This window comes from Lysobacter sp. BMK333-48F3 (genome assembly GCF_019733395.1).
Classification (GTDB): Bacteria; Pseudomonadota; Gammaproteobacteria; order Xanthomonadales; family Xanthomonadaceae; genus Lysobacter.
The window spans coordinates 2,542,501-2,657,843 of sequence record NZ_JAIHOO010000001.1; the positions used below are offsets into that span (position 1 = coordinate 2,542,501).

At 70.1% G+C, this 115,343-nt stretch carries 87 protein-coding genes, 2 rRNA genes, 1 other RNA gene and 2 riboswitches (2 of these 92 only partly in view); of the genes, 52 read left to right on the top strand and 38 right to left on the bottom strand.

All coding sequences use genetic code 11. The features are described 5' to 3' along the window. The 4 genes from K4L06_RS10800 to K4L06_RS10815 all read left to right on the top strand — a co-directional run. Positions 1–994, top strand: a 23S ribosomal RNA gene (locus K4L06_RS10800); it begins 1,872 nt to the left of the window's first position. A 168-nt stretch (positions 995–1,162) separates the two neighbouring features. After that, positions 1,163–1,277 (top strand): 5S ribosomal RNA (gene rrf / locus K4L06_RS10805). 353 nt (positions 1,278–1,630) lie between these two features. Further along, positions 1,631–3,157 carry a glycoside hydrolase family 55 protein gene (locus tag K4L06_RS10810; RefSeq protein WP_221671389.1) on the top strand — a complete coding sequence of 509 codons (1,527 nt, stop codon included), beginning with the start codon at positions 1,631–1,633 and terminating at the stop codon, positions 3,155–3,157. 469 nt (positions 3,158–3,626) lie between these two features. Beyond that, complete coding sequence (locus tag K4L06_RS10815) at positions 3,627–5,459, top strand: ABC transporter ATP-binding protein (protein ID WP_221673599.1); 1,833 nt, start codon at positions 3,627–3,629, stop codon at positions 5,457–5,459. A gap of 240 nt (positions 5,460–5,699) precedes the next feature. Here K4L06_RS10815 and K4L06_RS10820 read toward each other — a convergent pair whose 3' ends face one another. The 9 genes from K4L06_RS10820 to K4L06_RS10860 form a co-directional block, all read right to left on the bottom strand. Further along, on the bottom strand, positions 5,700–7,193 hold the full coding sequence (locus K4L06_RS10820) for a hypothetical protein (protein WP_221671390.1): 1,494 nt from the start codon (positions 7,191–7,193) through the stop codon (positions 5,700–5,702). Positions 7,194–7,351: 158 nt separating this feature from the next. Beyond that, positions 7,352–8,422: an ATP-binding protein gene (locus K4L06_RS10825; RefSeq protein ID WP_221671391.1), complete on the bottom strand. Its 1,071-nt coding sequence runs from the start codon at positions 8,420–8,422 to the stop codon at positions 7,352–7,354. A 98-nt stretch (positions 8,423–8,520) separates the two neighbouring features. Continuing rightward, on the bottom strand, positions 8,521–9,183 hold the full coding sequence (gene rpiA, locus K4L06_RS10830; protein WP_221671392.1) for a ribose-5-phosphate isomerase RpiA: 663 nt from the start codon (positions 9,181–9,183) through the stop codon (positions 8,521–8,523). Between the two features lie 117 nt (positions 9,184–9,300). Beyond that, a complete protein-coding gene (locus K4L06_RS10835; protein ID WP_221671393.1) occupies positions 9,301–9,771 on the bottom strand; it encodes an EVE domain-containing protein in 471 nt (156 codons plus the stop codon). Between the two features lie 11 nt (positions 9,772–9,782). Next, positions 9,783–10,376, bottom strand: a complete 594-nt coding sequence (locus K4L06_RS10840; RefSeq protein WP_221671394.1) for a 5-formyltetrahydrofolate cyclo-ligase — start codon at positions 10,374–10,376, stop codon at positions 9,783–9,785. A gap of 93 nt (positions 10,377–10,469) precedes the next feature. Next, a non-coding RNA gene (gene ssrS, locus K4L06_RS10845) (6S RNA) lies at positions 10,470–10,656 on the bottom strand. 130 nt (positions 10,657–10,786) lie between these two features. Next, positions 10,787–11,092 (bottom strand): cell division protein ZapA, encoded by a 306-nt coding sequence (locus tag K4L06_RS10850; protein WP_221671395.1) that lies wholly within the window; start codon positions 11,090–11,092, stop codon positions 10,787–10,789. A gap of 8 nt (positions 11,093–11,100) precedes the next feature. Further along, the gene (locus K4L06_RS10855) at positions 11,101–11,322 is read right to left on the bottom strand and encodes a TIGR02449 family protein (RefSeq protein ID WP_221673600.1); all 222 of its coding nucleotides are present in this window, start codon (positions 11,320–11,322) and stop codon (positions 11,101–11,103) included. A 271-nt stretch (positions 11,323–11,593) separates the two neighbouring features. After that, positions 11,594–16,156, bottom strand: a complete 4,563-nt coding sequence (locus tag K4L06_RS10860) for an EAL domain-containing protein (RefSeq protein ID WP_221671396.1) — start codon at positions 16,154–16,156, stop codon at positions 11,594–11,596. Positions 16,157–16,408: 252 nt separating this feature from the next. On the opposite strand from K4L06_RS10860, the gene K4L06_RS10865 reads away from it, so the two are divergent. Further along, the gene (locus tag K4L06_RS10865) at positions 16,409–16,957 is read left to right on the top strand and encodes a UPF0149 family protein (RefSeq protein WP_221671397.1); all 549 of its coding nucleotides are present in this window, start codon (positions 16,409–16,411) and stop codon (positions 16,955–16,957) included. Position 16,958: 1 nt separating this feature from the next. Then, complete coding sequence (locus K4L06_RS10870; RefSeq protein ID WP_221671398.1) at positions 16,959–18,293, top strand: aminopeptidase P N-terminal domain-containing protein; 1,335 nt, start codon at positions 16,959–16,961, stop codon at positions 18,291–18,293. A gap of 445 nt (positions 18,294–18,738) precedes the next feature. Here the strand turns inward: K4L06_RS10870 and K4L06_RS10875 are convergent, their stop codons facing one another. Further along, positions 18,739–19,644 (bottom strand): LysR family transcriptional regulator, encoded by a 906-nt coding sequence (locus K4L06_RS10875; protein WP_221671399.1) that lies wholly within the window; start codon positions 19,642–19,644, stop codon positions 18,739–18,741. A gap of 101 nt (positions 19,645–19,745) precedes the next feature. Here K4L06_RS10875 and K4L06_RS10880 point away from each other — a divergent pair, with 101 nt between their 5' ends. After that, positions 19,746–20,345 carry a short chain dehydrogenase gene (locus K4L06_RS10880; protein WP_221671400.1) on the top strand — a complete coding sequence of 200 codons (600 nt, stop codon included), beginning with the start codon at positions 19,746–19,748 and terminating at the stop codon, positions 20,343–20,345. Positions 20,346–20,955: 610 nt separating this feature from the next. Here the strand turns inward: K4L06_RS10880 and pepQ are convergent. The 8 genes from pepQ to rph all read right to left on the bottom strand — a co-directional run bounded on the left by pepQ (position 20,956) and on the right by rph (position 29,064). After that, complete coding sequence (gene pepQ, locus K4L06_RS10885) at positions 20,956–22,290, bottom strand: Xaa-Pro dipeptidase (RefSeq protein ID WP_221671401.1); 1,335 nt, start codon at positions 22,288–22,290, stop codon at positions 20,956–20,958. Positions 22,291–22,478: 188 nt separating this feature from the next. After that, positions 22,479–22,826 carry a PilZ domain-containing protein gene (locus K4L06_RS10890; protein WP_221671402.1) on the bottom strand — a complete coding sequence of 116 codons (348 nt, stop codon included), beginning with the start codon at positions 22,824–22,826 and terminating at the stop codon, positions 22,479–22,481. Then, on the bottom strand, positions 22,823–25,087 hold the full coding sequence (locus tag K4L06_RS10895) for a DUF1631 family protein (RefSeq protein ID WP_221671403.1): 2,265 nt from the start codon (positions 25,085–25,087) through the stop codon (positions 22,823–22,825). Before K4L06_RS10895 ends, K4L06_RS10890 begins: the two co-directional genes overlap by 4 nt. A gap of 249 nt (positions 25,088–25,336) precedes the next feature. Further along, a complete protein-coding gene (gene hemW, locus K4L06_RS10900; protein ID WP_255595596.1) occupies positions 25,337–26,488 on the bottom strand; it encodes a radical SAM family heme chaperone HemW in 1,152 nt (383 codons plus the stop codon). 111 nt (positions 26,489–26,599) lie between these two features. Then, positions 26,600–27,178 carry a hypothetical protein gene (locus K4L06_RS10905; RefSeq protein ID WP_221671405.1) on the bottom strand — a complete coding sequence of 193 codons (579 nt, stop codon included), beginning with the start codon at positions 27,176–27,178 and terminating at the stop codon, positions 26,600–26,602. Continuing rightward, a complete protein-coding gene (gene rdgB / locus K4L06_RS10910; protein ID WP_221671406.1) occupies positions 27,175–27,771 on the bottom strand; it encodes an RdgB/HAM1 family non-canonical purine NTP pyrophosphatase in 597 nt (198 codons plus the stop codon). Before rdgB ends, K4L06_RS10905 begins: the two co-directional genes overlap by 4 nt. Next, a complete protein-coding gene (locus K4L06_RS10915; RefSeq protein ID WP_221671407.1) occupies positions 27,768–28,160 on the bottom strand; it encodes a VOC family protein in 393 nt (130 codons plus the stop codon). Before K4L06_RS10915 ends, rdgB begins: the two co-directional genes overlap by 4 nt. A 139-nt stretch (positions 28,161–28,299) precedes the next feature. Beyond that, entirely contained in the window at positions 28,300–29,064 is a 765-nt protein-coding gene (gene rph, locus K4L06_RS10920) for a ribonuclease PH (protein ID WP_221671408.1), read from the bottom strand. Between the two features lie 69 nt (positions 29,065–29,133). Between rph and K4L06_RS10925 the strand changes: the two genes are divergently transcribed. From K4L06_RS10925 to K4L06_RS10945, 5 genes are all read left to right on the top strand, one after another. Next, positions 29,134–29,994: a YicC/YloC family endoribonuclease gene (locus K4L06_RS10925; protein WP_221671409.1), complete on the top strand. Its 861-nt coding sequence runs from the start codon at positions 29,134–29,136 to the stop codon at positions 29,992–29,994. Between the two features lie 142 nt (positions 29,995–30,136). Then, entirely contained in the window at positions 30,137–30,754 is a 618-nt protein-coding gene (gene gmk / locus K4L06_RS10930; RefSeq protein WP_221671410.1) for a guanylate kinase, read from the top strand. A 368-nt stretch (positions 30,755–31,122) separates the two neighbouring features. Further along, complete coding sequence (rpoZ, locus tag K4L06_RS10935) at positions 31,123–31,422, top strand: DNA-directed RNA polymerase subunit omega (protein ID WP_057946389.1); 300 nt, start codon at positions 31,123–31,125, stop codon at positions 31,420–31,422. A gap of 258 nt (positions 31,423–31,680) precedes the next feature. Then, positions 31,681–33,861 carry a bifunctional (p)ppGpp synthetase/guanosine-3',5'-bis(diphosphate) 3'-pyrophosphohydrolase gene (locus K4L06_RS10940; RefSeq protein ID WP_221671411.1) on the top strand — a complete coding sequence of 727 codons (2,181 nt, stop codon included), beginning with the start codon at positions 31,681–31,683 and terminating at the stop codon, positions 33,859–33,861. 180 nt (positions 33,862–34,041) lie between these two features. Beyond that, positions 34,042–34,425, top strand: coding sequence for a RidA family protein (locus tag K4L06_RS10945; RefSeq protein ID WP_221671412.1), 384 nt, complete (start codon positions 34,042–34,044; stop codon positions 34,423–34,425). A gap of 103 nt (positions 34,426–34,528) precedes the next feature. Here the strand turns inward: K4L06_RS10945 and K4L06_RS10950 are convergent, their stop codons facing one another. Then, complete coding sequence (locus K4L06_RS10950; RefSeq protein WP_221671413.1) at positions 34,529–35,578, bottom strand: AraC family transcriptional regulator; 1,050 nt, start codon at positions 35,576–35,578, stop codon at positions 34,529–34,531. Positions 35,579–35,749: 171 nt separating this feature from the next. Between K4L06_RS10950 and K4L06_RS10955 the strand changes: the two genes are divergently transcribed. The 9 genes from K4L06_RS10955 (at position 35,750) to K4L06_RS10995 (ending at position 47,859) form a co-directional block, all read left to right on the top strand. Next, on the top strand, positions 35,750–36,979 hold the full coding sequence (locus K4L06_RS10955) for a parallel beta-helix domain-containing protein (protein ID WP_221671414.1): 1,230 nt from the start codon (positions 35,750–35,752) through the stop codon (positions 36,977–36,979). 18 nt (positions 36,980–36,997) lie between these two features. Then, positions 36,998–38,122, top strand: a complete 1,125-nt coding sequence (locus K4L06_RS10960) for an SO2930 family diheme c-type cytochrome (protein WP_221671415.1) — start codon at positions 36,998–37,000, stop codon at positions 38,120–38,122. Positions 38,123–38,192: 70 nt separating this feature from the next. Next, on the top strand, positions 38,193–40,607 hold the full coding sequence (locus tag K4L06_RS10965; protein ID WP_221671416.1) for a TonB-dependent receptor: 2,415 nt from the start codon (positions 38,193–38,195) through the stop codon (positions 40,605–40,607). A gap of 117 nt (positions 40,608–40,724) precedes the next feature. Beyond that, positions 40,725–42,842: an ATP-dependent DNA helicase RecG gene (gene recG, locus K4L06_RS10970; protein WP_221671417.1), complete on the top strand. Its 2,118-nt coding sequence runs from the start codon at positions 40,725–40,727 to the stop codon at positions 42,840–42,842. A gap of 132 nt (positions 42,843–42,974) precedes the next feature. Continuing rightward, the gene (locus K4L06_RS22730; protein ID WP_221671418.1) at positions 42,975–43,733 is read left to right on the top strand and encodes a hypothetical protein; all 759 of its coding nucleotides are present in this window, start codon (positions 42,975–42,977) and stop codon (positions 43,731–43,733) included. A gap of 146 nt (positions 43,734–43,879) precedes the next feature. Then, positions 43,880–44,515 (top strand): DUF4166 domain-containing protein, encoded by a 636-nt coding sequence (locus tag K4L06_RS10980; protein ID WP_221671419.1) that lies wholly within the window; start codon positions 43,880–43,882, stop codon positions 44,513–44,515. Continuing rightward, complete coding sequence (locus tag K4L06_RS10985) at positions 44,512–45,453, top strand: nucleoside hydrolase (RefSeq protein ID WP_221671420.1); 942 nt, start codon at positions 44,512–44,514, stop codon at positions 45,451–45,453. Before K4L06_RS10980 ends, K4L06_RS10985 begins: the two co-directional genes overlap by 4 nt. Before the next feature lie 422 nt (positions 45,454–45,875). Beyond that, positions 45,876–46,118, top strand: coding sequence for a type B 50S ribosomal protein L31 (locus K4L06_RS10990; RefSeq protein WP_221671421.1), 243 nt, complete (start codon positions 45,876–45,878; stop codon positions 46,116–46,118). Positions 46,119–46,551: 433 nt separating this feature from the next. Then, positions 46,552–47,859 (top strand): citrate synthase, encoded by a 1,308-nt coding sequence (locus tag K4L06_RS10995; protein ID WP_221671422.1) that lies wholly within the window; start codon positions 46,552–46,554, stop codon positions 47,857–47,859. Between the two features lie 80 nt (positions 47,860–47,939). Here the strand turns inward: K4L06_RS10995 and K4L06_RS11000 are convergent, their stop codons facing one another. From K4L06_RS11000 to K4L06_RS11010, 3 genes are all read right to left on the bottom strand, one after another. Next, positions 47,940–48,332, bottom strand: a complete 393-nt coding sequence (locus K4L06_RS11000; protein WP_221671423.1) for a hypothetical protein — start codon at positions 48,330–48,332, stop codon at positions 47,940–47,942. A 166-nt stretch (positions 48,333–48,498) separates the two neighbouring features. Beyond that, a complete protein-coding gene (locus K4L06_RS11005; protein ID WP_221671424.1) occupies positions 48,499–49,152 on the bottom strand; it encodes a hypothetical protein in 654 nt (217 codons plus the stop codon). Between the two features lie 267 nt (positions 49,153–49,419). Then, positions 49,420–51,975 (bottom strand): penicillin-binding protein 1A, encoded by a 2,556-nt coding sequence (locus tag K4L06_RS11010; protein ID WP_221671425.1) that lies wholly within the window; start codon positions 51,973–51,975, stop codon positions 49,420–49,422. 439 nt (positions 51,976–52,414) lie between these two features. On the opposite strand from K4L06_RS11010, the gene K4L06_RS11015 reads away from it, so the two are divergent. The 14 genes from K4L06_RS11015 (at position 52,415) to K4L06_RS11080 (ending at position 69,953) form a co-directional block, all read left to right on the top strand. Next, entirely contained in the window at positions 52,415–53,473 is a 1,059-nt protein-coding gene (locus tag K4L06_RS11015) for a pilus assembly protein PilM (RefSeq protein WP_221671426.1), read from the top strand. Beyond that, positions 53,473–54,285 carry a PilN domain-containing protein gene (locus K4L06_RS11020; RefSeq protein ID WP_221671427.1) on the top strand — a complete coding sequence of 271 codons (813 nt, stop codon included), beginning with the start codon at positions 53,473–53,475 and terminating at the stop codon, positions 54,283–54,285. Before K4L06_RS11015 ends, K4L06_RS11020 begins: the two co-directional genes overlap by 1 nt. After that, complete coding sequence (gene pilO, locus K4L06_RS11025; protein WP_221671428.1) at positions 54,282–54,992, top strand: type 4a pilus biogenesis protein PilO; 711 nt, start codon at positions 54,282–54,284, stop codon at positions 54,990–54,992. The genes K4L06_RS11020 and pilO overlap by 4 nt, the downstream gene beginning before the upstream one ends. Before the next feature lies 1 nt (position 54,993). Continuing rightward, on the top strand, positions 54,994–55,542 hold the full coding sequence (locus K4L06_RS11030; RefSeq protein WP_221671429.1) for a pilus assembly protein PilP: 549 nt from the start codon (positions 54,994–54,996) through the stop codon (positions 55,540–55,542). Between the two features lie 60 nt (positions 55,543–55,602). After that, entirely contained in the window at positions 55,603–57,633 is a 2,031-nt protein-coding gene (gene pilQ, locus K4L06_RS11035; protein WP_221671430.1) for a type IV pilus secretin PilQ, read from the top strand. Between the two features lie 200 nt (positions 57,634–57,833). After that, positions 57,834–58,850 carry a MoxR family ATPase gene (locus K4L06_RS11040; protein WP_221671431.1) on the top strand — a complete coding sequence of 339 codons (1,017 nt, stop codon included), beginning with the start codon at positions 57,834–57,836 and terminating at the stop codon, positions 58,848–58,850. A 49-nt stretch (positions 58,851–58,899) separates the two neighbouring features. Then, a complete protein-coding gene (locus K4L06_RS11045) occupies positions 58,900–59,796 on the top strand; it encodes a DUF58 domain-containing protein (RefSeq protein ID WP_343225752.1) in 897 nt (298 codons plus the stop codon). After that, complete coding sequence (locus K4L06_RS11050) at positions 59,796–60,251, top strand: DUF4381 family protein (protein ID WP_221671433.1); 456 nt, start codon at positions 59,796–59,798, stop codon at positions 60,249–60,251. The genes K4L06_RS11045 and K4L06_RS11050 overlap by 1 nt, the downstream gene beginning before the upstream one ends. A 25-nt stretch (positions 60,252–60,276) precedes the next feature. Then, a complete protein-coding gene (locus K4L06_RS11055) occupies positions 60,277–61,278 on the top strand; it encodes a VWA domain-containing protein (RefSeq protein WP_221671434.1) in 1,002 nt (333 codons plus the stop codon). Further along, positions 61,275–63,107 (top strand): tetratricopeptide repeat protein, encoded by a 1,833-nt coding sequence (locus tag K4L06_RS11060; protein WP_221671435.1) that lies wholly within the window; start codon positions 61,275–61,277, stop codon positions 63,105–63,107. Before K4L06_RS11055 ends, K4L06_RS11060 begins: the two co-directional genes overlap by 4 nt. A gap of 4 nt (positions 63,108–63,111) precedes the next feature. After that, a complete protein-coding gene (locus K4L06_RS11065) occupies positions 63,112–64,824 on the top strand; it encodes a BatD family protein (RefSeq protein ID WP_221671436.1) in 1,713 nt (570 codons plus the stop codon). A gap of 75 nt (positions 64,825–64,899) precedes the next feature. After that, the gene (locus K4L06_RS11070) at positions 64,900–66,279 is read left to right on the top strand and encodes a dicarboxylate/amino acid:cation symporter (RefSeq protein WP_221671437.1); all 1,380 of its coding nucleotides are present in this window, start codon (positions 64,900–64,902) and stop codon (positions 66,277–66,279) included. A 317-nt stretch (positions 66,280–66,596) separates the two neighbouring features. After that, positions 66,597–68,597, top strand: coding sequence for a transketolase (gene tkt / locus K4L06_RS11075; protein ID WP_221671438.1), 2,001 nt, complete (start codon positions 66,597–66,599; stop codon positions 68,595–68,597). A gap of 216 nt (positions 68,598–68,813) precedes the next feature. Continuing rightward, on the top strand, positions 68,814–69,953 hold the full coding sequence (locus K4L06_RS11080; RefSeq protein WP_221671439.1) for an acyltransferase: 1,140 nt from the start codon (positions 68,814–68,816) through the stop codon (positions 69,951–69,953). A 6-nt stretch (positions 69,954–69,959) separates the two neighbouring features. Here the strand turns inward: K4L06_RS11080 and K4L06_RS11085 are convergent, their stop codons facing one another. Next, the gene (locus K4L06_RS11085) at positions 69,960–71,972 is read right to left on the bottom strand and encodes an acetyl-CoA hydrolase/transferase C-terminal domain-containing protein (protein ID WP_221671440.1); all 2,013 of its coding nucleotides are present in this window, start codon (positions 71,970–71,972) and stop codon (positions 69,960–69,962) included. Between the two features lie 85 nt (positions 71,973–72,057). On the opposite strand from K4L06_RS11085, the gene K4L06_RS11090 reads away from it, so the two are divergent. The 4 genes from K4L06_RS11090 to K4L06_RS11105 all read left to right on the top strand — a co-directional run bounded on the left by K4L06_RS11090 (position 72,058) and on the right by K4L06_RS11105 (position 76,199). Next, positions 72,058–72,429 (top strand): BlaI/MecI/CopY family transcriptional regulator, encoded by a 372-nt coding sequence (locus K4L06_RS11090; protein WP_221671441.1) that lies wholly within the window; start codon positions 72,058–72,060, stop codon positions 72,427–72,429. Then, a complete protein-coding gene (locus K4L06_RS11095) occupies positions 72,416–73,612 on the top strand; it encodes a M56 family metallopeptidase (RefSeq protein ID WP_221671442.1) in 1,197 nt (398 codons plus the stop codon). The genes K4L06_RS11090 and K4L06_RS11095 overlap by 14 nt, the downstream gene beginning before the upstream one ends. A 100-nt stretch (positions 73,613–73,712) precedes the next feature. Then, positions 73,713–74,918: a M56 family metallopeptidase gene (locus K4L06_RS11100; RefSeq protein WP_221671443.1), complete on the top strand. Its 1,206-nt coding sequence runs from the start codon at positions 73,713–73,715 to the stop codon at positions 74,916–74,918. Between the two features lie 12 nt (positions 74,919–74,930). Beyond that, positions 74,931–76,199, top strand: coding sequence for a M56 family metallopeptidase (locus K4L06_RS11105; protein ID WP_221671444.1), 1,269 nt, complete (start codon positions 74,931–74,933; stop codon positions 76,197–76,199). A gap of 25 nt (positions 76,200–76,224) precedes the next feature. Here K4L06_RS11105 and K4L06_RS11110 read toward each other — a convergent pair whose 3' ends face one another. From K4L06_RS11110 to K4L06_RS11145, 8 genes are all read right to left on the bottom strand, one after another. Then, a complete protein-coding gene (locus K4L06_RS11110) occupies positions 76,225–77,025 on the bottom strand; it encodes a prolyl oligopeptidase family serine peptidase (protein WP_221671445.1) in 801 nt (266 codons plus the stop codon). Positions 77,026–77,089: 64 nt separating this feature from the next. Further along, a complete protein-coding gene (locus K4L06_RS11115) occupies positions 77,090–77,725 on the bottom strand; it encodes an ATP-binding cassette domain-containing protein (RefSeq protein ID WP_221671446.1) in 636 nt (211 codons plus the stop codon). After that, positions 77,722–78,411, bottom strand: a complete 690-nt coding sequence (modB, locus tag K4L06_RS11120) for a molybdate ABC transporter permease subunit (RefSeq protein WP_221671447.1) — start codon at positions 78,409–78,411, stop codon at positions 77,722–77,724. Before modB ends, K4L06_RS11115 begins: the two co-directional genes overlap by 4 nt. Before the next feature lie 7 nt (positions 78,412–78,418). Beyond that, entirely contained in the window at positions 78,419–79,210 is a 792-nt protein-coding gene (gene modA / locus K4L06_RS11125; RefSeq protein WP_221671448.1) for a molybdate ABC transporter substrate-binding protein, read from the bottom strand. 65 nt (positions 79,211–79,275) lie between these two features. Further along, positions 79,276–79,809, bottom strand: a complete 534-nt coding sequence (locus tag K4L06_RS11130; protein WP_221671449.1) for a hypothetical protein — start codon at positions 79,807–79,809, stop codon at positions 79,276–79,278. A gap of 51 nt (positions 79,810–79,860) precedes the next feature. Next, positions 79,861–80,730, bottom strand: a complete 870-nt coding sequence (locus K4L06_RS11135; protein WP_221671450.1) for an MBL fold metallo-hydrolase — start codon at positions 80,728–80,730, stop codon at positions 79,861–79,863. A gap of 83 nt (positions 80,731–80,813) precedes the next feature. Continuing rightward, complete coding sequence (locus K4L06_RS11140; protein ID WP_221671451.1) at positions 80,814–81,692, bottom strand: S1/P1 nuclease; 879 nt, start codon at positions 81,690–81,692, stop codon at positions 80,814–80,816. 152 nt (positions 81,693–81,844) lie between these two features. Next, positions 81,845–82,468, bottom strand: coding sequence for an OmpW family outer membrane protein (locus tag K4L06_RS11145; RefSeq protein WP_221671452.1), 624 nt, complete (start codon positions 82,466–82,468; stop codon positions 81,845–81,847). Between the two features lie 266 nt (positions 82,469–82,734). Between K4L06_RS11145 and gap the strand changes: the two genes are divergently transcribed. After that, complete coding sequence (gene gap, locus K4L06_RS11150; protein WP_221671453.1) at positions 82,735–83,739, top strand: type I glyceraldehyde-3-phosphate dehydrogenase; 1,005 nt, start codon at positions 82,735–82,737, stop codon at positions 83,737–83,739. Positions 83,740–84,439: 700 nt separating this feature from the next. On the opposite strand, the gene metE is transcribed toward gap, so the two are convergent. Beyond that, entirely contained in the window at positions 84,440–86,719 is a 2,280-nt protein-coding gene (gene metE, locus K4L06_RS11155; protein ID WP_221671454.1) for a 5-methyltetrahydropteroyltriglutamate--homocysteine S-methyltransferase, read from the bottom strand. 189 nt (positions 86,720–86,908) lie between these two features. Next, positions 86,909–87,176: riboswitch (cobalamin riboswitch) on the bottom strand. A gap of 314 nt (positions 87,177–87,490) precedes the next feature. Between metE and K4L06_RS11160 the strand changes: the two genes are divergently transcribed. Together K4L06_RS11160 and K4L06_RS11165 are read left to right on the top strand one after the other, a co-directional pair. Continuing rightward, positions 87,491–88,645 carry a hypothetical protein gene (locus tag K4L06_RS11160; RefSeq protein WP_221671455.1) on the top strand — a complete coding sequence of 385 codons (1,155 nt, stop codon included), beginning with the start codon at positions 87,491–87,493 and terminating at the stop codon, positions 88,643–88,645. A gap of 110 nt (positions 88,646–88,755) precedes the next feature. Then, positions 88,756–90,891, top strand: a complete 2,136-nt coding sequence (locus K4L06_RS11165) for a TonB-dependent siderophore receptor (protein ID WP_221671456.1) — start codon at positions 88,756–88,758, stop codon at positions 90,889–90,891. 87 nt (positions 90,892–90,978) lie between these two features. On the opposite strand, the gene K4L06_RS11170 is transcribed toward K4L06_RS11165, so the two are convergent. The 4 genes from K4L06_RS11170 to K4L06_RS11185 all read right to left on the bottom strand — a co-directional run bounded on the left by K4L06_RS11170 (position 90,979) and on the right by K4L06_RS11185 (position 96,227). Beyond that, positions 90,979–92,025, bottom strand: a complete 1,047-nt coding sequence (locus tag K4L06_RS11170; RefSeq protein WP_221671457.1) for an aldo/keto reductase — start codon at positions 92,023–92,025, stop codon at positions 90,979–90,981. Positions 92,026–92,149: 124 nt separating this feature from the next. Next, positions 92,150–92,521, bottom strand: coding sequence for an acyl-CoA thioesterase (locus K4L06_RS11175; protein ID WP_221671458.1), 372 nt, complete (start codon positions 92,519–92,521; stop codon positions 92,150–92,152). A 205-nt stretch (positions 92,522–92,726) separates the two neighbouring features. Beyond that, positions 92,727–93,743: a ribonucleotide-diphosphate reductase subunit beta gene (locus tag K4L06_RS11180; RefSeq protein ID WP_221671459.1), complete on the bottom strand. Its 1,017-nt coding sequence runs from the start codon at positions 93,741–93,743 to the stop codon at positions 92,727–92,729. Between the two features lie 132 nt (positions 93,744–93,875). Continuing rightward, positions 93,876–96,227, bottom strand: coding sequence for a ribonucleoside-diphosphate reductase subunit alpha (locus tag K4L06_RS11185; RefSeq protein WP_255595602.1), 2,352 nt, complete (start codon positions 96,225–96,227; stop codon positions 93,876–93,878). A gap of 415 nt (positions 96,228–96,642) precedes the next feature. Then, positions 96,643–96,936, bottom strand: a riboswitch (cobalamin riboswitch). 122 nt (positions 96,937–97,058) lie between these two features. Here K4L06_RS11185 and K4L06_RS11190 point away from each other — a divergent pair. From K4L06_RS11190 to K4L06_RS11230, 9 genes are all read left to right on the top strand, one after another. After that, positions 97,059–99,809 carry a DUF2339 domain-containing protein gene (locus K4L06_RS11190; protein ID WP_221671461.1) on the top strand — a complete coding sequence of 917 codons (2,751 nt, stop codon included), beginning with the start codon at positions 97,059–97,061 and terminating at the stop codon, positions 99,807–99,809. A 17-nt stretch (positions 99,810–99,826) separates the two neighbouring features. Beyond that, positions 99,827–101,203 carry a DUF3999 domain-containing protein gene (locus K4L06_RS11195; protein WP_221671462.1) on the top strand — a complete coding sequence of 459 codons (1,377 nt, stop codon included), beginning with the start codon at positions 99,827–99,829 and terminating at the stop codon, positions 101,201–101,203. Positions 101,204–101,944: 741 nt separating this feature from the next. Continuing rightward, positions 101,945–103,120, top strand: coding sequence for a phosphoglycerate kinase (locus K4L06_RS11200; RefSeq protein ID WP_221671463.1), 1,176 nt, complete (start codon positions 101,945–101,947; stop codon positions 103,118–103,120). Further along, positions 103,117–103,764: an HAD hydrolase-like protein gene (locus K4L06_RS11205; protein WP_221671464.1), complete on the top strand. Its 648-nt coding sequence runs from the start codon at positions 103,117–103,119 to the stop codon at positions 103,762–103,764. Before K4L06_RS11200 ends, K4L06_RS11205 begins: the two co-directional genes overlap by 4 nt. Positions 103,765–104,324: 560 nt before the next feature. Continuing rightward, positions 104,325–104,546, top strand: coding sequence for a DUF6289 family protein (locus tag K4L06_RS11210; RefSeq protein WP_221671465.1), 222 nt, complete (start codon positions 104,325–104,327; stop codon positions 104,544–104,546). 149 nt (positions 104,547–104,695) lie between these two features. Then, entirely contained in the window at positions 104,696–104,917 is a 222-nt protein-coding gene (locus tag K4L06_RS11215; protein WP_221671466.1) for a DUF6289 family protein, read from the top strand. 256 nt (positions 104,918–105,173) lie between these two features. Continuing rightward, positions 105,174–106,043 carry a PhzF family phenazine biosynthesis protein gene (locus tag K4L06_RS11220; protein ID WP_221671467.1) on the top strand — a complete coding sequence of 290 codons (870 nt, stop codon included), beginning with the start codon at positions 105,174–105,176 and terminating at the stop codon, positions 106,041–106,043. A gap of 515 nt (positions 106,044–106,558) precedes the next feature. Further along, entirely contained in the window at positions 106,559–107,983 is a 1,425-nt protein-coding gene (locus tag K4L06_RS11225; protein ID WP_305068578.1) for a collagen-like triple helix repeat-containing protein, read from the top strand. 315 nt (positions 107,984–108,298) lie between these two features. Further along, positions 108,299–109,894 (top strand): POTRA domain-containing protein, encoded by a 1,596-nt coding sequence (locus K4L06_RS11230; protein WP_221671469.1) that lies wholly within the window; start codon positions 108,299–108,301, stop codon positions 109,892–109,894. A 57-nt stretch (positions 109,895–109,951) separates the two neighbouring features. Here the strand turns inward: K4L06_RS11230 and recQ are convergent, their stop codons facing one another. Beyond that, positions 109,952–111,769, bottom strand: a complete 1,818-nt coding sequence (gene recQ / locus K4L06_RS11235) for a DNA helicase RecQ (protein ID WP_221671470.1) — start codon at positions 111,767–111,769, stop codon at positions 109,952–109,954. Between the two features lie 324 nt (positions 111,770–112,093). Beyond that, on the bottom strand, positions 112,094–112,660 hold the full coding sequence (locus K4L06_RS11240; protein ID WP_221671471.1) for a Dps family protein: 567 nt from the start codon (positions 112,658–112,660) through the stop codon (positions 112,094–112,096). A gap of 134 nt (positions 112,661–112,794) precedes the next feature. On the opposite strand from K4L06_RS11240, the gene hrpA reads away from it, so the two are divergent. Continuing rightward, positions 112,795–115,343, top strand: the 5' portion of a protein-coding gene (hrpA, locus tag K4L06_RS11245) for an ATP-dependent RNA helicase HrpA (protein WP_221671472.1). The gene runs 1,582 nt beyond the window's last position; only the first 2,549 of its 4,131 coding nucleotides appear in the window; it begins with the start codon at positions 112,795–112,797; its stop codon lies off the right edge, out of view.

Below are 115,343 nucleotides of genomic sequence, written 5' to 3' on the forward strand. Positions count from 1 at the left end.
GTAACTATAACGGTCCTAAGGTAGCGAAATTCCTTGTCGGGTAAGTTCCGACCTGCACGAATGGCGTAACGACAGCGGCGCTGTCTCCACCCGAGACTCAGTGAAATTGAAATCGCTGTGAAGATGCAGCGTTCCCGCGGCAAGACGGAAAGACCCCGTGAACCTTTACTATAGCTTTACACTGAACGTTGAGTTCGTCTGTGTAGGATAGGTGGGAGGCTATGAAACTGTGGCGCTAGCTGCAGTGGAGCCATCCTTGAAATACCACCCTGTCGTGCTTGACGTTCTAACCTAGGCCCGTAATCCGGGTCGGGGACCGTGTATGGTGGGTAGTTTGACTGGGGCGGTCTCCTCCCAAAGTGTAACGGAGGAGCACGAAGGTACGCTCAGCGCGGTCGGACATCGCGCACTGTGTGCAAAGGCATAAGCGTGCTTGACTGCAAGATCGACGGATCAAGCAGGTACGAAAGTAGGTCTTAGTGATCCGGTGGTTCTGTATGGAAGGGCCATCGCTCAACGGATAAAAGGTACTCCGGGGATAACAGGCTGATACCGCCCAAGAGTTCATATCGACGGCGGTGTTTGGCACCTCGATGTCGGCTCATCACATCCTGGGGCTGTAGTCGGTCCCAAGGGTATGGCTGTTCGCCATTTAAAGTGGTACGCGAGCTGGGTTCAGAACGTCGTGAGACAGTTCGGTCCCTATCTGTCGTGGGCGTTGGAGATTTGAGAGGGGCTGCTCCTAGTACGAGAGGACCGGAGTGGACGAACCTCTGGTGTTCCGGTTGTCACGCCAGTGGCACTGCCGGGTAGCTATGTTCGGAAGCGATAACCGCTGAAAGCATCTAAGCGGGAAGCGCGCCTCAAGATGAGATCTCCCGGGAGCTCGACTCCCCTAAAGGAACCATCAAGACTAGGTGGTTGATAGGCAGGGTGTGTAAGTGCGGTAACGCATTGAGCTAACCTGTACTAATGATCCGTGTGGCTTGACCATATAACCTCAAGTGGCCTTGGACTCGACGACGCGTCGATATTCCAACCCAACACTGACTCGCTACATTCCAATCTATTCGCCGACAACGCAGATCACCGCGTTGAAAGCACCCAACGAGAGCGTGCGCGCTACTTCAATCCACCGAAGCCTGCGACCCTCCACCCTCTCCCTGGTGATAATAGCTGTGTGGAACCACCCGATCCCATCCCGAACTCGGAAGTGAAACGCACACGCGCCGATGGTAGTGTGGCTTAAGCCATGCAAGAGTAGGTCATCGCCAGGGGCTTTACCCCAGAAGGCCGGATCCGAAAGGATCCGGCCTTCTTCTTTTGCGTTCCGGAAACATCCAACCGCGTTCCCACCCCGGGAAACTCTGCTTCGACGGCTGCGATTCGTACGCTCATCAATCGCCTGACGGGATGAGGCTGGACCGAGCGACCTCGAATGGGTCCCGCGACACATGCGATTACGCAATTGGTGCGCCTGGACGACTGCGTGTTACCAATCGCGGCTGCCGGATGCCACCCGCGCAGTTCCTGAGATCTCGCGCATGCATCCTGTAGATCCGGTCCGGCAACGGACTCAAGCAACCGAAAAGGAAGGCGCATGCAAAGACGTCAGTTCATTGGAGTACCGATGGCCGCCACCGCGGTTGCGGCGGCCAGCCTGATTCCGGTCACGGCGACCGGCGCGCCGTTGGCGACGGACGATTACGTCACCTTCGAGGACTATGGCGCCGTGGGCGACGGCGTAGCGGACGACACCGCTGCGATCCAGGCGGCGATTACCGACAACCCCGGCCGCGAAATCTGGGCGACGCGTCGGCACTACCGCCTGACCGCTGCCTTGCGCATCCTGCGCGGCGTGGTCTTGCGGGCCGCCCAGGGCGGCGTGCAGCTATCGATGGATGTCGCCGATCGCGACCACATCGTGATCGGCGATGGCACCGAAACCGGCATGCTGAACAGCCTGAATACCGTGATCGACGGATTCACGTTCGCTCCCGGCGCGAACGCCGGCGCATCGACGACCGGCTCGTGCATTTTCTTCAACTTCTGCGCCTTCTTCGATGTGCGCAACTGCGATTTCTACGCTCGGTCCTACTCGCAGGCGAAGCTGTTTCGCGGCATGACGCTGTTCCGGGCGTCCGATGGATTCATCCGGCATTGCCGCCTGCGTTATTTCCGCGAAGACGGCATTCATGCGACCGGTTCGGCGCATACTGCGAGTCCGAATCCCTATCGCACCGTCGACGTACGCATCGAATCGACGCGGATCTACGCATGCGCCGGCTACCAGGTCTACTTCGGACCGCACACCGGCGGCATGTTCGTGAACGACCTGATCCTGATGCAGGCCGACCAGAATCCGGCGTTCTATATCGATTCCGACCCGGTGACCCAGGACGGGACGAATTTCTTCATCGTCAACGTCAATATCGAAGGCGGCAACAGCGGCAGCCGCGGGATCGTCGTCAACAAGGGACAGGCGGTACAGATCGTCGGCGGCTGGGTCGGCGGAATCATCGGCAACGGCGCCGGGGTGGAGCTGGGAGCGGGGGCGAGCTCTTGCGAAATCAACGGCTTGAAGGCGGACTATTGCGGCCTGATCGTCAATGGACCGGCCAATTCGATCAAGAACTGCGACATCACCGGCGACCTGAGCTCGACCGTCAACGGCATCGTGCTCGGGCCGCAAGCGAGCGACACCTTGATCTCGGGCTGCCGTATCCGCCAGTTCACCGGTGCGGCGATTCTGATCCAGAAGCAGGCCGGCGGCCCGGCGCGATGCGCGATCAGCGGCCTGGTGCTGAAGGATTCGCCATCCGGACCCTACATCGCGGGCGCGGACTATCGTGAGGGGCCGTCGATCACCGGCATTCGCAGCGACGCGGCCGGCTACCTGACCGCGGCGGCGCAGGTGCAGCTGAACTATGGCGCGGAGTTCTACCAGATCACCGGCGGCACGCCGATTCAGGATCTGGTGCCGCGCAACCCCGGGCGGCGGGTGACGATCCAGGCCGGCATGAACGGCCTGAGCTTCACCGGCAACGGCGTGCTGCAACTCAAGGGCGGCGCGGCCAGCGTTTCGGTGCCTGCCTATCGGACCATCGAGTTCGTAACCGATGGCGTGAACTGGTTCGAGTCCGGCGGCAGCCGCTGATACCCGTCCAGGCGCTTCGCACGCCGCTGGATCCGCCTGTACCGACTTTGGGCGGATGCCGTCGGCGATGCAAGCGCGCTAGACTTGTTCTGGGTCACCTATAGCGATCCGCGCGTCGGTACACCTGTGCCCGGCGACGCTACGGGATCGTGGCCTCCTCCTCTCCCTGTTCGGGCGAGGGGAGGCTCCAGAGCAAGGAGAAGCACGATGAAGTTCACAATCACCGGCAAGGTCCGCCGCTAAGTCGGCGCTGGCGGCCGCGGGCGATGCCCGCGCCGCATCCGGCAGATCGATCGCCGCTCGGGGCCGTTCTGGCCCTGGATCGCGCGCGCTCGTCCGCCGCCCACTCCCGTCTCGATTCGGCGCCCGCAGGCGCCGCTCGTCCCCGCGTCCGCGCTCGCGCCTTTCCGGCGCGCGCGCGTCGCGCACGGGAGTCATTCCGAGTTCCTGAAGGCGTATCGCCATGATGATTTTCCGTTGGTTCGAATCCTTGATCGATCCGTTCCGCCCCGCGCCGGAGGCGATGCCGCCGCGCACGGTCGCGGCTTTCTACTGGCATTTCATCCGCCAGGCCTGGCCGGTGTTCGCGGTACTGACCGTGGTCGGCTTCTTCGTCGCCATCGTCGAGGTGGTGATGTTCGACTACCTCGGCAAGGTGGTCGACCTGGTCAACACCACCCCGGCCGCGGAGCTGTTCGCGCGTCACGGCGGGGAATTGCTGTGGATGGCGGCGGTGATGCTGCTGGTGCGGCCGGTCTGCCTGGGCCTGCACGATCTGCTGCTGAACCAGACCGTGCATCCGAGCATGACCAATCTGGTGCGTTGGCAGACCCATCGCTACATGCTCAAGCAGAGCATGAGCTTCTTCCAGAACGATTTCGCCGGCCGGGTCGCCAACCGGATCATGCAGACCGGCCCGTCCTTGCGCGAATCGACCACCCAGTCCTTCGACGCGCTGTGGTACGTGGTCGTGTACTCGGGTTCGGCGATCTACCTGTTCGCGCAGGCCGATGCCTGGCTGGCGGCGCCGCTGGTGGCCTGGATCGTGGCCTACATCGGCCTGCTGCGTTACTTCGTGCCGAGGGTGAAGCTGCGCTCCTGGCGCGCTTCGGACGCGCGCTCGAAGCTGATGGGGCGGATCGTCGACGGCTATAGCAACGTCGCCACGCTGAAGCTGTTCGCGCACTCGCGCCGCGAGGAGCAATACGTGGCCGAGGCCATGCTCGAGCAGACCCAACGTTCGCGCGACATGACCCGCATGACCACGCTGATGGGCGTGAGCATCACTACGCTCAACGGCTTGCTGATCGTCGGCACCTGCGGCCTGGCGTTGTGGCTGTGGCATCGCGGCGCGATCAGCGTCGGCGCGATCGCGCTGGCGACCGGCCTGGTGATCCGGATCCACAACATGTCGGGCTGGATCATGTGGACGGTGAACGGCATCTTCGAGGACATCGGCACCGTGCAGGACGGCATCGAGACCATCTCGCGGCCGCTGACCGTGGTCGATCGCGAGGACGCTCGGGCCTTGGCGGTGCGCGAGGGCGCGGTGCGCTTCGAGAACGTGCACTTCCACTATGGCAAGAACAGCGGCTTGATCGCCGACCTGGACCTGGCGGTCAGGCCGGGCGAGAAGATCGGCCTGGTCGGGCCGTCGGGCGCGGGCAAGTCGACCCTGATGAACATCCTGCTGCGCCTGTACGACCTGGAGGGCGGGCGGATCCTGATCGACGGCCAGGACATCGCCGGCGTGACCCAGGAAAGCCTGCGCTCGCAGATCGGCGTGGTCACCCAGGACACGTCGCTGCTGCACCGTTCGATCCGCGACAACCTGCTGTACGGCCGTCCGGACGCCAGCGAGGAGGAGATGTTCGAGGCGGTGCGGCGGGCGCGGGCGGACGAGTTCATTCCGCGCCTGGTCGACGGCGAAGGCCGCGAGGGCTACGAGGCCCTGGTCGGCGAGCGCGGCGTCAAGCTGTCCGGCGGCCAGCGCCAGCGCATCGCAATTGCGCGGGTGCTGTTGAAGAACGCGCCGATCCTGATCCTCGACGAGGCGACCTCGGCCCTGGATTCGGAGGCCGAGGCGGCGATCCAGGACAGTCTGGAGACGTTGATGGAAGGCAAGACGGTGATCGCGATCGCTCACCGCCTGTCGACCATCGCGCGCATGGACCGGCTGGTGGTGATGGATCAGGGGCGCATCATCGAGACCGGCACCCACGAGCAGTTGATCGCGCGCGACGGACTGTATGCGCGGTTGTGGAAGCGTCAGACCGGCGGGTTCGTGGCGGTCGAGGCGTAGGCGCGGCGGCCCTCGCCCCAGCCCCTCTTCCGCGAGCGGGAGAGGGGCTCGGCCGCGCCGCCCAAGGGCAGGAGCGACGCGAGCCGCGACCGCGTCGGCGGGACGGACGGCGCGTGCCCGAGGTCCCGATCGCGCTTGCGCCATTCGTCCCGCGGTCGGGTAAGGTTCCGATCCACGACCACAGCCGCAACAACGGCCGCCGCAACGGCGGCCGTCATGCCGGTCGCCGCGCGCACTCGTTCAGAACAGCGAACCCGTCGTGCCTGGCCCTTCGTCCTGGTCCTTGCGCCGCTTGCGCACCCAACCGCCGACGCCGGACGGCTGATGTCCTGGCGGCGCCGGCTTGGCTGCGGCGGGCGGCCGTTCGCGCGCCTGGCGATGCGCGTTCTCGGCCATCGCCTTGAACTGCCGTTCGCGCTGCAGCCACAGCTCGTCCATGCTCGGGTCGGCGACCAGGGCGGCGGCGCCGAGGTCGGCTTCGCTGGCTTCGTCGGGAATATGCTGGAACGGAATCCGCATCGGCGCGGCGCCCTGGGCCAACGCGTCCTGCATCGCGCCGAAGTACAGGCGGTTGTTGCCGTAGCGCTGGTTGATCTGGTCCAGCACGCGGGTCAGCTCGCGCGGGCGCTGGCGTTCGGGAAACAGCGATGCGCTGTCGGCGGCGTTGGGCTGCAGATCGATCAGCGACACCGCGACCGACAGCGGCGGATGGCGCTTGACCGGCCAGCGGCCGCTGGCGGCGGCGCGCAGCAGGGGCTGCAAGGCGCCGGCCATCAACTGCAGCAAGGTCGGCGTGTCGTCGAGCGGGGCGAAGGACAGGTCGCGGCTGTAGCGCTGTTCGCGGCCGACGAAACGCACATGCAGGCTCATGCCGCGCGCACGGCAGCGTTCCTGGCGCAGGCGCATGGCGGCCTTGGCGAGCAGCTTGAACAACACCGAACGCATGCCCTCGGCGCTGCGCATCTGCGGATCGAGCACGTGCGAATGGCCGACCGAACCGACCGCGCTGCGTTGCCGCGACGGCGGTTCGATGCCGCGCAACTGGGCCCAGAAACGCTCGCCCTCGATCCCGCCCCAGATCGCCTTGAGCCGCTCGCGCGGCGCGGCCGTGAGCTGTTCGACGCTTTCGATGCCGGCCGCGTTGAGGCGCTGCAGCATCGACGGACCGACCCCGCACAGGTCGTGCAGGGCCAGGCCGTGCAGCGCCTGCGGCAGGTCGTCGAGTTCGATCACGGTCAGGCCGTCGACCTTGTCGAGGTCGGAGGCGGTCTTGGCCAGGAAGGTGTTGGGGGCGATGCCGATCGAGCAGCGGATCGCCGGGGCCAATCCGCGATCGAGCAGGGTCTGCTTGATCTTGTGCGCGATCGCCACGGCATTGTCGCGCTGGCGCTCGCGGCCGATCAGGCGGCAGGCGACCTCGTCGATGGACAAGGGCTTGCCGTCGATCGGGATGCAGTCCTGGATCGCCGCGATCAGGCGGTGGTGCAGCTCGACGTAGCGCGCCGGGCGCGCCTGGACGATCTGGATGTCGGGGCACAGCCGCAGCGCTTCGTGTACCGGCGTGCCGGTCTTGACCCCATGGACCTTGGCTTCGCGACTGGCGGCGATGCAACAGGTGGTGGCGGCCATCACCGGCACCACGCCGACCGGGCGGCCGCGCAAAGGCTCGTGGTCGAACTGTTCGACCGAGGCGAAATAGGAATTGAAGTCGACGAACAGGCAGCGCAGGGTCATGGCGGCGGGCCACGCATGGGGAATCAGTATGGTCCCGGACGGCAACCCGCGCATCGGCGACCTGGCCCATGCGCGACGCCCGGCCGATAGTGCCGGCCGGGCGTCTCAAGCGATGAGATCGCTTTTGGAATCAAACAATTAGGGCGTGGCGGCGCCGATCAACCGGCGTGGCCGACGGCTTGATAGATCGCCGCCAGCGAGTAGCTCTTGCGCCCGCTGCCGGCCAGCGCCTGGCGCACCGGTTCGGGATCGATGCCGCGTTCGCCGGCCAGGCGCTGGATCAGCGCCGCGGCCTCGACCGGCCGCAGCTCGCGTACCTGGGCGTGGGCGAAACAGCGTCCGGGCCGGACCAGGGCGTCGTCCAGGTCGCCGACGTTGGGCAGATTGGTCGAGAAGATGATCTTGCGTCCCTGCGCGCGCACCACGCCATCGGCGATGGCGAGGAATCGGTGCAGGTGTTCGTTGCCCTCGGCGCGCGGACGCAGCAGATGGTCGGCGTCCTCGACCACGAAGGCATGATCGTCGCCGGTGATGAACTTGACGTAGATCTCGTCGCATTCCAGCGCTTTTTTGTCGCCGGTGTACAAGGCCTGGGCGTTGCCGTCGTTGCGGCGCGAGATCTCGCCGAGAATGGCGCGGATCAACCGGGTTTTGCCGGTGCCGGGCGGGCCTTGCAGCACCAGCACGGTTTCCTTGGCGCGCAGATACCGGTCGACGAAGCCGGCGACGTCGCCGATTTCGGGATAGGCCTCGTCGATCAGCACGTCGTCGGCCAACTCCTCGATGCTGGCGCTCTGCAATTCGCCGCGGCCGGTGAGGAAATGCCAGTCGATCGAGAACATCGGTTCGCGGATGCGCACCGCCTCGATGCGTTGCTGCAGCCCCTGGATCGCCTGTGCTGCGCGCTCGACCGAATCGGCCCAGATGGCGAAATAGAACGAGCAGTAGTCGGCCTTGCGGCTGACGCCGACATCGACGAATAGGCCTTCGCCGTCGAGTATCAGGCTGGGCCCGTCGATGCGATGCGCGCGATAGCCCAGGTTGAGGGCGAGGTCGTCGAATACGGCGTCGACGCCGGCGCGGGCGGCCAGGCGTAGCGAACGGCGGATCGGGTAGCGGCTGACGCCGCGTTCCAATGCGTCGGCGAACCGGGATTTCAGCAACAGGGACGAGAAGTCCCAGATCTGTTGGCTGAGGTTTGCGGTGTAGCGCTGGTTTTCGGAGTTCATGCGGGATGGGCGCTTCGCCCGGGCAGGGGCCGCGGCATCCATTGCCGCGGTATGGGCGCGGGCCGGCGTGGCCCGCGCGGTAAAACGGTGGCGCCGGCTTACAGCACCAGCGGCGGCTCGCCGCCTACGATGACGATGTCGGCCGGACGGCGCGCGAACAGGCCGACGCTGACTACGCCGGGGATCTGGTTGATCGCCGATTCCAGCGCCACCGGATCGGTGATCGCCAGGCCGTGGATGTCGAGGATGACGTTGCCGTTGTCGGTGACCACGCCGTTGCCGGCGGCGTCCTGGCGCCACACCGGCTGGCCGCGGGTCATCGCGAGGATCTCGCGGGCGACCAGGCTGCGCGCCATCGGCACGACTTCCACCGGCAGCGGGAAGCGGCCGAGCACGTCGACGCGCTTGGCCGGGTCGACGATGCAGACGAACTTGGCGCTGGCTTCGGCGATGATCTTCTCGCGGGTCAGCGCGGCGCCGCCGCCCTTGATCAGGCGCTTGTGCGGATCGCACTCGTCGGCGCCGTCGACGTACAGCGACAGCGGGCCGGTGGCGTTGAGGTCCAGCACTTCGATGCCCAGCGCCTGCAACCGCGCGGTGCTCTGCTCCGAACTCGACACCGCGCCCTGGATGCGCTCCTTGACCCGGCCCAGGGCCTCGATGAAGTAGGCCACCGTGGATCCGGTGCCGACACCGACGATCATGCCGTCTTCGATGTAGTCGATGGCTTTTTCGCCGGCCAGGCGTTTGGCTTCAGTCATGGGGAGCGGGAATAGGGAATGGGGAATGGGGAATCGGTAGAGCAGGCGGCGCTGGGAATAGGGGAGGAGCGAGGGGGGCTTTTACGATTCCCCGTTCTCCATTCCCGATTCCCGGCTTCACTCCATCGCCAACAACAGCTTCCACTGCGCCGCCGTGACCGGCAGCACCGAGAGGCGGTTGCCGCGGCGGGTGAGGGCGAAGTCCTCGCCGAGGTCGTCGGCGCGGGCCTTGATCTCGTCCAGGGCGATGGTGCGTCCGAGCTTGCGCTCGAAGGCGACGTCGACCAGCAGCCAGCGCGGGTCTTCGCGCGAGCTCTTGGCGTCGTAGTAGTCGGACTTGGGGTCGAACTGGGTCGGGTCCGGGTAGGCTTCGGCGGCGATCGTGGCCAGGCCGACGATGCCGGGCACCGCGGTGTTGGAGTGGTAGAACAGCACGCCGTCGCCCAGCTTCATGCCGTCGCGCATGAAATTGCGCGCCTGGTAATTGCGCACGCCGTTCCAGGGTTCGACGCCGACGCGTTGCAGGTCGTCGATCGAGAAGGTGTCCGGTTCGGACTTCATCAGCCAGTAGCGGCGGCGTGCGGTCATGCGGAACTCGGTCAGGCGAACAGGGGGGAGCGGTGGTCGTGGGTGGCGCTCTCGGTGCAGACCGCATCGAGGGCGACGTCCCAGTCGGCGGCGTCGAGCGCGTCGACGCGCTGCAGTTCGAAGGCGGCGCCGACCAGCCACGGCGGCGCCGGGCCGCGTTGGCGGAAGGCGAAGCTGCGATCGTACCAGCCGGCGCCCATGCCGAGCCGGTGGCCGCGGCGGTCGAAGCCGACCAGCGGCACCACCACCAGGTTCATCTGCTCGGGCTCGAGCAGCGAGGTCGCGGCCAGCTCCGGCTCGGGAATGCCGTAGCGATTCGGGCTGAGCGGGTCGCCCGGGCGCCAGGGCGCGAAGCGCAGGCGCAGGTCGTCGTGCAGCACCGGCAGGCAGTACACGCAGTCCGGCGGCAGGCCCAGCTGCCAGGCGTGCAGGGCGATTTCGCCGTCCATCGCCCAGTAGCCGGCGACATAGCCCGAGCGCGGCGCGAACGGCAGCGCCAGCAGGCGCTCGGCCATGGCTTGCGCGCCGGCGATGCGGGCGGGGGCGGCGAGATTGCGCCGTTGCGCGCGCAGATCGCGCCGCAGCGTCGTACGGTCGGCCGTCATTCGGCGCTCGGTCCTGGTTGGGCGCGGCGCACGGGCCACAGAGAAACGGGCGCGAAATCACGCTGGGTGACGTCGCGCCCGTTCCGGGAAAAGTAGTCCTCCGCCAATGACGATGCGTGCGAAACGACCTTGAACCCGGGGTTCAAGTGGGGACGCTTGGCGGCCTTCGGGCTTCCCGCTGCTAGGCGGACTTGCACTCCGGGCCTCCGTTGCGCCCCCGTGGTCGTCATTAAGGGACAAGGCGAATGTTTGCGCACGCCGTCGCGCACAGCAGAGGACGTGCGCGCAGTATAGCGCGCATGCCGCGCCGATGCCGCCCCCGCTCGTCGGCGACGCTGCGTTGCGATTCATGTGCTTGATACGCGCGCATGCGCGGATGAACGGGACGCGGCGCAACGCCGCGGCGGGAATCAGCGGATCGCGGCGTCGAACAGGCTGTCGAGCTTGCGGTGCAGCTCGTCGAGCGTGCGCGAGAGTTCGCGATCGCGCTGATCGCCTTCGCCGCGCAACTGTTGCAGTTCGTGGGCGAAATTCAGCGCCGCCAGCACCGCGACCCGGTCCAGCGCGGCCATCCGGTTGCTGCCGCGGATCTCGCGCATCTTGCTGTCGAGCATGCGCGCGGCGGCGAGCAGTTGGTCGCGTTCGGCGGGTTCGCAGCCGACGGTGTACTCGCGATCGAGCAGGCGGATGCTGACGGCTTCGCTGGTCGTGCTCATCGGTGCGTTCAGGTGTGCTGTTCGAGCGATTTGAGGCGCGCGATCATCGCCTCGACGCGGGTCCGGGCCTGCTCGTTCTTGGCCAGCAGGGCCGAACGTTCGCCGACCAGTTGCTCCTGCTGCTGGCGCAGGCTGCGGTTCTCCTCGCTGAGCCGGCGCACGCGGTCGCCGAGCTCGTCGACGCGGGCGACCAGCGACTGCAGTTCGGCGATCAGTTCGGCGCGGTCCATCCCGGCACGATGGCAGGCCGGGGCGGGGGCGGTCAAGGCGTTGGTGGGAATGGGGCGGGAATCGGGAATGGGGAATGGGGAATGGGGAATCGGTCAGGTGCCGGAGGGGGCGGTGCGAAGGCGTGGGGAAAGCGGGGTGCCGGCATTCGCGCCAGTTGGTGCGACGAAGACAGCGGCCAGCGCTGTTCTCGCCTCTCCAATGGCCAGCCAACCCGCTCTGCCCCCCGATTCCCTATTCCCGATTCCCGATTCCCCATTCGCCATTCCCGCCCTACCTGACCGCCCGCACGCTCTGCGGCGGCTGCCACTGCTGGATGAAGGCCAGGCAGTCGTCGGCTTCCAGCGGGCGCGCCAGCCAGTAGCCCTGGATCTCGTCGCAGCCGTGGTTGCGCAGGAACTCCATCTGCTCTTCCAGCTCCACGCCCTCGGCGACCACGTTCAGGCCCAGCGAGTGGGCCATGGTGATGACCGTGCTGGTGATCGCCTCGTCGTCGGGGTCGCGGGTCAGGTCGCCGATGAACTCCTTGTCGATCTTCAGCGTGTTGATCGGCAGGCGCTTGAGGTAGGCCAGCGAGGAATAACCGGTGCCGAAGTCGTCCACCGCCAGGGCCACGCCGAGTTCGCGCAGCGCCTGCATGATGTTGGAGGTGTGCGCGGCGTTGGCCATGACCACGGTTTCGGTCAGTTCCAGCTCCAGCCGCCACGGCGGGATGCCGCTTTCGCTGAGCGCGCGCGCCACCATCTTCGGCAGGTCGCCGCGCAGCAGCTGGATCGCCGAGACGTTGACCGACACCGACAGCTGGTCCAGCCCGTGCAGGCGCCATTGGCGCAGGCGGCTGCAGGCCTCGCGCATCGCCCATTCGCCGATCTCCAGAATCAGCCCGCTTTCTTCGGCCAGCGGAATGAACTGGGTCGGCGGGATGTTGCCGTACTCGGCGCTGTTCCAGCGCAGCAGCGCTTCCACGCCGGTGATGCGCGCCTCCGGCAGCGACAGCCGCGGCTGGAACACCAGGCGCAGCTCGTTGCGGTCCAGCACCTTGCGCAGCGCCGCCGAAATGGTCGCGCGCTGGCGGATCTCGATGTCCATCGCCTCGGTGTAGCGCATGAAGGTGCGCCGGCCGGCGGCCTTGGCCTGGTACATCGCGGTGTCGGCGTGCTTGAGCAGGTCGGTCGGCACCTGGGCGTGGTCGGGGTAGAGACTGATGCCGATCGACGGCGAGATCGCCACGTCGTGGCGCTCGTCGAAGTCCAGCGGCGCCTCGAAGGCCTTGATCAGGCGGCGCGCGACCTCTTCGGCCTGTTCCGGCGTCTCCAGGTTTTCCAGCACCACGGTGAACTCGTCGCCGCCGAGCCGGGCCACGGTGTGTTCGGCGCCGACGGTTTCCTGCAGCCGCACCGCCGCGGCGCGCAGGATGCGGTCGCCGGCGGCGTGGCCGAGCGAGTCGTTGATGTCCTTGAACCGGTCCAGGTCGAGGAACAGCAGGGCGATGCGGTGGCCGTGCCGGCGCGCGCGCACGATCGCCCGCGACAGCCGTTCCGACAGCAGGGTGCGGTTGGGCAGGCTGGTCAGGGTGTCGTAGTTGGCCAGGTAGCGCAGCTCCTGCTCGGCGCGCTTCTGGTCGGTGATGTCGGTCAGCACCGCGACGTAGTGGCCGCGCTGGCCGCTGCTGTCGAGCACGATCGAGGCCTGCAGCCAGCACAGGAATTCGTTGCCGTCCTTGCGCTGCTGCCAGATCTCGCCCGACCAGCGGCCGCTGCGCTGCAGTTCGTCGCGCATGTCGCTGTAGAACTCCGGGTCGTGCTGGCGGCTGTCGAGCAGGCCGGTGGTCTGGCCGATGACTTCGTGCTCGGGATAGCCGGTCATGCGCGAGAACGCCGGATTGATCGAGACGAACACGAAGTCGCGGTCGAACACCGCCACCGCTTCGGCCATCGAACGCAGCACTTCGCTGGAGATGCGCCGTTCGCGTTCGGCGCTGCGTACCGCGGTGACGTCGCGGCCGGTGCCGGCCACGCGCACCGGCTGGCCTTCGGCGTCGCGCTCGACCACCCGGCCGCGGGCGCGGATCCAGCCCCAGTCGCCCTTGGGCGTGCGCATGCGGTGCTCGGACAGGAACAGCGCGGCGTCGCCGTCCAGGTGCTTGCGCAGCAGCTCGGTCACCCGCGGCAGGTCGTCGGGATGGATCTCGTGATCGTTGGCGACGTCGGCCTGCACGCCGATTTCGGGCGAGGCGGCGTTCTGGTCGTCGACCCGCATCCGGTGCAGTTCGCGCCGTTTGAGATCGTAGTCCCAGAACTGTTCGCCGGATGCCCACAACGCCAGCTTCAGGCGCTCCTCGCGCTCGCGGATCTGGGCGAAGTAGCCGCGTTCGCGCTGGCGCGCGCGGTGCCAGCGCCAGCCGAAACTAAGCAGCATCGCCAAGGCCGCCAGCGCGGCCGCGGTGATCGCCAGCGGGTGCCGCCACAGCGGCGGGTCGACGCTGACCGGAATGTGCAGTTCCTGGGTGTTCCAGACCCCGTCGCGGTTGGTCGACTGGGCGCGGAACAGGTAGCGGCCGGGCGGCAGGCGGGTGTAGGTGATGTCCTGGCGCGGGCCGTTGTCGACCCAGTCGCGGTCGAAGCCTTCCATGCGGTAGCGATAGCGCATGCCGCTGTTGGGGCCGTAGTCGAGCGCGCCGATGCGCAGGCGCAGGATGCCGGCGCCGTCGGGAATTTCCAGTTGGGTCGACTGCCACAGCACGCTGGCGCCGGCGCTGGTGTCCGAACCGATCCAGGCGCCGAGCAGGCGCACCGGCGGGGTGTAGCGCGAATCGGCGATCCGGGTCGGGTCGAACAGGTTCAGGCCGCGCACGCCGCCGAAGGCGAGCCGGCCGTCGTTGAGGCCGGCGACCGCGCCGGCGTTGAATTCCAGGTCCTGCAGGCCGTCGGCCAGGCCGTAGCGGCGCACCAGCGAGGCGCCGCTGTCGAAGCGCAGGATGCCGGCGTCGGTGCCCAGCCACAGCCGTCCGGCGGGGCGCTCGGCGATCGAGAACACCACCGGCACCGGATGCTCGCCGAGCACCTGGGCCAGCGGGTGCTCGAAGCGGATCCGGCCGTCGGCGCTTTCGACCGCCCGGCTCAGGCCGGCCTGGGTGCCGACCCAGATCGCGCCGTCGGCGGACTGGTGCAGGGCGCGGACGAAGTTGCCGGGCAGGCTGTCGGCTTCGTCGATGGCGTGGCGGTAGTGGCGCAGATAGCCGGTGGCCGGGTCGAGCAGGTCCAGGCCGTCGCCGGTGCCGAGCCAGATCCGGCCGCGGCGGTCTTCCAGCACCGCATTGACGCGCGGGTGGCTGAGCGCCTTGGGGTCGCCCTCGCGATAGGCGTAGCGGACCACCGCGCCGGTCTGCGGCAGATAGCGCAGCGCGCCCTGGTCGTCGCTGCCGAGCCAGACGCTGCCGTCGCGGCCGAAACCGATCGCGCGCAGGGCGATCTCGCCCTGGCCGCCCAGGTCGATGCGCTCGATCCGGCGGCTGACCGGATCCAACCGCAGCAGGCCGCGGCCGGTCGCCAGCCACAGTTTTTCGACCGCGGTCACCGGCGCGTTGGCCGGGCGCGGCTCGCGCGCGATCGCGGCGATCCGGCGCGCCGCCGGATCGGCCGGCAACAGCGCGGTCATGTCCTCGAAGCGGTCGTGGCTCAGGTCGTAGCGGCGCAGCTGGTGGCTGTCGGTGGCGATCCACAGCGCCCCGGTCTCGTCCTGGGCCAGGCCGCGGATGCTGGCGTCGGAGGCGGCGCCGCCGTCGTGGTCGTTCAGGTCGAGCACGTAGCTGAAGCGGGTGCCGCGCGGGTCGGCGACGGCGACGCCGCGGTACTGGCCGCCGGCCCAGAGCAGGCCGCCGTGATCGATCATCAGCGCATCGACCGTGTCCTCGGGCAGGGTCGCGTCGATGCCGCGCTCGGCGTGCACGCGCTGGGTCTGGCCGCTGTCGGGGTCGTGCCGGTACAGGCCGTTGCCGTAGCCGGAGATCCAGACCCGCTGGTCCGGTGCCTCGACCAGGGCGCGCGCGTCGCGCAGCGTGGCCAGGGCTTCGTCCTCGACTTTGACCAAGATGCCGGTGCGGCCGTCGAGCCGGTACAGGCCGTCGACGGCGCCGGCCCAGAGCCGGCCGCGGCGGTCGATCAGCAGGCTGCGCAGCGGCTTGCCGGCGCCGATCCGCTCGACCTTGCCGTTGGCCAGGATCCGGTGCAGGCCGGCGGCGCTGGCGAACCAGGCGCTGCCGTCGCGGGCCAGGGCCAGCGACTGCCACGGCGATTGCCGGGCCAGGTCGCCGGGCAGGGCCAGGATCAGCTCGCGCGCGCCGCTGCGCGGGTCCATCCGCTCCAGGCCGGCAAGGGTGCCGATCAGCAGCGAATCGCGCCACGGCAGCAGCGAGACCACCTGGCGCCCGGCCTGCGAGTCCGGCGGTTCATAGCGATGAATGCTGCCGCTGGCCAGGTCGAGCCGGGCCAGGTACTCGGAATGGGTGCCGATCCACATCGCCCGCTGCCCGTCCAGGGCCAAGGCGGTGACGTAGCTGTCGGGCAGGCTGGCCGGGTCGCGCGGGTCGTGGCGATAGGCGACGTAGCGCTGGCCGTCGTAACGGTGCAGGCCGCCCTGGGTGCCGACCCAGACGAAGCCGTGCACGTCCTGGGCGAAGGCGGTGACCGAGTTCTGGCTCAGGCCCAGGTCGCTGCCCAGGCGCGAGAAATAGAAATCGCGGGTGACCGCCGCCGCAGGCTGCGGCGACGCCGCCGTGCACAGCAGCAGGGCGGACAAGGCGGCGGTCAGCAGGGCGGCGGGGAAAGAGGAACGCACGGACACCGTCGCGTGAGACGCAAGAGCCGCAGTGTAGGCAGGCGCCGATGGCGGCAACAAGCGTTGCGACCCGGTTTCGCGCCCGATCGCACGCTCGGGGCCGCAGCGGTGCGAGGGCGGGGTTTTGCCCATCCTGGCGCGGATCGGCCGGAGGCGGGGCGTCCGCCGTCCGCGGAGCGCGCGCGGCCGCGACGGCGCGCCGCTTCCGCCCCGCGTTGTTAAACTGCCGGCGACTCCCCCGACCTGAAGCCCGTGGCCGCGACCGAACTGCCCCCGTTGTCCGAAGTCGATGCCGAGAGCCGCCGTCTCTCGCTCGCCGCCTCCGCCTCCGAATTGCACGGCGCCCTGTGCGGCTGGCTGGCCGGCGGCGGCGCGTCGGTGCGCGAATGGCCGGCGAAAGTGCTGGCCGACGATGCCGTGGCCACGCCGGAAGAGCGCGGCCCGCTTGACCGCTTACGCCTGGCCAGCGCCGCCCAGCTCGGCGACCGCAGCTTCGGTTTCGATCTGTTGCTGCCCGACGCCGAGGCCTCGCTGTCCGAGCGCAGCGGCGCCCTGTTCGACTGGTGCCGCGGCTTCCTCGGCGGCTTCGGCCTGTCGGCCGGCGCAGCGCCGACCCTGTCGGAGGAAAGCCGCGAGGCCCTGGGCGACCTGGCCCGGTTGGCCGCCGCCGCGCCGCAGGACGACGGCGACGAAGAGGACGAGGAGGCGCTGACCGAGATCGAGGAATTCGTCCGCATCGTCGCCCTGCTGCTGCACGGCGACGTGGCGATGGCGGCCCAGCACCGGCAGCGGCTGAACTGACATGCACACCGCGTTGACCATGCCGGGCAAGGCCTACGCGCGGCGGCGCAAGCAGCTGATGGAACTGACCGGCGACGACGCGATCGTGATCGTGCCCTCGGCGGTCGAGCGCATCCGCAGCCGCGACACCCACTACCCGTTCCGGCAGGACTCCGACCTCAGCTACCTGACCGGCTTTCCCGAGCCGGACGCGGTGCTGGTGCTGGTGCCCGGCCGGCGCCATGGCGAGACCCTGCTGTTCTGCCGCGAACGCGACGCCGAGCGCGAGGCCTGGGACGGACCGCGCTACGGGCCGGAAGGCGCGGTCGAGGCGTTCGGCCTGGACGATGCCTATCCGATCGCCGACCTCGACGACATCCTGCCGGGCCTGCTCGAAGGCCGCTCGCGGGTCTACTACCACTTCGGCCGCGACGTCGAATTCGATCTCAAGCTGATCGGCTGGCTCAACCGGGTCCGGGCGATGGTGCGCCAGGGCGCGCAGCCGCCGCACGAATTCCTCGAGCTCGGCCATGTGCTCGACGAACTGCGTCTGTTCAAGGACCGCGACGAGCTGCGCTTCATGCAGCGCGCCGCCGACATCAGCGTGCTCGCCCACGAGGCGGCGATGGCCGCGGCGCGGCCGGGCCTGCACGAGTACGAGTTGCAGGCCGAGATCGAGGCGGTGTTCCGCCGTCACGACGCCGAATCGGCCTACGGCAGCATCGTCGGCGCCGGCCACAACGCCTGCGTGCTGCACTATCGCGCCAACAGCGCGCCGATCCGCGACGGCGACCTGGTCCTGATCGACGCCGGCGCCGAGTACCGCGGCTATGCCGCCGACATCACCCGCACCTTTCCGGTCAACGGCCGTTTCAGCCCGGAGCAGCGCGCGCTGCACGACCTGGTCGGCGCGGCGCAGGCCGCAGCGCTGGCCCAGGCGCGGCCCGGCGTGGCCTACGAGGCCGGCCATCTGGCCGCGGTCGAAACCCTGACCGAGGGCCTGCTGCGGCTGGGCCTGCTCAAGGGCAAGCTGGAAAAGAACCTGGCCGAGGGCCATTACAAGCGCTTCTACCGGCACAAGACAGGGCACTGGCTGGGCCTGGACGTGCACGACGTCGGCGAGTACCGCATCGACGGCGAATCGCGGCTGCTCGAACCGGGCATGGTGTTCACCATCGAACCGGGCCTGTATGTCGGCGCCGACGACACCACGGTGGAGCCGAAGTGGCGCGGCATCGGCATCCGCACCGAGGACGACGTGCTGGTGACCAAGGCCGGCCACGAGGTGCTGACCGACCGCCTGGCGCGCAGCGCCGACGAGATCGAGGCGCTGATGGGGCGCCGGCGCGCGGCTTGAGGCGGGTAGGGTTGCGGAAGCGAGAGCAAGCGCGAGCGCGCGAGCAAAAGCAAATCCCCCCTGGCCCCCCTTTGTCAAAGGGGGGAACAGCAGCAAGGGCCGCGCGGGGCGCATAGGCCGCAGGAGTGGCGCATGCGCTTGTGGGTCGGAGCGGCGTCCCACGGGATTTCCTCAGGTCACAAGCCGCGACCGCGATGCCGACGTCGCCGGTAAGAATCCGCAGCTCCTGTAGGAGCGGCGTCCCGCAGGGATTTCTTCCGGTCATGAGCCGCGACAATCGCAGCGATATACGCGAGCGCAGTGACCGAAGCCCGGACCTCAGGATTTTGCGCCGGTAACTCCCGTGTGAGCCTGGCTTCGGCAGGATGCCTGGTACTCACCGCTTCGCTCGGTCGCGGCTTGTGGTCGGAGGAAATCCCCGCGGAACGCCGGTGCTGCAAGACGGCTACTGCGACTCCGACTCCGGCCCCATGCGCTGCATCACCAGCTCGACGAAGCGGCTGAGTTTGGGCAGCGGCTGGCGGTCGCGCGGGTACAGCAGATGCACCGGACGCGGCCGCGGCAAGTGGTCTTCCAGTAGCGGTAGCAGGCGACCGCTGGCGAGATCGTCGGCGAGCAGGACTTCCGGTTGCAGGACGATGCCGCAGCCGGCCACCGCGGCACGGCGCAGGGCTTCGCCGTGGTTGGCGGCGAGATTGCCGCGCAGCTGCAGCGGCTCCGGGCCCAGCGCGTCGAAGCGCCAGCCGGCGCTGCGGTGCCACAGCAGGTGGTGCAGACAGTTGTGTTCGGCCAGTTGCGCCGGCTCGGTCGGCGTGCCGTGGCGACGCAGGTAGTCCGGCGAGGCGCAGACGATCATCCGGTACGGGCGCAGCGGGCGTGCGGTCAGATGGTCGGAATCGGCCAGCGGGCCGATCCGGATCGCCACGTCGAAAGCCTCGGCGATCAGGTCGGACAGCCGGTCGGCCAGCACCAGTTCGACCGAGACCTCGGGATAGCGCTGCAGGTATTCGGCGACCACCGCGGCGACCGCGCTGCCGCCGAGCGTCAGCGGCGCGGTCACCCGCAGCCGGCCGCTGGGGCGGCGTTCGTCGCGCAAGCGCTCGGCCACCGATTCGGCCTGCCTCACCTGGTCGAGGATGCGCCGGCAATCGTCGAGAAAGGCCGCGCCGACTTCGGTCAGGCGCTGCTTGCGCGTATCGCGCTGGAGCAGGCGCGCGCCGAGGTGCTGTTCGAGCTGGCGGATGTGCTTGCCGACCATCACCGCCGACAGGTTTTCGGCCTCGGCCGCGGCGGCGAAGCTGCCGGTGTCGGCGACGGCGACGAACACGGCCATGCTGCGCAGCTTGTCCATGGGCTAACCGCTGGTTAGGGGTGCGCGAAATCCTAGCGCATTCACCGCCGCCGGCCCGGCGCGCAGACTGGCCGCCTGTTCCCCAACCTGGAATCGCACTCATGAAGATCCTCATCGTCGGCGCCACCGGCACCCTGGGCCGAGCCATCGCCGAACGGCTCGCGCCGAAGCACCAGATCCTCGCCGCCGGCCGCAGCAGCGCCGACTATCCGGTCGACATCACCGACGATGCCAGCGTCGAGGCCTTGTTCGCGCGCACCGGCAAGATCGACGCGATCGTATCGGCGGCCGGTTCGCTGCATTTCGGGCCGTTGCCGGACATGCGCCCGGAGCAGTTCGCGATCGGTCTCAACGACAAACTGCTCGGCCAGGTACGCCTGGCCTTGCTCGGTCAGCACTACCTCAACGACGGCGGTTCGATCACCCTGACCAGCGGCAGCGTCTCGGAGGAGCCGATCCGCGCCGGCGCCAACGCCAGCGCGGTCAACCGGGCGCTGGAAGGCTTCGCCCAGGGCGCGGCCTGCGAATTGCAGCGCGGTCTGCGCATCAACGTGGTCAGCCCGACTCTGTTGACCGAGTCGCTGGAAGCGTACGGGGATTTCTTCCCGGGCTTCGGCACGGTGACCGCCGCGCAGGCGGCGCTGGCCTATCAGCGCAGCGTCGAAGGCGTGCAGAGCGGGCGGGTGTACAAGGTCTGGTGACCGCGCATCGCGCCAGCGCCATCGCATCCCTGTAGGAGCGGCGCCCCGCAGGGATTTCCTTCGGTCGATCGAAGCCCGAAACCATCGCATGCAGGAGCGGCGCCCCACAGGGATTTCCTTCGGTCACAAGCCGCGACCAGCATCTCGCCCGTTCGCCGCGTCTTTGTCCTGTGCCCCTGTAGGAGCGGCGTAAGCCGCGACCGCGTTGCTGCGGTCTCGCGGCGTCTGTGTTCGAAGGCTTCGATGCTTCGAAAGCTCCAAAGCTTCAAGAACTTCAAAAGCAAAGCTTCCGTCCGCAAGCGGCCGGGTCACTTTCTTTGTCCAAGGCGACAAAGAAAGTAACCAAAGAAAACGCCATTCCTGTTTCGAATCAAAAGCCACTATGGGACGAGGCTTGCGCAGGGCTGCTCCGCACAGGCCATCCCTGGCCTGGCTACGCACGGCCCGCATCCCTGCGGGCCGCCCTCCGGGGCTTCAGGGCGTTCTCGCGAGGTCGACTCTGCGCCAGGCTCTTCACGGCAACGGCAACGGCAACGGCAACGGCAACGGCGATAGCAAGGGTCTGGAGGCGGCGGCTCGTGCCTTCGTGCTACGGCTTGCGGCGCTCAGTTCACGCGGCGAATTCTTCGCGGGTCAGGTTGAGCGGCGCGGCTTCGGTGCAGACCACGTCGTCTTCGATGCGGATGCCGCCGTACGGGCGCAGTTGCTCGATCCGCTTCCAGTCGACGTCGCCGGCGTGTTCGCCCTGCTCGAGGCCCTGCAGCAGCAGGTCGACGAAGTACAGGCCCGGTTCGATCGTCACCGCCATGCCCGGCTCGAGCACGCGGGTCAGGCGCAGGTAGGGATGCCCGGCCGGCTTGTCGATCCGGCCGCCGCGGTCGGAGGCGGCGAAGCCGGCCACTTCGTGCACCTGCAGGCCGATGCCGTGGCCGATGCCGTGCGGGAAGAACACCGCGCTGACGCCGTTGGCCACCGCCGCCTCGGGCGTGGTCTTGAGCACGCCGAAGTCCTTGAGGATGCCGGCCAGGGCCAGGTGCGCGTCCAGGTGCAGTTGCTTGTAGTCGAAGCCGGCGCGGACCTGGTCGCACATGCGCCGTTGCGCGCCGTCGACCGCGTCGATCAGGGCCTGGAACTCGCCGTCGCGATCGGCGGCGTAGGTGCGGGTGATGTCGCAGGCGTAGCCGACATGGCTGGCGCCGGCATCGATCAGGAAGCTGCGCGATTGCGCCGGCGCCTCGCGGTCGAGTTCCATGTAGTGCAGCACCGCGCCGTTCTGGTTCAAGGCGACGATGTTGCCGTAGGGCAGTTCGTTGGCGTCCTGGCGCGCGGCGGCGCAGTAGGCCAGGTGGATGTCGAACTCGCTGGCGCCGGCGCGGAACGCCGCTTCGGCGGCGCGGTGCGCGCGCACGCCCTTGCGGGTGGCTTCGCGCATCATCGCCACTTCGTAGGGCGTCTTGAACGCGCGGTGATATTCCAGGTAGTCGATCACCGGCTGCGGGTTGTTCGGCACGAACGCGCCCAGCGCGCTGAGCGGCTCGCCGAGGATCGCGCAACGCGCGGCGTCGGCGGGCAGGTACGCCAGCGCCTGCTGCGGCTCGCGGATCACGATCACCTCGAAGTGCTCGACCCACCAGCCGCTCGGCGCCTGCGGCACCACGTGCCAGTAGTCGAACGGCTGCAGGTAGACCAGCTTGGGCCTGGCGCCCGGGGTGAACACCAGCCAGCTGCCGGGATTGCGCACCAGCGGCACCCAGGCCTTGAACTGCGGATTGACCGCGTACGGATAGTCGCGATCGTCGAACACCTGGTAGTGCAGGGTGCCGCTGGGCACGACCAGATGATCGAAGCCGCCGCGCGCCAGCGCGGTTTCGGCGCGGCGTTGCAGTTCGGCGACGTGCGAGGCGTACAGGACGGACGGGTCGGCGGAGCGATCGGAGGCGGTCATGCGGGCGCGGGCTGGCGGGGACGGGGGTATTTTGCGCCCTTGCGGCCGGGAGTGTTGGAGCGGGAGCGAGCGGATGGACGTCAGAAAACAGCAAAGCGGCGGCGCCGGTTTGCTGAATCTGTCCGTCGGCCATCGCGCGATCCGGGTTCGCGAGCGGGCCCGCTATCGCCTATGCGCCAACGCCCGCGTCACTCGTAAGTGCCCCCGGGCGTATCCAGCCAGCGCCGCAGATGGGCCATGCCGTTCTCCGGCATGCAGATGAAGCGGAAGCCGGCCCAGGTCTGGCCGGGCATGCTGGCGCGGTCCTGCCACAACAGGTGCGCGCCGACTTCGATCGGCGGCTGCTGCGGGGCGTCGCGCAGGTCGAAACGCAGCTGGTACAGCGCGTCCTCGGTCAGCGGCGCGCTGGCGATCAGCATCATGCCGCTCTCGGACAGATTGCCCAGGTGGCCGATCACGGTTTCGGTCATGGTGTCGACCACCTGCACGGTGTCGGCGATGCGGCGCCGGCGGGCGCGGCGGAAAGGATCGTTCATGCGCCGCCTCCGGCATCGTGGGTCTTGGCGCCGAATCCGCGCAGCAGGTCCAGGGCCGCATGCCAGGCGCGATCGACCAGGCTGCTGCGTTCGGCGGCGACGACCCGGGCCTGGTCGCGCGCCATCATCCGCGCCAGGCTGTCCAGCGATTGCTCGCCGACGCGCTGGCCGCGCTGGTTCACGAACAGGGCGTTGTCGGTGACGGTGCTGAACCAGGACAGGCGCCGCCGAACCACGTCGCCCTGCTGGTTCTGCACGAACTCGAACCAGCTGCCGAACGGCAGGGTCCGGATCTGCTCCCAGCAGCGTTGCTCGTCTTCGTTGCGCGACGGCAGGGTGCCGCGCGTCGGTCCGGCGTCTTCGCCCAGCCGGCCGCGCGCGCGCAGTTTCATCGCCAGTTCGGTGCGCGAGGCGGCGTCGTCGCCGGGCGCGGCGCCGAGGCTGAGCTGGTGGGCGATCGCGCGCCCGTCTTCGGCGTGGTAGCCGACCAGGCCCAGCGCGTGCTCGATGTCGGCTTCCAGCCCCGCCGGCGCCGGCGGGCCGGCTTCGCCGTTGTTGGCGCCGACGATCTGCCCGGTGATCTCGATCTGGCGGCGCCAAGCCTCGGAATCTTCGCCGTGGCGCAGCCAGGTCAGGGTCAGCACGTCGGCCCAGGCCTGGCTGAGCAGGCTCTGGACGAAACGCGGCAGGCGCTGGCCGGCGCTGTGCTGTTCGATGGTCTCGTTGGCGCGGCGCTTGGCCAGCTCGAGCTTTTCCTTGCCGCGCGCGGCCTCGACATGGCGCCGCTCGGTGACCTCGGCCTTGCGGTTGAGCGCCTGCAACTGTTCCTGCAGGCGTTGGTTGGCGTAGTCGAACGCGGCCTCGCCGTCGCTCAGATGGGTGGCGACGTGGTCGACCGCGCGGTGCAGCGGCTCGAGCAACTGCGGGTCGACCTCGTCGTTCGGGGTCCAGCGCGCGCCGGCCTCGGCGACGGTGTTGAGCAGTTGCAGCGCCGGATTGCCCTGTTGGCCGAGCAGCGAATGATCGCGCAGCGCGGCGTGCAGCAGCGGCGCCTGCAGGCGGTTGAGCAGGGCGGAGATGTTGGAATCGCCGCGCAGGCGTTGTTCGATCTCGCCGTAGAGCAGGTCCATCAGCTCGAACACGTCGCCGTCGTCGCGCGACAGCGAGGTGCCGGCCTGGGCGCGGCCGAGCAGGGCCTGGCGCAGCTCGGAGATCTTGCGCAAGGACTGCTCGCCGCGCGGCAGTTCCCGATCGGCCTGGGTCAGCGCGTCGAGCACTTCGCCGGTGTCCATCGCGATCGCGGTCGGCGGCTGGCCCGGAATGCGCGGGCGCAGCCGGTCGACCAGGCCGCGGCGCTCGTCGAGCCAGCGCTGCAGGGTGGCGAATTCGTCGCTGGCGCGTTCGGCTGCGGCCGCCGCCTCGCTGCGCTGGCCGAGCCAGGCGGTATGCGGACGCGGCTGGGCGGCGGCCGGTGCGGCCTCGGCCGGCTGGGCGCGCGGCTTATCGGCGGCCTGATCGGCCGCGGCGGGAGCGGCGGCGGGGCGTTCGCGGGTGGTTCGCAAGGGCACGAACGACAGGCCGGGCAATACGTTCTCGCGCGCCAGCAGGGCGTTCATCTGTTCGACCAGATGGGCGTAGCCCGGCATCAGCTGCTGGTCGAACACCCGGTACAGGTCCAGGCGCGAATCCAGCCCGATCTGCAGCGGCTGGCAGGCCTCGGCGAAGATCCGGCCCAGCCGGTGCGGGCCGACCGGCAGGCGTTCGGCATCGAACGCCGGGCCGCCGGCCAACACCCCGAAGCGCTGGCCGAGCAGCATCAGCCCCAGGCTGGACCGAGACTCCTGGCGCACCGCGATGTTGCGCAGCACGGTGTCTTCGTCGATTTCGCTGTCGTCGAGCAGGCGCAGGTCGCCGAAGCTCGGCGTGCCCGCCTTGACCGCGCGCGGCGCCGGTTCGCGCACCCGGGTCAGGGCGGCTTCCAGCAGGACCAGGAAACGCGGGATCAGGTCGGCGCGGCGCAGACGCACCAGGCGCAGGGTTTCCAGATAGCCCGCCTGCACGCTGGCCAGGCGGGCCTGGTCGGCCTGGCGGAACAGCTGTTGCTCGAACTCGGCCAGGACCCGCTCCAGCGGCGGCGCGGTCTCGTCGCTGATCAGGGCGTACAACTGTTCCAGCGCCCGGCGCACGCGACGCGGCAGGGCGGCCGTGGCCAGGGTGGGCCGCGGCGGCGAGGCGTCCAAAGGGTCGAACGTGGCTGGCATGGGAATTCGGTGCAGACGACCGCGAGATATAACCACGCCTCCCGGGCGCTCGCCAGCCCGGAACTCCGCGAACGGGCTCGGACGATGCGACAGCCGATAGGAGGCGGCCATTCGCAGCAACGGCTTGCGGGGGGCGCAGCGGCCATGGCGGCGAGGCCTACCGGCGCTTGCGCGCGGCATAACGTGCGCTGCGTCAGCCTCGGGCGCGGCGCGTTCGCCGCGCCGGCCGCCGGGGGCCGTTCGGCCGGGCTACTCGGCCAGGAACAACGCCACCACGTCGTTGGTGAAGCGACGGCCGAGTTCGGTCGGACGGACCCGCTCGCCGTCGCATTCCAGCCAGCCGGCGTCCGCCGCTTGCGCCAACTGGGTCGCGATCGCGGCCCGGGGCAGCCCGGTGCGGGCCTCGAAGTCGCTCAGGGCGAAGCCTTCGACCAGGCGCAGCAGGTTCAGCATGTACTCGAATGGGCGTCGTTCCGGGCCGATCCGGTCGTCGCCGCCGATCGCCGCGGCGCTGCCGGCGGCGGCCAGGTACTGGGTCGGATGCTTGTGCTTCCAGCGCCGCAGGATGGCCTGCTCGGCGCCGAGGGTGATCTTGCCGTGGGCGCCGGCGCCGATGCCCAGGTAGTCGCCGTAACGCCAGTAGTTGAGGTTGTGCGCGCAGCGCCGGCCCTCGCGGGCGTAAGCGCTGACTTCGTACTGGGCGTAGCCCTGCGCGGCCAGCAGGGCCTGGCAGTGTTCCTGGATGTCCCAGGCGCCGTCCTCGTCCGGAATGCCCTGCGGCGGCCGCGCCGCGAACACGGTGTTGGGCTCCAGGGTCAGCTGGTAGTGCGAGATGTGCGCCGGCTGCAGGGCGAAGGCGCGTTCCAGGTCGCGTTCGGCCATCGCCAGGCTTTGCCCGGGCAGGGCGTACATCAGGTCCAGGTTGAGATTGTCGAAGCCGGCGTCCTGGGCCAGCTTGACCGCGGCCTCGGCCTCGGCGCTGTCGTGGATCCGGCCCAGCCGGCGCAGGCAGTCGTCGTCGAAGCTCTGGATGCCGAAGCTGAGCCGGTTGACCCCGGCCGCCCGGTACAGCTCGAAGCGGCCGTGCTCGGCGGTGCCGGGGTTGGTCTCCAGGGTGATCTCGCAGCCAGGCGCCAAGCGCAGGCGGGCGGCGGCGGCCTGCAGGAAGCGGTCGACGAATTCCGGCGGGAACAGGCTCGGGGTGCCGCCGCCGAAGAACACGCTGTGCACCGGCCGGCCCCAGACCAGCGGCAGGTCGTGCTCCAGGTCGGCGATCAGGGCGTCGACATAGGCCTGGAACGGCAGCGGGCCGCGGCCCTCGTGCGAGTTGAAGTCGCAGTAGGGGCATTTGCGTACGCACCAGGGCAGATGCACGTACAGCGACAGCGGCGGGGTGCTCAGGGTCGAGCCGGCCGGGGGCTGGCTGGCGGGGGAGAAACTGGCTGGAGTCTGGTTCAACGGCGGGCGGCCGGCCGCAGGGGCCGGCCCGGATGACGGACGGAAGCCGACAGCTTACCGGTCGGCGGCCGTACCGTAGCGATACGGCGCCAGCAGGGCGCGCAGATTGGCGTCCAGGGCGACCTCGGGGCGGGCCCGCACGACCTGGCGGACGATGGTCGCCAGCGGCTCGGCGCGGCCGTCGCCGGACATGTCGCCGTCGAAGATCGCCACCGTGTTCCAGTTGCGGTGCGGCGAGGGCGCCAGGCGCAGCTCCAGGGTCGAGGTCAGGCGCAGGCGCCCGTCCTTGGCCCGGTGCAGGGACATCGAGACCACCTCGGCCGGCTCGAAGGCGCGGCTGCGGTGGCCGCTGGTGATGTTGGCGTAGCGGATCGTGCCGACGCCGCCGTCGGCGTCCAGGCTGACCCGCTGGATCGCCGCCAGGGCGACCAGGCCGACCAGGCCGGCCAGCACCCACAGCGCCAGTTCCAGGTCCGAGCCGAAGCTGTGGCTGCCGCTGCTCAGGCCGTCGTGGTGGATCCAGATCGCGATCGGCATCGCCAGCAGGTACAGCACCGCCACCGCCAGCACGGTATGGCCGCCGGCGCGGAACAGGCGCCGGTGCGGGGCGGCGGCGCGGGCCATGCGGTTCACCCGCGCAGCTCCGGCAGGCGCGCGCGCAGCGCGGCCAGGGCGCGGGCGCGGTGGCTGACCCGGTTCTTGAGTTCGTCCTCGATCTCGCCGGCGGACACGGCGTATTCGGTGTCGAAGAACACCGGCTGGTAGCCGAAGCCGCGCTCGCCCTGGCGGGCGTGCAGGATGCGGCCGTTCCAGACCCCTTCGGCGATGATCGGGCGCGGGTCGCCGGCATGGCGCAGCAGGACGATGACCGCGTAGAAATGCGCGCTGCGCTGCTCGTCCGGCACCCCGTGCAGGGCGCCGAGCAGCTTGTCGATGTTGGCCTGGGCGTCGCCGTGGCGGCCGGCGTAGCGGGCCGAGTACAGGCCGGGGGCGCCGCCGAGCGCGTCGACGCAGATGCCCGAGTCGTCGGCCAGCGCCGGCAGGCCGGTGACCGCCGAGGCATGACGGGCCTTGAGCAGCGCGTTCTCGACGAAAGTGCTGCCGGTTTCCTCGATGTCTTCGACCCCCAGATCCGTTTGCGCCACCAATTCGATCCCGGTGTCGCCGAGCAGGTCGCGCAGCTCCGCCAATTTGCCGGCGTTGCTGCTGGCCAGCACTAATCTCATGCCTTCAGTTCCAGCAAATCCCAGCGGTTACCGTACAGATCTTCGAAAACGGCGACCGTGCCGTAGGTCTCGACGCGGGGAGATTCCAGGAAGCGCACGCCCTGGGCGAGCATCGCGGCGTGGTCGCGGGCGAAGTCGTCGGTGTGCAGGAAGAACCCGACCCGGCCGCCGGTCTGGTCGCCGACCCGGGCGCGCTGCGCGTCGCCGTCGGCGCGCGCCAGCAGCAGCGCGGTTTCGGCCTGCGCGCTGGGCGCGACCCGCACCCAGCGCTTGCCGCCGCCGCGGTCGGTGTCCTCGAGCAGGACGAAGCCCAGGCGCTGGGTGTAGTAGGCGATGGCCTGGTCGTAGTCGCCGACCACCAGGGTCAGGCAGCCTAGGGTGCGATGCATGGGCGCGGCGCTCGTCGGGGAGGGCCGGCCAGTGTGCGCGCACGGCCGCCGCGGCGGCAGTCCGGCGCGGCGCTGCGCGCGGTCCGGACTTGGCCGGAACCGGTGCGCGGTTTTAGTGTGCTTTGTTGCCGGGTCGGGCTCAGCCGGCCAGCGCCTCGCGCTGCTTGGCGATCAGTTCGGCGATGCCGGCTTCGGCCAGGCCGAGCAGGCCGTCGAGCTCCTCGCGCCGGAACGCATGGCCCTCGGCGGTGCCCTGCAGCTCGATGAAGCCGCCGCCGTCGTTCATGACTACGTTCATGTCGGTGTCGCAGTCGCTGTCCTCGGCGTAGTCCAGGTCCAGCACCGGCGACCCGCGGTAGATCCCGACCGAGACCGCGGCGACCGCGCCGAAGATCGGGTCGCGGGCGATCTCGCGCCGCGCCTGCAGCCAGCGCACCGCGTCGACCAGGGCCACATAGGCGCCGGTGATCGCGGCGGTGCGGGTGCCGCCGTCGGCCTGCAGCACGTCGCAGTCCAGGGTGATGGTGCGCTCGCCGAGTGCCTTGCGGTCGATGCAGGCGCGCAGGGCGCGGCCGATCAGGCGCTGGATTTCCAGGGTCCGGCCGCCCTGCTTGCCGCGCGCGGCCTCGCGGTCGCTGCGGGTGTGGGTGGCGCGCGGCAGCATGCCGTACTCGGCGGTGACCCAGCCCTCGCCCTTGCCGCGCAGGAAGGCCGGCACCTTGTTGTCGACGCTGGCGGTGCACAGCACCCGGGTCTGGCCGAAGCTGACCAGCACCGAGCCCTCGGCGTGGCGGGTGTAGCCGCGCTCGATCCGGACCTCGCGCATCTGCCCGGCGCTGCGCCCGCTGGGGCGGACGACCGGGGCGGCCGGGGCCGGAACGGGGGCGGCGAGGGGACCGGTCATGGGACGAAGTTACCGTTTTGAGGGCCGGCGAGTTTACCATTCACCCCCCGTAAGGCTCGGAATCAGCGAATGATTCGCAGCATGACCGCCTTCGCCAGCGGCGAACGCGCGACACCCTGGGGCACGCTCGGCTGCGAGCTGCGCTCGGTCAACCACCGCTTCCTCGAGCTGGGCGTGCGCCTGGCCGACGAGCTGCGCGTGCTCGAACCGGCGCTGCGCGAACGCGTCGGCGCGCGCCTGAGCCGCGGCAAGCTCGACCTGACCCTGCGCCTGCGCGCGCCGGAAGGCGGCGACGCGTTGCAGCTCAACCCGACCCGGCTGCGCGAGCTCAGCGAGCTGGCGATCGACCTGTCGGCGCGGTTCCCGGCGCTGCGCACCGAATTCACCGAGTTGCTGCAGTTCCCCGGCGTGCTGCAGGCCCCGGCCGCGGATCCGGCGGCGTTGCAGGCCGAGGCCCTGGCCCTGCTCGACGGCGTGCTCGACGAATTCGTCGCCTCGCGCGAACGCGAGGGCGCCAAGCTCGCCGCGGTGATCGGCGAGCGCGTCGACGGCATCGCCCGCATCGCCTCCGAGGTGCGCACGATGATGCCGGCGATCCGCGCCGGCCAGCGCACCAAGCTGGAAACCCGCCTGGCCGACCTGGCCCAGCCGGCCGACAACGGCCGCCTGGAGCAGGAACTGGTGTTGTGGCTGCAGAAGCTCGACGTCGACGAAGAACTCGACCGGCTCGACTCGCATGTCGCCGAAGCCCGCCGCGTGCTCAAGCTGCGCGAAGCGGTCGGCCGGCGCCTGGACTTCCTGCTGCAGGAATTCAACCGCGAAGCCAACACCCTGGGCTCCAAGTCGGTCGACGCCCGCAGCTCCGCCGCCGCGGTCGAGCTCAAGGTGCTGATCGATCAGGTGCGCGAGCAGATCCAGAACATCGAATAGCCGGGAATGGGGAATCGGGAATCGGGAATCGTAGACGTCAAAAGCGTTTCGCGACTTCTCCCCAGATCCATCCCATTCCCGATTCCCCATTCCCCATTCCCCATTCCCGATTCCCGATTCCCGATTCCCGATTCCCAGCCCAATGCGCGGAACCCTCTACATCGTCGCCGCCCCCTCCGGGGCCGGCAAATCCAGCATCGTCAACGCGGTGCTCGCGCGCGACCCGAACATCCGGTTGTCGATCTCGTTCACCTCGCGCCAGCCGCGTCCGGGCGAGCGCCATGCCGAGCACTACCACTTCGTCAGCGCGCAGGAATTCGAGGCGATGGTCGAGGCCGGCGATTTCTTCGAGCACGCGCGCGTGCACGGCGACTGGAAGGGGTCGGCGCGGCAGTCGGTGGAGCCGTTCCTGGCCGCCGGCAAGGACGTGCTGCTGGAAATCGACTGGCAGGGCGCGCGCCAGGTGCGGGCCAAGGTGCCGGACGCGGTCAGCGTCTTCATCCTGCCGCCCTCGCGCCAGGCGCTGGAGTCGCGCATGCGCTCGCGCGGCCAGGACAGCGAGGAAACCATCCGTCAGCGCCTGGACGCGGCGCGCGAAGAGATGTCGCACTACCACGAGTTCGACTACGTCATCGTCAACGAGGTCTTCGACACCGCGGTCGACGAGATGTGCGCGATCTTCCTCGCCAGCCGCCTGCGCCGCGAGCCGCAGGTCGCCCGGCATTCGCGGCTGATTACCGCTTTGTTGGTGGACGAATAATCGGGACTCGGGACTCGGGATTCGGGATTCGGGATTCGGGATTCGGGGCGAAACGGTAGGGCTGCTCCCTGATTGCTTCCGGAATGGACGGCCCGGTCCACGATCGATGAGCCGACCGACGTGCCCCGCTTGCCCGGCATTCGCGAGGCCTGGTCTTTCCCCCCTTTGAAAAAGGGGGGAGGGGGGATTTGCTCTTGCCTTGCGCTCGCGTCCTGGCTTCGTCTGGACCCGTCAATGCCGCCGGTTGGCATCTATCTGATTGATCCATAAGGGATTGCAGCCCGAAACCTTGCTTCGCCCGGCGCCTCCGGCTAGACTCCCCGGTCCCCAACCGCTTGCAAGACGGCCGCACCGGCCGCAGGAGCCCCATGGCCCGCATCACCGTCGAAGATTGCCTGGAAGTGGTCCCGAACCGCTTCGAACTCGTCATGCTGGCCGCCAAGCGCGCCCGTCAGCTGGCCAACGGCGTCGAACCGCAGCTGGACAACAGCGAAGCCAACGACAAGCCGACCGTGCTGGCGCTGCGCGAGATCGCCGCGCGCCAGGTCAACCCGGACTACATCGACGCGGTCGAGAAGGCCGAGCGCGAGCGCAAGGAACGCGAAGCCCTGGAATGGGCCGCGGCCGAAGTGGTCGCCGACGACGACCTGTCCAAGGGCGACGACTGATCTTCCGAGCCCGCGCGCCGCGCGGGCGATCCGGCATCGCGAAACGGCTCCGCTGCGGCGGGGCCGTTTTCGTTTTCAGCCCGGCCACGCGGGCGCCTGGCGGCGCGCGGCGTTCGCCTACCTGAACCGCGCGGCGCGCCGCTCGCGCCGGATTCGCCGCCGAATCCCGCCGCCGGCTTGCGCCGCTGCGGACCGGCGCCACCTTTGAAACAGCCCCGTGCGTTGCTTCCTGCGCCTGAGCGCGCGTAAATTTCCGTTATGACTCCTGCCGAGCCCGCGCTTACCGTCTATCCCGTCGCTCCCGAAGACACGGAGCTGCCGGACTACGTGCGCGAACTGGAACTGGCCGCGCACTATTTGCCCGAGGCGCAGCGCCAGCTGCTGCGCCGCGCTTGGGCGGTCGGCGCCGCCGCGCACGCCGGGCAGACGCGCAAGTCCGGCGAGCCCTACATCACCCATCCGGTCGCGGTGGCCAAGGTCCTGGCCGAGCAGGGCCTGGACGTGGAGACCCTGGTCGCGGCGATCCTGCACGACACCATCGAAGACACGCCGCTGACCCGCGAGTGCCTGGCGACCGAGTTCGGCCCGACCGTGGCCGAATTGGTCGACGGCGTCACCAAGCTGGACAAGCTGCAGTTCCGCGACCGCCAGGAAGCGGCCGCGGAAAGCTTCCGCAAGATGCTGCTGGCGATGGCGCGCGACCTGCGGGTGATCCTGATCAAGCTCGCCGACCGCCTGCACAACATGCGCACCCTGGGCGCGCAGAGCGCCGAGGCGCGCGAGCGCATCGCCCGCGAGACCCTGGAGATCTACGCGCCGATCGCCCAGCGCCTGGGCATGAACCTGATCAAGGCCGAGCTGCAGGACCTGGGCTTTCGCGCCCTGCATCCCTGGCGCCACGCGGTGATCGAAAAACGCATCCGCACCCAGCCGGTGGTGCGGCGCGAGTCGCTGGTGCAGATCGAAGCGCATCTGGCCCAGCGGCTGGCGAAGGAGAAGCTTCAACACCGCCTGATCAGCCGGGTGAAGTCGCCGTGGAGCATCTACACCAAGATGCATCACGAGCATAAGAGCTTCAATCAGGTGATGGACGTGTTCGGCTTCCGGGTGGTGGTGCGCAGCGTGCCGGACTGCTACCACGCCCTGGGCGTGGTGCATTCGGCGTACAAGCCGCTGGATTCGCGCTTCCGCGATTTCATCGCCATTCCCAAGGCCAACGGCTACCAGTCGCTGCACACGGTGCTGTTCGGCCCCTACGGCTCGCCGGTCGAGGTGCAGATCCGCACCGAGGACATGGACCTGATCGCCGAGCGCGGCATCGCCGCGCACTGGTCGTACAAGCACGGCGGCGAAGGCCCGAACAGCGCCCAGTCGCGCGCGCACAGCTGGATCGCCAGCCTGGTCGAGTCGCAGCGCGCGACCGGTTCGTCGCTGGAGTTCCTGGAGAACGTCAAGGTCGACCTGTTCCCGGACGAGGTCTACCTGTTCACCCCCAAGGGCGACATCATGTCGCTGCCGCGCAATTCGACCGCGCTGGATTTCGCCTACGCCGTGCACACCGACGTCGGCAACCGCGCGGTCGCCGCGCGGGTGGACAGCAAGCTGGTGCCGCTGCGCACCAAGCTGGCCAGCGGCCAGCGGGTCGAGATCATCACCGCCAAGTCGTCCACGCCCAAGCCGCAGTGGCTGGAGTTCGTGGTCTCCGGCAAGGCCCGCACCTCGATCCGCCAGCAGCTCAAGCAGCTCGAGCACGAGGACGCGGTGCAGCTCGGCCACCGCATGCTCGACCGCGCGCTGGAAGCGCTGGAGACCTCGCTCGACCGGATTCCGGCGCTGCGCCTGGAGGGCTACCTGGGCGAGTACCGCTACCCGCGCCTGGAGGCGCTGTTGGCCGACATCGCGCTCGGCAACCGGATGCCCAACCAGGTCGCGTTGGCGCTGGCGCGCGAGGCGCCGGGCAAGTCGCGCGGCCGCCCTATCGACCGGCCGCGCCTGCCCGAAGACAAGATCCTGATCACCGGCGCCGAGCGCGGCGTGATCAGCTTCGCCAACTGTTGCCTGCCGTTGCCGGGCGACGAGATCATGGGCTACCACACCGCCGGCAAGGGCATCGTGGTGCACCGCCTGGATTGCCCCAACGTCGCCGACTACCGCAAGTCGCCCGACCGTTGGGTGGCGATCGGCTGGGACCGCCAGGTCTCCGGCGACTTCTCCGCCGCGCTGCGGATCGAGGTCGACAACCGCCCCGGCTCGCTGGCCCAGGTCGCCGCCGCGATCGCCGAAGCCGAGTCCAATATCGACCGGGTCGAGTACCTGGAGCGCGACGCCAACATCGCGATCATGCGTTTCGCGATCGAAGTCAGCGACCGCCGCCACCTCGCCGACGTCATGCGCCGGGTCCGGCGCCTGACCGTGGTGCTGGGCGTGCAGCGGATGTAGCGGCGGCTTCGCCGCCGCCGGGAATCGGGAGCCGGGAATCGGCAGAGCGCTGCGTCGCCTCTGGTCTGGGCGTCCCGGTGCCATGGACTTTTTTGTGAAGCCTCGCAGGCGCGCCTGTTCCAGCCGCGCCGCCTTGCCATTACGATTCCCGACTCCCCATTCCCGATTCCCGGCCCGCCCATGTCCCGAGAAATCATCCATACCGACCAAGCCCCGGCCGCGATCGGCCCGTATTCCCAGGCCGTACGCGTCGGCGACACGGTGTACCTGTCCGGCCAGATTCCGCTCGACCCGGCCAGCGGCCTGGTCATCGAGGGCGACATCGAGGCGCAGGCGCACCGCGCGTTCCAGAACCTCAAGGCGGTGTGCGAAGCCGCCGGCGGCTCGCTCGCCGAGGTGGTCCGGCTCGGCCTCTACCTCACCGACCTGGGCGCGTTCGGCAAGGTCAACTCGGTGATGGGCGAGTACTTCAACCCGCCGTACCCGGCGCGCTCGACGGTCGAAGTCTCGGCCCTGCCGCGCGGCGTCGCGTTCGAAGTCGACGCGATCCTGGTCCTGCGCTGAGCCGTAGCGAAGTTCCCCGACGACGGCCGCGCAAGCGGCCGTCGCGCTTTACGATTCCCCATTCCCCATTCCCCATTCCCCATTCCCCGCTCTTCGAACCCCCTTATCCCCGCTCAGACAAAAACCGCTCGCGCAACGCGCGCGGCGTCTCTCCGGTCAGGCGCTTGAAGGCGCGGCGGAAATCGCGCGGGTCCTTGTAGCCGACCGCGGCGCCGACCGCGGCGATGGTCGGCTGGCGTTCGCGCAGCAGGGCGTAGGCGCGGTCGATGCGCAGGCGGTCGTGGATTTCGTGGAAGCTGGTGCCCTCGCCGGTGAGTTGGCGGCGCAGGGTGCGCTCGCTGACGTGCAATTGCGCGGCGATGCCGGCCAGCTTGGGGTCCTGGGCCAGTTGCGCGCGCAGCAGGCGCTCGACCGCGGCGGTGACTTCGCCCGGCAGCGGGCCCTGCGGCATCTGCGCCTCGCACAGCGCCAGCACCTGGCGCGAGGCGATCGGGTTATGGGTCGGCAGCGGCGCCGCCAGCCAGTGCGCGTCCAGCACCAGCCGGTCCTGCGGCTGGGCGAACGCCAGCGGGCAGTCGAACACTTCGCGGTAGCGCGACTCGTAGGCCGGGGCGGGGTAGCTGAACTCCACCCGCAGCGGCCGCAGGCGTTCGCCGACCAGGCCGCGCGCCAAGGCCAGGCAGCTGCTGAAGAACTCCTCGCAGACGAAGCGGTGGATCGCCGGATAGCTTAGGGTCATGCGCCCGGCCAGGGCCAGGGTGCCCGGCTCGGACACGCTTTCGACGAAGCGCATCAGGCTGCCGACCACCGGGGTGAAGCGCAGGCCGATCTGCAGCGCGTCGCCGAAGGTCGGCGCGGTGGTCATGGCCAGGCCGAGCAGGCCGAAGTTGCCGATGTGCTGGGCGTGGCCGATGTCCAGGCCGATGCTCGCCGGCAGCACCCGCAGCGCGCGCTCGATCACCACCGCGGTCGGCCGGTCGGGCAGGCGCACGCCGGGGTCGCTGACCTGGGCGCGGCTGAGCCCGGTGCCGGCGAACCAGTCGTCGCTGGGCGCGCGCAGCCGGTCCGCCGCTTCCAGCAGACCCCACAGCAGGTTGGGCGACATCATCGCGACGTCGTCCTGGGTTTGGTCCCGATCGGATGGCTGGCGCATCTCCCCACGCTCCTGGCCGCACGGTTGACCGCGATTGCCCCCCTAGTGTGCCGCATTCGCCCTCACGCGCGCTCACGGCGCCGACCCAGACTCCTGGCTTAGCCGTGCGGGGGCGCGCCGCGACGCGAACCGCGCCGCATCCGCGCACCGCAAGCCAAACCGGAGAGACCCATGAGCCCGCCGATCCGCGCTGTCGCCGTCGCCGTCCTCGCCGCCGCCGTGGCCGCCTGCGGCCCCGAACAGGCCCAGCACACGCCCAGCCCGCAGGTCGCCGCCGGCGACGCCGCGTTCGCCGAGACCTTCCGCACCCGCCTGCTCGACGCCAAGCCGGGCGAGGTGATCGAGGTCCCGCCGGGCCGGCACAGCTTCGACCGCAGCCTGACCCTGCGCGTGGACGGGGTCACCATCCGCGGCGCCGGCCCGGACAAGTCGGTGCTGAGCTTCAAGGGCCAGAAAGCCGGCGCCGAGGGGCTGCTGGTCAACGCCAGCCGCTTCGTGCTGGAGAACATCGCCATCGAGGACAGCAAGGGCGACGGGCTCAAGGTCAACGAAGGCGAGCACATCACCATCCGCAACGTGCGGGTGGAATGGACCGGCGGCCCCAGCACCAAGAACGGCGCCTATGGCCTGTATCCGGTCAAGACCCGCAACGTGCTGATCGAGGATTCGGTGGCGATCGGCGCCTCCGACGCGGGCATCTACGTCGGCCAGTCGCGCGACGTGATCGTGCGCAACAGCCGCGCCGAGTTCAACGTCGCCGGGATCGAGATCGAAAACACGGTCAACGCCGACGTCTACGGCAACGTCGCCACCAACAACACCGGCGGCATCCTGGTGTTCAACATGCCGGCGCTGTCGCAGCAAGGCGGCGCGATCCGGGTGTTCCAGAACAAGGTCTACCAGAACAACACCGCCAACTTCGGCGCCAAGGGCACGCCGGTGGCCAGCGTGCCGGCCGGCAGCGGCATCGTGGTCAACTCCAACGACGACGTCGAGATCTTCGACAACGAGATCCGCGACAACGCCACCACCAACATCATCGTCTCCAGCGTCTATTCGACCGGCTACAAGGACGACAAGGCCTCGAAGGATTTCGATCCCTATCCCGAGCGCATCGCGATCTACGGCAACCGCCTGTCCGGCGGCGGCGACTCGCCCGACGGGTTCGACCTGAAGGCGCTGAAGACCGCGATCTACGGCTTGCGCGGCCGCCTGCCCGACGTGCTCTGGGACGGCTACGCCAACGCCAAGCTCGCCGGCGGGCCGCAGATCTGCATCCGCGACGTGTCCGGGGTGATCGACGCCGACGGCCCGGGCGGCTACAAGAGCCCGAGCCAGGACACCAAGCGCTACGACTGCAGCCTGCCCAAGTTGCCGGCCATCGACCTCAAGCGCGGCTGATCGATGCGGACGAACGCGATGGGCCGCGGTTGGATCGGATTGTTGCTGTCGCTGTGCCTGGCGGCGTGCGCGCGCGAGACCGCGCCGCCGCCGGTGCGTTTCTTCGCCGAAGGCCAGCCGGCGGACCTGGCCGAATGGAACCTGCTGCGGGTCGCCGACGGGCGCCTGCGCCTCAATCAGGGCGTGCTGGCCTACGACCTCAACACGCCGCTGTTCTCCGACTACGCGCACAAGCTGCGCACGGTGTGGATGCCGCATGGACAGGCCGCGGCCTACGACCCCGAGCGCGCGTTCGATTTCCCGGTCGGCACCGTGCTCAGCAAGACCTTCTACTACCCGCGCGGCGAGGACGGTGCGGTGCGGCGCAGCGCCGACGACGGGCCGGACCTGCGCGGCGGCGGACTCGAGCTGAGCAAGGTGCGGCTGATCGAGACCCGCCTGCTGGTGCGTCGCCGCGAGGGTTGGGTCGCGCTGCCCTATGTCTGGAACGAGCAGCAGACCCAGGCCAGGCTGATGCGCGGCGGCGAACTGGTGCCGCTGCGCCTGCTCGGCGCCGACGGCCGCAGCCAGGACCTGGAGTACCAGGTGCCGGACCAGAACCAGTGCGCCGGTTGCCACGGCACCGACATGAAGAGCAAGGCGTTGCAGCCGATCGGGCCGAAGGCGCGCCATCTCAATCGCGATTTCGCCTACGACGACGGCCTGGCCAACCAGATCGCGCGCTGGACTCAAGCCGGCTATCTGCGCGGCGCGCCGGCGCCGCAGGCCGCGCCGCGCGCCGCCCACTGGCGCGATCCGCGCGCCGATCTGGACGCCCGGGCGCGCGCCTATCTGGACGTCAATTGCGGCCATTGCCACAGCCCCAGCGGGCCGGGCAACACTTCCGGCCTGTGGCTGGACGCGGCCACCCGCGAGCCCTTGCGGCTGGGCCGCTGCAAGCTGCCGATCGCCGCCGGCAAGGGCACCGGCGACCGCCGCTACGGCCTGGTGCCGGGCAAGCCGGAGGAATCGATCTTGGTCTACCGCATGCTCAGCGACGACCCGGCGGTGATGATGCCGGAACTCGGTCGCAGCGTGACGCACGTCGAGGGCGTACAACTGATCCGCGATTGGATCGCCGCGCAGCAGGGGAGCTGCGGCTAGGCGCCCGGCGGTTGGGGAACGCGCCGGATGCGCGCGTTCGATTCTGGAACGAACGAGAGGGGAGCTTTCGATGTCGTTGCGCAAACACCGCCTGGTCGTCGCGACCGGCACCGCCATCGCCGCGTTGTGCGGCGGCGCCTTCCTGCCCGCTGCGGCGCAAACGCCGGATCAGCCCAAGGAGTTGGACAAGATCACCGTCACCGCGCAGAGCCGCGAGCAGGAACTGCAGGACGTGCCGATCGCGTTGCAGGTGGTCACCGACCAACTGATCGACGACATCGCCGCCCAGGACCTGGGCGACCTGGACAGCTTCGTGCCCGGCCTGGTGGTCGACAGCCAGCAGCCGACCCAACCCGGGTTCCAGTTGCGCGGCATCAGCACCGACGACTTCGGCATCGGCACCGATCCGGCGGTCGGCGTCTACGTCGACGGCGTCTACGCCGGCCGCGGCGGCGGCGTGCTGCTGCCGTTCACCGACGTGGAACGGATCGAGGTGCTGAAGGGGCCGCAGGGCACCTTGTTCGGCCGCAACACCGCCGCCGGCGCGATCTCCATCATCACCCGCAAGCCGAGCACGGCGGCGACCGAGGTCGCGGCCAAGCTGCGCATCGGCAACCACGGCAAGCAATACGTCGACGGCATGCTCAACCTGCCGGTCAGCGACAACTCGGCGTTCCGCTTCAATGCGCTGATCAACCACGCCGACGGCTGGATCCAGGACGCGCAGACCGGGCGCGATCTGAATCCGGAGAACAACTGGGCCACCCGCGCGGCGTTCAAGACCCGCCTGGGCGAGCGCACTTCGGTGCTGCTGAGCTGGGACCACGAGAACCTGGACCAGCTCGGCCAGGCCACCACCGGCATCGTCGCCCTGCCGCCGGCGCCGGGATTACCGCCGCTGCCGGTCGACGAATCGGCCTATCTGGACCCGCGCAAGGTGCCGACCTACAGCGATGCCGAGGGCAACGAAGAATCGCGGCGTTTCGACGGCGTGACCCTGATCGTCGACCACGGCACCGACTGGGGCGGCTTCACCTCGACCACCTCCTGGCGCGATTACGACTCGCTCAACCGGGTCGAGGAGGACGGCACCAACCGCCGTTACCTGTACGTCGATTCGACCAATACCGAGAGCAACCGCAGCTTCTACCAGGAGTTCAAGTTCGCCGGCAGCAGCGACAAGCTCGACTGGGTCGCCGGCGCCAGCTATTTCGACGAGCGCGCGCGCCAGACCAGCGAGGTCAACGCGATGACCGACTCGGTCGACAGCATCGTCCACAACCTCGGCCTGGCGCCGACCCCGACCGGCTATCTGTTCGGCTATGTCGACCAGCAACTCGGCGCGCTCGGCATTCCGATCAGCCTGCTCGGCCACCGCTGGAACGAGAAGTTCAACAACACCCTGGACACCCGCGCCTACGCGGTGTTCGGCGACGTGATCTGGCACGCCACCGACAAGCTCAACCTGACCTTCGGCCTGCGCTACACCCGCGACGAGAAGAAATTCAGCTGGCTCAACACGCCGCGCTCGGCGCCCGAACTGGACGCGGCGCTGGACCAGCTCGATGCGCTGGGCTTCTTCGACCTGGCCGGGATCCCGCGCGAGTTCTTCGTCTTCGACGTGGCCTTCATCGACCCGCCGGCGCTGATGAACAAGGGCGTGCTGCGCCGCACCTCCGACAGCTGGACCGATTTCAGCCCGCGCTTCGTCGTCGACTACCACTTCAGCGACGACACCATGGTGTTCGCCTCGCTGGCCAAGGGCTACAAGGCCGGCGGCTTCAACTCGCTGCAGATCGGCAGCAGCTTCGAGAACGAGGACGTCTGGAACTTCGAGACCGGCATCAAGCAGGCCTTCCCGGACCAGCGCCTGCAGCTCAACGCCTCGGTCTACTACTACGTCTACGACAACCGCCAGGCGATACGGCTGGACAACAGCACCGATATTCCGCGCTTCGTGATCGACACCTCCGATCTGGAAGCCTACGGCCTGGATTTCGACCTGCGCTGGCAGGTCAGCGATGCCTTCGGCCTGGACTTCAACGCCGGCTTCATCGACTCGACCTACAAGAACTACGTCACCGCCGACGGCATCGACGCCAGCGGCGACCCGACCGGCCTGCCGTACTGGTCCTTCGCCGGCGGCGCGCACTACCGCTGGGACCTCGGCGGCCACGGCGACCTGCGCGCGTCGTTGCGCCATGCCTACCGCGGCAAGGTCCGCTGCAGCGAGGAATCGCGTTCGCAGAACCGCTGCGGAGTGAGCCCGGCCTTGGACCTGGGCGAAGCGCAGAACCGCACCGACCTGCGCCTGGCCTGGACCTCGCCGCAGGGCCGCTGGGGCCTGGCCGCGTACGCGAACAACGTGTTCGACCACCAGTACGTCAATGCGCTGGGCACCTACGGCAAGACCGTGCTCGGCACCGTCGGCGCGCGCGTAAGCGAGCCGCGCAGTTACGGGGTGGAGTTCGTGGCGCGGTACTGAGGGCCGGGAATGGGGAATCGGGAGTAGGGAATGGGAAGGCGGAGCGGGATGCAGCGTGGCTGCTTTCCGATTCCCCATTCCCGATTCCCCATTCCCCATTCCCGTATCCTTACCGGCATGCCTGCCCGCAAGGACGGACCTTCCGTCGATCTCCACACCCAGCCGTTGCCGCGCCTGCCCGGGGTCGGGCCGCGCGTGGCCGAGAAGCTGGCCGCGCGGGGATTGCTGACCCTGCAGGATTTCTGGCTGCAACTGCCGCGGCAGTACGAGGATCGCACCCAGATCACCCCGATCCGCTTGCTCCAGCCCGGCGTCGCGGCGCAGGTCGAGGGCCGGGTCGAGGCGGTCGAGCGCGGGTTCCGTTATCGGCCGATGCTCCGGGTGGCGATCGACGACGGTTCGCGTTCTTCCCTGGTGCTGCGCTTCTTCCACTTCCGCGCCGCGCAGGTGGCGCAGTTCCGGGTCGGCGCGCGGGTGCGGCTGTACGGCACGCCCAAGCCGGGCCAGAACGGGCTGGAGATCGTCCATCCCAGTTACCGCGTGCTCGACGACGAGGCCGAGGTCGCGCTGGGCGAGCAACTGGACCCGGTCTATCCGACCATCGAGGGCATCGGCCCGGCGACCCTGCGGCGCCTGATCGGCTACGCCCTGGACCGGTTGCCCGACGACGCCGCGCTGGAACTGCTGCCGCAGGAACTGCGCCGGCGCCTGAAACTGCCGACCCTGCGCGAGGCCCTGCTGACCGTGCACCGGCCGCCGGTCGACGCCGATGTGGCCGCGCTGATCGAAGGCCGTCACCCGGCCCAGCGCCGGCTGGCCCTGGAGGAGTTGCTGGCCCACCACCTGAGCCTGCGCCGCCAACGCATCAGCCAGCAGGCGCATCGCGCGCGGCCGCTGAAGCAACTGCCGTTGGCCGAGCGCCTGCGCAAGTCGCTGCCGTTCAAGCTGACCGCGGCGCAGCGCCGGGTGTTCGACGAAATCCGCGCCGACCTGGCCAAGCCCTCGCCGATGCTGCGGCTGGTGCAGGGCGACGTCGGCAGCGGCAAGACCGTGGTCGCCGCGCTGGCGGCGATGCTGGCGGTGCAGCACGGCCGCCAGGCGGCGCTGATGGCGCCGACCGAGCTGCTCGCCGAGCAGCACCTCAACAACCTGCGCCGCTGGCTGGAACCGCTGGACGTGCGCGTGGCCTGGCTGGCCGGCAAGGTCACCGGCCGCGCGCGCAAGCAGGTGCTGGCCCAGGTCGCCGCCGGCGAGGCCCAGGTGGTGGTCGGCACCCATGCGCTGATGCAGGAGGGCGTGGCCTTCCGCGACCTGGCCCTGGCCATCGTCGACGAACAGCATCGCTTCGGCGTGCACCAGCGCCTGGCGCTGCGCGACAAGGGCGCCGGCGGCAGCGTCGGCGCCGACGCGATCGTGCCGCACCAGTTGGTGATGACCGCCACGCCCATTCCGCGCACCCTGGCGATGACCGCCTACGCCGACCTGGACGTGTCGGCGATCGACGAACTGCCGCCCGGGCGCACCCCGGTGCAGACCGTGGCGCTGAGCGAGGAGCGCCGGCCCGAGCTGGTCCAGCGCATCCGTACCGCCTGCGCCGAAGGCCGCCAGGCCTACTGGGTCTGCACCCTGATCGACGAGTCCGACGAGGTCGTGGCGCAGGCCGCGCAATCGACCTTCGAAGAACTCTCGCGCCAGCTCGCGCCGCTGCGCGTGGGCCTGGTGCACGGACGCATGAAGGCCAAGGAAAAACAGGCGGTGATGCAGGCGTTCAAGGACGGCGCGCTGGACCTGCTGGTGGCGACCACGGTGATCGAAGTCGGGGTCGACGTGCCCAACGCCTCGCTGATGATCGTCGAGAACGCCGAACGCCTGGGCCTGGCCCAATTGCACCAGCTGCGCGGCCGGGTCGGCCGCGGCAGCGCCGCTTCGACCTGCGTGCTGCTGTATCGCTCGCCCTTGTCCGGGCTGGCGCGTCAGCGCCTGGAAACCATGCGCCAGACCCACGACGGCTTCGTCATCGCCGAGAAGGACCTGGAGCTGCGCGGCCCGGGCGAACTGCTCGGCACCCGCCAGACCGGCCTGGCCGGATTCCGCGTCGCCGATCTGGCCCGCGACGCCGACCTGCTGCCGCTGGTGCAGGAATTGGGCGAGAAACTGCTCGCTGAATCGCCGGAACTGGCCGAGCGCGTCGTCGCGCGCTGGGTCGGCGGCGCGGCGCGCTACGCCTCGGCCTGAGCATAGAAAGCGATCTCCGCCGCCGTCTCCACCGGCGCGACGCGGCTCTGTTCCAATGGTCGCGCGAGCATGCGCTGAACGGCCCGCACCGAGCGCGGAGGGAGTTCCGCGCACTCACGACAGGAGCGTCATATGCCCGCTTTGTTCGATGTGCCGCAGCACGAATTCGCGTCGCTGCCGGCGGTGGCCGGCGAGGTCCGCCGGGTCGGCGAAATGGAATGGGGCCGGGCGACGCGCGATGCGGCCCGGTATCCGGCCGGCCGGCTGTGGCGGGTGCAATGGTCGGGACAGGTGCTGACCGGCACCGCCGGCGACGACACCCTGACCGGCGGCGCCGGCGACGACACGCTGTACGGCCTGGACGGCAACGACATGCTGCTGGGCGAGGGCGGCAACGACACGCTCCACGCTGGCGACGGCGACGACATCCTCGCCGGCGGCAGCGGCAACGACGCCTTGCACGGCGAACTCGGCAACGACGCTTACGTGTTCGGCCTCGGCGACGGCCACGATCGCATCTACCAAGCCGACGTCGAGGGCCAGTTCTTCACCACCCTGGGCCTGAAGCTCGGCGTGCACCCCGAGCAAGTGCAGCTCGAACGCGATGGCCTGGACTTGATCGTGCGCCTGGTCAGCGACGAGACCGTCACCCTGGTCGGTTTCTTCCCGCCCGCCGACGACCCCTGGCAGTGGCCGCGCGCGGTGGACGAGTTCTGGTTCCAGGAAGGGGCGATCTGGGAGATGAGCGACATCCTTGCCCGCCTGCCCGGCGGCGCGACCGCATCCGCGCAATGGCGCGGCGCGCCGGCGGCGTCGGTGCCGGTCGCTCATCGCGCGCCGCCGCCGTGCGCGACGGCGCTGTCGCCCGGTCGCGGGTGCGCAGCGTTGTAAGCGCGCGAGGGCGCGCCTAATCGCTTGAATCGCCTGGGTTCGCAGCGTTGCGCCCGGTCGAAACCGTCGTGTCCGGGTCGTCCGGACACGGCGATTTCCGGTGCGGCCCGAGGGGGCTTGCATTTCGGTCGGGGGATTTGGCTATAGTGTCCCGCCCGCTGGAGCGCTACACCCGGATGCCGGGAGCCCCTCACAACGCGGCGATGCACTGGTTCGGCCCGGCCTTCGAGCGGCTGCACCCGCGCCTGCAAGCTTTGCACCGCGACGGCGGCGCGCTGCACGGGCAGATCGAGATCTCCACTGGACACGGCCTGGCCGGCCGCCTCGGCCGCCGCCTCGCCGCGCGCCTGGGCATCCCCACCGATCGCGCCCGGCGCGGTTTCCGGGTCGAGATTTCCCACGACGGCGAGGCGATGCGCTGGCGCCGCCGCTTCGACGACGGCAGCGAACTGCTGTCGGTGTTCCGTCCGGTCGGGCGCTATCCGCAGGGGCATTGGCTCGAATCCACCGGCCCGGCGCGGATGAAGCTGGGCGTCGATCTGGACGGCGGCGGCTGGCGCTGGCGCCTGCTCGGCGTCGCCGTGGCCGGCGTGCCGCTGCCGCGTTTCGCGTTTCCGCGCACGCAGGCCTACAAGCGCATCGAATCCCATCCCGACGGCGAGCGTTATCGCTTCGCCGTCGCGTTCTCCTGGTTTCCCTTCGGCGAACTGCTGCGCTACGAAGGCGCACTGCACGCCGTCCCGGCCGAATCGGCCGATCCTGTCGAAAGAGTGGTTACATGACCGATCGCATTCCCCTGCTTATCGATACCGACCCCGGCGTGGACGATGCGCTGGCGTTGTTGATGGCGTTCAACGACCCGCGCCACCAGCTGGTCGGCCTGACCATCGCCGCCGGCAACGTCGGCCTCAAGCACACCGTGGCCAACGCGCTGAAGCTGTGCGAAGTCGCCGGCGTCGACGTGCCGGTGTTCGCCGGCGCCGACGCGCCGCTGCTGCACCCCTCGCCGGATGCCGGCTACGTGCACGGCCAGGACGGTTTCGGCGACGTCGGCTACCAGGCCGCGCAGCGCCAGGCCGAGGCCGAGCACGCCGCGCTGGCGATCATCCGCCTGTCGCACCAGTACGCCGGCAAGCTGTTGCTGGTCGCGCTGGGGCCGCTGACCAATGTCGCCCTCGCGCTCAAGCTCGACCCGACCCTGCCGCAGCGCATCGCGCGCCTGGTGGTGATGGGCGGCGCGGTGACCTGCCAGGGCAACATCACCCCGGCCGCCGAGTTCAACATCTATTTCGATCCGGAAGCCGCGCACATCGTGTTCGAAGCGTTCGAGCGCATCGACCTGGCCGACTGGGAAGCGGTGATCGCCCACGGCCTGCACCACGATCGCGTGCTGGAGTGGTTCAAGACCGATTCCGCGCGCGGCCAGTTCTACGAGCGCATCTCCGAGAAGACCCGGATGTGGTCGATCGACCGTCGCGGCGATCATTGGCACGCCGCCGACGCGTTGGCGATGGCGTTCGCGCTCGAGCCCGAAGGCGCGCTCGACCTGCAGGCGCGGCCGGTGTCGATCGAGCTGGAGGGCACTCACAGCCGCGGCGCGACCGTGGTCGACTGGCGTCGCCAGGAAGGGCGCCCGGACAAGGTGACGATCCTGATGAAATATGATCAACAGCGATTCGAATCCCTACTCCAGGCAGCCCTATCCGCGTCCCCCGCGTAGAAAGTCGGCGACCCGCGCCGGTAGCCGAAGCGACCGCGTCCCCCGCGCAGAAAGTCGGCGACCGCGCCGGTAGCCGAAGCGAAACGCACCCCGCGTAGGCAGTCGGCAACCGGCGCCGGTGCCCGAAGAAGGTCCGCTCGCGCCGACCTTCCGCTCCCGCGCCAGCCAGCCAACCAGCGGCAGGGCGGGGGCGAGGGTGACCCGCCGCAAAGCGCAGGTCATCGGCCTGTATCGCCGCAAACGCCGCTTTTGAGTGGCAAGGACGCCGGCGGCGGGGTTTTCCCGCCGCCGCCAGGGCGGCGGAACGGGCGGGCCGCTCTCAGCGCCCCCTGCGATGAAATTCGTTGCTTTCCAGGCTTGCGCAACCCGCGGGTAGCTGGCTATACTGCGCGACTTTCCCGCACACCTTAAGGTTGAGTGCCATGAAGGCAGGCATCCATCCCGAGTACCGCGACGTCGTGTTCCAGGACGTCACCACCGATTTCCAGATCCTGACCCGTTCGACCCTGTCGAGCAAGGAAACGATCAAGGTCGATGGCGCCGAGTACCCGCTGATCAAGGTCGATATTTCGTCGGCCTCGCACCCGTTCTACACGGGCAAGCACAAGATCGTCGACACCAGCGGTCGCGTCGACAAGTTCCGCAAGCGTTACGCGCAGAAGTAATTCCGCGTCGCATCGCTGTACGTCCAACGGCTGCCCGCGAGGGCGGCCGTTTGCGTTTGCGCGCCGCAAGGGCGCACGCCGAGGCATCCCATGCGCGCCGTCGGCGGCTGCGGGTTTCGGCTGTGGCGGCGCGCGCCGTGAGTCCTGCGGCGTGGCGACGGGCCGGTGCGGCGCCCGCCAGCGGCCCGCTGCTGCCAGCGCTTTCGCCAGGACCCGCAAGCCGGCGTCCGCGGCGCGGCCCGCGAGCCCGCCCCGGCGGGGCTTCCCGCGCCGCGCCGGCAACGCACCGTGCCGCCGCAGGCGCCGTCCCGACCAAAGTCCGAGCTTGGGCTCTGGAATCGTTGTGCGATAATTCAGCCATCGCAATCCGATTGTGACCCCTGTTGCCCTCCTGCCGCGGCCCTCCCTGCGGCAGCAGACCGAGGAGTGTTTCGTGTCCGATGATTCCAAAAAAGCCGGCCTTGATCAGGTCACCCTGACCGCCGGCGACAAGAACGTGGTCCTGCCGGTGCAGCATCCGGTGCTCGGCGCTCCCTGCGTCGATATCGCCAAGCTGCCGAAAGAAACCGGGATGTTCACCTACGACCCGGGTTTCACCGCCACCGCCAGCTGCAAGTCCGCGATCACCTACATCGACGGCGACCAGGGCGTCCTGCTGTACCGCGGCTACCCGATCGAACAGCTCGCCGAGAAGTCGAACTTCCTCGAAGTCGCCTATCTGCTGATGAACGGCGAACTGCCGAACGCCGGCGAGTTCGCCAAGTTCGAGCACGAGGTCACGCATCACACGATGATGCACGAGGCCTTCCGCACCTTCCTCTACGGCTTCCGCCACGACGCCCATCCGATGGCGATGCTGGTCGGCATGCTCGGCTCGATGGCGAGCTTCTACCACAACGATCTCGACCTGGAAGATCCGGAACAGCGCCGCCTGGCCGCGATCCGCCTGATCGCCAAGGTGCCGACGATCGCCGCCGCCTGCCACCGCTATTCGATCGGCTGGCCGATCCGCTACCCGAAGAACAGCCTGGACTACACCACGCGCTTCCTGCACATGCTGTTCGAAGTGCCGAGCGAGCCGCTGGAGCTGAACCCGGTCGCGGCCAAGGCGATGGACCTGTTGTTCATCCTGCACGCCGACCACGAGCAGAACGCCTCGACCTCGACCGTGCGCCTGGTCGGCTCGACCGGCGCCAACCCCTACGTCAGCGTCGCCGCCGGCGTCGCCGCGCTGTGGGGGCCGGCCCACGGCGGCGCCAACGAGGCGGTGCTGAAGATGCTGGAAGAGATCGGCCGCCCGGAGAACGTCAAGTCGGCGGTCGACAAGGCCAAGGACAAGGAATCGGGCTTCCGCCTGATGGGCTTCGGCCACCGCGTCTACAAGAACTACGACCCGCGCGCCGCGCTGGTGCGCAAGATGACCCACGACGTGCTCGGCGCGCTGGGCGTCAACGATCCGCTGCTGGAAGTGGCGATGAAGCTGGAAGAGGCGGCGCTGCAGGACGAGTACTTCGTCCAGCGCAAGCTCTACCCGAACGTCGACTTCTACTCGGGCATCATCTACAAGGCGCTCGGCATCCCGGTGGAGATGTTCACCGTGATGTTCGCCATCGCCCGCACCGCCGGCTGGGTCTCGCACTGGCTGGAGCAGCAGAACGATCCCGAGAACAAGATCGGCCGCCCGCGCCAGATCTACACCGGCCACGCCACCCGCGACTACGTCGGCGTCGACCAGCGCTGACCGGCGCCGGTTTCCGGATGCGAAAACGCCCCGCTTCGGCGGGGCGTTTTCGTTTGCGCCGGCGCTGGTCCGCGCGCCGCTTACTCGACCGCGCAGCCGGTCAGGCTCATGTAGTCGCTGCCCGAAGTGAAGCCGACGGTGCAGGTCGCGACGAACGCCGTGCCGGGCTCCAGCGCCGACAGTTTGCGGCTCTGTTCCGGATCGTCGCTGCTCAGGCGCGCGTATTCGACATCGCTGCCGGCGTCGGTGGCCGAGGTCAGCGCGGTGTCGGCCAGCGAGGTGTTCTGTTCCAGCACCACGGCGCTGATCCGCACCGCCTGGTCGTACTCGGGCATCGACAGGGCGCTGTAGTCGGCGCTTTCGTAGCTCGCGTACAGCTTGGACAGGGCGAGCGGCGTCGCCGCCGCAGCGGTGCCGGCGACGAGGGCGGCGAGGGGCAGCAGGCAAAGCGCGGCGGTTTCCTTGATTCGCATCGGACGTCCTTGATGGGGGTGGCCGGCGATTGTGGCGGCAGCGCGCGCCAGCGTCATCCGATGCGCGGCGAATCTGCTTCGCCGCGGTTTGCCCGTCGTGTCGTTACGCGTGCGCGGGTCGCGCCGCGCCGATGGCCGCCGACGCCGGGGTCGAGCGCGCTCGAATTCAGCCGCGCTCGAACTCGGAGATTTCCTCGTCCGCCAACAACTGGCGCAACTGGGTCGCCGAGGCGCGCTTCATCGGCTTCTCGTCGACGCTGGACAGCGGCGCCTGGCGCAGCACGTCCAGCGGCAGCACGCTGAGGTCGAAGCTCAGCTCTTCGGCGGAGAACAGCCACACCGGCGCGTCCAGGCTGCGCTCCCGGTCCAGGCGGAAGCGGCGCTCGCGCGCCTCGGCCGGGATGTGGTGCTGTTCCAGGAAGCGCGGCACCGCATCGGCGTCGTCGCTGTACAGCTGCAATGCGACCGGGCTGCGCGCGTCGGCGGTGCCGTCGAGCACCGGGCCGACCAGGCGCGGCTCGAACGAAGCAAAGAACTCCATCGCCCGCAGCGCGGCTTCGCGGCGCTGGCGCAGGCCGCCCAGGTTGTCGCGCTGGAACAGGCGCTGGTACTCGCGCAGGGCGTCTTCGATTTCGCGGTTGCGCGGCAGCGAGGCATCGTCGTAGATGCCCAGGCGTTCGGCGGCCTTGAGCTTGGCCTGGTGGTAGTCGCGGATGCCGCTTTCGGCGATCAGCCGGGCCGCTTCGTGGGCGAGCCGGTGGCGGCGCTCGCGGATGCGGGTTTGCGCGTGCTGGTGTGCGTGCTGTCGGGCCTGGTGCATCTCGACCTCCGGGCGGGCACTCCACGGCGAGGGCGCTCGCCGCGGCCGGAATCTGCCGGCGGCCCAACGCTAGCACGTTCGTCGGTCGGGTTGATGTATGGGCTGGAACCGGGCCGCGCGAGGCGCCAGAACGGGCAAGGCCGAATCCACCGGGAAACAAAAAGGCCGCATGCGCGGCATGCGGCCTTTTCGTTCGAACGGTTGTGCGGCTGGTTGGCCGGGCGGCGCCCGTGGCGGACCGAGGCCCGCCGCAGCGTATTGCGGCGGTCAGAAGATGTCGAAGGACTCTTCCGACGGCGCCGCGTCTTCGTTGCCGTAGTCGGTGTAGGTCTGCATGCGTTCCAGGTCCTCGGCCTTGACCCATTCGATCACGCCGCCGGCGCCGTCCGGGATCAGCGCGCCGTTGCCGGCCACCGACACCTTGACCATGCCCTGCGGCGGTTCGTTGGCCGCGACCGGCTGGTCCTTGAGCGCCACGCGCATGTAGTCGATCCAGATCGGCAACGCCGCCTTGCCGCCGTACTCGCGGTAGCCCAGCGACTTGTAGTTGTCGCGGCCGACCCAGACGGTGGTGACGTAGGGGCCGCCGAAGCCGGAGAACCAGGCGTCGCGGTGATCGTTGGTCGAGCCGGTCTTGCCGCCGACGTCTTCGCGGCCGAGCACCTTGGCCGCGGTGCCGGTGCCGCGCTTGACCACGTCGCGCAGCATCGAGACGATCTGGTAGGCGATGCGGTCGTCGATCGCGCGCGGGGCGATGTGCATCGCCGCCATTTCCTCCTTGGTCGGCGGCTTCTTGGCCGGCGCCGCCGCGGCTTCGGGCTGCTTGGGCTTGTCCTTGTCGCCGGCCGCGGCGCTGGCGCCCGGCGAGGGGCCCAGGTCGAAGCCGTCGACGACCTGGCTGACCGGCGCGGCCACGGCCTGGCCGCGGCCGCCGCACTCGGGGCAGGCCACCGCCGGCTTTTCCTTGAACACCATCGCGCCGGCGCGGTCCTTGACCTCGTCGATGAACCACGGGGTGATGCGGAAGCCGCCATTGGCGAAGGCCGCGTAGCCGCGCGCCACCGACAGCGGGGTCAGCGAAGCGGTGCCCAGCGACATCGACAGGTTCGGCGGCAGCTGTTCGATCTCGAAGCCGAAGTGGCTGATGTACTTGCGCGCGAAGTCGACGCCCATCGCGTCGAGCAGGCGCACCGAGACCAGATTGCGCGACTGCACCATCGCCTCGCGCACCCGCATCGGTCCGGCGAAGTTGCCGCCGTCGTTCTGCGGCCGCCACAGGTGGCCGCGGCGGTCCTTGAACACCACCGGGGCGTCGAGCACGATCGAGGCCGGGTTGTAGCCGCGCTCGAACGCGGCCGCGTACACGAACGGCTTGAAGCTCGAGCCCGGCTGGCGCCGCGCCTGGGTGGCGCGGTTGAACTTGGCGCCGGCGAAGCTGTAGCCACCCGACAGCGCGCGCAGCGCGCCGTTGGCCGGCTCCAGCGAGACCAGCGCGGCCTGCGCCTGCGGCAGCTGGTCGAGCCGGTAGCTGATCGTCGGCGGTACCGGCGGCGCGGCGGGCGCGTCGCTGGAAGCTTCGCCGGCCGGCTTGGCCGGCGCGGCCGCCGCGGTCTCGATCTTCGCCACCCGCACCAGGTCGCCGCGCTTGAGCAGGCTGCCCGGGCTGCGTCCGCCGAAGCCCTGCTTCTCGCTCAGGTCCAGTTCGGTGCCGTCGCCGAGCACGACCTGGGCCTGGCCGCCGCGGGTGCCGAGCACCACCGCCGGCAGCAGGTTGGCCTGGGCCGGGATGCCGCGCAGGCGCAGCCGGGCGGCGGCCGCGTCGTCGCCGGCGGCGAGGTCGAAATGCTGCTCGACGCCGTGCCAGCCGTGGCGGCGGTCGTACACCGACAGGCCGTCGCGCACCGCCTTGTCGGCCGCGGCCTGCAGGGTCGGGTCGATGGTGGTGGTGACGTGGTAGCCCTTGGTCAGCGCCTCGGCGCCGTAGCGGGCGACCATTTCCTGGCGCACCATCTCGGCGACGTAGGGCGCGTAGACCTCGATCGGGCGCTCGTGCGGGCTGGCGTGCATCGGCGCGGCCTTGGCCTGCGCGGCCTCGGCGGCGCTGACGTACTGCAGCTCGGCCATGCGGTCGAGGATGTAGTCGCGGCGGATCTTGGCGCGCTCGGGGTTGCTGAGCGGATTGCCGCTGGACGGGAACTTGGGAATGCCGGCCAGCGAGGCCATTTCGTCGAGCGAAAGCTCGCTCATCTTCTTGCCGTAGTAGAACTCGGCCGCGGCGCCGACGCCGTAGGCGCGATTGCCGAAGAAGCTCTTGTTGAGATACAGCTCGAAGATCTCGTCCTTGCTGAGCTCGCGCTCCATGCGCATCGCCAACAGCATTTCGCCGAGCTTGCGCTTGTAGCTGTATTCCGAGCTCAGGAAGTACTGGCGCGCGACCTGCTGGGTGATGGTCGAGCCGCCCGGCACGCGCTTGTCGTCGGTGGTCGCCAGCAGCCAGACCGCGCGCGCCACGCCCTTGTAGTCGATGCCGTGGTGCTTGTAGAAGCGCGCGTCCTCGATCGCGATGAAGGCCTGCTTCAGGCGCTCGGGCACGTCCTCGATCGCCACCGGGTAGCGCCGGGTTTCGCCGAACATGGCCATCAGCCGGCCGTCGCGGGCGTAGACGTACATCGGCTCCTGCAGCTCGATGCTGCGCAGGGTCTCGACGTCGGGCAGCTTGGGAACGATCAGGTAGTACAGGGCGCCGAGCGCGATCGCGCCCAGCAGGACCGCGCCGATGAACGCGTAGAGCGCCCAGCGCAGCCAACGGCGAATACGGGACATCGAAGCGGTTTCCGGATCGTGATGGTTATGGCCGGCAAGTATAGAGGAGCGGGCCGGCGCTCCCGTCGGGGGCTGAGACGCGGGCTGGCCCGGGCCAGAGGGGGAGGGGCTGGAGGGCCGGGGAGGGGCGGAGCATGGGGTGGGGCGGATGGCGCGGCGGCCGCTGGTCGCGGGCTGCCGCGCGAACCTCGGAACCGCCGAACCGGGCACGTTCCGGTTTCCCCATTCAGGGCAGTCTCGGACTGGCCGACGAACGGTCCGCCTTGTCCCGGCGCGGATCGTAAGGACTGACGGAGCGGGTCACATGACGTTGCGGGTCAAAAAAGCACGACTGGGTTGGCAATCGTGAACAAAGTGGTTGCCAGCCTGTGAAAAGTCCGTTATCTAAGCCGGGGCCACACGAAGTGCGCGTAAGCGCTTGTGGCATGGGGAGATAATTGTGGGACTCATCACAAAAAGCCAGCCGGCGCTCGTCGGCGTGGACATCAGTTCGACCGCGGTAAAGCTGTTGCAACTCTCTCGAGTGGGCAACCGCTACCGCGTTGAGCATTACGCTGTCGAACCGCTGCCGCCGAACGCGGTAGTGGAGAAGAACATCGTCGAAGTCGAGGCGGTGGGCGAAGCGATCAAGCGCGCCGTCGCTCGGTCGGGGACCCGCATCAAGCACGCCGCCGCGGCGGTCGCCGGTTCCTCGGTGATCACCCGGGTGATCGGCATGCCGTCGGATCTGGACGACGACGAGATGGAGTCGCAGATCGAGCTGGAGGCGGCCAACTACGTGCCGTATCCGATCGACGAAGTGAACCACGACTTCGAAATCCTCGGCCCGATGCCGGGCAGCCCGGACATGGTCCAGGTGCTGCTGGCGGCTTCTCGTTCCGAGAACGTCGAAGTGCGCGCCTCGGCGCTGGAGCTCGGCGGCCTGATCCCGAAAGTGATGGACGTGGAAGCCTTCGCGATCGAGAACGCGTTCTCGTTGCTGGCCGACACGCTCAGCGGCCCGCGCGACGGTCTGGTCGCCCTGGTCGACTCGGGCGCGACCATGACCACCCTGAACGTGCTGCGCAACGGTCGCAGCCTCTACCACCGCGAACAGGTGTTCGGCGGCAAGCAGCTGACCGACGAGGTCATGCGCCGCTACGGCCTGAGCTACGAGGAAGCCGGTCTGGCCAAGCGCCAGGGCGGTTTGCCGGAGAGCTACCAGGCCGAGGTGCTGGAGCCGTTCAAGGAGGCGATGGTTCAGCAGGTCAGCCGTCTGCTGCAGTTCTTCTACGCCGGCAGCGAGTTCAACCGCGTCGACCAGATCGTCCTGGCCGGCGGCGGCGCTTCGATTCCGCGCATCGCCGAAATGGTCGAAGAACAACTCGGCGTGCCGACCACGGTGGCCAACCCGCTGGCGCACATGACCCTCGGCCCGCGCGTCCAGGCGCATGCGCTGGCACAGGACGCTCCCGCGCTGATGATCGCTTGCGGCCTGGCCCTGAGGAGCTTCGACTGATGGCACGCATCAACCTGCTCCCGTGGCGCGCCGAGCGGCGCAAGGCTCGCCAGAAGGAATTCGGCGCGATCCTCGGCCTGTCGGCCCTGGTCGCCGTCGCCCTGTCGGTGCTGATCGTCTTCTACTACAACAGCGAAATCAGCGGTCAGCGCAAGCGCAACTCTTTCCTCGACGCGCAGATCGCCGAAGTCGACAAGAAGATCACCGAGATCGACGAGCTCGACAAGAAGAAGAGCAAGCTGCTCGCGCGCAAGGAAGTGATCGAGAAGCTGCAGTCCAACCGTTCGCAGATGGTGCACCTGTTCGATTCGCTGGTGCGCACCATTCCCGACGGCGCGGTGCTGACCGCGATCAAGCAGGATGCCGAGACGCTGACCCTGGAAGGCCGCGCCCAGTCCAACGCCCGCGTCAGTACCTACATGCGCAATCTCGAGGTGTCCGGCTGGATGACCAAGCCCGACCTCAACGTGATCGAGGCCAAGGGCAACGAGAAGGGCCTGCCGTACGAGTTCAAGCTGCAGGTCAAGCTGGCCAATCCGAACGCGCCCAAGGACGAGGACGGCGATGGCGTGCCGGACGAGCCGGTTCCGGCCGCGCCGGAAGCCGCTGCCGCCGCCGCATCGTCGGCTGCAGCCGCCGCCGCTGCGGGCCAGCCGGCCGCCGCCCAGCCGGGTGCCGCGACGGCTCCGGCCGCCACGGCTCCGGCTCCTGCCGGGAGCGCCCCGGCCGGTAGCGCCCCGGCCAAGCCGGGCGAGGCCGCCAAGCCCGCCGCCGCGCCGGCCGCCCCGACCAAGACAGGAGCCGCGTCGTGAGCAAGAAGGCTTCTATGAAGAACCTGGACTTCAACAACATCGGCGGCTGGCCGCGCCGCGCGCAGATCGTGTTCTGCGCCGTGGTCGGGTTGGTGATCGTCGGCCTGGCCTGGTGGCTGTTCGTGCGCGAAAAGCGCGAAGAGCTCGAGGGCCTGGAGCGCCAGGAAACCGAGCTGCGCACCACCTTCGAGACCAAGCAGGGCCGCGCCGCCAACCTGGAACCGTTGAAGCAGCAGCTGGCGCAGATGGAGCAGCAGCTGCAGCAGATGTTGCGCCAGCTGCCGAGCAAGACCGAGATGCCCGACCTGATCGTCGACATCTCCCAGACCGCCCTGGCCACCGGCATCTCCAACGAGCTGTTCCAGCCGGGCGCGGAAGTGCCGAAAGAGTTCTACGCCGAGAAGCCGATCGCGCTGCGCATGGTCGGCACCTACCACCAGTTCGGCGCCTTCGTCAGCGGCGTGGCCTCGTTGCCGCGCGTGGTCATCATGACCATGCACGACATCTCGCTGAAGCCCAAGGGCAACAACAACAAGGACGCGGCCGGCGGGATCACCCCCAACAGCCCGCTCGAGCTGGCCGGCACGGTCAAGACCTATCGTTATCTGGACGAGGAAGAAATGGCCGCGCAGACTCCGCCGGCAGACGGTTCCGCTCCCGCCGCCGCCGGCGCCGCGGGCGGCGACAGCAAGAAGGAGGGCAGCTGACATGCGCACTCGCTTCGTTGGTCGTTCTTCCCTCGCCGGGCTGAGCGCGCTGGCCCTGGCGCTGCTGGCGACCGGCTGCTTCCGCAGCGTCACCAGCACCCCGGGCGAGGCGCCGAACCTGGAAAAGTGGGTCGCCGAGGTCAAGGCCAAGCCGGCCCCGCCGCTGGACCCGCTGCCGGTCATGCAGCAATTCGAAACCTTCGAATACAACGCGCAGGACATGCGCGACCCCTTCAGCACCGCCTTCACCGACGAAGACACCGGCTCCGGCCTGCGTCCGGACAAGGCGCGGCGCAAGCAGCCGCTGGAGATGTTCCCGCTCGACGGTCTCGACATGGTCGGGACTCTGGGCCGCGGGGGCGGTACTGTGGCGCTGGTGATGGCGCCCGACAAAGTGACTTATCGTGTTCGACCCGGTGCGTACATGGGGCAGAACGACGGTCGTGTGACCGCCGTGTCTGAGGAGCGCATCGACTTGGTCGAGCTGGTGCCGGATGGCGCAGGCGGCTGGCTGGAACGACCGGCCTCCGTGGCGCTGGAAGATCAATGATTAGGGGATAGCATGATGATCGTATTCAACGCCAAAACCATGCCGTCGGCCCGACGCCCCATGGCATCGAGCCCGCGCCTGGCGGGGCTGGTGATCGGCCTGCTGGCCGGCATCAGCGCAGTCCAGGCGGCGCCCCAGACCGCTGCGACCGCGCCGGCCGCCGTGCCCGCGCCCCAGGTTGCGCCGACCCCGAGCAACGACCCGGCCAAGCAACTGCCGGGCACGATCTCGGTCGCCAACATCGACTTCAAGCGCGGCGACGGCGGCTCCGGCAAGCTGATCGTGCGCTTCAGCGGCGACGGCGCCATGCCCGACCTGCGCAACCAGGGCGCCGAAGTCCTGGTCAACGTCGGCAACGCCCAGCTGCCGGCCGCGCTGCAGAAGCCGCTGAACGTGGTCGACTTCGCCACCCCGGTGCAGCGCATCGACGCGCGCACCAGCGGTGCGGGCACCCAATTGGTGCTCAACACCGCCGGCGCCTACGACACCATGGCCTACCAGACCGGCCGCGAGTACATCGTCGAGGTGGTGCCGCGCGCCGCTGCGGCCGGCAACCGCGCCGTCGGCGCCGCTGGCGGCAAGACCGCCGGCGCGACCGCGGCCACCGTCGGCCAGGCGCCGGCCGGCGTCGCCCGCAGTTATTCAGGCCGCCCGGTGACCTTCAACTTCCAGGACGTGCCGGTGCGCACCGTGCTGCAGTTGGTGGCCGAGGAGTCCAACCTCAACATCGTCGCCGCCGACACGGTGCAGGGCAACGTGACCCTGCGCCTGGTCAACGTGCCGTGGGACCAGGCCCTGGACATCGTCCTGCAGGCCAAGGGCCTGGACAAGCGCCGCAGCGGCAACGTGGTGTGGGTCGCGCCGCAGGCGGAAGTGGCCAAGTACGAGCAGGACCGCGAGGACGCGCGCATCGCCCTCGACAACCGCGTCGACCTGACCACCGAATACATCCAGATCAATTACCACAACGCCGGCGCGATCTATAAGGCGCTGACCGAGGCCAAGGGCATCGGCAACAGCGGCGGCGGTGGCGGCGAAAGCGGCGCCAGCAGCGAAAACGGCTTCCTTTCGCCGCGCGGCCGCCTGGTCGCCGACGAGCGCACCAATACCCTGATGATCAGCGACATTCCGAAGAAGGTCGCGCAGATGAAGGAGCTGATCCGGGTCATCGACCGTCCGGTCGATCAGGTCCTGATCGAGGCCCGCATCGTCATCGCCACCGAAAGCTTCGCCCGCGACCTGGGCGCGCGCTTCGGCGTCTCCGGCCAGAAGGGCGACGTGATCACCAGCGGCACCCTGGAGAGCATCAACAACTACCGCAACACCGCGGCCAAGAACGACCTGATCCGCCAGCAGGCGGATAGCCTTACCGCGGACTCGGTTCGCTTCCGTGACGCCGGCAACCTGACCAAGGCCGAGGCGCTGCAGGACCAGGCCCGTTCGCTGCTGCAGACCCTGACCAACCCGGCGTTCCTGTTCCCGGCCAGCCTCAACAGCAACGTCGGCGTGCTCAACCCGGCCGGCGCGCTGGCCTTCACCATCCTCGGCAAGTGGGTCAACCTGGACATGGAGTTCAGCGCGATGCAGACCGAGGGCCGCGGCGAAGTCGTGTCCAACCCGCGCGTGGTCACCAGCAACCAGCGCGAGGCGGTGATCAGCCAGGGCCAGGAAGTCGGCTACGTGACGATCTCGCCGCAGCAGGGCGGCAACAGCATTCCGATCCCGAACGTGCAGTTCAAGGACGTGCTGATGGAGATGAAGGTCAATCCGACCATCACCAACGACGGCCGCGTGTTCCTGAACATGAACGTCAAGAAGGACGAGATCCAGGGCTTCATCGACACCTCGATCGGCCAGGTGCCGCAGATCAACAAGCGCAACATCAATACCGCCGTGCTGGTCGAGGACGGTCAGACCGTCGTGATCGGCGGCGTGTACGAGTTCCGCGATCGCACCGACCTGTCCAAGGTGCCGTTCCTGGCCGACATCCCGTTCCTCGGCAATCTGTTCAAGAAGAAGAGCCGCAGCAAGGAAAAGGCCGAGCTGCTGATCTTCGTCACGCCGAAGGTGATGCAGGTGACCCAGCGCTGATCGGCGCCCGGGTATGCCGCAAAAAGGGCCTTCGGGCCCTTTTTGCGTTTCTGCGCCCGCGGCCGGATGAGGTCGTCCGCCGGTCTGCGCCGTGAGCGCGTCATGAACTGGCCGCTGCCGCGCCGCGGCGGTTTTGAACCTCTCGTGCCGGTTTGAGTCAAAATCGGCGCGTATCGCTCCCGATCGTTACTGGATACCGGATGGACAGCGCAACCGACCGTTCCCCCGAGCTGCACGGCGCCGACGGCGCGCGCCTGCACGACGACTTCCGCGCCCTGCGCGACGCGCTGGCGCTGGAGATCGTCGGCCAGGCCGAGCTGATCGAGCGCTTGCTGATCGCCTTGCTCGCCGACGGCCACCTGCTGGTCGAAGGCGCGCCCGGCCTGGCCAAGACCAGCGCGGTGCGCGCCCTGGCCGCGCGCCTGGAAGCGGACTTCGCCCGGGTCCAGTTCACCCCCGACCTGCTGCCGGCCGACCTGACCGGCACCGAGGTCTGGCGCCCGCAAGAGGGGCGTTTCGAATTCCAGGCCGGGCCGATCTTCCACCCGATCCTGCTCGCCGACGAAATCAACCGCGCCCCGGCCAAGGTCCAGTCGGCCTTGCTGGAGGCGATGGGCGAGCGTCAGGTCACCGTCGGCCGCGCCACCTACGCCTTGCCGCCGCTGTTCCTGGTCATGGCGACGCAGAACCCGATCGAGCAGGAGGGCACCTTCCCGCTGCCGGAGGCGCAGCTGGACCGCTTCCTGATGCACGTGCGCATCGGCTACCCCGAGGCCGCCGCCGAAACCGAGATCCTGCGCCTGGCGCGCGAGCGCGCGCGGCAGACCCTGCGCACCGCCCCGGCGGCGGTGGCGCGGATGCCGCAGGCCGACGTGTTCGCGGCCCGCGCCGCGGTGCTGGACCTGCACGTGGCGCCGGCGGTGGAGCGCTATCTGGTCGAGATCGTGCTGGCCTCGCGCGACGCCGGCCGCTACGACCCGGCGCTGGCGCGGCGGATCGCCTGGGGCGCCAGCCCGCGCGGCTCGATCGCGCTGGAGCGTTGCGCGCGCGCCCACGCCTGGCTGGCCGGACGCGATTTCGTCACTCCCGACGACGTGCGCGCGATCGCGCCCGAGGTGCTGCGCCATCGCATCCTGCCCAGCTACGAAGCCACCGCAGAGGGCTGGGATGGCGATCGCCTGCTCGACGAACTGCTCAAGCGGGTGCCGTTGCCTTGAAGGCCGGGATTCGGGATTGGGGATTCGGGATTCGCAGCGGAGGCGTGCGGTGAGCGAAGGCGTGGTGCCGAGTCTGAGCGAGCTGGTCGCGCTGCGCGCGGCGGTGAGCGGGCGGCGTGCGGCGCGCCAGGGCCGCCACGGCGTCAGCGGCCAGGCCTTGTCGCCCTTGCGCGGGCGCGGCATGGAATACGCCGAATCGCGCGAGTACTCGCACGGCGACGACGCGCGCCACATCGACTGGCGCCTGACCGCGCGTACCGGCCGCGCCCATACCAAGCTGTTCCAGGCCGAACGCGAACGGCTCAGCCTGATCGTCGCCGACACCGCGCCGTCGCTGTATTTCGGCACCCGGGTGCGATTCAAATCGGTGCAGGCGGCGCGCGCCGGCGCGGTCGCGGCCTGGGCCGCGGTGCGCGACGGCGACCGCATCGCCGCCTTGCGCGGCAGCCTGCGCGAGCCGCCGGTGACGCCGGCGGCGGGGCCGCGCGGCGCGTTGCGCGTGCTCGACGCGATGGTGCGCTGGTACGCACAGGCCCCGGCCGACGACGCTGGCTTGGACGTGGCGTTGGATCATGCCGCGCGCCTGTTGCGTCCCGGGTCGCGCCTGCTGGTGCTGGCCGACCCGGCCAGCGTCGCCGCGCTGCCGACGCGGCGCTGGGCGACCCTGGCCCAGCATCATGAAGTCGTGGTGCTGCTGCTGACCGATCCGGTCGAGACGCAGCCGCCGCGGGCGATGTTGCCGTTCAGCCGCGAGGGCCAACGGATCGAACTCGATCTGGGCGCCGACGAAGCGCGCCGGCGTTGGCGCGAGACCTTCGTCGCACCGGTGGAGGCCGCGCTGGAACAGTTGCCGGCGCGCGGCGTACGCGCGCAGGCGCTGGCGACCGACGCGGCCAGCGAGTCCTGGCTGCCCCTGCTCGGCCGCGCGCGGCCGCTGGTGGCCTGATGGCCGCGCCGCTGCCGCTGCGCGACGTGCATCTGCCGCCGGCGCCGTCGTGGTGGCCGCCGGCGCCCGGCTGGTGGCTGCTGGCCGCGGCGCTGTTGGCGGTGGTCGCGGCGGTCTGGTTCTGGCGCCGTCGTCGCGCGCGCCGGCATGCGGCGATCGAGCGCGTGTTCGACCAGGCCCTGGCCGCGGCCGAAACGCCGAGCGCCCAGGTCGCGGCGATCTCCGAACTGCTGCGGCGCGCGGGGCGGCGGCGCGATCCGCAAGCCGATCGCCTGCAGGGCGAGGCCTGGCTGGAATTCCTCGATCGCGGCAGCAAGCGTCGCGATTTCGCCGACGGCGCAGGGCGGATGCTGCTCGACGGCGCTTACCGGCGCGAGGTCGAGCCGGCGCGGGTCGCGGCCCTGCACGATCTGGCCCGGCGCCGTTTCCTGCAATGGATGGGAGCCGGCCGGTGAACGCGCACGACCGAGGCGCCGGCGCATGAGCGACTGGCTGAGCCGATTGAGCGAAGTTTTTGCCTGGCCGTGGTGGCTGCTGGCCCTGCCGCTGCCGCTCCTGGCGCGTTGGCTGATGCCGCCGGCGCGCGAGGCGTCGGCGGCGCTGAAGGTGCCGTTCGGCGCGCGCCTGGACGCGGTCGCCGGCCATGGCGGCCGCGGTCTGCGCGGCGGCGGCGCGGGCTGGTGGCTATGGCTGGCCTGGGCGTTGCTGTGCGTGGCCGCGGCGCGGCCGCAGCAACTCGGCGAGGCGGTGCAGCCGCCGCAGGTCGGCCGCGACCTGATGCTGGCGCTGGACCTGTCGGAAAGCATGAACATTCCCGACATGGCCTTGAACGATCGTCCGGTCGATCGCCTGACCGCAGCCAAGGCGGTGCTGGCCGATTTCCTGGAACGCCGCAGCGGCGACCGGATCGGCCTGATCGTGTTCGGCCGCCGCGCCTACGCGCTGGCCCCTATGACTCTGGACCACGCCACCGTGCGCGACCAACTGCGCGACAGCGTGACCGGCCTGGCCGGTGGGGAGACCGCGATCGGCGACGCGATCGGCCTGGCGGTCAAGCGCCTGCGCGAACAGCCGGCCAAGCAGCGGGTACTGATCCTGCTCACCGACGGCGTCAACACTGCCGGCATGCTGGATCCGCGCAAGGCCGCAGAATTGGCGCGCGACAACCAGGTGCGCGTTCATACCATCGCCTTCGGCGGCGACGGCTCGCTGTCCCTGTTCGGCTTCAAGATCGCCGTGACCGACGACCCGTTCGACGACAGGGCCTTGCGCCACATCGCGCAGTCCACGGGAGGGCGCTTCTTCCGCGCTCTCGATACCGGCGAACTGGTCGGCATCTACGCCGAGCTCGATCGGCTTGAGCCGATTCGCAGGCCGGGCAAGGCGGTACGGCCGCGCATCGAGCGCTACCCCTGGCCCTTGGCCGGGGCCCTGGCGCTGGCTTTGCTCGGTTTCCTGTGGCCGCGACGGAGAGCGACATGAGCGCGACGGTCTGGCCGTGGAACGAATTGTACTGGCTGCGCCCGCAGTTCCTGTGGCTGTTGCTGGCGCTGCCGGCATTGGCCTGGTGGTGGCGCCGTCGCCGGCGCGATCGCAGCGTCTGGCGCGGTGCGGTCGATGCGCATCTGCTGCCGCATCTGCTCGACGGCCGTGCCGGGCGCGCCTCGCGCCTGGCGGCGATCGCCGCGGCGCTGGGCTATGCGATCGCGGTGCTGGCGCTGAGCGGACCGAGCTGGCGCGAAAGCGAACAGCCGTTGTGGCAGACGCGCACGCCGTTGGTGCTGGCGCTGGACTTGTCCAGCCGCACCCTGGCCGGCGACCTGCCGCCGAGCCGCCTGGCGCAGGCGCGGGCCAAGCTGGCGGCCTTGTTGCGCCAGCGCGACGGCGGCCAGATCGGGCTGGTGGTGTACGCCGACGACGCCTACACCGTCGCGCCGCTGACCGACGACCCGCGCAACGTGGCGATCTTCCTCGACGCGTTGGCGCCGGAGATCATGCCCGGCGACGGCCAGCGCGCGGACCGGGCGATCGCCTGGTCGGCGCGGTTGTTGCGCCAGGCCGGCTTCGATCGCGGCGAGATCCTGCTGATCACCGATCACGCCGACCGCGCCGATCGCGCCGCGGCGGACCAAGCCCGCGAGCAGGGTTACCGGGTCTCGGCGCTGGGACTGGGCGGCGACACCGCGACGCCGTTCCGCCGCCCCGACGGCGAGATCGTCTCGGTGGCGCTGGACGCGGACTCGCTGCGCCGCCTGGCCAGCGACGGCGGCGGCCGTTACGCGAGCATCGGCCAGGGCGATGCCGACTTGCGCGCGCTCGGCGTGCTCACCGCGAAACTCGCCGACACCGGCACCCAGCAGGGCAAACAAGGCATGGCCCGCGAGGACAACGGCTGCTGGCTGTTGCCGCCGCTGTTGCTGCTGGGCCTGTTCGCGTTCCGCCGCCGCAGCGGCGCGGCCGCGCTGGCCCTGCTGCTGTGCCTGGGCTTGCCGTTGGCGCCGGCGCGCGCGCAAGGCCTGTGGCAGCGCGCCGACCAGGCCGCGCATGCGCGCATCGAAGAGGGCACGGCGGCCTATCGCAAGGGCGAATTCGAGCGCGCCGGCGAGCTGTATCGCCAAGGCCGGGGCGCCGACGCGCAGTACAACCTCGGCAACGCGCTGGCGCGCCAGGGCCGTTACGACGAAGCCATCCAGGCCTACGACCAGGCCTTGAAGCTGCAACCGGGCATGGCCGATGCGCTGGCCAACCGGCGCGCGGTCGCGGCGGCGAAAAAACGCCCGCCGCCGCCCAAGGGCGAAGCCAAGCAGAACGCGCCGCGGCAAGACGGCGGCGGGCAGAGCGGGCAGGGCGCGCAAGGCGGCCGCAGCGGCAACCAGGATCCCAAGCCGCAGCCGGCGCGCGACGGCAAGCAGGACGGCCAGCCAGAGCCGAGCCCGGCAGGCGAGCGCAAGCCGGCGCAACCGCAGCAGCAACCGCAACCGCAACAAAAACCGCAGCCGCAACCGTCGGCCGCCGGCAACGGCGCTGGCGCCGCGCCGCGCGCGGCCGACCGGGCCGCGCAGCAGCGGGCCGACGCCGCTCAGCGCGAGCGCATCCAGCGCGAACTCGAGCGCCAGGCCCGGGACGGCGCGTCACAGCGCGGCGGTCGCAAGGCGCCGGCAGCGGGCGTCGAAAGCACGCAGCAGCGCGAACACAGGCTCGCTAACGACGCTTGGCTCAAGCGGCTGCCGGACGAGCCGGGCGAACTGCTGCGGGAGAAGTTCAAGATCGAATACGAGCGGCGGCAGATGCAGTCGCTGCGGGGAGACTGAGGCGATGGCGCGAAAGCTGGCCCAATTCGGACTGTGGTGGCTGCTGGCCCTGCTCAGCGCGGGCGCTCTGGCGCAACCGCGCGCCTGGCTCGACCGTGAGCGCATCCGCGACGGCGAAACGGCCACCCTCAACATCGAACTGATCGGCTCGGTCGGCGCTCGCCCGGACTACAGCTCGCTGTACGCCGATTTCGGTGTCGCCGGCGGCTCCACCGACAGTCAGGTCGTAACCGGATCGGGCGGCCTGACGGTGCGCAGTCTGTACCGGGTGTCGCTGGCGCCGCGACGCAGCGGGCGGATCGAGGTTCCTTCGGTGCGGATCGGTGGCCAGCGCACCAAGCCGTTGCAACTTGAAGTCCTGGCCGATCCAGGCGGCCCTCCCCGCAGCGCGGGCGCGGACGTGTTTATCGAGAGCGAGCCCGACGACGTCAGTCCCTATGTGCAACAGTCGGTCGGATGGGTGGTGCGTCTGTATTCGGCGGTTACATTGCTCGCAGGGCGGATCGAGCAACCGGTGCCCGCCGGTGCCTCCATGATGTCGGCCGGCGATGACGTGCGGTATCGGCGCGAGATCGATGGTCGCTTCTACGACGTGACCGAACGCCGCTTTGTCCTGGTGCCCGAGCGCAGCGGTACGTTGACCGTGCCTCCTGCGCTGTTCGAAGGACGTAGCGCGCCCGGCATGCTCGACCAGATGATGGGCGGCAGCGGCGACGAACAGCGCGCCCGCGCCCGCCCGCGCACGCTCGAGGTGCAGGCGCTGCCGGCCGATGCGCCGCAGCCGTGGCTGCCGTTGCGCGGGTTGAGCCTGCGTTACCGCACCGCACCGCAGGAATTGCGTACCGGAAGCGCGGGCAGTCTGGTGCTGGAGGCCCGCGTCGACGGCGCTGGCGTGACTCAAATGCCGGAGCTGCAACTGCCGCCGATCGACGGCGTGCAGGTGTTTCCCGAGCCGGTGCAGGCCGACGAAAGCTTCGTCGACGGCCGGCCCAGGGTGGTGCTGACGCGCAAGTTCTCGCTGGTGCCGGTTCGCACCGGCGCGGTGCGCCTGGATGGCGTGCGCCTGGACTGGTGGGATGTCGGCACCGGCCAGGCGCGCAGCGCGAGCCTGCCGCCGCTGAACTGGAACGTGCTCGCCGGCGGCGCCGCGGCGGCCGCGCCCGGGGCGGCGCCGCGCAGCACCGCCCCGGTCGCTGCCGGCGCCACCGCCGGCGCCCTGGCGACCGCGAGCGAAAGCGGCGGCGTGGCCGGCGGCAAGCTGTGGGCCCTGGCGGCGTTCTTCTTCGCCGCACTGTGGCTGGCGACCCTGCTGTGGGCGCTGCATCTGCGCGCGCATCCGGCGCTGCCGGGCGTTGCGGCCGCAGCCAGCGGCGCGCCGGGCGGCGCATCGAGTGCCGCGCCGAACACTAGCGTGCGGCCGTCGGCGGCGTTGCGCGAACTGCTCGACCGCGGCGACTTCGAGCAGATCGCTGCGGCGCTGCGCGCCAGCGCCACGCCGCCGGCGACCGACGACGACGAACTGGTCGAACGCCTGGCCGATCCGCTGCAGCGCGAGGCGGTGCAGGCCCTGCGCCGGGCGCGCTGGGGCGGCGGCGACGGCGTCGCCGCGCGGGCGTTGCTGCGCGACGCTTTCGCCCGCGGGCCGCGCTGGCGGGCGCGCGAGGCCGAGCCCGACTCGCCGCTGGCGCCGCTGTACCCGCCGCGCCGCGGGGCCTGAGCCGGGCCCGGCCGCCGCGGCGGACGCCCGCCGGCCCTGGTGTATCCTGCCGGCTGTTTTGGCCGGGCCGGATTCATGAGCGAAACCCTGAACGCGCGCAAGTCGCTCCCGCTGCACTGGAAGATGGCGATCGGCTTCCTGGCCGGCCTCACCCTGGGCCTGATCGTCTACGGCCTCGGCCTCAACAGCCTCACCTGGGCCCAGCTCGGCGGCCAGACCTGCGTGCCGGTGGTCGCCGGCGCCGAGCAGATCTGGCAGTGCCGGCCGCTGCTCAAGCTGCTCACCGAAACCGTCACCGGCCCCGCCGGCGAGATCTTCCTGCGCCTGATCTTCATGCTGGTGATCCCGCTGCTGTTCTCGGCCCTGGTCATGGGCGTCAGCGAGATGGGCGACATCCGCGCCTTCGGCCGGGTCGGCTGGCGCACCCTCGGCCTGACCATCCTGATGTCCTCGCTGGCGGTGGTGCTGGGCCTGCTGATGGTCAACCTGTTCCAGCCCGGCGCCGGGGTCGATCCGGCCCTGGCCCAGCAGCTGATGAGCGAGAACGCCGAGCGCGCGCAGAGCATCGTCAAGGGCAGCGCCGACGCGCCCAAGGGCATCCAGATGCTGGTCTCGATCGTGCCCAGCAACGTGATCCAGGCCGCGGCCAGCGACGCCATCCTGGCGGTGATGTTCTTCGCCCTGATGATCGGCGTGGGCATGGTGCTGACCCGCTCCCAGGCCGTGGACACCCTGCGCGAGGGCATCCAGGGCCTGTTCGACATTTCCATGACCCTGATCGGCCTGGTCATCAAGCTGGCGCCGTACGCGGTGTTCTGCTTCATGTTCAACCTGGCCTCGGCGTTCGGCTGGGACCTGCTGTTCAAGCTGGCCAAGTACGTCGCGGTGGTGGTCGCGGCGCTGGCGATCCATCTGTTCGTGGTCTATTCGCTGGCGCTGAAGTTCATCGGCGGGCGCTCGCCGACCGCGTTCTTCAAGGGCGTGCAGGAAGCGATGGTGCTGGCGTTCTCGACCGCGTCCAGCAACGCGACCCTGCCCACCGCGCTGCGCGTGGCCGAGGACGAACTCAAGCTGCCGCGGCGGGTGTCGCGCTTCGTGCTGACCGTCGGCGCCACCGCCAACCAGAACGGCACCGCGCTGTTCGAAGGCGTCACGGTGATCTTCCTGGCCCAGTTCTTCGGCGTCGACCTGAGCCTGGGCCAGCAGGTCATGGTGATGCTGGTCTGCATCCTCGGCGGCATCGGCACCGCCGGCGTGCCCTCCGGCTCGCTGCCGGTGGTGGCGATGATCTGCGCCATGGTCAAGGTGCCGCCGGAAGGCATCGGCCTGATCCTCGGCGTCAATCATTTCCTCGACATGTGCCGGACCACGCTCAACGTCACCGGCGACATCGCCATCGCCTCGATGGTCTCGCGCGGGGTCAACGACCCGCCGGCGGAGCAACTCGGCGACTGAGCCGCGCCGCCATTCCCGTCCCGCGTACGGCCCGCCGCTTGGCGGGCCGTCGCGTTTGGGCCGCCAACCGGGCGGCGACCGGGCTGGAGCCGGCATGCCGGCCCTGCGCCGCTGCGCGTTGCCAATCCTGGCCGCCGGCCGTTCGCGGGCGGGCGCGGCGGCGCCCGAGCCGGCCCCGCGCCGGTCCGGCCCAGGGCTTGGGGCGACAGGGCGGGCCCGGGATGGGACAATAGTCGCTCTTCGCCGCTCCCCGATCCGTGCTCCGCCGCGGGACCGGCCTTCCAGTTCCGCCTCCCAGCCTCAGCCGCCCAAGCCCAATGACGACGCCCAGCCGCCGCGACCTCGCCAACGCCATCCGTTTCCTCGCCATCGACGCGGTGCAGGCCGCCAACTCCGGCCACCCCGGCATGCCGATGGGCATGGCCGACATCGCCGAAGTGCTGTGGAACGACTACCTGAGCCACAACCCGAACAACCCCAAGTGGCCCAACCGCGACCGCTTCGTGCTGTCCAACGGCCACGGCTCGATGCTGCAGTACGCGCTGCTGCACCTGGCCGGCTACGACCTGTCGATCGACGAGCTCAAGCGCTTCCGCCAGCTCGATTCCAAGACCCCGGGCCACCCCGAGAACTTCATGACCCCGGGCGTGGAAACCACCACCGGCCCGCTCGGCCAGGGTTTCGCCAACGCGGTCGGCATGGCCCTGGCGGAGAAGCTGCTCGCCCAGCGCTTCAACCGCGAAGGCCATGACCTCGTCGACCACCGCACCTGGGTGTTCATGGGCGACGGCTGCCTGATGGAAGGCATCTCGCACGAAGCCGCTTCGCTGGCCGGCACCTGGGGCCTGGGCAAGCTGGTCGCGTTCTGGGACGACAACAAGATCTCGATCGACGGCAACACCGACGGCTGGTTCACCGACGACACCCCGGCCCGCTTCGAGGCCTACGGCTGGCGCGTGATCCGCAACGTCGACGGCCACGACGCGGTCGAGATCAAGACCGCGATCGACACCGCGCTCAAGCACGGCGACAAGCCGACCCTGATCTGCTGCCGCACCACCATCGGCTTCGGCTCGCCGGCCAAGGCCGGCAAGGAATCCTCGCACGGCGCGCCGCTGGGCAAGGACGAGATCGTCGCCACCCGTGCCGCGCTGAACTGGCCGCACGCCGAGTTCGAGATCCCCGAGGCGATCTACGACGGCTGGCGCTCGCGCGCCGCCGGCCAGAGCCGCGAAGACGAGTGGAACAGCGCCTACGCCGCCTACGCCGCGCAGTTCCCGGCCGAAGCCGCCGAACTGAGCCGCCGCACCGCCGGCGAGCTGCCGCAGGACTTCCGCGCCCAGGCCGACGCCTACATCGCCAAGCTGCAGGCCGACGGCCCGACCGTGGCTTCGCGCAAGGCCTCGCAGATGGCGATCGAAGCCTTCGCCCCGCTGCTGCCGGAACTGGTCGGCGGTTCGGCCGACCTGGCCCACTCCAACCTGACCCTGTGGAAGGGCAGCAAGTCGGTCGCCAGCACCGATCCGAACGCCAACTACATCTATTACGGCGTGCGCGAGTTCGCGATGACCGCGATCGGCAACGGCCTGCAGCTGCACGGCGGCTTCATCCCCTACGACGCCACCTTCCTGGTGTTCAGCGACTACGCCCGCAACGCGGTGCGGATGAGCGCGCTGATGGGCGCGCACGCGATCCACGTCTACACCCACGACTCGATCGGCCTGGGCGAGGACGGCCCGACCCACCAGCCGATCGAGCACCTGGCCTCGCTGCGCTACATCCCCGACAACGACGTCTGGCGTCCCTGCGACGCGGTCGAATCGGCGGTGTCCTGGCGTGCGGCGATCGAACGCCAGAACGGCCCGAGCTGCCTGATCTTCTCGCGCCAGAATCTGCCGCATCAGCCGCGCAACGACGAGCAGGTCGCGCAGATCGCGCGCGGCGGCTACGTGCTGCGCGACAGCGACGGCGCGGCGGACGCGATCCTGATCGCCACCGGTTCGGAAGTCGGCCTGGCCACCCAGGCGGCCGAGCGCCTGAGCGCCGAAGGCCTCAAGGTGCGCGTGGTGTCGATGCCGTCCAGCGACGTGTTCGACCGCCAGCCGGCCGAGTACCGCGAGTCGGTGCTGCCCAACGCGCAGCGCAAGCGGGTCGCGATCGAAGCCGGCGTCAGCGACTTCTGGCGCAAGTACGTCGGCCTGGACGGCGCGGTGATCGGCATCGACACCTTCGGCGCCTCGGCGCCGGCCGAAGCCCTGTTCCCGCACTTCGGCTTCACCGTCGAGCGCGTGGTCGAGGCGGTCAAGCGGCTGGGCTGAGCCCGCTCGCAGGCGGGTCCGGCGAGCCGGACCCGCGCACCGCGATTTGCCCGATCGGGCGTTTCGGCGGTTTTGTAAAAATGCGCGCCACGGCCGCTACCGTGGCGCGTTTTCGTTTCTAGAATCGCCCGTTCTCTTCAGCGAGCGGCCGATTGGCGCGCGCGTCCGCCCAGGGCGCCGGCGCGGGGCGTCGGGCCGCCACCGAGCCCGCCGCGCATGTCCGTACCCGCCGATTCCCCGCAACGCCTGCCGCAACTGGACGCCTTGCGCGGCCTGGCGGCGCTGTACGTGATCGTCTACCACGTCATGGCCATGCCCGAGCCCGACCTGGTCGTGCCGGGCGCGATCGCGCCCCTGGTCGGCATGGGCGGCAGCGGCGTCGCCCTGTTCTTCGTCATGAGCGCGTTCTCGCTGTGCCTGACCTGGCCGCGCCACGCCGCCAGCGGCCTGCCCTTGCGCAGTTTCTATCTGAGCCGGCTGGCGCGGATCGCGCCGTTGATGCTGGCGCTGCTGACCCTGATGGTGGCCAAGGACCAGTTGCGCGCGGTGCCGTTGCGCGGCGTCGAGGAAGTGGCCTGGAACTACTCGTTGCTGTTCGGGCTGTCGGCGCCGTGGCAGCAAGGCATCGTCATGGGCAGTTGGACCATCGGCGTGGAAATGCTGTTCTACGCGCTGTTCCCCTTGATCGCGCTCGGCCTGCGCGGCCTGTGGCGGCAGTCGGCGTTGCTGGCGGCCAGTTTCGCGCTGGCGTGGTGGGCGGCGACCGGCTTGCCGGCGCCGATCGCCCATCTCGGCGCGCATGTCGGCCTGTTGCGCCAGTTGCCGATGTTCGTGCTGGGCTGCGTGCTGTTCGAACTGTGGCTGCGGCTGCGCGAGGCGCCGGCGCGGCGCCGGCGGACGCTGGGCGCGGCCCTGTCGCTGGCCGGGCTGGGCGGCTTGGGCGCCTTGTTCTACGGCCTGCTGCCGCCGCTCCCGCCGATCCTCGACGGTTGGTACCTGGCCTCGCTGTTCTACGGCCTGTTGCTGCTGGGCCTGCTGCTGGCGAGCAACCGCCTGCTGGTCAACCGGCTGACCTGTTTCTTCGGCACGATCAGCTATTCGCTGTACCTGGTGCACCCGTTCCTGGTCTCGCGTCTGTACGGCGTGTTCGCCCGTTGCTATGCCGAACTTTCGCCGGGCGCGGCCTATGCCGCCTGCCTGGCCCTGAGCCTGGCCCTGACCGTACCGGCCGCATGGCTGACCTATCGCTGGATCGAGAAGCCCGGTATCCGCCTCGGCCACCGCCTGTTCGCGCGCCTGCGCAAACGCCGGCAGGCGCGCGCGCTGCAGGCGCAGGCGGCGGTCGGTCCGGCCTGACCGGCCTCAAGCGCCGGCGCTTTCGCGCAGGCCCAGCCGCAACAAGCGCGCTTCGAGCCGCTCGCCGAAACCGCGCGGGGCCTGCAGGCCCATGCGCTGCATCGCCTCGTCGTCGGCCCCGGTCCCGACCGTCAGCGCGCGCAGCACGGTGCGCAGCTTGGCCGCGCGCGTCGCGGTGTTGGCCTTCAGCCAGCCCAGGGCCTTGACCAGCCGCTGTTCGACCGGGCTGAAATCGCTGCCCAGCGGGTAATCGGGCAGGCTGCCGTCGGCGCGGAACGGCGCCAGGGTCTCGCCCAGCCGTTGCGCGGTGTTGTTTCGGTGGGGCTGCGGAGCGTGCGGCGGCAACTTGCCGTGATCGATCGCGGTCAGGCGCAGGGCGACGCCGGCGCCGGCTTCGGCCACCGCGGCCATGGCCTGGATGCAGTCCTCGTCGGTCTTGCCGCGCAGGTCGGCGATGCCGTACTCGGTGACGTAGACGTCGCGCAGATGGCGCGGGATGGTGGTCTGGGCGTAGTTCCAGACCAGGTTGGAGCGGACCTGGCCGGCGCTTTCGCGGGTCGCGCGCAGCATCAGCACCGAGCGCGCGTCGGGCAGGGCGTGGGCCATGGCGACGAAGTTGTACTGGCCGCCGACGCCCGACACCACCCGGCCGTCGTCGAGCGTATCCGACACCGCCGCGCCGAGCGCGGTCGCCATCATGCAGCTGTTGAAGAAACGCGCATCGCGGCGCTGCAGGCGCTCCAGGGTTTCGTTGCCGCCGTAGAGTTCGTTGACCTCGCTGATCCGGCGCATGCCGATGCCGTGGCGCTGCGCTTCGGGCAGATCGCGCAGCCAGGCGTAGAAGTCCGGCGAGCCCAGGTAGAAGCCGCCCTGCAGGAACTCGCCCTCGCGTTCCAGCCGTGCGCGATCGTCCGCGTTCGCGCTGCCGTCGTGCAGGCGCCGCATCAGTTCCAGGTCGTCGACGACCTTGCGTTTGATCACTCCGACTTCGACCAAGCGGCGAAAGCCTTCGTTGATCATCTCGGAACAGCCAAAAAGCCCAACGTCAAACGGCCCGAGCGGCGCAACCTGCGCCTTCGCGTTACGGTCTCCGCTCAGGTCACCCTGCAAAGAAGCCGCGTGCCCGAGCGGCGCAACCGCCTTCGTTTCCGCAACCTCGATCCCCAGCGCACGCACCACCCGCAGATACGCCGCGCTGTCGGTATGCCGCAGCACCAGCGCGTGGCACAGCGCATCGGCCAGGGTGCCGATGCCGATTTGCAGGGTGCCGCCGTCGCGCACCAGGGTGCTGGCGTAGAAACCGATCGCATAGTCGGCGTCCGACACCGGCTGGCGCGGCAGGCCGAACAGGGCGGGGTAGGGCGGCGGCGGCAGCACCACCGCGTCGAAGAAATCGGCGTCGACCGCGGCGCTGCCGCCGAGCCAGGGCAGCTGCGGGTCGATCTCGGCGATCAGCAGCGGCCGCGGCAGGCCGCGCGCGACGATCGCGTCGACTGCGTCGAAGGTCAGGTCGGTATTGCACGACAGCGACAGCCGCGCGCCGCCGGCGGGGTCGGCGGCGACCTTCTGCACCACCGCGTTGACGCCGCGGTCGGCCAGGGCGCGGGCGACATGGGTGTAGTTGAGGCTGGCGTAGCGGCGCTGGCTGGCGGCGGCGTTCAACAGCGCGCCGGATTGCAGATAGAACTCCTCGATCTCGATGTGCGCCGGCAGCGCGTTGCGCTTGAGCGCCTCGACGTAGCGCAGGCGCGGAAAGTCGGCGCCGAAGTGACGCTGCGCGAACGGCGCGACGAACCGGCCTTCCAGGCCGCGGCCGCCGCCGGGCGGGTCCAGCGACAGCGCGGTGTAAAGGTGCAGCGGCCGCGTGCTGTCGCCTTCGGCGCGGGCGTAGATCGCATTGAGCAACCGGTGCGGCTTGCCCAGGCCGAGCGGGGCGCCCAGGTGCAGCGGGCCGTCGACGCGGTCGTAGAGGAAGTCGACGGCGTCGTCGAGGCGGTCAAAGCGCGCGGGTCGGTTCATGCGACCAGTATCTCAATCCGCGCATCCAGGCGCTTGCAAACTTCGTTTACAGGTGTAATCTGATGAAAAATTACGGATGTAAACGATGCAGATCAGCGAAGCCGAATCCGTGGTCATGGACGTGCTGTGGCAGCGCCACCCGCTCAGCGCCGAGGAGGTCGTCGCGGCCCTGGCCGGCAACCAGTCGTGGCAGGAAGCCACGGTCAAGACCCTGCTCAACCGCTTGTTGAACAAGGGCGCGATCCGCGCCGAGAAGGACGGGCGGCGGTACCTCTATGCGCCCCTGCTCAAGCGCGAGGACTGGGTCATGGAGGAGAGCCAGGGCCTGCTCGAGCGGCTGTTCGGCGGTCGCGTCGCGCCCCTGGTCGCGCACTTCAGCGAACAGCGCAAGCTCAGCCGCAAGGACATCGCCGAGCTGCGCAAGCTGCTGGACGAGATCGACGATGAGCGCGGCTGAGCTGATCGGCCTGCTGGCCGAGACCACCCTGGCGATGAGCGCGGCGGCGGCGCTGGTGCTGGCCCTGCGCCGGCCTTTGCGGCGCGCGTTCGGCGCCGGCGTGGCCTACGCCGCCTGGTGGCTGCTGCCGCTGGCGACCGCGGCGGTGCTGCTGCCGGCCGCGCCGCGCCCCGACGCGCCGGCGCAGTGGCTGGTCGCGGCCGGCGCGCCGATGGCGGCAGCGCCGATCGCGCCGCCGGCGCCGACCGGCACCGCGTGGGTCGCGCTGAGCCTGTTGTGGCTGGCCGGCGCCGTGGCGATGGCGGCGCGCGCCTGGCGCCAGCAACGCCGGTTCGAGCGGCGCCTGGGCCGGCTGCGGCCGCGCGCCGACGGCAGCGTGCAGGCGCAGAGCGACTACGGCCTGCCCGCGGCGATGGGCCTGCTGCGGCCGAAAGTGGTGCTGCCGCGGGACTTCGAACGCCGCTACGACGCGCGCCAGCGTCGGCTGATCGCGCTGCACGAACGTATCCATATCGCCCGCGGCGATCTGTACGCCAACGCCGCCTGGTTGCTGTTGTCGTGCCTGTACTGGTTCAACCCGTTGTTGCATTACGCCGCCCGCGCTTTCCGCAGCGACCAGGAACTGGCCTGCGACCAGCGCGTGCTGCGCCGCCTTCCCACGGCGCGGCGCAGCTACGCCGAGGCCTTGCTCAAAGCCGCCCTGCACGGCGGGTCCTCGCCGTTGGCCTGCACGTGGTCCTCCTCGCATCCGCTCAAGGAACGCATCGCCATGCTCAACCGTACCGCCCCCACCGCCGCCCGCCTGCGCTTCGGCGCCGTCGTATTGATCGCACTCGCCGCCGCCACCGGCTTCGGCGCCTGGGCCGCGCAACCCGCCTCCGCTCCCGGCGAACGCCGCTTCGACCTGGAGACCGAGCAGATGAGCCAGCGCCAGTACGCCGACCGCGTCGCGCAGCTGGCCGGACTGCGCATCGACAACCCGGAACTGCTCAGCGACGCGGTCGCGGTGAAAGCGGCGCAACTGCGCCAGGTCGATGCGCGGATGGCCTTCGCCCTGCTGCGGATGCAGACCGGGCTGGAGGCGAAGATCGACGGCGACCGGGTGCGCTTCGTCGCCGGCGAGCGCCCGCAGGCGCCGGCTTCCAACTCGGTGGTGTTCTACCGCGAGGGCGCGGCGCGCTGACCGCGCGACCGCCGCCGCACGCGCCGCGAGGCAGGAAACCCGGCGCGAGAGCGGATCGATCCGTCATTGCGCCGAGCCGCACCAGGGGAGGACTTGGATCATGAACTCCATCGCGAATTCCGTCATGAGTTCCGTTGAGACCTTGCGACTGTTGGCCGAGACCGCGCTGGCGATGAGTCTGGGCCTCGCCGTGGTTCTGGCGTTGCGCCTGCCGCTGCGGCGCTGGTTCGGCGCCGGCGTGGCCTATGCGGCGTGGGCGATCGTGCCGGCGGCGACGTTCGCGGTGCTGCTGCCGGCCGCGCCGCAACCGGCCGCGGGAACGCTCTCCCTGGTCGCGGCGGCGCCGGCCGCCGCCTTGGGCCTGGCCGATGCGGCGCCGGCCGCGGCGACGCAGGCCTGGGCGTTGGCGGGGCCGGTGTGGGCGATCGGCACCGCCGCGACGTCCCTGCTGATGCTGTGGCGGCAATGGCGCTTCCAGGGTGGCCTGGGCGCCTTGCAGCGGCAGCCGGACGGCCTGTATCGGGCGCAGCGCGATCGCGGCCTGCCGGCGGCGATCGGCCTGCTCCGGCCCAGGATCGTGGTGCCGGGCGATTTCGAGCAACGCTACAGCGCCGCCGAGCGCCGCCTGATCCGCGCCCACGAACGCAGCCATATCGTCTGTGGCGACCTGCACCTCAATGCCTTCGTCGCCCTGCTGTCCTGCCTGTACTGGTTCAACCCGTTGCTGCACTACGCCGTCGGCCGCTTCCGCGCCGACCAGGAATTGGCCTGCGACGCGCGCGTGCTGCGCCGGCATCCGACCGCGCGGCGCAGCTACGGCGAAGCCATGTTGAAGAGCGCCTTGCGCGCCGGCCCCGCGCCCTGGGCCTGTTCGTGGGCGTCCACCCACCCGATCGCGGAGAGAATCGCCATGCTCAAACATCCCTTGCCCGGCGCGGTCCGGGTTCGCTTCGGCGCGTGCGCGCTGATCTTGTGCGGCACCGTGTCCGCGTTCGCGGCCTGGGCGGCGCAACCGGCATCGGCGCCGCAAGAGCGGCGGATCACGATCGCCACCCAGGACCTGCTCAGCGAGCGCGGATTCGCGCTGCGGATCGCGGCGCAGGCCGGCCTGCAGCTGAGCAATCCGGAGGTGCTCGACGACAGCCGCAAGCGGCTCAGCGCCGATCTGCAGGGCGTCAGCGTGCGGCACGCGTTCCTGGCCCTGCAGGACGCATCCGGCTGGAGCGCGCAGTACCACCGGGACCAGGTGCGTTTCGTGCCCAGCGCCGGGCCGCGTAACGCGCGCCTCCCGGCCGCGTCGCGGTAGTCGGTTTCGATCATGACCCGGTTCGATCTATTGCGCTGCTTGATCGTCGCCGCCTGCAGCGGCGGTGCGGCGAGCTTGCTGGTGCTGGCCCTGCGCCGGCCGTTGCGCCGCCGCTGCGGCGCCGGCGTCGCCTACGCCGCCTGGCTGGCGCTGCCGGCGGCGTTGCTGGCGCCGCTGTGGCCGATACCGGCGCCCGCGGCGTTGGTGTGGTCGCCGATGCCCGGGGCGATGCCGGACTGGGCCGCGGCCCCGGCCGCGCAGGTCGCTGTAGGCAATGCGGATGCGGCCGGCTGGCTGCTGGCGCTGTGGCTGTCCGGTGCGTCGATCGCGGCGCTGCGGATCTTGCGGCGCCAGCGCCGTTTTCATCGCGCGCTAGGCCATGTGGTACCGCTCGGCGACGGCGTGTGGCGCGCCCAGGCCGGCGTCGGCCTGCCGGCGGCGTTCGGCCTGCTGCGCCCGCGGATCGTCGTGCCGGCCGATTTCGCCGAACGCTACGACCGCCGCCAGCGCGCGCTGATGCTGCGCCACGAGCGCGTGCACATCGCCCGCGGCGACCTGTGGATCAACGCGGCCGTCGCCGCCGTGACCTGCCTGCTGTGGTTCAACCCCTTGCTGCATCTCGCCGCCGCGCGGTTGCGCGAAGACCAGGAACTGGCCTGCGATGCGCGCGTGCTGGCGCGCCACCCGCGCGCGCGGCGCGCCTATGCGCAGGCGATGCTCGTCACCCAGCTCGCGGCGCAGTCCACGCCGCTGGGCTGCCATTGGGGTCCGCCCCATCCCTTGCTGGAGAGAATCGACATGTTGAAGCACCCCGCAGTCGCGCCGCGTTGGCGCCATCTCGGCCTGTTGCTGGTCGCGGCCCTGACCGGCGGCAGCGCCGCGGCCGCCTGGGCCGCGCAATCGGCGCCGCAAGCCGCCGCGCTGGCCGCGCCGGCCGGCTCGGTGACGATGGAGTTCGTCGCCCGCAGCGGCGGCCGCGAAAGCCGTTTCACGATCGTCGAAGCGGCCGGCCAGCCGTTCTCGGCGACGATGTTCGAGGACGGCGCGCGTTGGCGCATCGACGGCGTGGCCACGGTCGGCGCGGACAAGGCCGTCTATCCCGGATCCGACGACGACACCGTGTGGCTGAAGATGAGCCTGCTGCGCGACGGCGCGATGGTCGGCCAGCCGCGCCTGGCGATGCAGAGCGGCGGCAGCGGCCGGGTGGTGCAGGAGGACGCTGCGGCCGCCGGCCCCGGAAAGCGGCTGGAACTGGACGTGCGGATGACCGCGGCGCGGTAAGCGCCGCAGCGGCCGCGGCCGCGCTTCAGCGGCCGCGGCGCTGGGCGAACAGCCACCGCCACATCGGCGCGTAGGCGTAGGCGGCGTCCCAGCTGTTGTGGTTGGCCGCGGCGAATTCGGTATAGCGCGCGTCGCGCGCGCCGGCCGCTTTCAGCGCCGCGTCCATGCGCCGCGATTGCGCCGGTGGCACCACATCGTCCTTGCCGCCGTGGAAGATCCAGACCGGCACCTCGCGCAGGCGCTGCGCGGCCGCGGCGAACGGGTCGGCGGCATCGGCGACGCTGTGCGCGCGCATGCCCGGGCGCGCATCGGTCCAGTCGACGGTGATGCCGCCGCAGACCGGCACCAGGGCGGCGAAGCGCTGCGGATGCTGCAGGGCCAGCTCCCAGGTGCCGTAGCCGCCCATCGACATGCCGGTCAGGTAGACCCGGTCCGGGTCGCCGCGGAATTCGCCCAGCGCCGCGTCCAGGGTCGCCATCGCGATCGGGCCGGCGTCCTGGGTCCATTCGGTGTCGTCGGGCGCTTGCGGGAACACGACGATCGCTGGGAACTCGGCGGCATGCCGGCGCAAGTAGGGCCCCAGGCCGGCCTGGGTCTGCCTGGCGCCGTCGTCGCCGCGTTCGCCGGACCCGTTGAGGAACAGCACCACCGCGGGCCGGCCCTGGTACCGGTGCGGTGCCGGTACGAAGACCTGGTAGCGATAGGTCCTGCCTGCCAGGCTCAGCTCGCGCGGCAGGAACTCGCCGCCGGTCGCGGGGGCGGTGGTCTGGCAGGCAGTGGCGGCGATCGACAGCAGGCCCAGGCAGGCGGCGCTCAGAAGACGCATCGAGGTTTCGCTCGGGAAAACCGGCCTGCAGCATAGCGCGGCGGCCGAGCCGGGCCGGCCCGGCTCAGCCGATGCGATGCGCTTCGTCGGCGATGCGCCGCACTTCGTCCGGGTAATGGCTGACGTAGATCATCGGCAGCGCGGTCTCGTCGCGGACCCGCTGCAGATACGGCAGCAGCTCGTCGCGGCGGTCCATGTCCAGCATCGACAGCGGTTCGTCGAGCAGCAGGATGCGCGGCTGCGACAGCAGGGCGCGGCCCAGCGCGACGCGCTGGGTCTCGCCGCCGGACAGGCCGGCGGTGCCGCGGCCTAGCAGGGCGCCGATGCCGAGCAGCTCGACGATGGCGTCGAACTCGAAACGGGTTTCGCGCCGGGCCTCGCCGCGCCAGCCGTAGAGCAGGTTGCGGCGCACGTCCAGGTGCGGAAACAGGCGCGCGTCCTGGAACACGTAGCCGATCCGGCGCCGGTGCGCCGGCAGGTCGACGCGCGCGGCGCTGTCGAACAGGCAGCGGCCGGCGATCTCGATCCGGCCGCGCGCCGGCCGCAGCAGGCCGGCGATGGCGTGCAGCAGCGAGGTCTTGCCGGCGCCGGATTCGCCGATCACGGCGATCACCCGTTGCTCGCTGCGGATCTCGACCCGGCGCAGGAAATCGCCGCGGCGCAGTTCCAAGTCGAGCAGGAAGGTCGGCGCGGCGCTCATCGTTGCGCGCTCGCGCGCTGGCGCTGCACCAGCCATTCCGAGGCCAGCACCGCGGCGAAGGATATGGCCACCGCGACCGCGGCCAGGCGCAGCACGCCGGCTTCGCCGTCGGGCACCTGCATCAGGCCGTAGATCGCCGAAGACAGGGTCTGGGTTTCGCCGGGGATGTTCGAGACGAAGGTGATGGTCGCGCCGAACTCGCCCAGCGCCTTGGCGAAGGACAGCACCGCGCCGGCCAGCACGCCCGGCCAGGCCAACGGCAGGGTCACGCCGAAGAACACCCGCCAAGGATTCGCGCCCAGGGTCGAGGCCGCCTGCTCCAGGCGCCGGTCGACCGCTTCGATCGACAGCCGGATCGCCCGGACCAGCAGGGGAAAGCCCATGATCGCGCTGGCCAGCGCGGCGCCGGTCCAGCGGAACGCGAAGCTCAGGCCCCAGTGCTCGTACAGCCAACGGCCGAGCGGTCCCTGCGAGCCGAGCAGGACCAGCAGGGCGTAGCCGGTCACCACCGGCGGCAGCACCAACGGCAGGTGCAGCACGGTGTCGAGCAGCAGCTTGCCGGGAAACCGCACCCGCGCCAGCAACCAGCCCAGGGCGATGCCGAACGGCAGGCTGGCCAGGGTCGCGACCGTGGCGATCTTCAGGCTGAGCCAGATCGCAGTCAGTTCGGCATCGCTGAACTGCATCGCGCGCTCACTTCAGTACCGCGAAGCCGTGGCGGCGGAAGATCGCGGCCGCGGCCGGCGTGCCCAGCCAGCGCACGAACGCGGTCGCGCCCGGGTGTTTGCTCGAGACCAGCCGCGCCGCCGGATAGACGATCGGCGGATGGCTGTCGGCCGGGAAGGTCGCCAGCACCCGCACCTTGGGTTCGGCGCGCGCATCGCTGGCGTAAACCACGCCCAGCGGGGCTTCGCCGCGCGCGACCAGCATCAGCGCGGCGCGCACGTTCTCGGCTTCGGCCACGCGCGGTTGCAGCGCGTCCCACACGCCGTAGCGGACGAAGGCGGCGCGGGCGTACTTGCCGGCCGGCACGCTCGCGGTCAGGGCCAGGGCCAGGCGGCCGTCGCCGAGCAGCGGCTTGAGATCGACCCCGGGCTTGAGCGCGACCGCGCGCGCGCGGCTGGCCTGCGGCGCGATCAGCACCAGCCGGTTGCCGAGCAGGTTGCGCCGGCTGGGCACGTCGATCAGGCCGCGCTCCTGCAGATAGTCCATCCACTCCAGATCGGCCGAGACGAAGGCATCGGCCGGCGCACCTTGTTCGATCTGCCGCGCCAGCGCCGAACTGGCCGCATACGACACCCGCACCGGCACGCCGCCGCTGCGCTGGAACGCGGCCGCGGCGTCGTCCAGCGACTCCTTGAGGCTGGCGGCGGCGAATACCGTGACCGGGGCGGCGGCGCTGCGCGGTTGCGCGGCGAGCGGACCGGCGGCGAGCAGGCCGGCGACGCACAAGGCGCCGAGCAAACGGCGGAGCAGGCGGGGCATGGCGCGAAGCCTCGGTGTGTGGGGTAGGGCGAGAGTAGCGCGAAGCGCCGCCGCCGTGCCTGCGCTCAGGGCGCGTCGACGACCCGAATCGATTCGACCTGGCGCACCCAGCGCGCCGGCCGCGATTCGGCCGGCGCGATCAGCCGCCAGGGGCCGTCTTGCGAACCCAGGGCGGCGCCGTTGCAGCGGTCGGCGAGCAGCACCTCGCGCGCGCCCAGGCTGGGATCCAGCTCGGCCAGCGAAAACACGGCGCGGTAGCCGTCGCGGGCGCGCACCACCACCACCCGCGCCAAGCCGGCGCCGCGCAGCGGTTCGTTCGGCATGGCGCCTTGCTGGCGCAGCAGCGCGTGCAACGCCACGCCTTCGCAGTCGAGCTTGCGGCCGTGCGCTTCGCCGCTGGCGCGAGCGCGCGGCAGCCCGGCCAGAGCGGCGGCATCGAGGGCGATGTCGACCGGTCCGGCCGGCGCGGCGGCCGAAGCCGGCGCATGGCGGTGCGGCTCGGCCGCGACGGCGACGCACGACAGCAGGGCGCCGCACGCGGCCAGCGCAAGCCGCGTGCGCGCGACGGCGGAACGGGACGACGAACGGGGTTGGCGCATGCGCGGCATTCTCGTGTGCGGTGGAGGCGGGTCGCCCGCTCGATCGGCGGGTTATAGGCGATCGAGCGGCAGCTTCAGATAGCGTCGGCCGTCGGCGTCCGCTTCGGGCAGGGCGCCGCCGCGCAGATTCACCTGCAGCGCCGGCAGGATCAGCGCCGGCACCGCCAGGGTCGCGTCGCGCGCCTGGCGCAGGGCGACGAACTCGGCTTCGCCGGTGTCGGCGCGCACATGCGCGTTGCTGCGTTTCTGCTCGCCGATCGTGGTTTCGCAGGCCGGTTCGCGATCGGGCTTGCCGTAGTCGTGGCAGACGAACACCCGGGTCGCGTCGGGCAGGCGGTACAGGCGTTGGATCGAGCGATACAGCTGCGCCGCATCGCCGCCGGGAAAGTCGCAGCGCGCGGTGCCGCTGTCGGGCAGGAACAGCGAATCGCCGACGAACAGCGCATCGCCGATCAGATAAGCCAGGCTGTCGCGGGTGTGGCCGGGCACCGGAATCGCCTGCGCCGGCAAGCCGCCGATGCGGAAGCGCTCCTCGTCTTCGAACAGACGGTCGAAGGCCGGCGCCGGGTCGCGCTCGGGCAGGCCGAACAGCGGCGCGAAGTGGCGGCGCACCTGCTCGATGCCGCGGCCGATCGCCAACTGCGGCGCGGCGCCGCCGGCGCGCAGGCGCTCGCGCAGCAGGTGCGCGGCGCTGAGGTGGTCGGCGTGGGCATGGGTTTCCAGCAGCCACTGGATCCGCCAGCCGCGCTGCGCGGCGGCGTCGAGCAGGCGTTGCGCCGAGTCCAGCGCGGTGCGCGCGGAGGCGGCCTGATAGTCCAGCACCGGATCGACGATCGCCGCCGCGCCGCTGTCGGGGTCGGCGACCAGGTAGGACCAGGTGCCGGTATCGCGATGGTGGAAGGGCAGAACCTGCGGCGTCATGCCGGTCTCCTGCAGCGCGGCCGCTGCGGCCTGGCGTTCGCGATCTAGGATACGGCAGCGCCCGCCGCGCTTGCGGCCGCCGGTCAGCGCCGCGGCGCGAGCGCGGCGTCGAGCACCGCGGCCAGGCGCGCGCCGCCGAGCCGCAGCTGCTGCTCGGTGACCGGGCGCCAGGTCGCGACATAGGACGCATCGAGGGTATGGCTGGGCGGATACAGGCCCGGCCGTTCGACGATCCGGCACGACTGCCGGGCCCAGTCCGCCGCCGCTGGCGGCAGGCCGATCGCCTTGATTGGCGGCAGTGGCTGGCGCCGCAGCTTGGCCAGGTAGGCCGCGTCGTCGAGCCTGGCCATGGTCAGCATGCGGCTGTCCCACAGCGAATGCAGGTTGGTGCCGTAGCCGTCGGCCGGCTCGGGCTCGCCGTCGATGTGGATCTGGAAATCGTTGCCGCCCTTGTCGTCGGCGTAGCCGGCGTGCAGCGGCTGGTGCACGTCGCCGACCAGATGGACCACGAACTTCAGCGCCTGCAGGCGCTCCGCGCGGCTGCGGCCGGGGTCGGCGAGGATCGCGGTCTGGTTGCGGATCGCTTCGATCGCGCAGTCGCCGCCGCGGCAATGCCGGGCCGGCTGGTAGGCGCAGTCGTTGCCGGCGCCGCGCTCGGCCAGGTTGACGTAATGCCACTTGGCGCTGAGCTTGCCGAGCTTGGGATCGTTGGCGCGCAACTCGTCGGCCCAGTTGGCGATGCCGGGCAGGGTCGGGTCGGCTTCGCCGGCCAGCAATTTCCGCGCTTCGGCGCGGGCCTGCGGGCTCAGCCGATCCCAAGCCAGGGCGGCGACCAGGCGGTGGCCCTGCGGGCCCCAGGCCAGGCTTTGCGCCGGCACGGTCAACAGCAGCGCGGCGCAGGCCAAAGGGCGCAGGACGCGTGCGGCCAGGGAGGACGAAGCGAGGCGAAGGGACGGGTTCATCGGGCTCACTCTACCGGAGCCCACCGCAGCGGAACTGTCCCAACATGGCGGCGCGCGGCGCGGGCCGCCATCGCCGCGCGACGGCCGCGCCGCAAGCGCGGCGGCGGCCGGAGCGACGGGCCGGGGCTTTATGGGCCCAAGCCGGGCGCGGATCAGAACTTCATCACGTAGGCCAGGCCGTACACGGTCGGGTCGATCTCGGCCTTGCCGACCTTCTGGCCTTCGATTTCGACGTCGGAGGAAATGTCCATCCAGCGCGCGTCGACGCGGATCGCGCTGCGCTCGGTCAGGATGAAGTCGATGCCGGCGTGGGCGGCGACGCCGATCGAGTCTTCCAGGCGAAGATCCAGGCCGTCCAGCGCGCCGCTGGTCTTCTCGCTGAAGAAGGTCGTGTAGTTGACGCCGACGCCGACGAAGGGCGAGACGGTGCCACGGCTGTTCCAGTGGTACTGCAGCGAGAAGGTCGGCGGCAGCTGCTTGGTTTCGCCGACCTTGCCCACGCCCTTGACCGCGATGTCGTGCTTGAACGGCGCCGCCGCCAGCACTTCGATGCCGAGGTTTTCGCGGATGAAGTATTCGAAGGTGAAGGTCGGCTGGACGTTGTCGTCGATTTCCAGCTGGGCCGCGCCGTTGAGGACGGTGCCGTTGTTGGACTTCGGGTTGACCTGGTGGGCGCCGATGCCGATGGTGAAATTGCCGGCTTGCTGGGCCAGGGCCGGCTGGGCCGCGCAGGCGAGGGCTGCGGCGAGGGCGCCGCCGATCAGTCGATGGTTCATTCCTTGAGTCCCCTGGGTGGTCGGAAAGGCCGGATTGTAATCTTGCTGAACGGGGCTTGTGCCACTGCGCACTCTAAAGACGGCCCACAAAATCAAACTTTGACCCCGATCCCAGTCTTTTCCGGCCCCCAGGCCGCCCGTCCGGGCCGGCCCCCGGCCGGCCCTTCTGCGGCCGTTCCGAGGGCCGTTCTGCGGGCGGTGGGCCGGGCTTGTTAGAATGGCGGTTTCCCCATCGACCCGCCCCGGGGCGGCCGCAGGAGTAGTCAATGACGATCAAGGTAGGCATCAACGGCTTCGGCCGCATCGGGCGCAATGTCCTGCGCGCGGCCGTGCAGAACTTCGGCAACGAGATCGAAATCGTCGCCATCAACGATCTGCTCGAGCCGGACTACCTGGCTTACATGCTGCAGTACGACTCGGTCCACGGCCGCTTCAAGGGCACCGTCGCGGTCGAAGGCAACACCCTGATCGTCAACGGCAAGAAGATCCGCCTGACCCAGGAACGCGATCCGGCCAACCTGAAGTGGGACGAAGTCGGCGCCGAAGTCGTCATCGAGTCCACCGGCCTGTTCCTGGACAAGGTCACCGCGCAGAAGCACCTCGACGCCGGCGCCAAGAAGGTGGTGCTGTCGGCGCCGTCCAAGGACGACACGCCGATGTTCGTCTATGGCGTCAACGACAAGACCTACAAGGGCGAGGCGATCGTCTCCAACGCCTCGTGCACCACCAACTGCCTGGCCCCGCTGGCCAAGGTGCTGAACGACAAGTGGGGCATCAAGCGCGGCCTGATGACCACCGTGCACGCCGCCACCGCGACCCAGAAGACCGTCGACGGCCCGTCCAACAAGGACTGGCGCGGCGGCCGCGGCATCCTGGAGAACATCATCCCGTCCAGCACCGGCGCGGCCAAGGCGGTCGGCGTGGTGATCCCGGAGCTCAACAAGAAGCTCACCGGCATGTCGTTCCGCGTGCCGACCTCGGACGTGTCGGTGGTCGACCTGACCGTCGAGCTGAACAAGGACGCCACCTACGCCGAGATCTGCGCCGAAATGAAGGCGCAGTCGGAAGGCGCGCTGAAGGGCGTGCTGGGCTACACCGAGGACAAGGTCGTGGCGACCGACTTCCGCGGCGACGCGCGCACCTCGATCTTCGACGCCGAGGCCGGCATCGCCCTGGACGGCACCTTCGTCAAGCTGGTCAGCTGGTACGACAACGAGTGGGGCTACTCGAACAAGTGCCTGGAAATGGTCAAGGTCGTCGCCGGCAAGTAAGCGGCGTACGCCGGCGCCGTCGGCGCCCGGCAGCGATCCGGAAGAGCCCCGCATCCGCGGGGCTTTTTCTTTGTCCGCGGGACGCGCAGAGGAATCAACGCCTTCGTCATCGATCGAAGCCCAATCCCATCGCGAAGGGTAGGAGCGGCGCCCCACAGGGATTTCCTTCGGTCACAAGCCGCGACTGCCATCGCGCCCGTTCGCCGTGTCTTTGTCCTGCACCCCCTGTAGGAGCGGCGTCCCACAGGGATTTCCTTCGGTCATAAGCCGCGACCGCCATCCCGCCCGCTCGCCGCGTCTTTGTCCTGCGCCTCCTGTAGGAGCGGCGTCCCACAGGGATTTCCTACGGTCATAAGCCGCGACCGCGCTGCTGCGGTCTCGCAGCGTCTGTATTCGAAGGCTCTAAAGGCTCAAAGCAAAGCTTCCGTCCGCAAGCGGCCGGGTCACTTTCTTTGTCCAAGGCGACAAAGAAAGTAACCAAAGAAAACGCCATGGCTGTTTCGAATCAAAAGCCACTATGGGACGGAGCCTGCGCGGGACTGCTCCGCACAGGCCATCCCTGGCCTGGCTGCGCACGGCCCGCATCCTTGCGGGCCGCCCTCCGGGGCTTCAGGGCGTTCTCGCGAGTCCGTTGCGACGCCAAGCTCAAAAGCAAAAGCAAAAACAAAAACAACAGCAAAAGCGCAAGCTTGCGGGTCGCTCAGGCCGGCGCGGCGGCCGACTCGCGCAGGCCGCGCGCGGCCTGCACCATCGCCTGCAACGCCGCGCGCACTTCCGGCCAGCCGCGGGTTTTCAGGCCGCAGTCCGGGTTCACCCACAACTGCTCCGGCGCCAGCACTTCCAGTGCCTTGTCGAGCAGCTCGCGCATTTCCGTCTCGCTCGGCACCCGCGGCGAATGGATGTCGTACACGCCCGGGCCGATGCCGTTGGGATAACGGTAGCGGGCGAAGGCGTCGAGCAGTTCCATCCGCGAGCGCGAGGTCTCGATCGAGATCACGTCGGCGTCCAGCGCGGCCACCGCCTCGATGATGTCGTTGAACTCGGCGTAGCACATGTGGGTGTGGATCTGGGTCGCGTCGCTGACCCCGCTGGCGGCGAGGCGGAAGCTGTCGCCGGCCCAGGCCAGGTAGGCCGGCCAGTCGGCGCGTCGCAGGGGCAGGCCTTCGCGCAACGCCGGTTCGTCGATCTGGATCGCGGCGATGCCGGCCGCGTCCAGGTCCTGCACTTCCTCGCGCAGGGCCAGGGCGATCTGCCGGCAACTGTCGGCGCGCGGCTGGTCGTCGCGCACGAACGACCACTGCAGGATCGTCACCGGGCCGGTCAGCATGCCTTTGACCGGGCGCGCGGTCTGGGTCTGGGCGTAGCGGGTCCAGCGCACCGTCATCGGCTTGGGCCGCGCCACGTCGCCGTACAGCACCGGCGGCTTGACGCAGCGCGAACCGTAGCTCTGCACCCAGCCGTGGGCGGTGAAGGCGAAGCCGTCGAGCCGCTCGCCGAAGTACTCGACCATGTCGTTGCGCTCGAACTCGCCGTGCACCAGCAGGTCCAGGCCCAGCGCTTCTTGCTCCTTCAGGCAGTCGCGGGTTTCCTGCTCCAGGAAGCGGCGATAGCCGGCGTCGTCCAGGCGCCCGGCCTTGTGCTCGGCGCGCGCGCGCCGCACCTGCGCGGTCTGCGGGAACGAGCCGATGGTGGTGGTCGGGAATGGCGGCAGGCCGAGGCGCTTTTGCTGCAAGGCGATCCGGCGCGGATACGGCGAGGCGCGCCGGCTCATTTCCGGACGCACGTCGGCCAGGCGCCGGCGCACTTGCGGATTGCGCAGCAGCGGCGAGGCCAGGCGCGCGGCGCGCGCGCTGGCGGCCGCGGCCAGTTCGCGCGCGGCGCCTTCGTCGCCGGCCAGGGCGTCGGCGAGCAGGCGCAGCTCTTCGATCTTCTGCCTGGCGTAGGCCATCCACTGCCGCAGCGGCCCGGGCAGCTTGCGCTCCAGTTCCAGATCGGTCGGCACGTGCAGCAGCGAGCACGACGGCGCCAGCCACTGCGCGCGCGCGCCGGCGCGGCGGGCCAGGCTCAGCGCGGCGTCGAGGTCGGCGCGCCAGATGTTGCGGCCGTCGACCACGCCCAGGCTCAGCGCGCGCTCGGCCGGCAGCAGGGCGAGCAGGCTTTCCAGTTGCTGCGGCGCGCGCACCAGGTCCAGGTGCAGGCCCTGCACCGGCAACTGCGCCGCCAGCGCGGCGTTGTCGCCGAGCCCGCCGAAGTAGGTGGTCAGCAGGCGCTGCGGCGCGTCGGCCTCGGCCAGCGCGGCGTAGGCGCGGCGGTAAGCGGCGCGATCGGCGTCGTCGAGGTCGAGCACCAGCGCCGGCTCGTCGATCTGCACCCATTGCGCGCCGGCGGCCTTGAGCCGTTCCAGCAACTGCGCGTACGCCGGCAACAAGGCATCCAGCAGCTCGCGCGGGTCGCCGCCGTCGCGGCGCTTGCCGAGCTTGAGCCAGGTCACCGGGCCCAGCAGCACCGGCCGCGCCTGCAGACCCAGGGCCTGGGCCTGGGCCAGTTCGGCCAGCGGCTTGTCGGCGCGCAGGGCGAAGCGCTGGCCGGGCTCGAACTGCGGCACCAGGTAGTGGTAGTTGGTGTCGAACCACTTGGTCATTTCCAGCGCGCGCAGATCGCGCCGGCCGTCCTGCACGCCGCGGGCGAGGGCGAAGTAGCCGGCCAGCGGGTCGTGTTCGTACAACTCGCGATGGCTGGCCGGAATCGCGTCGAACAGCACCGACGCGTCGAGCGCCTGGTCGTAGAGGGAGAAGTCGTTGCACGGCACGCTGTCGGCGCCGGCGGCGCTGGCCAGGCGCCAGTGGCGCTCGCGCAGCGCGGCGGCGCTGGCGTGCAGGGCGTCGGCCGCGGTCTCGCCTTTCCAGAACGATTCCAGGGCCTGCTTGAGCTCGCGCCGCGCGCCGATGCGCGGGAAGCCGAGATGGGTAACGCTGATCATGATGAGTACCTGCGATGCGTGGGCATGACGCAGGGCAACGAAGGAGACCACGGCGGCGCCGACCCGGCGCTGTACGCCCGGTTGCGGTCTGCCCTGGTGTCGACCTTCGCCCCCGCGGGCGAACCGGATCCGCGCAGCGGCCGGCACCGCGAGGCGCGCGACCGGCGCACGGGCCGGAGTCGGACGGAAGGCGAACCTTCCGGTCGCGGCAGGTCTTCGGGCTCGGGACTTGAGCCGGCAACGAGTGCGGAGAAACGAGGAACGAGTACTCGCTCGTTCCCGGCCACTCTTTTCTCGCCTCTGGCTTCTCCTACTAAGGCCGCTTCCCAGGCGATCGCCCAGTGCCAAGGCCCGTTCGTTTCCCATACCGCTGCGGGGCAGCTCCGGATTCGCACCGGATTCCCTCTGGCCGCCGCCGGCGGACCGGTGGCGGCGTGTCGCATCGCTTTATCTTTATGAAGCGATGTTCACCGTAACGGCGCCAAGTTACGCAGCGCGGCCGGCGGAGTCAATCGGCGCGTGCGCGGGGCGTGCGGCTTTGCCCGGTCTGCCGGCTGCGCGCCGAGGGCGTCGGCGACCGGCGCGCCGGGCGGATTTCGCCGGCTGGCGTTCATGCGCCGCCGACGAAGATGAAGCGCGCGGCAGCGGCGGCCGCTCGCGGCGTCGCGATGCCGTTGAGTCGGATAACGGCTGCGGCTAACGTGGCAGCGTCGCGACGCTGCGCGATGCGGGCCCGGGACGGCCCGCGATCTCGAATCCGATGGGTGGAACATGTTTTACAGATGGTCGCTTGCGCTGGGGTTGTGTCTGCTGGGCCTGGCGGGCTGCGGCAAAGACGCCGCGCCGGCTCCGGCCGGCGCCGAGAGCGTGACCCTGGGCAGCCAGAACGAGACGGCGCGGGCGCTGCCGGCGAACGCCTCGGCGCCGCCGAGCGAAGCCGAGGTCCTGCGCGGCACCTATTGGCCGCCGGCCAAGCTCGACAACGGCACCGCGCGGATCAGCTGCGGCTACGACTACCAGGCCGACGGCGACGGCGAGCCGCTGAGCGGCCTGGATTTCTTCAGCCTGGTCGACGCGCTGGCGCCGTGCCAGCCGGCCGGGGTGGTGCGGGTGCGCTACGAAGGCAAGATCGGCGCCGGCTTCACCGCCCTGGTGCAGCGGGTCGCGGCGATGGCCGCGCGGATGGAGATCCCGACCCGGATCCTCGACATCGATTCCAGCGGCGGCCACGTCGAAGAGGCGATCCGCGCCGGCGATTCGATCGCCGAGTCGGGCTGGTCGATCTGGGTGCGCGAGGGCGCGGTCTGCCACAGCGCCTGCGTGCTGGTGCTGGCCGCCGGCGACACCCGGTCGGCCGAAGGCAAGGTCGGCATCCACCGGCTGATGCGCGACCGCTCGACCGCGACCTCGCGCGCCGAACTCAGCCGCGAGCTGCGCGCGATCAACCGCGAAGTGCGCGACTACCTGGAGCGCAACGGCGTCGCCACCGCGGTCGCCGACCTGATGATGACCGTCGCCAACCGCGACCTGCGCATCCTGACGCCCGACGAACTGACCCTGTACGGCCTGGACGGCAGCAACGCGGCCCAGGACGACCTCGACCGGATCCGCCTGACCCGCAAGTGCGGCGAGGACTTCGTGCGCCGGCGCGAGCAGGTGCGGCGCGAGGTCGACGCGCAATGCATGGCCTCCGGCAAGGATTTCGGCGCGCTGCCGGACTGCGCGCGCGAAGTGCAGTCGCGCCACGGCTTCCCCGACCGCAGCTGCCCGCACGACAGCCCGGCCGACCTGTACCTGCACGAACCGGTGCTGCCGCCGTTGTCCGCGGCCGTGGCGGAAGAAGACGTGGCGGACAAGCTCGTCTCGCGCAGGAATGTCTCGCCCAAGAATGTCTCGCCGAAGAACGGCGCCGCGCGCCGCGAATGAGGCCGCGCGCACGGTCGGCTTGCGCCGACCGTCATCGCTGACGCAAAATTTTCCGCTTAGCCAGAGCGCCTGCAGGGCTCGAGCCATTCGCCTTAGCAGGAGTTTTCCGCATGTCCGCTACCCCCTTGCGGCCGGCGCCGGCGCGTCTGACGCTGGCCTTGCTGTGCCTGTTGCCGTCGGCCGCGCTCGCCGCCGAGCCCGTCGTTGCCGGACCCGCCGCGGCCGAGGCCGCGCCGCCGGTGCACGAACTCGACCAGATCCAGGTCCACGGCGTCGCCGGTCCGCGCCTGGGCGCGGCGCGCAGCCGCAGCGCGACCAAGACCGATACCCCGCTGATCGAAGTGCCGCAGGCGGTGACCGTGCTGCCGCGCGCGCTGATCGACGCCCAGGGCGGCCGCTCGCTCAACGAGATGCTGGCGCTGGTGCCGGGCGTCGGGCTCAACAACGGCGACGGCCAACGCGACCAGGTCGCGATCCGCGGCTTCAGCGCCTTGTCCGACCAGTACCTCGACGGGGTGCGCGACGACGCGATGTATTACCGCGACCTGGCCAACGTCGAGCGGATCGAAGTGCTCAAGGGGCCGGCGGCGATGCTGTTCGGGCGCGGTTCTTCCGGCGGCCTGATCAACCGGGTCAGCAAGCAGCCGCTGGATGCGGCCCAGGGCAAGCTGCGCCTGTACGCCGACAGCGAAGGCGGCCGGCGCGGCGAGTTCGACCTGACCGGTCCGCTCGGCGTCGGCGCGGGCCGGCTGGTCGGCGCGGTCGAGGATTCCGACAGCTTCCGCGAGCAGGGCTATATCGAGCGCTGGCTGATCGCGCCCTCGTATCGTTTCGAACTCGGCGGCGGCCAGTTGTTGCTGCAGGCCAGCGCGCAGCGCGACGAACGGGTCACCGACTTCGGCGTGCCCAGCTTGTTCGGCCGTCCGGTGGACGTGCCGATCGACACCTACTACGGCTCGGCCGACGCCCGCCGCGACGATTACAGCCGGGCCCGGGTCGAGGTCTTCAGCGCCGTCTACAGCAAGGCGCTGGCGCCGCAATGGGAGCTGCGCGCCAGCCTGCGCGGCACCGACTACGAGCTGCGCCGGCGCAACACCCTGATCACCGGCAATCCGTTCCTGCGCGACGGCCGCTGGCTGTCGAACCGACGCCATGCGGGCAACGACCGCGACCAGCGCGCCTGGTTCGCCCAGGCCGACCTGGTCTACGAAGGCGCCCGCCACCGCCTGTTGATCGGCACCGAGTTCAGCGACGAACGCAAGGACCAGGCCAGCTATGGCGGCCGCGCCACGCCTATCGACCTGCTGGCGCCGGTGCTGGACCGGCCGGTGTTCAACCCGCGCGCCGAAGCGGCCGCGCGCAGCCGCCTGCGCAACGCCGCGCTCTACCTGCAGGACCAGGTCGCCCTGAGCGAGCGCTGGAAGGCGGTGCTGGGCCTGCGCTACGACGACTATCGCCAGCGCACCGAAGACCGGCTCAACCCGCTCGCGCCGAAGCTGCAGCGCACCGACCGCGAGTGGAGCCCGCGCCTGGGCCTGATCTGGATGCCGAGCTCGCAGCAGTCGCTGTACGCGAGCTGGGGCGAGTCCTTCCAGCCTTCGGCCGAAAGCCTGCCGCTGAGCACGGTCAACGTCGACCTGCGCCCGGAGACCACCGCCAACCGCGAGATCGGCTACAAGTTCGCCCGCGCCGACGGCCGCCTGAGCTTCGATGCGGCGCTGTTCGAAAGCGAGCGCGAGCGGATCAAGACCACCGATCCGCTGGACCCGCGCCGCCAGATCGGCGTCGGCACCCAGCGCACCCGCGGCGTCGAGCTCGGCCTGGCCGCGTCGTTGCTGGACCAGCGCCTGGACCTGTACGCCGGCTACGCCTACCTCGACGGCAAGATCGTCAAGTCCAACAACGTCGCCAACGGCGTCGCCCTGCAGGGCCGCACTTCGCCGCTGACCCCGCGCCACAGCGCGTCGCTGTACGCCGAGTACGCGCTCGGCGGCGGTTTCAGCGTCGGCGGCCTGGCCCAGCACGTGGCGCTGCAGTACGCCGCGCCGACCAACCAGACCGCGTTGCCGGCGTTCACCCGCTTCGATTTCAACCTGCGCTACCAAAGCGGCCCCTGGGACTGGCGCCTGCGCCTGGAGAACGCGTTCGACAAGCGCTACTACGCCTCCGCGCACGGCTCGGTCGACGGCTTCAACGCGCCGGGCGCGCCGCGCACGCTCGGGCTGAGCGTGGACTATCGCTTCTGAACCATGCCGCGGGCGCGCGCCGCAGCGGCGCGCGCCCGCGGTTTCGCCGGCGTCGTCGAACGCGCGACGCCCTCCGCGCCGAACAGGTCACCAGCCGCGCTGGATCGGCCGTGCGCCGAGCATGGCCTGGCGGATGCCGGGCAGGGCGAGGAAGTCGTGCGGGAAACCCAGGCGCACCGCGCTGGCTTCGTCCAGGCGCTGCAACTGCGCCGGCTCGAACACCACCTCGAGCGCCTCCAGGTTCTCCAGCAACTGCGCCGGGGTGCGCGCGCCGATCACCGGTACGATCGGTTGCTGGCGCTGCAGCAGCCAGGCCAGCGCGACCTGCGCCGGGGTGCGCCGCATGTCCTGGGCGACGGCTTTGACCACCTCGGCGATGTCCAGCGCGCGCTCGGTCAGCGCGCCGTTGCCGATCGCCACCGCATGCCGTCCCTGGGCGCCGGCCGGATCGAGGTCGGCGCGGCCGTACTTGCCGCTCAGCACGCCCGAGGCCAACGGCGACCAGGCGGTGACGCCCAGCCCCAGCGCCTGCGCCATCGGCAGCAGTTCGCGCTCGCCGTCGCGCTGGGCCAGGCTGGCTTCGATCTGCAGCGCGATCAATGGCGACCAGCCGCGCAGCTCGGCCAGGGTCTGCATGCGCGCGGCCTGCCAGGCCGGCAGGTCGGAGACGCCGGCGTAGAGCACCTTGCCGGCGCGGACCAGGTCGTCGAAGCCGCGCATCACTTCCTCGGCCGGAGTGGTGTCGTCCCAGGCGTGCAGGTACAGCAGGTCGATGTAGTCGCTGCCGAGCCGGCGCAGGCTGGCCTCGACCGAACGCTGCAGGTTCTTGCGGTGGTTGCCGCCGGCGTTGGGGTCGGCCGGATCCATGCTCAGCGAGTACTTGGTCGCGATCACCAGCGCGTCGCGGCGGCCGCGGGCGAACTCGCCGAGCAGGCGCTCGGAGCTGCCGCCTGTGTAGAAGTTGGCGCTGTCGAAGAAGTTGCCGCCGCGTTCGAGGTAGAGATCGAACACTTGCCGCGCTTGTTCGCGGTCGCTGCCCCAGCCCCAGTCGTCGCCGAAGGTCATCGTGCCCAGGCTGACCGGGCTGACGCGCAGGCCGGAGCGGCCGAGGGTGCGGTAATGGTCCAGACGCATTCGCAGTTCCTGATGGGGAAAGTGCGCGCAGTCTAGGAAGCGGGGCGCAGGCGTAATATCCGCAGCTTGCGCTGGCGAGCCGTTCGCGAATGCGGGCCGTAGAAACGCGGCGCGGGGACTTTGCTCAGCGCGGCAACGGCGGCACCGGCGTCGGCGCGCCGTTCGCGTCGAGCGCGATCATGGTGAAGCGGCCGCGGGTGGCGAGCTGCGACTCGCCCGACAGCAGGTCTTCCTTGTGCATCTCGACCTCGACCTGCATCGAAGTGCGGCCGGTTTCGACCACCCGCGCGACCAGCTCGACCAGCGCGCCCTTGGGCACCGCGGTATGGAAGTCGATCTGTTCCGAGCGCGCGGTGACCACGGTGCGCCGGGCATAGCGCGAGGCGGCGATGAACGCGGCCTTGTCCATCCACGCCAGCGCCTGGCCGCCGAACAGCGTGCCCAGGTGATTGGTGTGGTCGGGGAAGACGATTTCGGTCATGCGGGCTTCGGTCATGGCGGCGGAGTCGGCAGCGGGGGAGTCGATGAGGTCGAACATTCCAGGACAACAGGTAATGCGTGCCTTCCCACGCTTGCGGCGAGCGAAGCAAGTGCGGGGCCGGGAGGAGTGGGGCGAGGGGAGGGAGCGATGGAGGCGCCGGGCGGGGCGCGCCCTCACCCCAACCCCTCTCCCGTGAACGGGAGAGGGGCTTCGGAGCGGATCAGAACGCTTCGTCGAACGCGACTTCGCCCTGCACGCCGACCTGGTAGGCCGAGACCCGGCGTTCGAAGAAATTGGTCACTTCCTGCACGTCCTGCAGATCCATGAAGGCGAAGGGATTGGACGCGCCGAAATGCTTGGGCATGCCGAGCTGGACCATGCGCTGGTCGGCGCAGTACTGCAGGTACTGGCGCATGTCCTTCAGCGACAGGCCGACCACGCCGCCGGACAGCACGTCCTGGGCGAACAGGCACTCGCATTCGACCGCTTCCTCGAACATCTTCACCACCTGCGCGCGCAGGTCGGCGTCGAACAGGTCGGGTTCCTCTTCGCGCGCGGTGCGGATGACTTCGAACGCGAACGCCATGTGGCAGCTCTCGTCGCGGAACACCCAGTTGGTGCCCGAGGCCAGGCCGTTGAGCAGGCCGCGCGAGCGCAGGTAGTAGACGTAGGCGAAGGCGGCGAAGAAGAACAGGCCTTCGATGCAGCCGGCGAAGCAGATCAGGTTGAGCAGGAACTGGCGGCGCTGCTCGCGGGTCTCGATCCGCTTCAAGCCCTGGATCGAGTCGATCCAGCGGAAGCAGAACTCGGCCTTGGCCCGGATCGAGGGAATGTTCTCGACCGCGGCGAAGGCCTTGGCGCGCTCGTTCGGATCCGGCAGGTAGGTGTCGAGCAGGGTCAGGTAGAACTGCACGTGCAGCGCTTCCTCGTACAGCTGCCGCGACAGGTACATGCGCGCTTCCGGCGCGTTGATGTGCTGGTACAGGTTCAGCACCAGGTTGTTGGCGACGATGCTGTCGCCGGTGGCGAAGAACGCGACCAGGCGTTCGACCAGGTGCCGCTCGGCCGGGCCGAACTTGTGCTTGAGGTCGTTGACGTCCTGCGAGAAATCGACTTCCTCGACGGTCCAAGTGTTGCGGATCGCGTCGCGGTACATCTCGTAGAAATGCGGATAGCGCATCGGCCGCAGGGTGAGATCGAAGCCGGGATCGAGCAGGCGGGGCGGAGCGATGGACATGGTGGTTCCTTGATGCTTTTCCCTTCTCCCGCGCGCGGGAGAAGGGGCCCGAAGGGCGGATGAGGGCGGTGCGGGCGCGCGGCCCTCACCCCAACCCCTCTCCCGCATGCGGGAGAGGGGCTTTGCGGCGCGTTACTGGCAGGCTTCGCAGGCTTCCGGGTTTTCCAGCGAGCAGGCGATGGCCTCGCTGGGCGTGTATTCCGGCTTGGGCGCGGCCGCAGCGGCCGGGGCGCTGACCGTGGTCTTGGCGATCTTGGTCGCCGGGCGCGAGCGCAGGTAGTAGGTGGTTTTCAGGCCCTTCTTCCAGGCGTACATGTACATCGAGCTGAGCTGGCCGATGTTCGGGCTTTCGATGAACAGGTTGAGCGACTGGCTCTGGTCGATGTAGGCGCCGCGGTCGGCGGCCATGTCGATCAGCGAGCGCATCGGCAGCTCCCAGGCGGTGCGGTAGACCTGGCGCAGCGATTCGGGGATCTCGTTCACCGCCTGGATCGAGCCTTCGGCCATCTTGATCCGGTCGCGCATGTCCGCGGTCCACAGGCCCAGGCGCTTGAGCTCTTCGACCAGGTACTTGTTGACCACCAAGAAGTCGCCGGACAGGGTCTCGCGCTTGAATAGGTTCGACACCTGCGGCTCGATGCATTCGTAGCAGCCGGCGATCGAGGCGATGGTCGCGGTCGGGGCGATCGCGATCAACAGCGAATTGCGCAGGCCGTGTTCGGCGATGCGCTTGCGCAGCGCATCCCAGCGCTCGGGCTGCGAAGGCGTCACGCCCCAGGCTTCGAACTGCAGCTCGCCGATCGAGGCGCGGGTGTCGGCGAAGGCCGGGTGCCGGCCGTGCTCCATCGCCAGCTCGTTCGACGCCGACAGGGCGTGGAAATAGATCGCCTCGGCGATCTCCTGGGCGAGCTTGCGCGCCGGTTCCGAGTCGAACGGCAGGCGCAGCTTGAAGAACACGTCCTGCAGGCCCATCGAGCCCAGGCCGACCGGGCGCCACTTGAGGTTGGCGCGGCGCGCGGTCTCGATCGGGTAGAAGTTCAGGTCGATGACGCGGTCGAGCTGGCGCACGGCCAGGCGCACGGTCTCGGCCAGCTTGTCGAAGTCGAACGCGCCCTTGCCGTCCTCGTACATCTCGACGTGGTGCGAGAGATTGATCGAGCCCAGGTTGCACACCGCGGTCTCGTCCTGCGAGGTGACCTCGAGGATCTCGGTGCACAGATTCGACAGGTGGATGACGTTGCCGTCGCGCAGGGTCTGGTTGGACGCGCGGTTGGACTTGTCCTTGAAGTTCATCCAGCCGTTGCCGGTCTGCGCCAGGGTGCGCATCATCCGGCCGTAGATGTCGCGCGCCTTGACCTTCTTGGTCGCCAGGCCGGCGGCTTCGGCGGCGTGGTAGGCGCGCTCGAAGGCCTCGCCCCACAGGTCGGTCAGCTGCGGCACCTTGGCCGGGTCGAACAGCGACCAATCGCCGTCGGCTTCGACCCGGCGCATGAATTCGTCCGGAATCCAGTTGGCCAGGTTGAGGTTATGGGTGCGGCGCGCTTCGTCGCCGGTGTTGTCGCGCAGTTCGAGGAATTCCTCGACGTCGGCGTGCCAGGGCTCCAGATACACGCAGGCCGCGCCCTTGCGCTTGCCGCCCTGGTTGACCGCGGCGACCGAGGCGTCGAGGGTCTTCAGCCACGGCACGATGCCGTTGGACAGGCCGTTGGTCGAGCGGATCAGCGAGCCGCGCGAACGGATCCGGGTATAGCTCAGGCCGATGCCGCCGCTGAACTTGCTCAGCTTGGCCACGTCCATGTAGCGCTTGTAGATCGCTTCCAGCGAATCGTCCGGCGAGTCCAGCAGGAAGCAGCTCGACAGCTGCTCGTGGGTGGTGCCGGCGTTGAACAGGGTCGGCGAGGACGGGATGTAGTCGAGCTGGGCCATGCGCCGGTACAGCGCCAGGGCGTCGCCGACGTCCTCGCTGAGCGCGCAGGCGATGCGCAGGAAGAACTGCTGCGGGGTTTCGATCACGGTGCGCGCGGTCGGGTGGCGCAGCAGGTAGCGATCGTAGAGGGTGCGCAGGCCGAAGTAGTCGAAGCGGGCGTCCAGGCCGCGGTCGATCGCGTCGTTGAGCTTGCGCGCATGGGCCTGGACGAATTCGAGCAGGCGCTGGTTGATCAGGCCGAGTTCGTGGCCGCGCTGGATCGACTGCGAGAAAGCGTGGATCTCGACTCCGGCGACTTCCTTCTCGATCACCCCGGCCAGCAGGCGCGCGGCGAGGCGGCCGTACTCGGGCTCCTCGGCGGTCAGCAGGGCGGCGGTGCGGATCGACAGTTCGTCGAGTTCGCGGGTGGTCGCGCCGTCGTACAGGCCGGAGATGGTGCGGGTGGCCACGCGCATCGGATCGACCGAGTACAGGCCTTCGCCGCAGCGGGTCACCGCGCGCACGATCTTGTTCAGGTCGACCGGTTCGCGGCGGCCGCTGCGCTTGGTCACGCTCATGGTGAGGTTGGCCGCGGGCGGCGTCAGGGCGAAGCCGGGCGCGGCGGAGGCGTCCTGGCGGGGCGGGGCGGCGCCGGCGGGGGCGGCGGCGACGGAAGGATCGGTGGCGAGCGTGGTCATGGGCGTCTCCGGGGCATGGGCGCACGGGTCGCCGTCCTTCCCGCGAAGGACGGCGTGCGGAGAGTGCGGACGCGCCATCGCGACGGGCCGCGCGCGCGGCGTCGCCGATGGCACGGCCGTGCCCCCGCGGGCGCGGAAACTCGGGAGCGTGCTGGCAGGGTGTCGCACGCGCCGAGACGGGCGCGGCCCGTTCCGCGCATGGCGCCGAAACGGACGGACGCGACGGCGACGAGGCCCTCGCGTTGCGACACCGGCCGTCTTCCCCCGAAGACTCCTGGGCCGGTACCGCGCGGTGTGCAGGCGCGCGGCTGTCGGCAGGTCTTCGGGCTCGGGACTTCAGAGCGAGAAAGAGCGCAGAGACATGAGAGTGAGAGCGGGGCGCCGCTCGTTCGCTGCTCAGGTCTCTGCGCTCTCGGCTCGTTCCTCCTACTAAGGCCGCTTCCCAGGCGCTCCGCCCAGTGCCATGACCCGTTCGTTTCCCATACCGCTGCGGGGCAGCGCCGGCTTCGGGCGGCGTCCAACGCCTTGCCCCTACCGGCTTCCCTTTTCAGCCGATCTCGCGACCGGCACCGACGGGCACAACATAGTGTGGTTCGCGCGATCCGTCAACGCGATATATGGTGAGGCAGTGAGATGCGAAGAGAGTCAAGCCCCTTAATCGCCAAGCCCGGCATGGTGTAACGTGCGCGCCATAAGGACCGGGAAAGCGTGATGGAATCACTACTCGTGTTGCTGGCGCTGGCGGTGCTGCTGGTGCCGGTGTTGCTCGTGGTCGCCCTGGTCCAGATCGCCGGGCTGAAGTCGCGGGTGAGCGAACTGGAGCGCGCGCTGGCCGGCCTGCGCAGCCAGGCCGAGACGCGCGAACCGACCCTGGCCGAACGCATGGCGGGCGAAGCGCCGCCGCGGCCGGTCCCGGCCGTCGCGCCGCCAGCGGTCGTCGCGGCCCAGGACGATCCGGCGTCCGCATCGCCTGTGCCGCCGCCGTTGCCGTCGGCCCCGCCGGTGGCCGCGCGCGCCGCGCCGCCGCCCTTGCCGCCGCGCCCGGCCGCGCCGCGCGCGCCGCGCGCGCCGGCCGCACCGCCGCCGCCGGATGTGTTCACCCTCGGCCTGCGCTGGCTGCGGCGCTGGTTCAGCGAAGGCAACGTGCCGGTCAAGGTCGGCGTGCTGGTGTTGTTCGCCGGCGTCGCCGCCTTGCTGAAGTACGCCAGCGACCAGGGCTGGATGCGCCTGCCGATGGAGTTGCGCCTGAGCGGCGTGGCCCTGGCGGCGATGGCCGGCCTGGTGTTCGGCTGGCGCCAGCGCGAACGCAAGCGCGCGTTCGCCTTGAGCCTGCAGGGCGGCGCGATCGGCGTGCTGCTGCTGGTGGTGTTCGCCGCGTTCAAGCTGTACGGGATGATCCCGGCCGCGGCCGCGTTCGGACTCAGCGTGGCCCTGGTGGCCGGCGCCGGGGTGCTGGCGGTGCGGCAGAACGCGTTGGCGCTGGCGGTGTTCGCGATCCTGGCCGGCTTCCTCGCGCCGATCTGGCTGTCGACCGGCTCGGGCAACCACGTCGCCCTGTTCGGCTATTACGCCGTGCTCAACGCCGGCATCTTCGCCATCGCCTGGTGGCGGCCGTGGCGGGCGCTGAACCTGCTCGGCTTCGCCTTCACCTGGGGCATCGGCACGCTGTGGGGCGTGCTGCGCTACCGCGCCGAGCACTTCGCCAGCACCGAACCGTTCCTGCTGCTGTTCTTCGCCTTCTATCTGCTGATCCCGGTGCTGTACGCGCGCCGCCGCGCCGCCGGCCGGCGCGACCTGATCGACGGCTGCCTGGTGTTCGGCACGCCGTTGATCGCGTTCTCGCTGCAAGCGGGTTTGCTGGAGGGCGAGCGCATGCCGCTGGCGTTCTGCGCGCTGGGCCTGGGCGCGCTGTACGCGCTGCTGGCCGCGGCGCTGCGCCGCGATGCGCGCTTCGTCGGTCTGGCCACGCCCTATGCCTTGCTCGCGGTGGGCTTTGCGACCCTGGCGATCCCCTTGGCCCTGGCGGCCGAAGCCACCGCCTGCGTGTTCGCCCTGGAAGGCGCGGCCCTGGTCTGGCTGGGCCTGCGCCAGCACCGCCTGCTGCCGCAGCTGACCGGCGCCGGCCTGCAACTGGCGGCCGCCTTCGCGTTCGCGATCGGCGCCAGCGATGCGGTGTGGGACGCGCAGCGGCCGCTGCTCAACGCCAGCTTCGCCGGCGCGCTGCTGATCGCCGTCGCCGGTTTCGCCAGCGCCTGGAGCCATCGCCGCAGCGACGCGCCGCGACTGGCCCTGCCGTATTACGTCTGGGGCCTGGCCTGGTGGCTGGGCGCGGTCGGCAGCGAGATCGCCGAGTTTGTGATTGCGCGCGAACGCGTCGATGCGGTGCTGATGCTGGTCGCCGCGACCGGCCTGGCCGCGGCCGAGGTGTTCCGCCGCCACGATTGGCGCGCGCTGTCGGCGACCGCGACCTTGGCCCTGCTCGCGGCGGTGCCGCTGGTGTTCGCCCAGGTCGAAGCGCACGGGCAGCCGTTCGCCGCACTGGGCTGGCTGGCCTGGGCGGTGTATGCGCTGTGCGGCGCGCGTAGCCTGGCCGCGCTGCGCGAGCGCGCCGGACCGGAACTCGGTTTCGCCCATGCCGGCTGGCTGTGGGCCTGGACCTTGGCGATCGGCATCGGCCTGCACCGCTGGCTGCGGCCCGACGGCCGCACGGTGCCGGTCGACGAGGTCTACGGCAGTGGCTGGAGCGCCGCGGCGGTGTTGTTGCCGGTGCTGGCGAGCGCGGCCCTGCTGTTGTGGCGTCCGCGCGCGATCGGCTGGCCGGTGGCGGCGCAGTTGCCGCGTTGGCGCGCGCCGGCGCTGGCCTCGTTCCTGTTGGCGGCGTGGCTGGCGATCGCACTGTACGCCTTCGATCCGGCGCGGTCCTCGCCGCTGCCGTGGTTGCCGCTGCTGAATCCGCTCGGCCTGCTGCAGTGGGCGGCGCTGGCGATCGCCGGCGTGTGGCTGGCCTCGCCGTTGGTCGATGCCGGCCTGGGCCGGCGCCGCGTGCCGTTGCTGGCGGCGGCCGGGTTCGGCCTGATCACCCTGGAAGTGCTGCGCACTGCGCATGCCTGGGGCGGAGTGCCCTGGGGGCCGTCGATGTTCGACACCAGTCTGGTGCAGACCAGTCTGACCGTGGTCTGGAGCGTGCTCGGCGTGGCCGGTTGGATCGCCGGCTCGCGCCGCGGCCAGCGCGGCCTGTGGCTGGCCGGCGCGGTGCTGATGGCGGTGGTGCTGGCCAAGCTGGTGCTGGTCGACCGCGGCCACCTCGGCAATCTGCTCGGCATCGCCTCGTTCATCGCCTACGGCCTGCTGTGCACCGTGGTCGGCTACTTCGCGCCGGCGCCGCCGTCCGCTGCGGCGCCGGCAGCGCGTTCTTCGTCCTCGACGGCTACTTCATCCGACTCCGCGGAGACCGGCGTTTGAACTTCCCGACTGTTGCGTTGCGTTCCCTGCCGCGCGCGTTCGCCGCGCTGTGCCTGCTGCCGCTCGCCGCCGTCGCCGCGCCCCGCGACGACTACGCGCGCCAGTGGCCCTTGCGGCTCGGCCGCGACGACGGCGGCGCCTACCGGGTGGTGCTGGACGAGTCGGTGTACCGCCAGGCGCGCGATGCGCGATTGCGCGACCTCGACGTGCTCGACAGCGCCGGCAAGCCGGTGCCGGCGGCGGTGTTCGCGCCCGAACAACCGCTGGCGCGCGCGCCGCAACGCGCCAGCCTGCCGTGGTTCGCCTTGCCGGCCGCGCCGGCGGACGCGGCCGGCGCGGGTTGGGAGTTGATCAGCGAAGTCGAAACCGACGGGCGCCTGCGCCGGGTCGAAGCGCGCAGCACCGGCGGCGCGCGCGCGCCGCAGACCGCGTTGTTGATCGACGCCAGCCGGCTGCGCTCGCCGATCCTGGCGCTGGAACTGGAATGGGCGCCCGGCGCCGCGCTGGAGGCGGCGTACCGGGTCGAGGCCAGCGACGATCTCGACCAATGGCGCGCGGTGTCGAGCAGCGGCCGGCTGCTCGACCTGCAGCGCGGCGGCCAGCGCTTGCTGCAGCGGCGCATCGTGTTCGATCCGGTCGGCGAGCAGGCGCGCTATCTGCGCCTGACCCCGCAGGATCCGAACGCGGCGGCGCCGATCAGCGCAGTGGTGGCCGAGCTGGCCGCGGACGCGGCGACCGCGCCCTTGCAGTGGCGCGAGCTCACCGGGCGGCGGGTCGAACAGAGCGAGGGCCGGGTCGAGTTCGAATTCGAGCTCGACGGGCGCTTTCCGATCCAGCAGGCCGACGTGGCCCTGCCGGGCAATCACGCCCTGGAGTGGCGGCTGAGCAGTCGCGACACGGCCGAGGGGCATTGGGTCGCGCGCGCCGGGCCGTGGATGGCGTACCGGGTCGATGGCGAAGGCGCCGGCGACCGCTCGGCTGCGCGCCAGTTGGCGGCGACGGTGCGCGACCGCCACTGGCGGCTGCGCGCCAACGGCGCGGTGCCGGGCGAGCCGGTGCTGCGCCTGGGCTACCGGCCCGAAGTCGCGGTGTTCCTGGCCCAGGGCGAGCCGCCGTACGCCCTGGTCGCCGGCAGCGCGCGCGCGGCGCGCGCCGATTCGCCGTTGGCGGAGTTGATCGAGACCTTGCGCCAGCGCCGCGGCAGCGATTGGCAACCGGCCGAGGCCAGTCTGGGCGCCTCGGCGGCCTTGGCGGGCGAGGCGGCGCTGGTGCCGCCGGAGCCGAAGCGGGATTGGCGTTCGTGGGTGCTGTGGGCGGTGCTGGTGGCGGGCGCGCTGATCGTCGCCGGTTTCGCTTTCAGCCTGCTGCGCTCGGGCCCGCCGCCGGCGGCGTGAGCCGCGCCCGCCATCCCACCCGCTCGCCACGTCTTTGTCCTGCCCCCTCTGTAGGAGCGGCGTAAGCCGCGACCGCGCTCTCGCCCGTTCGCCGCGTCTTTGTCCTACGCCCTCTGTAGGAGCGGCGTAAGCCGCGACCGCCATCTCGCCCTTTCGCCGCGTCTTTGTCCTGTGCCCTTGTAGGAGCGGCGCAAGCCGCGACCGCGCTGTTGCGGTCTCGCGGCGTCTGTCGTTCGAAGGCTTCTAAAGCGCCAAAGCTCTAAAGCTCTTAAGGCAAAGCTTCCGTCCGCAAGCGGCCGGGTCACTTTCTTTGTCCAAGGCGACAAAGTCCCACGGGATTTCCTTCGGTCAAAAGTAACCAAAGAAAACGCCATAACTGTTTCGAATCAAGAGCCACTATGGGACGAGGTTTGCGCCGGGCTGCTCCGCACAGGCCATCCCTGGCCTGGCTGCGCACGGGCCGCGTCCCTGCGGCCCGCCCTCCGGGGCTTCAGGGCGTTCTCGCGAGTTCGCTGCGGCGCCAAGCTCTTCAAGGCAAAGGCAAAGGCAAAGGCAAAGGCAAGAGCAGAGGCAATGGCAGCCGCTTTGCAGTCCTAACCCCCAATCCCCAATCCCCAATCCCCGCCATTCAGCCCCGAAGGTTCCTTTCGGCCCCCCGCGCCGCGACAATAGTCGGCCCAGCGCCGGCTGCTGCCGGCTGCGTCCCCCGCCCACATTCCCCGCATCGCCCCAGGAGGCCCCGTGTCCATCGTCCGCATGACCGATCTCGATCTCGCCGGCAAGCGCGTGCTGATCCGCGAAGATCTCAACGTGCCCATCGACGATGGCCGGATCACTTCGGAGCAGCGCATCCTCGCCGCCCTGCCGACCCTGAAGCTGGCGCTGGAGAAGGGCGCGGCGGTGATGGTCACCTCGCATCTGGGCCGTCCGAAGGAAGGCCAGTGGAGCCAGGCCGATTCGCTGGCGCCGGTGGCCCGGCGCCTGTCCGAACTGCTCGGCATCGAGGTGCCGCTGGTCAAGGATTGGGTCGGCGGCGTCGACGTGCAGCCGGGCCAGTTGGTGCTGCTGGAGAACTGCCGCATGAACGTCGGCGAAGGCAAGGACGACGAAGCCCTGTCCAAGCAGTACGCGGCGTTGTGCGACGTGTTCGTGATGGACGCCTTCGGCACCGCGCATCGCGCCCAGGCCTCCACCCATGGCGCGATCCGCCACGCCAAGATCGCCGCCGGCGGCCCGCTGCTGATGGCCGAGCTGGACGCGCTGGCCAAGGCGCTGGACAACCCGGCGCGGCCGCTGCTGGCGATCGTCGCCGGCTCCAAGGTCTCGACCAAGCTGGAACTGCTGTCCTCGCTGGTGTCCAAGGTCGATCAGCTGATCGTCGGCGGCGGCATCGCCAACACTTTCATCGCCGCGATGGGCCATGGCGTCGGCAAGTCGCTGGTCGAAAACGACCTGATCGAAACCGCCAGGAAGATCATGGCCGACGCCAAGGCGCGCGGCGCCGAGATCCCGGTGCCGACCGACGTGGTGGTGGCGCCGGCCTTCGCCGCCGACGCGCCGGCCACGGTCAAGGCGGTCGACGCGGTCGGGGCCGACGACATGATCCTCGACATCGGCCCGGACACCGCCGCGCGTTACGCCGAGCTGATCAAGAACGCCGGCACCGTGGTCTGGAACGGCCCGGTCGGCGTGTTCGAATTCGACGCCTTCGGCAAGGGCACCGAAACGCTGGCGCGCGCGATCGCCGCGTCGAAGGCGTTCTCGATCGCCGGCGGCGGCGACACCCTGGCCGCGGTCGACAAGTACGAGATCGCCGGCGAGGTGTCCTACATCTCCACCGGCGGCGGCGCCTTCCTCGAATTCCTGGAAGGCAAGGAACTGCCGGCGGTGGCCGCGCTCAAGCAGCGCGCGGCGTGAGCGCCCGGCACGCGCTGTTCTTCGATCTCGACGGCACCCTGATCGATTCCTCGCTCGGCATCACCCGCTCGATCGCTTACGCCTTCGAGCGGCTGGAGCATCCGGTGCCCGACGACGCGGCCCTGCGCGGCTGGATCGGGCCGGCCTTGCGCACCAGCTTCGCCCCCTTGCTCGGCGACGCGGCGCGGGTCGAGCAGGCGGTGGCGCTGTACCTGGAGCGTTATGGCCGCGAAGGCTGGACCGAGCACACCGTCTACGACGGCGTGACCGAGATGCTGGATGCGGCGCACGCGGCCGGGCATCGACTGGCGGTGGTGACCGCCAAGAACGAGGACAATGCGCGCAAGATCCTCGCCCACCTGCCGTTCGGCGAGCGCTTCGACGACGTGATCGGCTCGACCGTCGACGGCCGCCTGACCCACAAGGTCGATCTGATCGGCGAAGCGCTGCGGCGCCTGGGGTTGCGCGCGCAGGACTGCGTGATGATCGGCGACCGGCGCATGGACATCGAAGGCGCGGCCGAGCACGGCATGGGCAACATCGGCGTGTTGTGGGGCTTCGGCAGCGAAGACGAACTGCGCGAGGCCGGCGCACAGCGCCTGGCGCACACGCCGGCGCAGCTGCCGGCGTTGTTCGCGGCCTGAGTGCGGCGCGAGCGAGGCGTCCCGCTTCGAAGAGGGTAAGTCGGGGGAGGCTTGGTCGCTGTTACGACCAGCGACAGCAAATCCCCCCGCGCTGCATGCGCTGCTCAGCCGCCGGGCTTGCGCCGGGCGCTGGCCCCCTTTTTCAAAGGGGGCGATCGATGACGCGCTCGGTTCTCGGTGGTCCGATCATCCGATGGTCCGATGGTCCGATGGTCCGATGGAGCTGCCTTTGCAGTTCCCCCCTTTGAAAAAGGGGGGCAGGGGGGGATTTGCTCCTGACTCCATGCCGGCACCCGAGCGTCCAGGCTCCGATCGTTCGCGCCGGCGTTGTTTCCTCTGCGCGTCCCGTGGTCGCGGCTCACGCCGCTCCTACAGGCGACGAGGCCGGACTCCAGGCTAAGGCGACGGCTGCGTTTCGCCGCATCCCGCGGCAATCGCGATAGCAATCACGTTTGCGAAAAGTGATCACAATCGCTTAACGCCGGTTTTATGCCGGTGCGACAGGGCTGGCCTATGGTGCGCGAGCGGCGAATGAGCGCCGCACCAAAGGGAGAGACTGCATGCGTCGTATCGGAATGTTCGCTGCCGTGTTCGCGGTGGCGCTGGCGGGTAGCGTGTCGTTCAATGCACTGGCCAACAGCTGGCAGGGCACCTGGTACTACTACAACGCCGAAGGCGCGCAGGTCGGCAAGTGGACCGCGGGCTGCGGCGCCGCCGACGGCCGTTGGGGCACGGTCACCGAGAACAAGCGCTTCGTGCAGGGCTGCGCGGTCGAGAGCTGAGTCCCGCGCGCCGGATCCCATGCCGGCCATTGCGACGGTCGCGTCGCCGGAGGGCCCGCCCGCGCGGGCCTTCCGTCCGCGCAAGCGGTCGCGCGAGCCGCATGGGCGCAGTCGTCTTATCGATCGTCGTCACGACAGGAGAGACTCACATGCGTCACTTGATCACCGCCGCGGCCGTGGCCGCGTTCGCCGGCGCGCTCGCGTTGGCCGGCAACGTCCTGGCTGCGCCGCCGGGCCAGGGTTATTCGATCACCTACTTCGGCCCGGACGGCGAAGTCGTCGGCGGCGCGACCGCGCACTGCAGCGGCGAATACCTGTCCTGGGGCGATCGCACCGCGACCTACGACAAGCGCACCTGGTATTGCGATTGAACGACGGCGGACGGTGCGGCCGTTCGGCCGCGCCGTCCCCCTTGTAGCGCAGTGCGGCCGTTAGGCCGCGCCGTCCCTTTTTGCCGTGCAGTGCGGCCGTTAGGCCGCGCCGTCCCCCTTGTAGCGCAGTGCGGACGTCAGGCCGCGCCGTCCTTCTTCTAGCGCAGCGCGGTCCGGCCGCGTCGTACTTCACCATGCAGCGCTTATCGTTCGCCGATCTTCGGCGCGCTGCGGCGATAACCGCTAGGCTGCGCGCATGAAGCCGCGCCGCTACCTGCAACTGGACGTGTTCGCCGAGCGGGTCGGCGCCGGCAATCCGCTCGCGGTGGTGCTGGACGCGGACGACCTGGACCCGGCGCGGATGCAGTCGTTCGCCGCCTGGACCCATCTGCCGGAAACCATCTTCCTGTTGCCGCCGGGCGCCGGCGCGGACTATCGCGTGCGCATCTTCACTCCGACCCAGGAACTGCCGTTCGCCGGCCATCCCAGCGTCGGCGCGGCCTGGGCGGCGCTCGACGCGAGACTGGTGCCGGCCGATGCCGATAGCCTGTTCCAGGACTGCGCGGCCGGCCGCTTGCCGGTGCGCGTGCGGCGCGACGAGAACGGCATTCGCATCGCCGTGCGCGCGCCGCGTGCGCGGCCTTGCGCCGCCGACGAGATGCGCCGGCTTGCGCTCGAGCGAGCCTTCGCCGGCATCGCGCGCGGCGCGCTCGGCTTGCGTTTGTGGGACAACGGGCCGCGCTGGTGGCTGCTGGAGCTCGCCGACGAAGCCGGCGTACGCGGTTTGCGCGCCGACTTCGCCGCGATCCGCGCCGCCACCGACGGCGATGCGCTCGGCGTGGCGGTGTTCGCCCGCAGCGACGGCGCCGACGGCGCGGACTACACGGTGCGCGCGTTCTGCCCCAGCGACGGCATCGACGAAGATCCGGTCACCGGCAGCGCCAATGCGGCGATCGCCGCGGCCCTGCTGGAAGCCGGGCGCATCGCTTCCGGCAGCGCGTATCGGGTCAGCCAGGGGCGCGAAGTCGGACGCGACGGTTGGGTCGAGGTGCGCGTGGACGACGACGGCGAGGTCTGGATCGGCGGCGCAGTGCAGGCGACGATCCGCGGCGAACTGGTGTGGTGAGCGCGGCCGCGCGTGCTGCGATGCGTAATGCGATCGCCGCCGATGCGTAGTCGATGCGCAGATTGCGCAATAAATGCCTGAAAGGTTTTGTGGCACCGCTCCGCGGGCGGCGATGCGGCCTGCCTGCGTACGTACACGCATGGAGCACGTTCGGGTGGTCGTTGGTCCGCCGACGTTCGAGGCTGGCCGAGGGCTCGGGATCCGGCCGGGCCGATCCCGTCCCGACCGTGTCCTGTCGCGCGGGAAGTTCGCGTTTCAGCCCGAGGAAATGAACGAAAATCACCTTCGCTCACGACCAATGCCGGCCGTCAGAAAGCGAAGCACTTCTATCTGTAAATGAGATTTTCGTCACGTTTTATTTGCGATGAACGGGAGCAGGCTAAATCGCGATACACACCTAAAAGCACCCCGAACGTGTGTTATCGATGCCTGGCCCGATGACGTGCCCCCAGCGAGCGCGGCCTGGCTGACCATCTCAGGCACGAGGCGGCCGCACGCCGCCACAGGAGGACGTGATGGACTCGCAGACCTTGCTCAAGGCCCTTTCCTATAGCCTGCTCGCCGCGTGCATCGCGGCGGCGACGGTATCGACCACCGGCTGTTCCGGTTCCGGCGGCGTCAAATCGAGTTTCAACCCCGGTGCGGGCGGCGGCGACGGCAGCGGCTCGGGCGGCGGCGGCTCCGGTGGCGGCGGTTCGGGCGGTGGCGGCTCCGGTGGCGGCGGTTCCGGCGGCGGGGGCTCGGGCGGCGGCGGTTCCGGTGGCGGCGGTTCGGGCGGCGGTGGCGGCGGGACCCCAGGCGGTCCGGGCAGCCCCGGCACGGGCACCTCGGTACCGGGCAATCCGATCGGTTCGGTCGCGACCACCGGCGGCAACCTGCTCAACAGCGTCGGCGGCGCCATCAGCGGCCTCAGCGGACAGATTCCCAACCAGGCGCTGCTCGGCGGCAACACGCCGACCGCCAACAGCCTGGCGACCGTGGTCGACGACCTCGGCAAGACCGTCAGCAGCCTCGGCACCGCGACCAGCAGCGGCCTGGGCCAGACCGGCAACATCGCCAACCCGGTCGGCACCACCGCGGCCGGCCTGGATACGGTGGTGATCAACGCCGGTACCACGGTCGACGATCTCGGCAAGACCGTAGCTACCGTCGGCGCCTTCCAGGGCTCGCCGATCCAGCCCTTGACCAGCGCCGCCGGCAGCCTGGTGTCGACCGCGGGTAGTGCGATCAAGACCACCGGCGGCAAGGTCGGCGGCTTGGTCGAAGGTTCGACGGGCACGGCCCTGACCGGCGCGGTCAGCGGCATTCTCAATCCGGCGGCCGGCATCGGTCAGGCCAACGGCGGCACCACCGGAGGCAGCGGCGGCGGCAACCTGGTCGCCAACGTCTCGCGCAGCGTCGGCGGCGTGACTTCGGGCGTGGCCGCCGCCGGCGGCACGCTCGGCGGCCAGATCGCCGCGGCGCCGGTACCGGGCGGCGCGGCCGGCCTGGTCGGCGGCGCGGTGCAGGGCGTCAGCGGCAACCTCGGCACGGTCGGTGCCGGCATCAGCGCCGGCATGGGCAATGCCGGCAGCATCGCCAACCCGGTCGGCATCACCGGCGGCTCGACCGCCGGTGGCGTCGCCGGGCTCGGCGGCACGGTCGGCAACCTCGGCGCCGCAGTCGCCAGCACTGGTGCGTCGACGCCGTTGGCGCCGGCGACCAGCGCGCTCGGCGGTGCGGTGTCCAGCGCCGGCAATGTCGTGACCACGGTCGGCGGTACCGCTGCGGCGGGGACCAACGGCGGCGTGCTGCAGCCGGTGACCCAGGCCTTGAACACGGTCGTCAACGGCGCGGCGGCGGCGACTCCGCTCAACAACCAGAACGGCGGTCTGCTCGGCGGCGCGGTCGGCGGCACCGATGGCCTGCTCGGCACCGGTCTGTTGCGCAAGAAGAAGTAAGCGAATGAGCAGGGGAGCGTGCGCGCGGGAACGGACGCCGAGTCCGTTCCCGCGTCGCGACGCCGGCATCACGCTCGCTCGGGAACGATGCGATGCAGCCATCGGCTGCATCGCGACGGCGCCGCAAGGACCACGACGCGGCGTCGCGCACGAGGAAGGTGAGGGCGGCACGGCATAGCCTGCGCCCGGCGCAACGAACAGGGGTCGTGCATGCGGACGAGTGCGTGGGAGCGGCATTGCTTACTCGCGTTGGCGCTGGCGGCAGGCGGCGCCGCCCCGGCGTATTCCCAGACCCGATTGCCGACCGGCAATCCCTTGCAAACCCTGCCCCAGGCGCCCGCGCCGCGCGCCGAACCGGCGGTGCGCACCACCGTGGCGCCGCAGCAGAACCCGGAAATGGAGGCCTTGCTGGCCTTGCAGCTCACCCCGAGCCGGTTCGACGTGTCCGGGGTCAAGTCGGTGCCGGCGGAGCAGGTCACCGCCTTGTTCAGTCCGCTCGCCGGCAAGACCATCACCGTCGCGCAACTGCTGACGGCCGCGCAATCCTGCAGCGATCTGTACCGCAAGCAAGGCTATGCGCTGTCGTTCTGCTACGTGCCGACCCAGGATTTCGCCGACGGCGTGGTGCGGATCATCGCGGTCGAGGGATATGTCGCCCAACTGCGCCTGAGCGGCAAGCCGGGCAAGCTGGAGCGCAAGATCCGCGCGATCGCCCAGCGCATCCTCGACGACCGTCCGCTGCGCCAGGCGACTTTCGAGCGCTACACCCAGATTCTCGGTTTCCTGCCCGGGGCGACCCTGGGCATCAACGTGCCGGCGCCGACCACCACCGACGGCGCGACCACGCTGGAGCTGAATGTCGCCGCCAAGCGCTACGACGCGACCTGGGCGCTGGAGTTCAACCATCCCGGCACCCAGGGTCTGATCAGTCTCAGCCTCAATGCGCTGACCCCGCTGGCCGAGCAATGGACGCTGTCGGCGCTGTATCCGGACGGGCGCGGCGACGAGCGGTTCTACGGCGCGGGCTATTCGCAGCTGTTCGGCAGCGACGGTTGGACCGGCCGCGCCGATGCCTCGCGCTATCGCGGCGAGCCGGCCACGCGCAGCCCGCTGCCGGCGTTCCTCGATCATCGGGTCGAACAGGACCGGCTGGCGCTGAGCGCGCGCTATCCGATCCTGCTGCGCACCGAGCGCTCGCTGTTCGTCGGCGCCGGGCTGTACGGCGCCAACCAGTCCGACATCTATCGCAACCTCGACAACGGCGTCTGGCTGGACCAGCGCTCGCGCACCCGGGTGGCGCAGGTGTCGCTGGACTACGCCCAGGCCAAGAAGGACCGCGCCAGCCAGGTCAGCCTGGCGGTCGGCCGCGGCTTCGACGCCTGGGGCGCGCAATCGGCGGCCCTGACCAACCTGCCCGGGGTGCAGCTGCCGGCGCCCAGCGACGTGGCCTTCACCCGTTACAGCCTGGGCCTGGCGCACAGCCGCAGCTGGCAGGAGCAGCGCTACCTGGCGGTGCTGCGCGCGACCGGGCAGTACAGCCGCGACCGATTGCCTTCCTCGGAACAGATCAGCTTCGGCGCCTCGCGTTTCGCCCTGGCCTACGACCCCGGTGAAGCCACCGGCGACAAGGGTTGGGGCGCATCGCTGGAGTTGAGCCGCAACTTCCGCCCGCAGGCGCGCTGGATGAAGTCGGTGGTGCCGTATCTGGTGGTGCAGCACGCGCGGGTGTCGTCGAACGCGGGCACGCCGCCGATCGACGACCTGGGCTCGGTCGGCCTGGGCGTGCGGCTGTCGGACAACCGCCACTACAACGTCGATTTCGCCTACGCCAAGCCGACCGCGGACCTGCCTTTGGAAACCGACGACCGCAAGCCGCGCTGGAACCTGACCTTCTCCTACCGGCTGCAGTGAGACAGCGAAGGGACGCAGGGGGTTAAGCCCTGCTTAACCCCCTCCGTCCCTTTAGCCTCAGCTGTGGTCGAACAGGTGCTGCAGCACCGCATCGCCGTAGCGCTCGAGCTTGCTGGCGCCGATGCCGGGGATGCGGCCGAGTTCGTCCAGGTCTTCCGGGGCGTGTTCGGCGATCGCGCGCAGGGTGGCGTCGTGGAAGATCACATACGCCGGCACGTTCTGCTCGCGCGCGGTGCTCGAGCGCCATTCGCGCAAGGCGTTGAAGCGCACCATGGCGTCCTCGTCCAGTTCCATCGCCGCGGCCGCCGCCGCGCCGCCGCCGTTGCGCGAGCGGCGCGCGCCGCCGCTGGCCTTGGCGGTTTCGGCGCGGAAGCGCAGGCTGCGCTCGCCGCGCAGCACCGGCGCGCTGGCCGCGGTCAGGCGCAGCGCACCGTGGCGTTCGATGTCGGCCTCCAGCAGGCCGGCGGCGACCAGTTGCCGGAACACGCTGCTCCACTGGCGCGCGTCGAGGTCGCGGCCGATGCCGTAGGTGCTCACCGACTCATGGCCGAAGCGCGAGATCTTTTCGTTCTCCACCCCGCGCAGCACGTCGATGACGTGGCCGGCGCCGAAGCGCTGGCCGGTGCGGTAGACGCAGGACAGGGCCTTGCGCGCGGCTTCGGTGCCGTCCCAGCTGCGCGGCGGATCCAGACAGTTGTCGCAATTGCCGCAGGCGCCGGCATGGGCCTCGCCGAACCAGCCCAGCAGCGACTGCCGCCGGCACTCGGTGGACTCGCAATAGCCCAGCAGCGAATCGAGCTTGCGCAGCTCCAGGCGCTTGCGTTCCTCGCCGGCCTCGCCCTGCTGGATCAGCTGGCGCAGGTTGACCACGTCGCCCAGGCCGTAGCACAGCCAGGCCTCGGCCGGCTCGCCGTCGCGGCCGGCGCGGCCGGTTTCCTGGTAATAGCCTTCGATCGACTTGGGCAGGTCGACGTGGGCGACGAAGCGCACATCGGGTTTGTCGATGCCCATGCCGAAGGCGATGGTCGCGACCATGACCACGCCGTCCTCCTGCAGGAAGCGGCGCTGGTTGCCGGCGCGCAGCGCCGCGTCCATGCCGGCGTGGTAGGGCAGGGCATGGATGCCGGCGGCGACCAGTTGCTCGGCGACGGTTTCGACCCGGCGCCGCGAGAAGGCGTAGACGATACCGCTTTCGCCGCGGTGGCCGGACAGGAAGTCCAGCAATTGGCGGTTGCCGTTGTCCTTGTGCACCACCCGGTAGCGCAGGTTGGGTCGGTCGAAGGAGCTGACGAAGCGGCGCGCATCCTCCAGGTTGAGGCGCTCGGCGATCTCGCGCTGGGTCGGCGCGTCGGCGGTCGCGGTCAGGGCGATGCGCGGGATCTGCGGCCATCGCTCGTGGAGGATGGTGAGTTCGCGGTACTCGGGGCGGAAATCGTGGCCCCATTGCGATACGCAGTGGGCCTCGTCGATCGCGAACAGGGCGATCCGGGCGCGGTCGATCAGGTTCAGGCAGCGCGCGCCCAGCAGCCGCTCGGGCGCGACGTAGAGCAGGTCGAGCTCGCCGGCCAGCAACTGCCGTTCGACCTCGGCCGCGGCGGCCGCGTCCAGGGTCGAGTTGAGATAGGCCGCGCGCACGCCGAGCTGGCGCAGCGCCTCGACCTGGTCCTGCATCAGCGCGATCAGCGGCGAGACCACCAGGCCGCAGCCCTCGCGCAGCAGCGCGGGCAGCTGATAGCACAGCGACTTGCCACCGCCGGTGGGCATCAGCACCAGGGCGTCGCCGCCGTCGGTCACGTGCTGGACGATCTGCGCCTGCTCGCCGCGGAACGCGGTATGGCCGAAGACGCGGTGGAGCCGTTCGAGTGCGGGGGACATGCGCGCTAGTTTAACGGCTGCTCCGGCGGCGCCGGTCGGCGCAAGGCGCGCGGCGGGGTCGGAATCCGGCCCGATCCGGCGTCGGCGCAGGTTTCGGTTCAGGCTGGGGGCAGCGGATGGGCGCCGCGGCAGGGCCGGGCGAAGCTTCCAACAACGACGGGCACGGCCGGTTCGCGGCCGGTATGATGCGCGGCTGCCGGCCGGCGCGAGGCATAGCCGGGCCCGATGCGATGGCGTCCGGGGGCGCTTGCGATGCAGGCGCCGGCGGCCGCGATCGCGGCCGCCGGCAATACGCTGCGCGGTTCCGTTACCGCGACGGCGGGATTACTGCAGCAGCGAGCGCAGCATCCAGGCGTACTTCTCGTGGGTCTGCAGGCGCTGGGTCAGCAGGTCTTCGGTCGGCGCGTCGTCGACGTCGTCGGCCTGGTCGAGTACCTTGCGCGCGGTGCGGCACACGGCCTCGTTGCCGACCACCAGCTGGCGGACCATTTCGCGCCAGTCGGCGGCGTCGGTCAGGCCCGGTTCTTCCGGAATCGAGCTCAGGCGCACGAATTCGGCGTACGAGCCCGGCGCGTTGTAGCCCAGGGCGCGGATGCGCTCGGCGATCTCGTCCAGCGCGGTCCACTGCTCGGTGTACTGGGTTTCGAACATCACGTGCAGGCTGTTGAACATCGGCCCGGTCACGTTCCAGTGGAAGTTGTGGGTCTTCAGGTACAGGGTGTAGCTGTCGGCCAGGAAGCGCGACAGGCCTTCGGCGATCGTCTTGCGATCGGTCGCGGAGATCCCGATATCGATCGAAGGCGCGCCATCGCCCGGGGCCGGCGAGGGGGCGGGGTTGGCGGCCTTGGTTTTGCCGGATTTGGTCTTGTCGGACTTGGTGGACTTGGCCATGCGGGACTCCTGTTCCGATGCGGATGGGGTGGACGCTTGCCGGATATGGTGCCGGCATTAGCGGCGACAATAGGCGCTGTCGCCGCGGATGTGAAATGGTTTGTTTCTAGCGCTGCGATGCAGACGATCTATCGATGAATACCGAGTCTTCCAAACAGTCTAGTCATGGCGATGCGAGCGCCGCGTTACGGCAGGCGCGGCGCGCGATCGACGGCGCGCTGAGCCGCGACCGCAGCCGCCTGCACGGGCTGTGGTCGCGCTGGAGCGGCAAGCCCGGCGATGCCGCCGCGCAGGCGGCGTTCGCCCAGGCCCTGGCCGCGTCGGTCGCGCAGCGGCAGGCGCGCGCGGCGGCGTTGCCGCAGGCGCCGGTCGACCCGTCGCTGCCGATCGCCACCCAGGCCGACACCATCGTCGAGCTGATCCGCAAGCATCCGGTGGTGGTGATCGCCGGCGAAACCGGTTCGGGCAAGACCACCCAGTTGCCGAAGCTGTGCCTGGCCGCGGGCCGCGGCGCAGCCGGCCTGATCGGCTGCACCCAGCCACGCCGGATCGCCGCGCGCGCGGTCGCGCGGCGCGTGGCCGAGGAGTTGAACACCCCGCTCGGCGGCGCGGTCGGCTACCAGGTGCGCTTCAACGAAAACGTCGGCGAACGCACCGCGGTCAAGTTCATGACCGACGGCATCCTGCTGGCCGAAATCCAGTCCGACCGCTGGCTGTCGGCCTACGACACCATCCTGATCGACGAGGCGCACGAACGCAGCCTCAACATCGACTTCCTGCTCGGCTATCTGAAGCAACTGCTGAAAAAGCGTTCGGACCTGAAGGTCATCGTGACCTCGGCGACCATCGACACCGAGCGCTTCGCCGCCCACTTCGGCGGCGCGCCGGTGGTCAGCGTCGAGGGACGCGGCTATCCGGTGAACGTGCGCTATCGGCCTTTGGACGAAGTGGGACTCGGGACTCGTGACTCCGGACTCGAAGAGCCGCGACGCTCCGCTTCTGCGAATCCCGAATCCCGAGTCCCGAATCCCGCGCGCAGCGTCAACGACGGCATCGTCGCGGCCTGCGACGAAATCACCCGCGAGGATCCGCGCGGCGACGTGCTGGTGTTCCTGTCCGGCGAGCGCGAGATCCGCGACGCCCACCAGGCCCTGGAGCGGCGCAAGTACCGCGAGACCGAAGTGCTGCCGCTGTACGCGCGCTTGTCGGTGCGCGACCAGGACCGGGTGTTCAACCCCGGGCCGAAGCGGCGCATCGTGTTGGCGACCAACGTCGCCGAGACCTCGCTGACCGTGCCGCGGATCCGTTACGTGGTCGACCCCGGCCTGGCCCGGGTCAAGCGCTACAGCCCGCGCGGCAAGCTCGACCGGCTGCACATCGAGCCGGTCAGCCAGGCCAGCGCCGACCAGCGCAAGGGCCGTTGCGGCCGCATCAGCGAAGGCACTTGCTACCGCCTCTACAGCGAGGCCGATTTCGAATCGCGGCCGCGCTATACCGACCCGGAAATCCGCCGCGCCGCCCTGGCCGGGGTGATCCTGCGCATGCTTTCGCTGGGCCTGGGCCAGATCGAGGAATTCCCGTTCCTGGAACCGCCCGACGGCCGCGCCATCGCCGACGGCTGGCAGCAATTGAGCGAACTGGGGGCGGTCGACGAGCAGCGCAAGCTGACCGCGATCGGCCGCGCCATGGCGCGCCTGCCGGTCGACGTGAAGCTGGCGCGCATGCTGGTGGCCGCCGACCAGCACGGCTGCCTGCGCGAGATGATCGCGATCGCTTCGTTCCTCGGCATCCAGGACCCGCGCGAACGCCCGGCCGACCAGCGCGCCGCGGCCGACAACGCGCACGCGCTGTTCGCCGACCCGCGCTCGGAATTCGTCGGCATCCTCAAGCTGTGGCAGGCCTACCAGGTCGCGCACCAGGAACTGACCCAGTCCAAGCTGCGCGCCTGGTGCGACAAGCACTTCCTCGGCTTCCTGCGCATGCGCGAATGGCGCGAGCTGCATCGGCAGCTGAAACTGGTGTGCGAGGAGACGGGACTCGGGGTTCGGGACCCGGGACTCGCAGAAGCGGACCGTCGCAGCTCCTCGAGTCCCGAATCCCCAGTCCCGAGTCCCGAGGCATACGCCACTTTGCACCGCGCCCTGATCGCCGGCCTGCCGACCCAGATCGGTTTCCGCGGCGACAAGGGGCTGTACGACGGCCCGCGCGGACGCAAGTTCACCCTGTTCCCCGGTTCGCCGCTGGCCAAGAAGCCGCCGCCGTGGGTGCTGTCGGCGACCCTGCTCGATACCGAGCGGGTGTGGTCGATGACCAATGCCGCGATCGAGCCGGACTGGGCGATCCAGGAATTGCCGCACCTGCTGTCGCGGCGCCACCACGACCCACGCTGGGCGCGCTCGCAGGGGCGGGTGGTCGGCAGCGAGCAGATCAGCCTGTTCGGCCTGGTGCTGGCGCCGAAGCGGCCGGTGCATTACGGCGCGCTGTATCCGGAAGAAAGCCGGGCGATCTTCGCCCGCGACGCTTTGGTCGCCGGCGAGATCAACACCCGCGCCGGCTTCCTGGCGCGCAACCTGGCGACGCTGGCCAAGGCGCGCGAAGAGGAAGCCAAGCAACGCCGCGCCGGCCTGGTGGTCGACGAGGAATGGATGGCGCAGTGGTACCTCGACCGGTTGCCGGCGCAGGC

Coding starts and splice junctions, on each gene's coding strand:
- K4L06_RS11110 (WP_221671445.1), bottom strand. CDS start 77,025: ATGCGTCTTCTGAGCGCCGCCTGCCTGGGCCTGCTGTCGATCGCCGCC.
- K4L06_RS11070 (WP_221671437.1), top strand. CDS start 64,900: ATGAGCGAAACCCTGAACGCGCGCAAGTCGCTCCCGCTGCACTGGAAG.
- K4L06_RS11140 (WP_221671451.1), bottom strand. CDS start 81,692: ATGAACCCGTCCCTTCGCCTCGCTTCGTCCTCCCTGGCCGCACGCGTC.
- K4L06_RS10820 (WP_221671390.1), bottom strand. CDS start 7,193: ATGACCCTGCGCTGCCTGTTCGTCGACTTCAATTCCTATTTCGCCTCG.
- K4L06_RS11145 (WP_221671452.1), bottom strand. CDS start 82,468: ATGAACCATCGACTGATCGGCGGCGCCCTCGCCGCAGCCCTCGCCTGC.
- K4L06_RS11040 (WP_221671431.1), top strand. CDS start 57,834: ATGGACAGCGCAACCGACCGTTCCCCCGAGCTGCACGGCGCCGACGGC.
- tkt (WP_221671438.1), top strand. CDS start 66,597: ATGACGACGCCCAGCCGCCGCGACCTCGCCAACGCCATCCGTTTCCTC.
- K4L06_RS10855 (WP_221673600.1), bottom strand. CDS start 11,322: ATGGACCGCGCCGAACTGATCGCCGAACTGCAGTCGCTGGTCGCCCGC.
- K4L06_RS11090 (WP_221671441.1), top strand. CDS start 72,058: ATGCAGATCAGCGAAGCCGAATCCGTGGTCATGGACGTGCTGTGGCAG.
- K4L06_RS11170 (WP_221671457.1), bottom strand. CDS start 92,025: ATGCGTCTGGACCATTACCGCACCCTCGGCCGCTCCGGCCTGCGCGTC.
- gap (WP_221671453.1), top strand. CDS start 82,735: ATGACGATCAAGGTAGGCATCAACGGCTTCGGCCGCATCGGGCGCAAT.
- K4L06_RS10840 (WP_221671394.1), bottom strand. CDS start 10,376: ATGACGGCCGACCGTACGACGCTGCGGCGCGATCTGCGCGCGCAACGG.
- K4L06_RS10890 (WP_221671402.1), bottom strand. CDS start 22,826: ATGAACGATCCTTTCCGCCGCGCCCGCCGGCGCCGCATCGCCGACACC.
- K4L06_RS10875 (WP_221671399.1), bottom strand. CDS start 19,644: ATGGACAAGCTGCGCAGCATGGCCGTGTTCGTCGCCGTCGCCGACACC.
- metE (WP_221671454.1), bottom strand. CDS start 86,719: ATGATCAGCGTTACCCATCTCGGCTTCCCGCGCATCGGCGCGCGGCGC.
- K4L06_RS10985 (WP_221671420.1), top strand. CDS start 44,512: ATGACCGATCGCATTCCCCTGCTTATCGATACCGACCCCGGCGTGGAC.
- K4L06_RS11190 (WP_221671461.1), top strand. CDS start 97,059: ATGGAATCACTACTCGTGTTGCTGGCGCTGGCGGTGCTGCTGGTGCCG.
- gmk (WP_221671410.1), top strand. CDS start 30,137: ATGCGCGGAACCCTCTACATCGTCGCCGCCCCCTCCGGGGCCGGCAAA.
- K4L06_RS11080 (WP_221671439.1), top strand. CDS start 68,814: ATGTCCGTACCCGCCGATTCCCCGCAACGCCTGCCGCAACTGGACGCC.
- K4L06_RS11160 (WP_221671455.1), top strand. CDS start 87,491: ATGTTTTACAGATGGTCGCTTGCGCTGGGGTTGTGTCTGCTGGGCCTG.
- K4L06_RS10880 (WP_221671400.1), top strand. CDS start 19,746: ATGAAGATCCTCATCGTCGGCGCCACCGGCACCCTGGGCCGAGCCATC.
- K4L06_RS10810 (WP_221671389.1), top strand. CDS start 1,631: ATGGCCGCCACCGCGGTTGCGGCGGCCAGCCTGATTCCGGTCACGGCG.
- pilQ (WP_221671430.1), top strand. CDS start 55,603: ATGGCATCGAGCCCGCGCCTGGCGGGGCTGGTGATCGGCCTGCTGGCC.
- K4L06_RS11010 (WP_221671425.1), bottom strand. CDS start 51,975: ATGTCCCGTATTCGCCGTTGGCTGCGCTGGGCGCTCTACGCGTTCATC.
- K4L06_RS10895 (WP_221671403.1), bottom strand. CDS start 25,087: ATGCCAGCCACGTTCGACCCTTTGGACGCCTCGCCGCCGCGGCCCACC.
- recQ (WP_221671470.1), bottom strand. CDS start 111,769: ATGTCCCCCGCACTCGAACGGCTCCACCGCGTCTTCGGCCATACCGCG.
- K4L06_RS11030 (WP_221671429.1), top strand. CDS start 54,994: ATGCGCACTCGCTTCGTTGGTCGTTCTTCCCTCGCCGGGCTGAGCGCG.
- modA (WP_221671448.1), bottom strand. CDS start 79,210: ATGCCCCGCCTGCTCCGCCGTTTGCTCGGCGCCTTGTGCGTCGCCGGC.
- K4L06_RS11210 (WP_221671465.1), top strand. CDS start 104,325: ATGCGTCGTATCGGAATGTTCGCTGCCGTGTTCGCGGTGGCGCTGGCG.
- K4L06_RS22730 (WP_221671418.1), top strand. CDS start 42,975: ATGCCCGCTTTGTTCGATGTGCCGCAGCACGAATTCGCGTCGCTGCCG.
- rpiA (WP_221671392.1), bottom strand. CDS start 9,183: ATGACTGAAGCCAAACGCCTGGCCGGCGAAAAAGCCATCGACTACATC.
- K4L06_RS10825 (WP_221671391.1), bottom strand. CDS start 8,422: ATGAACTCCGAAAACCAGCGCTACACCGCAAACCTCAGCCAACAGATC.
- K4L06_RS11115 (WP_221671446.1), bottom strand. CDS start 77,725: ATGAGCGCCGCGCCGACCTTCCTGCTCGACTTGGAACTGCGCCGCGGC.
- K4L06_RS10950 (WP_221671413.1), bottom strand. CDS start 35,578: ATGCGCCAGCCATCCGATCGGGACCAAACCCAGGACGACGTCGCGATG.
- K4L06_RS10850 (WP_221671395.1), bottom strand. CDS start 11,092: ATGAGCACGACCAGCGAAGCCGTCAGCATCCGCCTGCTCGATCGCGAG.
- K4L06_RS11065 (WP_221671436.1), top strand. CDS start 63,112: ATGGCGCGAAAGCTGGCCCAATTCGGACTGTGGTGGCTGCTGGCCCTG.
- K4L06_RS10835 (WP_221671393.1), bottom strand. CDS start 9,771: ATGACCGCACGCCGCCGCTACTGGCTGATGAAGTCCGAACCGGACACC.
- K4L06_RS10990 (WP_221671421.1), top strand. CDS start 45,876: ATGAAGGCAGGCATCCATCCCGAGTACCGCGACGTCGTGTTCCAGGAC.
- K4L06_RS11165 (WP_221671456.1), top strand. CDS start 88,756: ATGTCCGCTACCCCCTTGCGGCCGGCGCCGGCGCGTCTGACGCTGGCC.
- K4L06_RS11215 (WP_221671466.1), top strand. CDS start 104,696: ATGCGTCACTTGATCACCGCCGCGGCCGTGGCCGCGTTCGCCGGCGCG.
- K4L06_RS10965 (WP_221671416.1), top strand. CDS start 38,193: ATGTCGTTGCGCAAACACCGCCTGGTCGTCGCGACCGGCACCGCCATC.
- K4L06_RS11105 (WP_221671444.1), top strand. CDS start 74,931: ATGACCCGGTTCGATCTATTGCGCTGCTTGATCGTCGCCGCCTGCAGC.
- K4L06_RS10960 (WP_221671415.1), top strand. CDS start 36,998: ATGGGCCGCGGTTGGATCGGATTGTTGCTGTCGCTGTGCCTGGCGGCG.
- K4L06_RS11175 (WP_221671458.1), bottom strand. CDS start 92,521: ATGACCGAAGCCCGCATGACCGAAATCGTCTTCCCCGACCACACCAAT.
- K4L06_RS11180 (WP_221671459.1), bottom strand. CDS start 93,743: ATGTCCATCGCTCCGCCCCGCCTGCTCGATCCCGGCTTCGATCTCACC.
- K4L06_RS11050 (WP_221671433.1), top strand. CDS start 59,796: ATGGCCGCGCCGCTGCCGCTGCGCGACGTGCATCTGCCGCCGGCGCCG.
- K4L06_RS11005 (WP_221671424.1), bottom strand. CDS start 49,152: ATGCACCAGGCCCGACAGCACGCACACCAGCACGCGCAAACCCGCATC.
- pepQ (WP_221671401.1), bottom strand. CDS start 22,290: ATGACCGCCTCCGATCGCTCCGCCGACCCGTCCGTCCTGTACGCCTCG.
- K4L06_RS10915 (WP_221671407.1), bottom strand. CDS start 28,160: ATGCATCGCACCCTAGGCTGCCTGACCCTGGTGGTCGGCGACTACGAC.
- K4L06_RS11000 (WP_221671423.1), bottom strand. CDS start 48,332: ATGCGAATCAAGGAAACCGCCGCGCTTTGCCTGCTGCCCCTCGCCGCC.
- K4L06_RS10940 (WP_221671411.1), top strand. CDS start 31,681: ATGACTCCTGCCGAGCCCGCGCTTACCGTCTATCCCGTCGCTCCCGAA.
- rpoZ (WP_057946389.1), top strand. CDS start 31,123: ATGGCCCGCATCACCGTCGAAGATTGCCTGGAAGTGGTCCCGAACCGC.
- rph (WP_221671408.1), bottom strand. CDS start 29,064: ATGACCGGTCCCCTCGCCGCCCCCGTTCCGGCCCCGGCCGCCCCGGTC.
- K4L06_RS11100 (WP_221671443.1), top strand. CDS start 73,713: ATGAACTCCATCGCGAATTCCGTCATGAGTTCCGTTGAGACCTTGCGA.
- K4L06_RS10925 (WP_221671409.1), top strand. CDS start 29,134: ATGATTCGCAGCATGACCGCCTTCGCCAGCGGCGAACGCGCGACACCC.
- K4L06_RS11135 (WP_221671450.1), bottom strand. CDS start 80,730: ATGACGCCGCAGGTTCTGCCCTTCCACCATCGCGATACCGGCACCTGG.
- K4L06_RS10955 (WP_221671414.1), top strand. CDS start 35,750: ATGAGCCCGCCGATCCGCGCTGTCGCCGTCGCCGTCCTCGCCGCCGCC.
- K4L06_RS11055 (WP_221671434.1), top strand. CDS start 60,277: ATGAGCGACTGGCTGAGCCGATTGAGCGAAGTTTTTGCCTGGCCGTGG.
- K4L06_RS11185 (WP_255595602.1), bottom strand. CDS start 96,227: ATGAGCGTGACCAAGCGCAGCGGCCGCCGCGAACCGGTCGACCTGAAC.
- K4L06_RS11020 (WP_221671427.1), top strand. CDS start 53,473: ATGGCACGCATCAACCTGCTCCCGTGGCGCGCCGAGCGGCGCAAGGCT.
- K4L06_RS11220 (WP_221671467.1), top strand. CDS start 105,174: ATGAAGCCGCGCCGCTACCTGCAACTGGACGTGTTCGCCGAGCGGGTC.
- modB (WP_221671447.1), bottom strand. CDS start 78,411: ATGCAGTTCAGCGATGCCGAACTGACTGCGATCTGGCTCAGCCTGAAG.
- K4L06_RS11240 (WP_221671471.1), bottom strand. CDS start 112,660: ATGGCCAAGTCCACCAAGTCCGACAAGACCAAATCCGGCAAAACCAAG.
- K4L06_RS11225 (WP_305068578.1), top strand. CDS start 106,559: ATGGACTCGCAGACCTTGCTCAAGGCCCTTTCCTATAGCCTGCTCGCC.
- K4L06_RS10870 (WP_221671398.1), top strand. CDS start 16,959: ATGCACACCGCGTTGACCATGCCGGGCAAGGCCTACGCGCGGCGGCGC.
- K4L06_RS11130 (WP_221671449.1), bottom strand. CDS start 79,809: ATGCGCCAACCCCGTTCGTCGTCCCGTTCCGCCGTCGCGCGCACGCGG.
- recG (WP_221671417.1), top strand. CDS start 40,725: ATGCCTGCCCGCAAGGACGGACCTTCCGTCGATCTCCACACCCAGCCG.
- K4L06_RS11085 (WP_221671440.1), bottom strand. CDS start 71,972: ATGAACCGACCCGCGCGCTTTGACCGCCTCGACGACGCCGTCGACTTC.
- K4L06_RS11095 (WP_221671442.1), top strand. CDS start 72,416: ATGAGCGCGGCTGAGCTGATCGGCCTGCTGGCCGAGACCACCCTGGCG.
- K4L06_RS10945 (WP_221671412.1), top strand. CDS start 34,042: ATGTCCCGAGAAATCATCCATACCGACCAAGCCCCGGCCGCGATCGGC.
- rdgB (WP_221671406.1), bottom strand. CDS start 27,771: ATGAGATTAGTGCTGGCCAGCAGCAACGCCGGCAAATTGGCGGAGCTG.
- K4L06_RS11060 (WP_221671435.1), top strand. CDS start 61,275: ATGAGCGCGACGGTCTGGCCGTGGAACGAATTGTACTGGCTGCGCCCG.